At 63.3% G+C, this 96058-nt stretch carries 89 protein-coding genes and 2 pseudogenes; 47 read left to right on the forward strand and 44 right to left on the reverse strand.

Going from position 1 to position 96058, the window contains the following annotated elements; genetic code table 11:
• Positions 1-126: 126 nt before the first annotated feature.
• A complete protein-coding gene (gene olsB, locus NKI50_RS20260) occupies positions 127-1002 on the forward strand; it encodes a l-ornithine N(alpha)-acyltransferase (RefSeq protein ID WP_023675251.1) in 876 nt (291 codons plus the stop codon).
• Positions 1003-1011: 9 nt separating this feature from the next.
• Here olsB and NKI50_RS20265 read toward each other — a convergent pair whose 3' ends face one another.
• Positions 1012-1644 (reverse strand): trimeric intracellular cation channel family protein, encoded by a 633-nt coding sequence (locus NKI50_RS20265; protein ID WP_023718946.1) that lies wholly within the window; start codon positions 1642-1644, stop codon positions 1012-1014.
• A 75-nt stretch (positions 1645-1719) separates the two neighbouring features.
• On the opposite strand from NKI50_RS20265, the gene NKI50_RS20270 reads away from it, so the two are divergent.
• Together NKI50_RS20270 and NKI50_RS20275 are read left to right on the forward strand one after the other, a co-directional pair.
• Positions 1720-2370 carry a TetR/AcrR family transcriptional regulator gene (locus tag NKI50_RS20270; protein ID WP_352483594.1) on the forward strand — a complete coding sequence of 217 codons (651 nt, stop codon included), beginning with the start codon at positions 1720-1722 and terminating at the stop codon, positions 2368-2370.
• 53 nt (positions 2371-2423) lie between these two features.
• Positions 2424-3203 (forward strand): cupin domain-containing protein, encoded by a 780-nt coding sequence (locus NKI50_RS20275; protein ID WP_352717408.1) that lies wholly within the window; start codon positions 2424-2426, stop codon positions 3201-3203.
• 119 nt (positions 3204-3322) lie between these two features.
• Here the strand turns inward: NKI50_RS20275 and grpE are convergent, their stop codons facing one another.
• Positions 3323-3958, reverse strand: a complete 636-nt coding sequence (gene grpE / locus NKI50_RS20280; RefSeq protein WP_023675250.1) for a nucleotide exchange factor GrpE — start codon at positions 3956-3958, stop codon at positions 3323-3325.
• A gap of 237 nt (positions 3959-4195) precedes the next feature.
• Here grpE and NKI50_RS20285 point away from each other — a divergent pair, with 237 nt between their 5' ends.
• Positions 4196-4399 (forward strand): hypothetical protein, encoded by a 204-nt coding sequence (locus tag NKI50_RS20285; protein WP_023718943.1) that lies wholly within the window; start codon positions 4196-4198, stop codon positions 4397-4399.
• 121 nt (positions 4400-4520) lie between these two features.
• On the forward strand, positions 4521-5543 hold the full coding sequence (locus NKI50_RS20290) for a fatty acid desaturase (protein ID WP_023675248.1): 1023 nt from the start codon (positions 4521-4523) through the stop codon (positions 5541-5543).
• 146 nt (positions 5544-5689) lie between these two features.
• On the opposite strand, the gene NKI50_RS20295 is transcribed toward NKI50_RS20290, so the two are convergent.
• The 6 genes from NKI50_RS20295 to cysG form a co-directional block, all read right to left on the reverse strand.
• Positions 5690-6310, reverse strand: coding sequence for a DJ-1/PfpI family protein (locus NKI50_RS20295; protein ID WP_352483597.1), 621 nt, complete (start codon positions 6308-6310; stop codon positions 5690-5692).
• Positions 6311-6447: 137 nt separating this feature from the next.
• A complete protein-coding gene (locus NKI50_RS20300) occupies positions 6448-6984 on the reverse strand; it encodes a DUF934 domain-containing protein (protein ID WP_352717410.1) in 537 nt (178 codons plus the stop codon).
• A gap of 216 nt (positions 6985-7200) precedes the next feature.
• Entirely contained in the window at positions 7201-7965 is a 765-nt protein-coding gene (locus tag NKI50_RS20305; protein WP_352717412.1) for a phosphoadenylyl-sulfate reductase, read from the reverse strand.
• Positions 7940-9610, reverse strand: a complete 1671-nt coding sequence (locus tag NKI50_RS20310) for a nitrite/sulfite reductase (RefSeq protein WP_352717414.1) — start codon at positions 9608-9610, stop codon at positions 7940-7942. Before NKI50_RS20310 ends, NKI50_RS20305 begins: the two co-directional genes overlap by 26 nt.
• Before the next feature lie 73 nt (positions 9611-9683).
• Positions 9684-9989: a DUF2849 domain-containing protein gene (locus NKI50_RS20315; RefSeq protein WP_023718938.1), complete on the reverse strand. Its 306-nt coding sequence runs from the start codon at positions 9987-9989 to the stop codon at positions 9684-9686.
• A complete protein-coding gene (cysG, locus tag NKI50_RS20320; protein WP_352717416.1) occupies positions 9986-11437 on the reverse strand; it encodes a siroheme synthase CysG in 1452 nt (483 codons plus the stop codon). Before cysG ends, NKI50_RS20315 begins: the two co-directional genes overlap by 4 nt.
• A 442-nt stretch (positions 11438-11879) precedes the next feature.
• On the opposite strand from cysG, the gene NKI50_RS20325 reads away from it, so the two are divergent.
• Together NKI50_RS20325 and NKI50_RS20330 are read left to right on the forward strand one after the other, a co-directional pair.
• The gene (locus NKI50_RS20325; RefSeq protein ID WP_352717418.1) at positions 11880-12329 is read left to right on the forward strand and encodes a baeRF12 domain-containing protein; all 450 of its coding nucleotides are present in this window, start codon (positions 11880-11882) and stop codon (positions 12327-12329) included.
• 224 nt (positions 12330-12553) lie between these two features.
• Positions 12554-14323, forward strand: a pseudogene (locus NKI50_RS20330) (cation:proton antiporter domain-containing protein).
• Positions 14324-14578: 255 nt separating this feature from the next.
• Here NKI50_RS20330 and NKI50_RS20335 read toward each other — a convergent pair.
• From NKI50_RS20335 to NKI50_RS20355, 5 genes are all read right to left on the reverse strand, one after another.
• Positions 14579-15331, reverse strand: coding sequence for an SDR family NAD(P)-dependent oxidoreductase (locus NKI50_RS20335; RefSeq protein WP_352717420.1), 753 nt, complete (start codon positions 15329-15331; stop codon positions 14579-14581).
• A gap of 60 nt (positions 15332-15391) precedes the next feature.
• The gene (locus NKI50_RS20340; RefSeq protein WP_352717447.1) at positions 15392-17644 is read right to left on the reverse strand and encodes a transglycosylase domain-containing protein; all 2253 of its coding nucleotides are present in this window, start codon (positions 17642-17644) and stop codon (positions 15392-15394) included.
• Between the two features lie 290 nt (positions 17645-17934).
• Positions 17935-18186: a hypothetical protein gene (locus tag NKI50_RS20345; RefSeq protein WP_352483601.1), complete on the reverse strand. Its 252-nt coding sequence runs from the start codon at positions 18184-18186 to the stop codon at positions 17935-17937.
• A gap of 204 nt (positions 18187-18390) precedes the next feature.
• A complete protein-coding gene (locus NKI50_RS20350) occupies positions 18391-19011 on the reverse strand; it encodes a ribonuclease D (protein ID WP_031193995.1) in 621 nt (206 codons plus the stop codon).
• 103 nt (positions 19012-19114) lie between these two features.
• Entirely contained in the window at positions 19115-20500 is a 1386-nt protein-coding gene (locus tag NKI50_RS20355; RefSeq protein WP_352483602.1) for a M20/M25/M40 family metallo-hydrolase, read from the reverse strand.
• Positions 20501-20945: 445 nt separating this feature from the next.
• Between NKI50_RS20355 and polA the strand changes: the two genes are divergently transcribed.
• Complete coding sequence (polA, locus tag NKI50_RS20360) at positions 20946-23894, forward strand: DNA polymerase I (RefSeq protein WP_352483603.1); 2949 nt, start codon at positions 20946-20948, stop codon at positions 23892-23894.
• 239 nt (positions 23895-24133) lie between these two features.
• Here polA and NKI50_RS20365 read toward each other — a convergent pair whose 3' ends face one another.
• The gene (locus NKI50_RS20365; RefSeq protein ID WP_023721937.1) at positions 24134-24538 is read right to left on the reverse strand and encodes a Fur family transcriptional regulator; all 405 of its coding nucleotides are present in this window, start codon (positions 24536-24538) and stop codon (positions 24134-24136) included.
• Between the two features lie 209 nt (positions 24539-24747).
• On the opposite strand from NKI50_RS20365, the gene NKI50_RS20370 reads away from it, so the two are divergent.
• The 3 genes from NKI50_RS20370 (at position 24748) to NKI50_RS20380 (ending at position 28133) form a co-directional block, all read left to right on the forward strand.
• Entirely contained in the window at positions 24748-26949 is a 2202-nt protein-coding gene (locus NKI50_RS20370; RefSeq protein ID WP_352483604.1) for a caspase family protein, read from the forward strand.
• A 111-nt stretch (positions 26950-27060) separates the two neighbouring features.
• The gene (locus NKI50_RS20375; protein ID WP_352483640.1) at positions 27061-27432 is read left to right on the forward strand and encodes a hypothetical protein; all 372 of its coding nucleotides are present in this window, start codon (positions 27061-27063) and stop codon (positions 27430-27432) included.
• Complete coding sequence (locus tag NKI50_RS20380; RefSeq protein ID WP_352717422.1) at positions 27429-28133, forward strand: DUF4760 domain-containing protein; 705 nt, start codon at positions 27429-27431, stop codon at positions 28131-28133. The genes NKI50_RS20375 and NKI50_RS20380 overlap by 4 nt, the downstream gene beginning before the upstream one ends.
• A 151-nt stretch (positions 28134-28284) precedes the next feature.
• Here NKI50_RS20380 and NKI50_RS20385 read toward each other — a convergent pair whose 3' ends face one another.
• Positions 28285-29367 carry a trypsin-like serine peptidase gene (locus NKI50_RS20385; protein ID WP_031194911.1) on the reverse strand — a complete coding sequence of 361 codons (1083 nt, stop codon included), beginning with the start codon at positions 29365-29367 and terminating at the stop codon, positions 28285-28287.
• Between the two features lie 350 nt (positions 29368-29717).
• Here NKI50_RS20385 and NKI50_RS20390 point away from each other — a divergent pair, with 350 nt between their 5' ends.
• Both NKI50_RS20390 and NKI50_RS20395 read left to right on the forward strand, forming a co-directional pair.
• Positions 29718-30851: a S1 family serine peptidase gene (locus tag NKI50_RS20390; protein ID WP_352495500.1), complete on the forward strand. Its 1134-nt coding sequence runs from the start codon at positions 29718-29720 to the stop codon at positions 30849-30851.
• 616 nt (positions 30852-31467) lie between these two features.
• Positions 31468-31797, forward strand: a complete 330-nt coding sequence (locus NKI50_RS20395; protein WP_352592770.1) for a DUF2934 domain-containing protein — start codon at positions 31468-31470, stop codon at positions 31795-31797.
• An 81-nt stretch (positions 31798-31878) separates the two neighbouring features.
• Here NKI50_RS20395 and mgrA read toward each other — a convergent pair whose 3' ends face one another.
• The 7 genes from mgrA to NKI50_RS20430 all read right to left on the reverse strand — a co-directional run bounded on the left by mgrA (position 31879) and on the right by NKI50_RS20430 (position 39353).
• Positions 31879-32925 carry an L-glyceraldehyde 3-phosphate reductase gene (gene mgrA, locus NKI50_RS20400; protein ID WP_352495501.1) on the reverse strand — a complete coding sequence of 349 codons (1047 nt, stop codon included), beginning with the start codon at positions 32923-32925 and terminating at the stop codon, positions 31879-31881.
• Between the two features lie 129 nt (positions 32926-33054).
• Positions 33055-34203: a Gfo/Idh/MocA family protein gene (locus NKI50_RS20405; RefSeq protein WP_023721946.1), complete on the reverse strand. Its 1149-nt coding sequence runs from the start codon at positions 34201-34203 to the stop codon at positions 33055-33057.
• Between the two features lie 12 nt (positions 34204-34215).
• Complete coding sequence (locus NKI50_RS20410) at positions 34216-34962, reverse strand: sugar phosphate isomerase/epimerase family protein (RefSeq protein ID WP_352717424.1); 747 nt, start codon at positions 34960-34962, stop codon at positions 34216-34218.
• 87 nt (positions 34963-35049) lie between these two features.
• The gene (locus tag NKI50_RS20415) at positions 35050-36180 is read right to left on the reverse strand and encodes an ABC transporter ATP-binding protein (RefSeq protein WP_051409752.1); all 1131 of its coding nucleotides are present in this window, start codon (positions 36178-36180) and stop codon (positions 35050-35052) included.
• 5 nt (positions 36181-36185) lie between these two features.
• Positions 36186-37121, reverse strand: coding sequence for a carbohydrate ABC transporter permease (locus NKI50_RS20420; protein WP_352483609.1), 936 nt, complete (start codon positions 37119-37121; stop codon positions 36186-36188).
• Positions 37114-38007: a carbohydrate ABC transporter permease gene (locus NKI50_RS20425; RefSeq protein WP_023721950.1), complete on the reverse strand. Its 894-nt coding sequence runs from the start codon at positions 38005-38007 to the stop codon at positions 37114-37116. The genes NKI50_RS20420 and NKI50_RS20425 overlap by 8 nt, the downstream gene beginning before the upstream one ends.
• Before the next feature lie 107 nt (positions 38008-38114).
• Positions 38115-39353, reverse strand: a complete 1239-nt coding sequence (locus tag NKI50_RS20430) for an ABC transporter substrate-binding protein (protein WP_031194918.1) — start codon at positions 39351-39353, stop codon at positions 38115-38117.
• Positions 39354-39749: 396 nt separating this feature from the next.
• Between NKI50_RS20430 and NKI50_RS20435 the strand changes: the two genes are divergently transcribed.
• The gene (locus tag NKI50_RS20435) at positions 39750-40799 is read left to right on the forward strand and encodes a LacI family transcriptional regulator (protein WP_352642665.1); all 1050 of its coding nucleotides are present in this window, start codon (positions 39750-39752) and stop codon (positions 40797-40799) included.
• A 331-nt stretch (positions 40800-41130) separates the two neighbouring features.
• Here the strand turns inward: NKI50_RS20435 and NKI50_RS20440 are convergent.
• Positions 41131-41316: pseudogene (locus tag NKI50_RS20440) on the reverse strand (tyrosine-type recombinase/integrase); the annotation flags it as partial.
• Between the two features lie 175 nt (positions 41317-41491).
• Here NKI50_RS20440 and NKI50_RS20445 point away from each other — a divergent pair.
• From NKI50_RS20445 to NKI50_RS20455, 3 genes are all read left to right on the forward strand, one after another.
• Positions 41492-42574, forward strand: a complete 1083-nt coding sequence (locus tag NKI50_RS20445; protein ID WP_352642663.1) for a type 1 glutamine amidotransferase family protein — start codon at positions 41492-41494, stop codon at positions 42572-42574.
• Positions 42575-42696: 122 nt separating this feature from the next.
• Positions 42697-43719, forward strand: a complete 1023-nt coding sequence (locus tag NKI50_RS20450) for an AraC family transcriptional regulator (RefSeq protein WP_352717427.1) — start codon at positions 42697-42699, stop codon at positions 43717-43719.
• Positions 43720-43828: 109 nt separating this feature from the next.
• Positions 43829-44656, forward strand: a complete 828-nt coding sequence (locus NKI50_RS20455; protein ID WP_352642661.1) for an SDR family NAD(P)-dependent oxidoreductase — start codon at positions 43829-43831, stop codon at positions 44654-44656.
• Between the two features lie 312 nt (positions 44657-44968).
• Here NKI50_RS20455 and gnd read toward each other — a convergent pair whose 3' ends face one another.
• The 6 genes from gnd to NKI50_RS20485 form a co-directional block, all read right to left on the reverse strand.
• Positions 44969-46393, reverse strand: coding sequence for an NADP-dependent phosphogluconate dehydrogenase (gene gnd / locus NKI50_RS20460; protein ID WP_352717429.1), 1425 nt, complete (start codon positions 46391-46393; stop codon positions 44969-44971).
• A gap of 140 nt (positions 46394-46533) precedes the next feature.
• Positions 46534-48171, reverse strand: a complete 1638-nt coding sequence (locus tag NKI50_RS20465; RefSeq protein ID WP_502900374.1) for a copper resistance CopC/CopD family protein — start codon at positions 48169-48171, stop codon at positions 46534-46536.
• 52 nt (positions 48172-48223) lie between these two features.
• Positions 48224-48742 (reverse strand): YcnI family copper-binding membrane protein, encoded by a 519-nt coding sequence (locus tag NKI50_RS20470; RefSeq protein WP_352642655.1) that lies wholly within the window; start codon positions 48740-48742, stop codon positions 48224-48226.
• Between the two features lie 25 nt (positions 48743-48767).
• Positions 48768-49304, reverse strand: a complete 537-nt coding sequence (locus NKI50_RS20475) for a copper chaperone PCu(A)C (RefSeq protein WP_352642653.1) — start codon at positions 49302-49304, stop codon at positions 48768-48770.
• A gap of 99 nt (positions 49305-49403) precedes the next feature.
• Positions 49404-49760, reverse strand: a complete 357-nt coding sequence (locus NKI50_RS20480) for a DUF2946 family protein (protein WP_352483618.1) — start codon at positions 49758-49760, stop codon at positions 49404-49406.
• Between the two features lie 119 nt (positions 49761-49879).
• The gene (locus NKI50_RS20485) at positions 49880-50782 is read right to left on the reverse strand and encodes a GntR family transcriptional regulator (RefSeq protein ID WP_352483619.1); all 903 of its coding nucleotides are present in this window, start codon (positions 50780-50782) and stop codon (positions 49880-49882) included.
• 256 nt (positions 50783-51038) lie between these two features.
• Here NKI50_RS20485 and NKI50_RS20490 point away from each other — a divergent pair, with 256 nt between their 5' ends.
• The 5 genes from NKI50_RS20490 to NKI50_RS20510 all read left to right on the forward strand — a co-directional run bounded on the left by NKI50_RS20490 (position 51039) and on the right by NKI50_RS20510 (position 57577).
• Positions 51039-52544 (forward strand): UxaA family hydrolase, encoded by a 1506-nt coding sequence (locus NKI50_RS20490; RefSeq protein WP_352642651.1) that lies wholly within the window; start codon positions 51039-51041, stop codon positions 52542-52544.
• 332 nt (positions 52545-52876) lie between these two features.
• On the forward strand, positions 52877-53872 hold the full coding sequence (locus NKI50_RS20495) for an ABC transporter substrate-binding protein (protein WP_023721963.1): 996 nt from the start codon (positions 52877-52879) through the stop codon (positions 53870-53872).
• Positions 53873-53975: 103 nt separating this feature from the next.
• Positions 53976-55529 carry a sugar ABC transporter ATP-binding protein gene (locus NKI50_RS20500; RefSeq protein ID WP_023721964.1) on the forward strand — a complete coding sequence of 518 codons (1554 nt, stop codon included), beginning with the start codon at positions 53976-53978 and terminating at the stop codon, positions 55527-55529.
• Positions 55526-56491: an ABC transporter permease gene (locus NKI50_RS20505; RefSeq protein WP_352483622.1), complete on the forward strand. Its 966-nt coding sequence runs from the start codon at positions 55526-55528 to the stop codon at positions 56489-56491. Before NKI50_RS20500 ends, NKI50_RS20505 begins: the two co-directional genes overlap by 4 nt.
• Before the next feature lie 69 nt (positions 56492-56560).
• Positions 56561-57577, forward strand: coding sequence for a zinc-binding alcohol dehydrogenase family protein (locus NKI50_RS20510; protein ID WP_352642648.1), 1017 nt, complete (start codon positions 56561-56563; stop codon positions 57575-57577).
• An 18-nt stretch (positions 57578-57595) separates the two neighbouring features.
• Here NKI50_RS20510 and phnF read toward each other — a convergent pair whose 3' ends face one another.
• The gene (gene phnF / locus NKI50_RS20515; protein WP_352642646.1) at positions 57596-58339 is read right to left on the reverse strand and encodes a phosphonate metabolism transcriptional regulator PhnF; all 744 of its coding nucleotides are present in this window, start codon (positions 58337-58339) and stop codon (positions 57596-57598) included.
• A 134-nt stretch (positions 58340-58473) separates the two neighbouring features.
• On the opposite strand from phnF, the gene phnG reads away from it, so the two are divergent.
• The 11 genes from phnG to phnE (NKI50_RS20570) all read left to right on the forward strand — a co-directional run bounded on the left by phnG (position 58474) and on the right by phnE (NKI50_RS20570) (position 68319).
• The gene (gene phnG, locus NKI50_RS20520; RefSeq protein WP_352642644.1) at positions 58474-58935 is read left to right on the forward strand and encodes a phosphonate C-P lyase system protein PhnG; all 462 of its coding nucleotides are present in this window, start codon (positions 58474-58476) and stop codon (positions 58933-58935) included.
• Positions 58935-59546, forward strand: coding sequence for a phosphonate C-P lyase system protein PhnH (gene phnH / locus NKI50_RS20525; RefSeq protein ID WP_352642642.1), 612 nt, complete (start codon positions 58935-58937; stop codon positions 59544-59546). The genes phnG and phnH overlap by 1 nt, the downstream gene beginning before the upstream one ends.
• A gap of 1 nt (position 59547) precedes the next feature.
• Positions 59548-60660, forward strand: a complete 1113-nt coding sequence (locus NKI50_RS20530; RefSeq protein ID WP_352642640.1) for a carbon-phosphorus lyase complex subunit — start codon at positions 59548-59550, stop codon at positions 60658-60660.
• On the forward strand, positions 60657-61568 hold the full coding sequence (locus tag NKI50_RS20535) for an alpha-D-ribose 1-methylphosphonate 5-phosphate C-P-lyase PhnJ (protein WP_352642638.1): 912 nt from the start codon (positions 60657-60659) through the stop codon (positions 61566-61568). Before NKI50_RS20530 ends, NKI50_RS20535 begins: the two co-directional genes overlap by 4 nt.
• Positions 61565-62341, forward strand: coding sequence for a phosphonate C-P lyase system protein PhnK (gene phnK / locus NKI50_RS20540; RefSeq protein WP_352642636.1), 777 nt, complete (start codon positions 61565-61567; stop codon positions 62339-62341). The genes NKI50_RS20535 and phnK overlap by 4 nt, the downstream gene beginning before the upstream one ends.
• Before the next feature lie 211 nt (positions 62342-62552).
• The gene (gene phnL, locus NKI50_RS20545) at positions 62553-63260 is read left to right on the forward strand and encodes a phosphonate C-P lyase system protein PhnL (protein WP_352717434.1); all 708 of its coding nucleotides are present in this window, start codon (positions 62553-62555) and stop codon (positions 63258-63260) included.
• Complete coding sequence (locus NKI50_RS20550; RefSeq protein ID WP_352483629.1) at positions 63257-63874, forward strand: DapH/DapD/GlmU-related protein; 618 nt, start codon at positions 63257-63259, stop codon at positions 63872-63874. The genes phnL and NKI50_RS20550 overlap by 4 nt, the downstream gene beginning before the upstream one ends.
• Positions 63875-64095: 221 nt before the next feature.
• Positions 64096-64944: a phosphonate ABC transporter ATP-binding protein gene (gene phnC / locus NKI50_RS20555; RefSeq protein WP_023721975.1), complete on the forward strand. Its 849-nt coding sequence runs from the start codon at positions 64096-64098 to the stop codon at positions 64942-64944.
• 87 nt (positions 64945-65031) lie between these two features.
• Positions 65032-65940 carry a phosphonate ABC transporter substrate-binding protein gene (gene phnD, locus NKI50_RS20560; protein WP_023721976.1) on the forward strand — a complete coding sequence of 303 codons (909 nt, stop codon included), beginning with the start codon at positions 65032-65034 and terminating at the stop codon, positions 65938-65940.
• Positions 65941-65992: 52 nt separating this feature from the next.
• Positions 65993-66949, forward strand: coding sequence for a phosphonate ABC transporter, permease protein PhnE (phnE, locus tag NKI50_RS20565; protein ID WP_031194926.1), 957 nt, complete (start codon positions 65993-65995; stop codon positions 66947-66949).
• A gap of 2 nt (positions 66950-66951) precedes the next feature.
• Positions 66952-68319 (forward strand): phosphonate ABC transporter, permease protein PhnE, encoded by a 1368-nt coding sequence (gene phnE, locus NKI50_RS20570; protein WP_352642631.1) that lies wholly within the window; start codon positions 66952-66954, stop codon positions 68317-68319.
• Between the two features lie 23 nt (positions 68320-68342).
• Here the strand turns inward: phnE (NKI50_RS20570) and NKI50_RS20575 are convergent, their stop codons facing one another.
• From NKI50_RS20575 to NKI50_RS20585, 3 genes are all read right to left on the reverse strand, one after another.
• Entirely contained in the window at positions 68343-69194 is an 852-nt protein-coding gene (locus NKI50_RS20575; protein ID WP_352483631.1) for a sugar phosphate isomerase/epimerase family protein, read from the reverse strand.
• Between the two features lie 177 nt (positions 69195-69371).
• Positions 69372-70559: a Gfo/Idh/MocA family protein gene (locus NKI50_RS20580; RefSeq protein ID WP_352495519.1), complete on the reverse strand. Its 1188-nt coding sequence runs from the start codon at positions 70557-70559 to the stop codon at positions 69372-69374.
• A gap of 153 nt (positions 70560-70712) precedes the next feature.
• Positions 70713-71768, reverse strand: coding sequence for a sugar phosphate isomerase/epimerase family protein (locus NKI50_RS20585; RefSeq protein ID WP_031194931.1), 1056 nt, complete (start codon positions 71766-71768; stop codon positions 70713-70715).
• Between the two features lie 395 nt (positions 71769-72163).
• On the opposite strand from NKI50_RS20585, the gene NKI50_RS20590 reads away from it, so the two are divergent.
• From NKI50_RS20590 to NKI50_RS20610, 5 genes are read left to right on the forward strand one after another with little or no spacing between them, the layout of a single operon-like run.
• A complete protein-coding gene (locus NKI50_RS20590) occupies positions 72164-73051 on the forward strand; it encodes a sugar phosphate isomerase/epimerase family protein (RefSeq protein ID WP_352495520.1) in 888 nt (295 codons plus the stop codon).
• 55 nt (positions 73052-73106) lie between these two features.
• Positions 73107-74276, forward strand: a complete 1170-nt coding sequence (locus tag NKI50_RS20595; protein WP_352495521.1) for a mandelate racemase/muconate lactonizing enzyme family protein — start codon at positions 73107-73109, stop codon at positions 74274-74276.
• 1 nt (position 74277) lies between these two features.
• A complete protein-coding gene (locus NKI50_RS20600) occupies positions 74278-74994 on the forward strand; it encodes a FadR/GntR family transcriptional regulator (RefSeq protein ID WP_352483633.1) in 717 nt (238 codons plus the stop codon).
• Position 74995: 1 nt separating this feature from the next.
• On the forward strand, positions 74996-75976 hold the full coding sequence (locus NKI50_RS20605; protein ID WP_352717437.1) for a hydroxyacid dehydrogenase: 981 nt from the start codon (positions 74996-74998) through the stop codon (positions 75974-75976).
• 50 nt (positions 75977-76026) lie between these two features.
• The gene (locus NKI50_RS20610; RefSeq protein ID WP_352642626.1) at positions 76027-76398 is read left to right on the forward strand and encodes a hypothetical protein; all 372 of its coding nucleotides are present in this window, start codon (positions 76027-76029) and stop codon (positions 76396-76398) included.
• Positions 76399-76412: 14 nt separating this feature from the next.
• Here the strand turns inward: NKI50_RS20610 and NKI50_RS20615 are convergent, their stop codons facing one another.
• A complete protein-coding gene (locus NKI50_RS20615) occupies positions 76413-77708 on the reverse strand; it encodes an amidase (RefSeq protein ID WP_352642624.1) in 1296 nt (431 codons plus the stop codon).
• Positions 77709-77827: 119 nt separating this feature from the next.
• Between NKI50_RS20615 and NKI50_RS20620 the strand changes: the two genes are divergently transcribed.
• Positions 77828-78175, forward strand: a complete 348-nt coding sequence (locus NKI50_RS20620) for a GFA family protein (RefSeq protein ID WP_352495522.1) — start codon at positions 77828-77830, stop codon at positions 78173-78175.
• Between the two features lie 100 nt (positions 78176-78275).
• On the opposite strand, the gene NKI50_RS20625 is transcribed toward NKI50_RS20620, so the two are convergent.
• Entirely contained in the window at positions 78276-79499 is a 1224-nt protein-coding gene (locus NKI50_RS20625) for an MFS transporter (protein WP_352483637.1), read from the reverse strand.
• Positions 79500-79590: 91 nt separating this feature from the next.
• Here NKI50_RS20625 and NKI50_RS20630 point away from each other — a divergent pair, with 91 nt between their 5' ends.
• The gene (locus NKI50_RS20630; RefSeq protein WP_023721991.1) at positions 79591-80571 is read left to right on the forward strand and encodes an AraC family transcriptional regulator; all 981 of its coding nucleotides are present in this window, start codon (positions 79591-79593) and stop codon (positions 80569-80571) included.
• Positions 80572-80583: 12 nt separating this feature from the next.
• Here the strand turns inward: NKI50_RS20630 and NKI50_RS20635 are convergent, their stop codons facing one another.
• The 8 genes from NKI50_RS20635 to NKI50_RS20670 all read right to left on the reverse strand — a co-directional run bounded on the left by NKI50_RS20635 (position 80584) and on the right by NKI50_RS20670 (position 87841).
• Positions 80584-80865 carry a hypothetical protein gene (locus NKI50_RS20635; RefSeq protein WP_023721992.1) on the reverse strand — a complete coding sequence of 94 codons (282 nt, stop codon included), beginning with the start codon at positions 80863-80865 and terminating at the stop codon, positions 80584-80586.
• Between the two features lie 242 nt (positions 80866-81107).
• Entirely contained in the window at positions 81108-82211 is a 1104-nt protein-coding gene (locus NKI50_RS20640) for an ABC transporter ATP-binding protein (RefSeq protein WP_023722319.1), read from the reverse strand.
• Complete coding sequence (locus tag NKI50_RS20645; protein WP_352484972.1) at positions 82211-83314, reverse strand: ABC transporter ATP-binding protein; 1104 nt, start codon at positions 83312-83314, stop codon at positions 82211-82213. The genes NKI50_RS20640 and NKI50_RS20645 overlap by 1 nt, the downstream gene beginning before the upstream one ends.
• The gene (locus NKI50_RS20650) at positions 83311-83532 is read right to left on the reverse strand and encodes a hypothetical protein (RefSeq protein ID WP_023722317.1); all 222 of its coding nucleotides are present in this window, start codon (positions 83530-83532) and stop codon (positions 83311-83313) included. Before NKI50_RS20650 ends, NKI50_RS20645 begins: the two co-directional genes overlap by 4 nt.
• Positions 83529-84488 (reverse strand): carbohydrate ABC transporter permease, encoded by a 960-nt coding sequence (locus tag NKI50_RS20655; protein WP_023722316.1) that lies wholly within the window; start codon positions 84486-84488, stop codon positions 83529-83531. The genes NKI50_RS20650 and NKI50_RS20655 overlap by 4 nt, the downstream gene beginning before the upstream one ends.
• Position 84489: 1 nt before the next feature.
• The gene (locus NKI50_RS20660; RefSeq protein WP_023722315.1) at positions 84490-85395 is read right to left on the reverse strand and encodes a carbohydrate ABC transporter permease; all 906 of its coding nucleotides are present in this window, start codon (positions 85393-85395) and stop codon (positions 84490-84492) included.
• Positions 85396-85469: 74 nt separating this feature from the next.
• Positions 85470-86786, reverse strand: a complete 1317-nt coding sequence (locus NKI50_RS20665) for an ABC transporter substrate-binding protein (RefSeq protein ID WP_023722314.1) — start codon at positions 86784-86786, stop codon at positions 85470-85472.
• A 359-nt stretch (positions 86787-87145) separates the two neighbouring features.
• Positions 87146-87841 (reverse strand): TetR/AcrR family transcriptional regulator, encoded by a 696-nt coding sequence (locus tag NKI50_RS20670; protein ID WP_023722313.1) that lies wholly within the window; start codon positions 87839-87841, stop codon positions 87146-87148.
• A 107-nt stretch (positions 87842-87948) separates the two neighbouring features.
• Here NKI50_RS20670 and NKI50_RS20675 point away from each other — a divergent pair, with 107 nt between their 5' ends.
• The 3 genes from NKI50_RS20675 to NKI50_RS20685 are packed head-to-tail and all read left to right on the forward strand — an operon-like array spanning position 87949 to position 90432.
• Positions 87949-89145: a Tm-1-like ATP-binding domain-containing protein gene (locus NKI50_RS20675; RefSeq protein WP_352643878.1), complete on the forward strand. Its 1197-nt coding sequence runs from the start codon at positions 87949-87951 to the stop codon at positions 89143-89145.
• Positions 89146-89156: 11 nt separating this feature from the next.
• Positions 89157-89996, forward strand: a complete 840-nt coding sequence (locus NKI50_RS20680; protein ID WP_352643877.1) for a phosphoenolpyruvate hydrolase family protein — start codon at positions 89157-89159, stop codon at positions 89994-89996.
• A gap of 16 nt (positions 89997-90012) precedes the next feature.
• Positions 90013-90432 (forward strand): cupin domain-containing protein, encoded by a 420-nt coding sequence (locus tag NKI50_RS20685; RefSeq protein WP_023722310.1) that lies wholly within the window; start codon positions 90013-90015, stop codon positions 90430-90432.
• 12 nt (positions 90433-90444) lie between these two features.
• On the opposite strand, the gene NKI50_RS20690 is transcribed toward NKI50_RS20685, so the two are convergent.
• On the reverse strand, positions 90445-91632 hold the full coding sequence (locus NKI50_RS20690; RefSeq protein ID WP_352484965.1) for a M24 family metallopeptidase: 1188 nt from the start codon (positions 91630-91632) through the stop codon (positions 90445-90447).
• Positions 91633-91996: 364 nt separating this feature from the next.
• Between NKI50_RS20690 and NKI50_RS20695 the strand changes: the two genes are divergently transcribed.
• From NKI50_RS20695 to NKI50_RS20710, 4 genes are all read left to right on the forward strand, one after another.
• Complete coding sequence (locus NKI50_RS20695; protein ID WP_352717442.1) at positions 91997-93607, forward strand: ABC transporter substrate-binding protein; 1611 nt, start codon at positions 91997-91999, stop codon at positions 93605-93607.
• Positions 93608-93889: 282 nt separating this feature from the next.
• Complete coding sequence (locus tag NKI50_RS20700; RefSeq protein WP_352644027.1) at positions 93890-94876, forward strand: ABC transporter permease; 987 nt, start codon at positions 93890-93892, stop codon at positions 94874-94876.
• On the forward strand, positions 94873-95703 hold the full coding sequence (locus NKI50_RS20705; RefSeq protein WP_023722306.1) for an ABC transporter permease: 831 nt from the start codon (positions 94873-94875) through the stop codon (positions 95701-95703). The genes NKI50_RS20700 and NKI50_RS20705 overlap by 4 nt, the downstream gene beginning before the upstream one ends.
• The coding region (locus NKI50_RS20710) for an ATP-binding cassette domain-containing protein (RefSeq protein WP_352717444.1) at positions 95700-96058 on the forward strand (359 nt) is incomplete at its 3' end. The genes NKI50_RS20705 and NKI50_RS20710, both read left to right, overlap by 4 nt.

A 96058-nucleotide genomic window follows, 5' to 3' on the forward strand; every position in this document is an offset into this window, starting at 1 on the left:
ATTACCCAGCCGACGAAGTATTGCCCGCAGAGCCGTATCACGGTACTGTCACAATCCTGTTGCACCTACACCGTATCCCCGTGCCAAGAGGGATGGCTCGAAGGAGAATCACTCGTGCATACAGTCATGCCGGAATGTGATGCTCGGCCGAACGCCAGCGGGCCTTTGCTCGTCGGCCGGAACGCCGATGCCGTCATAAAAGGCGCATCGCTCGGCCGCATCGGCAATCTCGAAGTGCGGCTCGCCCGCAACGAGGCCGAGATCGCTGCCGCGCAGGAAGTGCGCTACCGGGTGTTCTACGACGAGCTTGGTGCCAGGAAGGACCTGTTCCAGATGCAGGACCGCCGCGATGCCGACCGCTTCGATCCCCTCTGCGACCATCTGCTGGTCTTCGATACTTCGCTTTCCGGTCCCGAGCATCGCCGCATCGTCGGCACCTACCGCCTGCTGCGGCAGGAGATTGCCGCGGCGGCGGGCGGCTTCTATTCCGAAGGCGAATTCGAGTTGACCAAGCTGATCGCGCGACATCCCGGCCAGCGCTTCCTCGAGCTCGGCCGCTCCTGCGTTCTGCCGGAATACCGCTCCAAGCGCACCATCGAGGCGCTGTGGCAAGGCATCTGGGCCTATATCAATCATTACGGCATTGGCGTGATGACCGGCTGCGCGTCGTTCCACGGCACCGTGCCGGCGGCACATGCAGAGGCGCTGACCTATCTTGCCCACCACTGCCGGACGAATTCATCGTGGGACGTGCGTGCCGTCGCCGGGCGCTATTGTTCGATGGATCTGATGCCGATCGAAGCCGTTAACACCAAGGCGGCGATCGCCGCGATGCCGCCGCTGGTCAAGGGCTATCTGCGCGTCGGCGCGCGCATCGGCGACGGTTGCGTCATCGACCGTGAATTCTCGACGGTCGACGTGTTCGTGGTGATGCCGGTCAAGGAGATCGGTGCCCGCTACGTCAATTATTATGGCGGGGAAGCGCAGCGGTTTGCAGCCTGACACCTTAAATCAGGGAATATCTTCCGGACGCCGGCCAGGCTTGCTTTTGTAGGACGGAAAGGCCCAGCCGAATTTCAGCGCGCCGCCGCGTACGCAGAAAGCCGCCATGAAACCTGCCAGGCCCGACGCAAGCGGCGGCAGTCCGGCGAAATCGCCAAGTGTGTAGAGGCCGGCGCCGGCAAGCGCTGCGGTAACGTAGATTTCCGGTCTCAGGAGCACCGAAGGCTCGCCTGTCAACAGATCGCGCAGAATGCCGCCAAGGGTTGCGGTGAGCATGCCGGTGACGATCGAAACTGCAGGTGACCCGGTGATCGTCAGCCCCTTGGCCGCGCCAATCACCGAAAATGCGGCAAGACCTATGGCGTCGAGCCAGAGCAGCAATTTGTAGCGCGACTCGAAACGATGTGCGCTGAAGAAGACGACGACCGCCACCGCCGCACAGATTAGTACATAGTCGCGGTTTCCCACCCAGAACACGGGCACGTTGAGGATGACGTCGCGAAACGTTCCGCCCCCGATGCCGGCAACGCTAGCCAGAAACAGGTAACCGATAATGTCGAGCTGTTTGCGCGAGGCGGCCAGCGCACCGGTCGCCGCGAAGACGGCGACGCCGGCATAGTCGAGAAGCTCGATCGGGTTCATGGAGGGAATAATGAAATACCGAGTGGGGAATAGCGAGTGGCTCCTGCGAATCTGGATTGACTCCAGATAAATTAAATGATTGAATTGTTCATTCAATTATTTGGGTGGACGTCTATGTCCCCTCGCCGCTACAGCATGGCTTCCCGGACTGCCGCCTTCGCCAAGACGAGGCAGCGCATTCTCGACGCGACAATCAAGCTGCACACCCAGAACGGCATCTTTGGCACGACTTGGAAGGATATCGCTACGGAAGCCGATGTCGCCGTTGGCACCGTCTACAAGCATTTTCCTACTCTGGATGACCTGGTGCCGGCGTGCGGCGAATTGCTGATGGAGCGCCTGCGTCCTCCGTCGCCCGAAGCAGTGACGGAGATAATCGGCGACGCGACCGATCCTGAAGAACGGCTACGCCGGGTCGCCAACGAGCTGTTCGCCTTCTACCAACGTGGCGGACGGCATCTCGAAAGCGACCTGCGCGAGCGCGAGCTTCCGGCCATGCGGGAATGGGAGGAATACCTGCGACACATGGTGGCCGGATTCGTGCGTGAGGCACTGGCGCACGACGGTCCGGGCGATGATGTCGTGCAGGCAATCAGCTTTCTATTCGACTTTCCGACGTTCAACGCCATGCGGATACGCGGCATGACGGTGGACCTCGCCGTCGAAACGGCAACGACAATGGCGCTCTGCTGGCTCAAAGGCAGAGGCCGGACGAGCACGTCTTGAGCGAACAGAATGCGGGAGGCGAAACAAAGGTCAGATGGCAAAGGGAGGAAGTCATGGACACGAATGTCGTTGAAATCACTGAATTTGCATTGAAGCCCGGATTCACCGAGCAGATGTTCCTGCAGACTAGGGATCAAGTGAATGACGAGGTGCGAAAGCTCAAGGGTTTCCTCAACCGTCGCCTGCTCAAATCCGCAGGCGGCTGGACGGAGATATTCGAATGGGCGGACATGGACAGCGCCAAGGCGGCTGGCGAGGTCTGGTCCTCCCTGCCCGGCATCAAAAACTATTGCTCGATGGTGAATTCCGCCTCGATCAAGGTCGGCTACCATTCTGTGGCGGCCGTGGCTGGCGGCGAAGCTGGCAGGAGCACTCCCCACGCCTTTTGCAGTCACGCCTTGGAAGGAGAGGCGCGCTGGTGGCTTGGCTCGCTAGCGGTGATCAAGGCGACAGCGGTCCAGACCGCGGGCCAGTTCACGCTGATCGAAGTGCTCGAGAGCGAAGGTGAGGCGCCGCTGCATGTGCACCATCGCGAGGACGAGTCATTCCTGGTGATGGAAGGCGAGATCGAGTTCGAGATCGGCGGTAAGGCGAGTATGGCTGGACCCGGTTCGTTTCTCTTTGGGCCACGCGATGTGCCGCACCGCTATGCGGTCAAGCGTGGGCCGGCCCGGATGCTGTTCTTCTTCACGCCTGGCGGTTTCGAGGAACTTCTGAGGGCGACCAGTGTGCCCACCGCCGACAGGCGCATTCCTCCGGACGGCGAAGGAATGCCGGACATGGAGACATTCCCCGACGTGGTCCGCCGCTATGGCTGTGAACTGCTGAGCTGAGGGCAGGAAAGCCTGCACGGCGAACTGTTTGATCGCCCTGAAATCGGATAGGTTGGGGGCGGTCGATCATCCCTCACGCTTTGGTGGCGGTTGCTGGCTAACGGAGCCCTACTCCCAGTTCACGCATCCTTCTCAGCCTGCTCGTTCACCGGCCCCGGCTCCACCGGCGCTTCGCTTGCCACATGCTTGGGGCCGCCCTTGGCGACGCCGACCATGGCCGGCCGCAGCACGCGCTCGCCGATCGAATAGCCGGGCTGCACGACCTGGACGACCGTGTTGGCCGGCACGTCGGGATTGGGCACCTCGAACATCGCCTGGTGGAAATTCGGATCGAATTTCTCCCCCTCGGGCTCGAGCTTCTTCACGCCGTGGCGCTCCAGCGCCGACAGCATGGCGCGCTCGGTGATCTCGACGCCGTCGATCAGCGCCTTGAAGCCGGCATCACCCGACGCCTTGGCCTCCTCCGGGATGGCATCCAGCGCACGGCGCAGATTGTCTGATACCGACAGCATGTCGCGGGCAAAATTGGCGACCGCATAGGCGCGCGCATCGTGGACGTCTCGGGCGGTGCGGCGGCGCAAATTCTCCATGTCGGCCGCCACGCGCAGCGCGCGATCCTTCAGCTCTTCGTTTTCCTTCAGAAGCCGCACAAGCGCTTCATAGTCGCCGTCGACGCCGCCTTCCCTTGGCTCCGCGGCAGCCTCGGTCTTCTCGGCTTCATCGGGCGCGCGTTCGTCTTTTGCCTGGTCGCTCATCGCCGTTTCCCGTCATTTTCGAATGGTGTGGATTTGCGCCCGATATCGAGGTTTAGCGGCCAAAAATCAAGGGGCAAGCGATACTGCAGCCGCTGTTGCGGCTTGATGGCGGACGGCGCAAACCTTTCGATTTTAATTCAAACTTTACCGTAACCGCCGGCTTTGCTTGCCAGGCTACTACAATGCGGGAACCATTCCTCCCTTGGAAGAGTTTCGAAGCCGACACAGGATTTTAAGATGATGCCCCGCAGGAACGGCGAAAAACGCAACGGGCTCGCCGCCGATATCCGGCGCCAGCTCGGCACCGAAGCGACCAAGCGCTTTCTGCGCACCTTGCCGGCCTTCCGCACCGAGTCCGATATTCCCGACCGTCTGAAGGAATTGCTCGACCGCCTGGACGGCGTGGAAGCCAAGGTGGTCGCAGGCGGGCGCCGTCGGTAGCGCGCCGTTGCCAGGGACGCGACCGGCAATTGTGGCCGGTTGCCATCGCGCGACATTTACGCGCAGTAACTTTGCGTGATCTCCGTCTTGCGGCAGCGCCCTGCTCCGCCTATGTTTCATGATGAACATGATTTCCCCCGAAGCTGTGGCAAACAGCAAGCGCGCCTGGTTGAAAATCCTGTCGCGCTATAAAAAGCCCGACAGACGTCGCAGCGCTGTCGAACTCGCCATCACCCTCATCCCTTTCGCCACGTTATGGGCGCTGTCCTCGGCCGCCTATGCCTATGGCCATTGGTGGGGTCTGGTCCTCATCCTTCCGGCCGCCGGCTTTCTGGTGCGGATCTTCATGATCCAGCACGATTGCGGTCACGGCTCCTTCTTTGCCAATCGCTATGCCGACGACTGGATCGGCCGCGTCCTTGGCGTGCTGACGCTGACGCCCTACGATTGCTGGCGCCGCGCCCACGCAACCCATCACGCCAGCGCCGGCAATCTCGACGAGCGCGGCACCGGCGACATCAAGACACTGACCGTCGCCGAATACCGGCAACTGTCGTGGCGGGGCCGGCTCGCCTATCGCCTCTATCGCCATCCGCTGGTGATGTTCGGCCTTGGCCCGATATGGATTTTCATTTTCGAGCAGAGACTGCCCTTGGGCATGATGCGGGGCGGCCTCACCCCTTGGGTGTCGTCGATGTCCACCAATCTCGCCATCGCCGTCATCGCCGCTCTGCTCATCTGGTTCGTCGGCCCCGGCGCGTTCCTGGTCGTGCATCTGCCGATCGTCATCCTCGCCGGATCGGCCGGCATCTGGCTGTTCTACGTCCAGCATCAGTTCGAGGAGACGGAGTGGACAAAGGACTCCGAGTGGGAATTCCAGCACGCTGCCCTGCACGGTTCGTCCTATTACGACCTGCCACCGGTGCTGAACTGGATCACCGGCAACATCGGCGTCCACCACGTGCACCACCTCTCGGCCAAGGTGCCATGCTACCGGCTTCCGGAAGTGCTGAGGGATTATCCGGAGCTGCGTGAGATCGGCCGCGTCACGCTTCTCGACAGCCTGCGCTGCGTCAAGCTGGCGCTATGGGACGAGAGCCGCAGCAAGCTGGTCTCGTTCCGCGAAGCGCGGATGGCCGTGTAGACGCACCGCCGCACCTAAAGCGCGTCGCGCTCGACCGGCCTCATGCGACGCGCTTTAAGTTCTTGTTTATGCATGCCGTTATCGCAAAACCGCTGCACATTTTTGCGCGACATGCATTAGGGGCGCGGCGGCTCCAAATTCCGAGCTTAAGCCGCCTGGCGTTGGTCGCGCATCAGGATCTCTCCCTGGCGGATCTCGGTGCCCAGCACTTTCAGACATTCGCGCATGAAGGCGGCTAGGCCCGGCCAGCCCTTGGCCGACACCAGATTGCCGTCGACATGGGCACCGGTCGGCGCAACATCGATATAGATGCCCCCGGCCAGCGTGACTTCCGGCTCGCAATATTGCAGCGCCGCGACTTCCCTGCCGCGCACCACGCCGTCGACCGCGATCAGGATCTGCACGCCGTGGCAGATGGTGAAGATCGGCTTGCCGGCCTCATGGAAATGCCGCACCAGCGCCTGCACGCGCTTGTCGATGCGGATATATTCCGGCCCGCGCCCGCCCGCCGCGTAGACGGCGTCGTATTCGGCCGGGTTGACCTCGGAAAACGTCTTGTTGAGGATGTAGTCGTGGCCGAGCTTTTCCGTATAGGTCTGGTGGCCTTCGAAGTCGTGCAACGAGGTCTTCAGGATGTCGCCGGCCTTCTTGTCGGGGCAAACGACATGGACCGTATGGCCCACCGCATGCATGGCCTGTTCAAAGACGAAAATCTCGTATTCCTCGCTGAACTCGCCAACGAGCATCAATATCTTCTTGCCAGCCATACCCGGTTCCTCCCTTGTGGCCACATTTATTCGGATCGCGAAATAATGGACCTATCCTAAGACGGGGACGGGCAAAATAAAAGATCGAATCGGCAATGTGGTCCGACCAGATCGTGCTTCTGGTCCCCTGGAGCAGATCAGCTGGCGCGCACCCGCCGCCAGGAATATTTCGGGCCTTTGGCCTCCGGCTTCACCGCCGGCTGGTAGAACAGCGGCAGTCCGCCGGTGCGGCCTTGCTCGAGCCGCTTCAGCAGCACCGGGTGCGAGATCTCGAATTCGTCGAAGCCGAGGCGCAGCATGTGCGGCAGCTGGTCGATAAGCACCTGCCCGGTGGCGCGCATGGCGCCGGTGAAATGGTAACGGCTGCGCAGCAATTCGCCCTTGGAGAACGAGCGGCCGTCATTGAACGCCGGGAAGGCCAGCGCCACCAGCGACAGCTGATCGAGCAGGCCGGCGATCTTTTCGAGCTGATCGCCGGGCTGCAGCAGCACGCCGATGCGTTCCTTCGCCGACCGCCGCACCTCCGGATCGAGGCCGAGAAACGCCTGCAGCGGCAGGATGAAGCGGCCATTGCCGACCAGCGCCTCGGCGCTTTCGGCATGAACCCACTCGTCCTCGCAAAAACCATTCGGCGTCCACAGCCGGGTGGCGTTTTCCGCTATCAATTCGCTCATCAAGAAATTCCCAAGTCCACAAGGTTCTAAAGTGCAAAACACCTCAGGGGTGTGTTGAGATTCAGGTCAGGCCGAGCCGGAGCCGAAGGCGGGCGCGAAGCGACCAAACTGCGTGGCTTCCGAGAACCGGAGCGGAGCGTACTTTTGGGTACGTGAGCGCCGGAAGCGCAGGAAGCCGCCGTTTGCAGGCCGGCATCACCTGAATATCAATATACCCTAAAGTGAGGCATCGGTCAGCGACTTCTCCAGCCCCGACAAATGGATGCCGCATTCGGTCTTGGCGTGCCCGGCCCAGCGGCCACTGCGCGCGTCGTCGCCCGGCTGCACCGGCTGCGTGCAAGGGAAACAGCCGATCGACAGATAGCCATAGGCGACCAGCGGGTTTTCACGCAGCGCATGTGCGCGCATGTAGCTGGCCTGGTCCGATGTCGTCCAGTGCGCCAGCGGATTAATACGGATGCGCGAGCCAACCGCCTCGAACACCGGAAGCGCTGCCCGGGTCGCGGCCTGGAAGCGCTTGCGTCCGGTGAACCAGGCGCGGAACGGCTCGACACCGCGCGCCAGCGGCTCGACCTTGCGCACGTCGCAGCAGGCGTCGGTATCGGTCTCGTTCAGATTGCCGGTCGGGTCGATCCTTGCCAGCGCCGCATCGTCGGGCCTGATCACCCGGATATCGGTCAGCCCGAAATCGGCGACCAGCGCGTCACGATAGCCGAGCGTTTCCTCGAAATGCTTGCCGGTGTCGAGAAAGATCACCGGCAGCGTGCGGTCGATCTCCGCGATCATGTGCAGCAGCACCGCCGAATCCGCGCCGAAGGACGAGACGGCGGCGATTTCGCCGTGAAAGAATTCCCGGGCCGACCGCTCGATGATCTCCAGCGGCTTCAGATGGCCATAGAGCGCATCGAAACCCGCCGCTTCGGCGGCGATGCCGGCCTCGACGTCGACGATCCGGTCAAGCGGCCTTGGTTTCGCCAGCATAGAGCGCCTCCTTGAACGGCGCGGGACCGACACGGCGGTAGGCGTCGATAAATCTTTCGTTTCTGTCCAGCCGAAGCCCGAGATAGGTCTCGACGATCTGCTCGATGGCATCGGTGATCTCTTCCGAACTGAAGCCGCGGCCGATGATCTCGCCGACCGAGGTGTTCTCGTCGGCCGAGCCGCCGAGCGTCACCTGGTAGAGCTCGGCGCCTTTCTTCTCGACGCCGAGGATGCCGATATGGCCGACATGGTGATGGCCGCAGGCATTGATGCAGCCGGAAATCTTCAGCTTCAATTCGCCGATTTCGCGCTGGCGCTCCAGCGAGGCGAAGCGCCGCGAGATTTCCTGCGCCACGGGAATGGAACGCGCGGTTGCCAGCGCGCAATAATCGAGGCCGGGGCAGGAGATGATGTCGCTGATCAGGTTGGAATTGGCCGTCGCCAGCCCGATATCGACAAGCGTGTCATAGACCGCCTTGAGGTCGGCACGCGCCACATGCGGCAGGATCAGGTTCTGCTCGTGACTGACGCGCAGCTCGTCGAAGGAATATTTTTCGGCAATGTCTGCGACCGCTTCCATCTGGCTGTCGGAGGCATCGCCCGGCGTCTCGCCGATGCCCTTGAGCGAGATGGTCACCGCAGCGTAGTCGGGATGGCGATGGGTGACCACATTCTGGTCAAGCCATTCGGAAAAGCTTTTGGAATCGAGCCGGGCAAGCTTGACCGCCTCGTCGCCTTCCGGCCGGTCGACAAGCGCCGGCGGCGCAAAATAGGCGTCGATGGCGCGGATGTCGGCTTCCGGCAGCTTCAGCTCGGCGTCCTTCAATTCCTGCCATTCGGCCTCGACCTGGCGGGTGATCTCCTCGACGCCGGTCTCGTGGACCAGGATCTTGATGCGCGCCTTGAACTTGTTGTCGCGCCGGCCATAGAGGTTATAAACGCGCAGGATCGCCGTGCAGTAGGACAACAGATCCGCTTCGGGCAGGAAGTCGCGGATCTTCTTGGCGACCATCGGCGTGCGGCCCTGGCCGCCGCCGACATAGACGGCGAAACCAAGCTCGCCGGCGGCGTTCTTCTTCAGATGCAGGCCGATGTCATGCGTCTGGATGGCGGCGCGGTCGCGCTCGGCGCCGGTCACCGCGATCTTGAATTTTCGCGGCAGGAACGAAAACTCCGGATGCACCGACGACCATTGCCGCAGGATTTCGGCATAGGGGCGCGGATCGGCAACCTCGTCGGCGGCGGCGCCGGCGAAGTGGTCGGCCGTGACGTTGCGAATGCAGTTGCCACTGGTCTGGATGGCGTGCATCTCGACGCTTGCCAGGTCCGCCAGGATCGCCGGGATGTCCGACAACGCCGGCCAGTTGAACTGGATGTTCTGGCGGGTCGTGAAATGCCCATAACCCTTGTCGTATTTGCGTGCGATGTGGCCGAGCATACGCAGTTGCTTGCTGTTCAGCGTGCCGTAGGGCACGGCGATGCGCAGCATATAGGCATGCAGCTGTAGATAGACGCCGTTCATCAGCCGAAGCGGCCGGAACTGGTCCTCGGTGATCTCGCCGGCAAGCCGCCGTGCGACCTGGTCGCTGAACTCGGCGACGCGGGCCTTGACGAAATCGTGGTCGAACTCATCGTAACGGTACATTTTCAGGTCTTTCCGGGCGCGTCCGCCCGTTATTTTCTTCGTTCGAGCACGATCGGGATCATGCTTGTGTCATCTATGCCGCGCGTGCGGCCTGCGGACGGGCCTGCTTGCCCAGATCGTGGCGGGTGGTCGGGCCGGCGGCACGGATCTTTTCGCGCAGCCGGACCGCCTCGACAGTGCCGTTGACCACAGTCACGTCGATCAGATTGACGTCGACCACCTCGTTGTCGGCGGAGGCCTTGGCGCCGATCGCCTCCAGCCGGTCCTCGGCCGCCTTGTCATGGGCGATGTCGGCATGGTCGATGATCTCGGCCCAGCCGCCATTGGCGTACCAGACGGCTATGCCGTCGGCGAGACGGTTCGCGGTCAGCACTTTCATTGGTTCACTCCTTCCGCGGCAGCACGGGCCACGCTGTCCTGCCTGTGTGCGGCCAGCGGCTCGGACCGTTCGAAATTGGCGCCGGCGACGGCGTCGCCGATGATCGTCATCACCGGGCCGCTGAGGTCGGCGCGCGCCTCCAGCGACGGCAGGTCGGCGAGCGTGCCGTGGAAACGGCGGCGGTTGGCAAGACTGGCATTCTCGACCACGGCGACGGCCGTGTCCGGCGACAGGCCGGCTTCGATCAGCCGGCCGGCGACCTCGGCGGCGACCGAGCGCCCCATATAGACGGCGACCGTCGCGCCCGAAATGGCGAGCTTTGCCCAATCGGGCAGCGAATTTCCCTTGAGGTCGTGGCCGGTGGTGAACACCATCGACGACGACACGCCGCGCAGCGTCAGCGGCAGTTCGAAATCGGCGGCGGCGGCGAAGGCCGCGGTGACGCCCGGAACCACTTCGTAGGCGACGCCGGCATCGCGAAGTGCCGCCATCTCCTCGCCGGCCCGGCCGAACACCAGCGGGTCGCCGGACTTCAGCCGCACGACGCGCTTGCCGGCGTGGCCAAGCTCGACCAGCAGCGCATTGATTTCGGCCTGGCTCTTGGAATGGCAGCCCTTGCGCTTGCCGACCGGCAGGCGTTCGGCATCGCGGCGGCCCATGGCGACGATGGCCTCCGGCACCAGCGCGTCATGGACGATCACGTCGGCTTCCATCAGCAGGCGATGGGCGCGCAGCGTCAAAAGGTCCTCGGCGCCGGGACCGGCGCCTACAAGCGCGATATGGCCCGATGCCGGTTCGTTCGAAAGCAGCAGGCCGACGGCCGCATCATGCGCCTGCGAAAGCTCGCCGGCCTCCACGGCACGGGCCGGCGCGCCGCCAAAGAAATCGCTCCAGAAGCGGCGGCGGGCATTGCCTTTCGGCAGCAGTTTTTCGGCGGCGCCGCGAAACGACGCGGCAAGTGCCGCGAGCGGCCCGAGCGAGGGCGACAGCATGCGGTCGATGCGGCTGCGCAGCATCTGCGCAAGCACCGGGCCGGCACCTTCCGTGCCGATGGCAATGGCGACCGGCGCGCGGTTGACCAGTGCCGGCGTGAAGAAATCGCAGAGCTCCGGCCGGTCGACGGCATTGACCGGAATGCCCAGCCGGCGCGCATCCCCGGCAACGCGGCGGTCGAGCGCCTCATCGTCGCTGGCGGCAAACACCATCACCGCACCATTGAGATGTGCTGCATTATAGGCGTCGGCAATGTGGGTGGCGCCCGTCTCGGCGATGCAGGCCAGCAGATCGGCGCTTGCGGCATCGCTGACGATGCGCAGCACAGCGCTCGACTGAGCGAGCAGCCGCGCCTTGGCCAGCGCTTCCTCGCCGCCGCCGACGATGGCGACGGCTTCGCCCTCGACCCGCATGAAGACGGGAAAGGCATTGAGCTTAGGCTTGGCTTGCGGCATGACGAGCGGAATCCTGGAACCGTTTGCCAGTTCTACGCGGGGGCGCGAAAAACCAGAAGGCACCCACTCGCGCATCGCTTCGTAGCAGGCAATCTCTTTTCTGCAAGCATAACGGCCAAGAGAAAAATATTCCACATTCAGATGCGGAGCGGATTGAAGCTGCTGTTGCGGCCCCTGATCCGCTGCCTTTCTAGCGGCTGGCCGAGCTAGCCACAAAACAGATTTTTCTAATTTCTACCAATTTAGTAGATTAAAGCCGCCGGATGCCAACCGAGCCATCAAAGACAGCCTGGCGCTCTCGCCGGCTCCTGTCGGAGATACCGGGTCAGAGTACCGGAACATTCACGCCTCGGCACGCGTTTGCCCTGTAGACCCAGGCCCGGTCATACCCCTGCGGCAAAGGCCCGGCGATGGGTTCGAAAAATCAAAAAAGGAGCGCCCCATGAGCTACGTCAGACTGAAACGCGGATTGTGGATCGTGGTGGCCGACGGCGAAAAGGCGCTATTCCTCGAGAACCGTGGAGACGTCCAATATCCCGACCTTCAGGTCGTGCACGAGATGGAGCAGGAAAATCCGGCAACCCGAGAGCAAGGCACGGACCGCCCCGGCCGCTACAGCGACGGCCCTTCCGTCCACCGCAGCGCGGTCGAGGACACCGATTGGCACCGTCTCGGCAAGGAGCGTTTTGCCGACGAGATTGCCGACACGCTCTACAAGCTCGCGCATCGCGGCACGTTCAAGGAGATCGTGCTGATCGCGCCGCCGCCGGTGCTCGGCGACATGCGCAGGAAGCTGCACAAGGAGGTCACCGACAAGATAACGGCGGAAATTCCAAAGACGCTGACCAACCACAGCATACCCGATATCGAAAGCCTGCTGCAGGCGACCTGATCGAGGGCACCGGCGGCGTGCAATTCCCCTGCCGCAACAACCGCCGCCAGACTGGAACACGCCGCCCGCGACGCTGGCAAATCTTGCCGGCTCTCCGTCTTTTTGCTGCTTTGCCATTGATTTCATGGGATTGCGGGTTGTCACGCGACTGTCCATACTGCCAGGGCGGCGGCTTTGGGCGGCGCATATCCGACATCGCGATTCCTAAAGGCGCTCCATAGACAATGCCGCATGACACGCCCCTTATCGCCACTATCGTTGCCGGTCTGGGGCTGGCTTTCGTCTTCGGCGCACTTGCCAACCGTTTTCGCGTGCCGCCGCTGGTAGGCTATCTCATCGCCGGCGTTCTGGTTGGACCGAACACGCCGGGTTTCGTCGCCGATGCCGGCCTCGCCAATGAACTTGCCGAGATCGGCGTCATCCTGCTGATGTTCGGCGTCGGCCTGCATTTCTCGCTGAAGGACCTGTTGTCGGTCCGTGCCATCGCCGTGCCCGGCGCCATCGTGCAGATCGGCTTCGCGACAGCCCTTGGCGCCGGCCTCGCCTGGATGCTCGGCTGGTCGATGGGCGCCGGGCTGGTCTTCGGCCTGGCGCTTTCCGTGGCCTCGACCGTGGTGCTGTTGCGCGCGCTGCAGGAGCGGCGGCTGATCGAGACCGAGCGTGGCCGCATCGCTGTCGGCTGGCTGATCGTCGAGGATCTGGCGATGGTGCTGGCGCTGGTGCTTTTGCCGGCATTGGCCGGCGTACTCGGCGGCTAAGAGCAGGTGGAGGTACACTCCAGCGGTCTGCTGTCGCTGCCGACGAGCTACGGCGTCTGGGGCGTCGTCGGCATCACACTGGCCAAGGTCGCGGCCTTTGTCGTGGTCATGCTGGTGGTCGGCCGCCGGCTTATCCCCTGGATCCTGCACTACGTCGCCCATACCGGATCGCGCGAACTGTTCCGGCTGGCGGTGCTTGCGATTGCGCTTGGCGTCGCCTTCGGCGCGGCCAAGCTGTTCGGCGTGTCGCTGGCTCTCGGCGCTTTCTTCGCCGGCATGATCATGAGCGAATCCGAGCTCAGCCATCGGGCGGCCGAGGAATCGCTGCCGCTGCGCGACGCCTTTTCCGTGCTGTTCTTCGTTTCGGTCGGCATGCTGTTCGACCCGTTCAGCCTGATCAGCAATGGCTGGCCGATCCTGGCGACGCTGGCCATCATCGTTATCGGCAAGTCGCTGGCAGCCTTCGTCATCGTCGTCGTTTTCCGCTATCCGGTCGCAACGGCATTGATGATTTCGGCAAGCCTTGCCCAGATCGGCGAATTCTCGTTCATCCTGGCCGAACTCGGCGTCGGGCTGAAACTGCTGCCCGAACAAGGCCGCGACCTCATCCTCGCCGGCGCCATCCTGTCGATCGTCCTCAATCCGCTGATGTTTCTTGCCGCCGACCGGATGAAACCCTGGCTGGAAGCACGCGCCGGCAGGACGGCGCCGTCCGGCGAAGCAAGGCCGATCGGCCCGGCGACCGAACCCGGCCAGGTGGCTTCGGTCGCGGCGCCCGCGAAGGAGGATGGCCCGCCGCCCAGGACGAGGCTGACCGGCCACACCATCCTGATCGGCTACGGCCGCGTCGGCAGCCTCGTCGGCGCGTCGCTGAAGCAGGCCGCCCTGCCCTTCCTCGTCATCGAGGATGCCGACAAGACGTTGGCGAAGCTCAAGGCCGAAGGCGTCGAAACCGTGGCCGGCAACGCGGCGAATGGCGACGTGTTCGCCGCATCCAATGCCGAGGGCGCGAAGCGGCTGATCCTGGCCATCCCCAACGCCTTCGAGGCCGGGCAGGTCGTGCTGCGCGCCCGCGCCGCCAATCAGACAATCGAGATCATCGCCCGCGCCCATTCCGATGCCGAGGTCGAGCACCTCAAGGGCCTTGGTGCCGACACCGTCATCATGGGTGAACGCGAGATCGCCCGCGGGATCGTCGAGGAGGTTTTGGCAGCACCGAAGCCTTCGGCGGCCTAAGGCATGTCGCCAAAAGTGCGCAGCGGTTTTTGGGATAACGACATGCAAAGAACAACAGCTTCAAGCGCGTCGCATGAGAGGCCATTCAAACGCGACGCGCTTGCGCTGCCCCTCACCCTTACCCTCTCCCCGTGAAGAACGGGGAGAGGGGGTCGCCAGCGTTGCGATCAAGCCCCCTTCTCCCTGTTCTTCACGGGGAGAAGGTCCCGGCAGGGGGATGAGGGGCAGCGTCAACGATTGATCAAAACCAACCGCTCAAACGTGCTGGCCGCCGTTGATGTGGATTTCTGAGCCGGTCACGTAGGACGCCTGCTGCGAGCACAGGAAGAAGATGATGTCGGCGACTTCCGCCGTGGTGCCTAGCCGTCTCAGCGGGATGGTCCCGACGATTTTTTCCGTGCCCGGCGACAGGATCGCGGTGTCGATCTCGCCCGGCGCAATCGCGTTGACGCGAATGCCGTGCGGGCCGAAATCATGCGCCATCTCGCGTGTCAGCGAGCCGAGTGCCGCCTTCGAGGTCGCATAGGCGGTGCCGGCGAAAGGATGCACGCGGGTGCCGGCGATCGAGGTGACGTTGACGATCGAACCCTTGGCCGACGCCAGCTCCTTGAACAGGCCCCGCGCCAGCATGATCGGCGCGAAGAAATTCACCTGGAAGACGTCGCGCCAGACATGCATCGGCGTGTCGATCGAGTTCATGCGGCTGTTGCCGTCCTTGAGCTTCGGCGAGATGCCGGCATTGTTGACCAGCGCGTGCAACTGCCCGCCATGCGCCTCCAGCCGGTGGCGGATCTCGGAGATGGCGATGCCGACATCTTCCTGGTCGGCGAGGTCGACCTTGATGTGGTCTTCCGGGCCGGCCGGCCACGGGCAGTCCTCGGCAAAGGCCTGGCGCGAGCAGGTGATGACGCGCCAGCCTTCACGTGAAAAGCGCTTGACCGTGGCATGGCCGATGCCGCGGCTGGCGCCGGTCAGCACGATGGTCTTTCTGGTGTCGGGTTCAGCCATGTCGCGTCTCCAAGCGGGAGATGTAGCGGAACGCGGCAGCGGTGGCGAGGGGCCTGTCGTTCAGCCGCCTGTCAGAATGTCCAGGATCGAGGTCTGCCGCTTCTTGACCGGGCCGCCGACATTGCCGGGCGGCACCGGATGCTTGATCGATCCGGTTGTGCCGTCGACACCCGGCATGGCCAAGCCGCCGGCATCGACCGTCTCGGCGGGACGCACGGGACGCGAAGCGGGCTGCGTAGCTGCCGCAGGCGGCGCCGATTGGCCAACGGACGCGACCGGCGCCGGCGGTGCCGTGTCGGCCGGTATCTCGTCCGGGACGACGGTGTCGGGCGGCGTCGATTTCCAGGTTCCGGGCAGCGGCCGCACCGGCACGCCCTCATGCGCGGCGACCATGAACTCGTGCCAGGCCTGCGCGGGCAAGGCGCCGCCGGTGACCTTCTTCATCGCGCTGCCGTCATCATTGCCGAACCAGACGCCGGTGGTGAGGTTGGCGGTATAGCCGATGAACCAGGCGTCGCGCGAGTTCTGGCTGGTGCCGGTCTTGCCGGCCGCCGGCCAGGCGAACGCCGCCTTCCTGGCCGTGCCGATCTCGACCGTGCCGGTCATCATCGAGTTCATCATGCCGACGACATCGGGCTTGACGACGCGCGGCGCACCGCCGCCATTGTTTTCGTAGAGCACCTTGCCGTGGCTCGTCGTGACGCGGCGGATGAAATGGATGTCGGGCTTATAGCCGCCATTGGCGAAGGGAACATAGGCCGAGGTCAGTTCCAGCGGCGTCACTTCCGAGGTGCCCAGCGCGATCGAAGTGTTGGCCGTCAGCTCGGACTGGATGCCCATGCGGTGCGCCGCCTCGACCACCGCATTCGGTCCGACTTCCATGGTCAGCTGCGCGGCCACCGAGTTCAGCGATTTTGCCAGCGCCGTCGCCAGCGTCACCTTGCCGAAATATTTGCCGCCGTAATTGTCGGGCGTCCAGTTGCCGATCTTGATCGGCGCGTCATTGCGCACGCTGTCCGGCGTACGGCCGGATTCCAGCGCCGCCATATAGACGAACGGCTTGAACGCCGAGCCCGGCTGGCGGCGCGCTTCCGAGGCGCGGTCGAACTGGCTGGTCGAATAATCATAGCCGCCGACCATGGCGCGCACCGCGCCGGAATTGTCGATCGACACCAGCGCGCCCTGGCTGACATTGAGCTTCTTGCCGCTCTGGTCGATCAGCCGGCGGATCGATTGCTCGGCGAGCTTCTGCAGCGTCAGATCGACGGTCGTGTCGACGACGATGTCGCGGCGCACGTCACCGATCAGGTCGGGCAGTTCTTCCATGATCGTATCGGCGACATAGTTTTCCGAGCCGGTCCAGTAGGACGGCGCGCGCGTCGCCGGCGCGCTCATCGCCGTGGTCATCTCCTTGGCGCTTATCTTGCCCTCGTCGCGCATCGCGGCGAGCACCAGCTGCGAGCGCTGCTCGGCCGCCTTTGGGTCGCGTGCCGGCGACAGCCGCGACGGCGCCTTGAGCAGACCGGCGAGAAGTGCCGCCTCCGACAGCGTGACGTCGCGCGCGCTCTTGCCGAAATAGCGGCGCGAGGCCGCTTCGACGCCATAGGCGCCCGAGCCGAAATAGACCCGGTTGAGGTACATTTCGAGGATCTGGTCCTTCGTATGCTTGTGCTCGAGCCACAGCGCCAAAAGCACTTCCTGCACCTTGCGCTCCAGCGTGCGGTCCGGCGTCAGGAACAGGTTCTTGGCCAGCTGCTGGGTCAGCGTCGAGCCGCCCTGCGAAAAATGCCCGCCGAGCACATTGGTCATCATTGCCCGGGAAAGGCCGATCGGGTCGATGCCGAAATGCGAATAGAAGCGGCGGTCTTCGATGGCGATGACGGCCTCGGGAATATAGGGCGACATTTCGTGCAGGCCGACGGCCTCGCCGCCGCTCATGCCGCGATTGCCAAGCAGCTGGCCGTCGACCGAGACGATCTTGATGTTGGGGGCGCGGTCGGGAATGGCCCAGGTGGTGGCCGCCGGCATTTTCGCGCCGTAATAGACGACGATGCCGGCAGTGGCGATACCGCCCCAGATGGCCAGCACGAAGCACCAGTAGAACAGCCGGCCGAGCACGCCGAACGCGCCGCGCCGGCCTTTGCCGCGCCCGCCGCGTGACGGCTTGGCCTTGGTCGATTTGCGCTTTGCGGCGGCTTTGCGGTTGTTCGGCACGACGCGGTCCTCCTCGCTCACCGAAAAACCGGCCGAGGATCTCGCCCCCGGCGATGCCTCGAAGCTGGGCTCGATGCGGCTGTCTTTCCGGTTCGCCATGCGCTGTGCTGTCTTCCCCATGCCTATGGCGTTCCGGTTGAAGACTAGATGCGGCGATTTAAGGGCGGGTTAAGTCGGGAAAAATCGAAGTAAACTGTATTCAATCACTTGCGAAGCACGCGCGGCCCGCGACAGCGCCAAAGCCGAAACGAAAAACCCGCCTCGGCGGGCGGGTCGTTGGCGCCAATGAGCACCATAGTGGAATTAGTAGCATAGCTGCCGGCACAAAGCAAGAACAAAATACGCTTCGCCTCAGAATAATCACTTCAGGTCGGCGGTTGCGACAACCCTCAGTCGTCCGCGTCCGGGTCGTCGGAGGCCGGCCGCCAGCTGATCGGTTCGATCTTCTTTTGCGTATGGCCGTCCGTATAGGCCCACCAGCCGGCGTCGCTTTCGTCCCAGTCGCCGCCGGCCGCCTTCAGCCGGTCGAGCGAACGGTATTGCGCGATGCTTTCGTTCATCACGCCGTCCCTATCCTGCCAGTAGACGGTGACCTTGGAACCGTCCTTGGGTGCCGTTTCGATCGGTTTTCGCGCAGCCATTTCCATTCCTCCCGGTGAAGCGACCGGAGCGCCGGGACAAGCGCCCTCGGTTCCTGGCCGATGGCCTTTATGAGAATTCGCTCCGGCGAGGCATATGGCGTGGTTTTCGAGAACCGGAGCGCAGCGGACATTTGGGTCCGTGAGCACCGGAAGCGGAGAAAACTGCGCCAGATGGCCGCCGGAATAGAATTATCATGAAGGCCATTAGCTGTGGGCGAAGATATCCTCCTCATCCCAGCCCATCAGGTCGAGTTTCGCACGCGTCGGCAGGAAGCGGAAGCAGGCATCGGCCTCCCTGGTCCGGTTGTCGCGCGCCAGCCGCGCGCTCAGCACGTCGCGCAGCCGGTGCAGGTAGAGCACGTCGGAGGCGGCATATTCGAGCTGCTCGGGCGACAGCGTCTCGGCCGCCCAGTCCGAGGATTGCTGCGCCTTCGACAGGCCGACCCCGAGAAGCTCGAAGCAGATGTCCTTCAGCCCGTGCCGGTCGGTGTAGGTGCGCGTCAGCCGCGACGCGATCTTGGTGCAGAACACCGGCTCCGGCATGACGCCAAAGGCGTTGTAGAGTACGGCGAGATCGAAGCGGCCGTAGTGGAAGAGCTTGGTGATGCTGCGATTCTTCAGCAGGCTGACGAGGTTCGGCGCCTTCCTCTGGCCGGGCGCGATCTGGATGACGTCGGCCGAGCCGTCGCCCGGTGAGATCTGCACGACGCAGAGCCGGTCGCGATGCGGGTTCAGCCCGAGCGTCTCGGTGTCGATAGCGACCGCCCCGACATCGTAATGCAGCAGGCCGGGCAAATCGTTTTTGTGGAAACGTATGTCGCTCATCGTCTTCTCCGGTCGCGGCCCCGTGCAGCGATACGCGACGGGCCGTGCCCGTCCTTGCCGTGATCCGGTGAAAAATCAACACAAAGTTGATTGTGACGCAATTTCAGCGTGTCAGCGCCTCGAGAATGCGCGCCCAGGAGCGCTGGCCCTTGTGGAAAGAGCTCATCTCGTACTTCTCGTTCGGCGAGTGGATGCGGTCGTCGTCAAGACCGAAACCGACCAGCAGCGATTCCATGCCGAGATAGGTCTGGAAATCGCCGACCACCGGGATCGAGCCGCCGCTGCCGGTCACCACCGCCGGCTTCGGCCACTCGTCGGACAGCGCCTGCTTGGCCTTGGCGAGAAAGGGCGAGTCGTAGGAAAGCTGGATCGCCGGCGAGGCGCCGTGCGGATGGAATTCAACCGAGCAGTCGGCCGGAACGCGCTGCCTGACGAATGCCTGGAAGGCGGCGCGGATTTTTGCCGGATCCTGTTTGTGGACGAGGCGGAAGGAGACTTTTGCCGAGGCTTGCGCGGCGATCACCGTCTTGAAGCCCTTGCCGGTATAGCCGCCGATGATGCCGTTGAACTCGGCCGTCGGGCGCGCCCAGGTCAGTTCGAGCACCGAGCGGCCCTTTTCGCCGGACGGAATCGACAGGCCGATCGGGCCGAGGAAGGTCTCGGCGGTCTCGCCCAGCGACAGCCACGACTGCAATATCTGCGAGGGCGTTTCCTCGACGCCGTCATAGAAACCCGGAATGGTGACGTGACCATCCTCATCGTGGATGTCGGCCAGGATTTTTGCCAGGATGCGGATCGGATTGGCGGCCGCACCGCCATACAGCCCGGAATGCAGGTCGCGGTCGGCGGCCGTCACCGTGATCTCCTCGCCGACCAGCCCGCGCAGCGAGACGCAGATCGACGGCGTATCGCGGTCCCACATGCCGGTGTCGCAGACCAGCGCGAAATCGGCCTTGAGCTCGTCCGCATTCGCCTCGAGAAACGGTTTCAGCGACGGCGATCCGGACTCCTCCTCGCCCTCGAACAGGATCGTGATTCGGCACGGCAATCCGCCATGCACCTGCTTCCACGCGCGGCAGGCCTCGACGAAGGTCATCAGCTGACCCTTGTCGTCGGCCGCGCCGCGGCCGGTGATCACCTTGTGGCCGGGCTCGATCTCCTTGACCGCCGGCGCGAACGGGTCGCTTTCCCACAACTCGATCGGATCGATCGGCTGCACGTCGTAATGGCCGTAAAACAACAGATGCGGCGCGCCGGCTGGCCCGTCGTGATGCGCGACCACCATCGGATGCCCTGGCGTGTCGCGCACGCTGGCGTCGAAGCCGATCAACTTGAGCTCGGCGACCAGCCATTCGGCGGCCTTGCGGCAGTAGGCCGCGTAGTCCGGATCGGTGGAGATCGACTTGATACTGAGCAGGCCGAACAGGCGTTCCAGGCTCTGGTCGAAGTTCTTGTCGAGGCGGTCGAGGACAGGGGAAACTGCGGACATAGGCGGGCCTTTCGATTCTGGCGGCGAATCTAGAGCCCATGCGGCCAAACGGAAAGCCCGCGAACGTTGGGCCACGGGCAGGATCGGGTCGAAAGGCAAAAAAATGCCGCCGTGGTGGAGGGGGAACCACGGCGGCCTTACTCGAAACGATGCGGCAGCCCGGAGAGGGGGGATAGGCTGCCGCAAGTGTCCGGGATAGGCGGGGGACGGGCCTTGCTCCGGACTTCGGCGAAAACTGCCGATGGCGTTTATCTGTGTCTGCGAACGTGGCGATTCAAGGGCACAAAAATTACACTTTTGTAACATAGGCGTGAGCGAACAAAGCTCCGGCCAAGCCGCCAGGCCGGCCAAGCTCACACGCCATTTGTCAGGGTGTTGCCGGAACCCTTGGCGCAAGCCGCCTTTGGCATGGACCGCGGCGCTGCGCCGCGCTATCCCTCGTGCCATGAAAAAAGGCGATCATCTCTTCCTTGTCGACGGCTCCGGCTACATCTTCCGTGCCTATCACGCGCTCCCGCCACTGTCCCGCAAGTCCGACGGGCTGCCGACCAGTGCCGTGCTCGGCTTCTGCAACATGGTCTGGAAGCTGACCCAGGACGCCCGCAACACCGATGTCGGCATCGTGCCGACGCATTTCGCCGTGATTTTCGATTATTCGTCGAAGACCTTCCGCAACGACCTCTACCCCGAATACAAGGCCAACCGCTCGGCGCCGCCGGAAGATTTGATCCCGCAATTCGGCCTGATCCGCCAGGCGACCAGGGCCTTCAACCTGCCATGCCTTGAGACGGAAGGCTACGAGGCCGATGACCTGATCGCCACCTATTGCCGGCTTGCCTGCGAAGCCGGCGCCGACACCACCATCATCTCTTCCGACAAAGATCTGATGCAACTGGTCGGCCCAACGGTTGCCATGTACGACCCGATGAAGGACCGCCAGATCGGCGTTCCCGAGGTGATCGAGAAATGGGGCGTGCCGCCGCAGAAGATGATCGACCTGCAGGCGCTGACCGGCGATTCGGTCGACAATGTGCCGGGCGTGCCCGGCATCGGGCCGAAGACGGCGGCGCAATTGCTCGAACAGTTCGGCGATCTCGATACGCTGCTCGCCCGCGCCGGCGAGATCAAGCAGGACAAGCGGCGCGAATCGATCATCGCCAACGCCGACAAGGCGCGCATTTCGCGTGATCTGGTGACGCTGAAGAACGACGTGCCGGTGACCGAAGGGCTTGACGATTTCGTGTTGCACGCGCCGGACGGTCCCAGGCTGATCGGCTTTCTCAAGACCATGGAATTCTCGACGCTGACCCGCCGCGTCGCCGAAGCGACCGGAACCGACGCGGGCGACGTTGCGGCCACTGCCGTCACGATAGAGCGTGCCGATACCGCGCATGGCCCCGATATGGGTTTTGGCATGCCCGCGGCCGCCGAGAGCGCACCCCCGTCGGACGAAGCGGCTTCCGAAGTCCCGGCCGAAGCCAAGCAAGGCGACACCCCATCGCTGCTTTCGGCGCTTCGCCTGGAGGTTGCGACCGCCCGCAAGATCGACACCGGCGCCTACGCCTGCATCCGCGACGCCGCGACGCTGAAGGCCTGGATCGCCGAGGCGATGGAGAGAGGCATCGTCGCCTTCGACGTTAAGGCCTCCTCGCCCGATCCGATGCGGGCCGAACTGATCGGCCTTGCCATGGCCGTCGCGCCTGGCCATGCCGCCTACGTGCCGCTTGCCCATAAAAACGGCAATGGCGACCTGCTCGGCGGCGGCGCGGTCGACAACCAGATCTCGATCCGCGACGCACTAGCGTTGCTCAAGCCTCTGCTCGAGGACAAATCTGTCCTCAAGATCGTGCACGACATGAAATACCGCCTCGTCGTCATGAGCCGTCATGGCATCGAGATCGGCCCCTATGACGACACGATGCTGATCTCCTACGTGCTCGAGGCCGGCACCCATGGTGGCCATGGCCTGGAGGCGCTGGCCGATAAATGGCTCGGCCACGCGACCATTCCGCTGAAGGAACTGGCCGGTTCGGGAAGAAACTTCGTCGGCCTCGATCAGGCCGACCTCGGCAAGGCGACGGCTTACGGCGCCGAGCACGCCGACGTCGCGCTCAGGCTCTGGCAGGTGCTGAAGCCACGCCTTGCCGCCAAGGGCCTGGTCTCGGTCTATGAACGGCTGGAACGGCCGCTGGTGCCAGTCCTGGCACGGATGGAACAACGCGGCATCTCCGTCGACCGGCAGATCCTGTCGCGGCTCTCCGGCGAACTGGCACAAGGTGCGGCGCGGCTCGAGGACGAGATCTACCAGCTGGTCGGCGAGCGCATCAACATCGGCTCGCCAAAACAGCTCGGCGACATCCTGTTCGGCAGGATGGGCCTGCCCGGCGGTTCGAAAACCAAGACCGGCCAATGGTCGACCTCGGCGCAGCTTCTCGAAGACCTCGCCGCCGAAGGCCACGAATTGCCGCGCAAGATCGTCGATTGGCGCCAGCTGACCAAGCTGAAATCGACCTATACCGATGCCCTGCCCGGCTTCATCCATCCCGACACCAAGCGCGTCCACACCTCCTACGCGCTTGCCGCGACGACGACCGGCCGGCTGTCGTCCTCGGATCCCAATCTGCAGAACATCCCGGTGCGCACCGTCGAGGGGCGAAAGATCAGGACGGCCTTCATCGCCGACAAGGGCAACAAGCTGGTTTCCGCCGACTACAGCCAGATCGAATTGCGCGTGCTCGCCCATGTCGCCGAAATCCCGCAGCTAAAGCAGGCCTTCGCCGACGGCGCCGACATCCACGCCATCACCGCCTCGGAAATGTTCAACGTGCCGGTCGAGGGCATGCCTTCGGAAGTGCGCCGCCGTGCCAAGGCGATCAATTTCGGCATCATCTACGGCATTTCGGCCTTTGGCCTCGCCAACCAGCTGTCGATCGCACGCGAAGAAGCCGGTGACTACATCAAGAAATATTTCGAGCGCTTCCCCGGCATCCGCGACTATATCGACGCCACCAAGGCCTATGCGCGCGAGCACGGCTTCGTCGAGACCATCTTCGGCCGCCGCATCCACTACCCGGAGATCAGATCGTCAAACCCCTCGATCCGGGCGTTCAACGAGCGCGCCTCGATCAACGCACGCCTGCAGGGCACCGCCGCCGACATCATCCGTCGCGCCATGATCCGCATGGACGAGGCGCTGGAGAAGGCGAAGCTTTCCGCCCGCATGCTGCTGCAGGTGCATGACGAACTGGTCTTCGAGACGGCCGAAGCCGAGGTCGAGGCGACGATTCCCGTCGTCTGCCACGTCATGGAGAACGCCGCCATGCCGGCGGTATCGATGTCGGTGCCGCTGCACGTCGACGCCCGCGCCGCCAACAACTGGGAAGAGGCGCATTAACGTCCCGTCTGCAGCCGGCTAAGTCGCGATCCTTCCCACCCCCCTCTGTCCTGCCGGACATCTCCCCCGCAAGGGGCCCGCAAGGGGGAGATCGGATGTCGCCCCGGCTTTCGCCAACCGTCGGCGTTGCAAAAATGGGCGGTGAAATTGAAGCTGCCAATCTCCCCCCTTGCGGGGGAGATGTCCGGCAGGACAGAGGGGGGCGCTGTCCCGCCAGCATCTCGCGGCTTAGTAAGCCCTCAAGCCGCTTCAGCCAAACACTTCGCACAAGTCCCACGAAACTCGATCACCGCCTTCTTGGCGGCGAAGCCGGTCGAGCGCACCCATTCGTCGAGCCGGTGGCCGACATCGTGGTCGGAGAACTCGGTCACCTGGCCGCAGCTGTCGCAGATGGCAAACGCCGTCATCGAATGGCTGTGGTCGTGCGGCTCGGCACAGGCGACGAAGGAATTGAGGCTTTCGAGCCTGTGCACGAAGCCGGACTTCACCAGCGTGTCGAGCGCCCGATAGACCTGCAGCGGTGCGCGAAAACCGCGCTCGCGCAATTGGTCGAGCAACGTATAGGCGCTGAGCGGCCCGCTGGCGGCCTCGAGTTTCTCGAGAACGCAAAGCTGGTTCTTCGTCAGTACATCCCTTGCCGCCATGATCCCGTTCCAAGCCGCTCCGTGCCGATCACTGCCAGTTCGCATGCAATTCGACCTCTTGCACTGAGATAGCGACGAACTGCTATTTTTGCTACTGTTTCTATTCGCAGCCGGTGGTCGGCTGGCCGGCGGCCATATTCAAAATACTGACAAAATCGTCAGCCAGGCTGGCCGTGCTTGGAAATTCGATCGGGCTTGGGGAAGCAACCATGATCAAAGTGACGCGGCGGACGCTGCTTGCCGGCACGTCTGCGCTGGCCGCTGCCGGCCTGGTGCCGTTTCGGGCATTCGCAGCGGCGCGCACCTACCATGCGCTGCTTGTTGCCTGCACCGATTACCCGAACCTGCCGAAGAAAAACTGGCTGATCGGACCGAAAAACGATGCCGGCCTGGTGCGCGATTACCTCCTGGGGAACACGCCCGCGCCGGTAAAATTCCTGGCCGAAAACGTCACGCTGCTCGCCAAGGATGTCGAAGGCGCCAACGGACCGCCGACACATGCGGCGATCAAGGCAGCACTCGCCGACCTTGCCGCCAAGGTCCAGCGTGATGATTTCGTCTATCTGCATTTGTCCGGTCACGGCGCGCAACAGCCCGCGGCGACCAAGGGCGACGAGACCGACGGCCTCGACGAAATTTTCTTGCCGTCCGACATCGACAAATGGGTCAACCACGAACAGGGCGTGCCCAATGCGCTGGTCGACAACGAGATCGGCACCGCACTCGACGCCATTCGCGACAAGGGCGCCTTTATCTGGGCCGTGTTCGACTGCTGCCATTCCGGCACGGCGACGCGCGCCGCCGAGGTCGACGACGAGCTGGAACGCAAGGTCGAGTTCGCCGATCTGGTCGGCGGCGACGATGCTGCCAGGGCGGCTGCGGTGAAAGCCTATGACGGGATTGCGTCGGCCGCGCCGCGCGGCTTTGGCGAGGACGGGCAGCGCAAGCCGGCCTTCAAGCTGGCGCCGACCGGCGCCGAGCCGACCACCAAGGGTAAATTGGTCGCCTTCTACGCGGCGCAGACGGTGGAGACGACGCCTGAGATGCCGCTGCCCAGGGGCACGGCCGATGCGCCGCGTTTCGGGCTGTTCACCTTCACCATCCTGTCGAAACTGGCCGAGAACCCCAACATCACCTACCGCCAACTCGGTCAGTCGGTGCTGCAGCAATATTCGGCGGACGGCCGCACCCGGCCAACGCCGCTGTTCGAGGGAGAACTCGACGCACGCGTCTTCGGCACCGACAAGACCGATGCGGTCATGCAATGGCCGATCGTCGTCAAGGACGACAAAGCCACCATCGGCGCCGGACTGCTGCATCGCCTCACCCCCGGCAGCAAGCTGGCAATCTTGCCGTCGGCGCTGTCGCCGCTGTCCGAGGCGCTTGGTTATCTCCAGGTGCGATCGGCAAAGAACCTGGAGAGCCGGGTCCAGCCGGTCGAGTTCGGCGGCAAGCCGGCGCTCAAGCTGGCTGACATCCCCGCCAATGCCTATGCCCGGCTCGCCGAGCTCGCCGTCGACTACAAGCTCGTGGTCGCGCGGCCGGCAGCGGCCAAAGGCCTCGAGAAAGAGGCTGCGCTGGCGAACTCGGTTCTCGACGATCTGGCGGCCAGGGAGAACTCAGGGTTCCACATCGCGCTGGTCGAGCCGGGCAAGAGCGCAGATCTGCGTCTCGCCGTGCTGCGCGAGAATGCCATTGCCGGCGCCGCAGAAGACGCCACCGACGCGCCGGCGCTGTGGTTCCTGCCAGCTTCGGGCGACATGACGCTCAAGGATGGCAGCAAGCCGCCGCTGATCGTCATTCATCCGGACGGCCGCGAAAAGCTGATCGACGCCGCGGCCAGGAACCTGACGAAAATCTTCCGCGCCATCGGCCTGTCGAGGCTGGCCGCCGCTTCGGATTATCGGCCGGAAGAGGTCGACGTCGAGTTCCGGATCAAGCGTCTGGACAGTGACGCGCTGCAGCCTATCGAGCCGTCGACGGTGCCGCGTGTTTCGCCCGACGATCAGGTGCATGTGCTGGTCTGGAACGGCTCGACCAACCTGGTTGACATCAACGTGCTCTATGTCGGCTCCGACTATTCCATCCAGCATTTTCTTGCCGAGCGCCTGACCGAGGGCGCCGTGCTCGAGGAAGGCCTGTTCAAATTCACCGACACCAGCTTCGGCATGGAGCAGATGATCGCCGTCTTGACCGAGGCGCCGCCGCAGAGCGAGAAGCAGGACCTGAGCTTCCTGGCGCAAGCGGGGGTTGTCTCGGTAACGCGCGGACTGGGACAGCCAAGTTTCTCCGATATGCTGGCCGATATCGGCATGGCGCCGGCGACGCGGTCGGCCATGCGGCTCACCGACGACAAGGCATCGAAGGGCGCCGTGATGATCTTCCCGATGGAGACGGTGCCGCGCGCCTGAGGCGGGATCAAGCGCCCGGCCAGGCCTCTTGCCTGATCGGCTGATAATGAACATTCTTCGACCGCCGCTGTCGGCGGCCGAACGGAACGGATGAGGGCGTTCGTGAACAGGATGGTATTTTCGTGGCGCGCAACAACCGCCGGCCTTGTCGCCGGGCTGTTGCTGGCCGCCAATGCCTCGGCGGACGAGATCTGCGGCCTTTGCGCCAAGGAGGTCGTCATCAACTCCGAACTGGCGAGTTGCTTTCTCGATCAGTACGACCAGATCGCCAAAACCGGCAACACCGCCGTCGTCGTCGATCTCAGCAGCTGCACCTCACGCGGCGTGGTCGAGCCGTTGCCGTCGCCTGGCAAGCCGCAGGTGGAGCCTGACGTGCAGTTCATCGTTTCGCGGGCGCAGCTGGATTGCCTGAAGAAGAAGCTGGAGACGCCGGGCATCGTGCTCGATCCGTCAGCTATCATCGAACTGGACAGCTGCGGATGACGAAAGCAGGGAGCGACGCAACGCAGCAGGCAGGGGCGGCGCCGGTACCGCAAAAGAAGCCGGCGTCACTGCCGGAAACCGTCGAAGGCCTGCCTTGGGTGAGCAATCACGAGGTCAAGAAGGAGGCGAACCCGTTCACCGATCGCGACTGGCGCATGCTTGTCTATGCCTGGTCCGGATTGCTGGTACGGCTGGCGATCATCTTCACCTTGATCTTTTCGGTCTACCAGTTCCTGGCAAACCAGGAGCAGAAGCGTGTCGAACAGACGATGTCGCTGGTCGAGCTCTGGGAAAGCAAGGATCACCAGCAGGCGCAACGGGCCCTCAAGCAACGCCTGGCGACGCTCAATGCCAAATACGGCAATCTGCTCAGCGCCAATCCCACGCCGACCGAGGAACAGGTCTATCGGCAACGCATCGGCATCGAGGCGATGAGCGCAACCGGCGGCGACATGCCGCTTGCCGAGTTCAGCGACAATTTCGACCGCATCGTCTATTTCCTCAACCGTCTTTCCTTCTGCGTCGAAGGCAGGCTTTGCTCGCGTCAGGTCGCCGACTCGTATTTCCGCGACTATGCCGCCTCGTTCTGGAGCTATTTTGCCGGCTATATCGACAAGGAGCGCAAGGCCGGTTCGCCGACCTTCGCCCTGCCAATCGAGAACTATGTCCGCCAGGCGCCACCCCCGGCCCAATCCAGATAATCCCCGAAAATGCGAAAGCCGGCGACGGAAATGCTCCGCCGCCGGCTTTGATTGGAGCATTTTGCAGCCAAGTGTGATCATATTTGGCGTCGCAGAAATGCCGCTAAAATAGATAACCCGCCCCGATGATCGCGGCGCGCACTCTGCAGGCCTATTTGTACAGGCTGTTGATCCACTGGACGTTGATGGCGTTCAGGCGCACGGCGGTATTGGCATCCGGGCTCTCGGCCACGTTCACGCCGGTGATGACGCGCTGCTTGGAGCCATTGTCATAGGCATAGACCGAGCTGCCGCTCGAACCTGGATACGTGTCGCAGTCGTACTGGAAATACTCGGTGGCGATGTTTTCGGCGTGCACTTCGCAGGTCGCCTTCCACATCGTGCCCATCGGCTTGTCGCCGGGATAGCCGATGATGTTGGCGGTGAAATCGCCGAGATCCACATAGTTGGCATAGCCCAGCCAGCCGAGATTGGTGCCGACATCCTGCTTGAGAGTGACGATGCCGAGATCCCACGGCACGACAGAGCCGTAAAAGCCTTGGTAATTGTCGATGAAGCCCTGGACGATATAGGCGCTTTCATAGGTGAAGGCGCCGAACGGAGCGTCGTCGGCGGTCTTGCCATTGAGAGCCGGCACGAACAGGATATCGTCGAGCCAGGCCTTGTCCTCGTGGCTGTAGAGGCAGTGCGCCGCGGTGAGCACCGTGCGCGGGCCGATCAGTGTCGCCGAGCAGCTGCCATAGCTGCCGCTCTTCGATTTGCCTTCGAGATAGCCGATCGCGGTGAACGGGTAGGTTTTGGTATTCTTGATCTGCTCGCGGTCGTCCGTCCCGAACACCTGGCGGCCGGCCTCTTCGCCTCCGCTTAGTCCGGAATTATCGGACTTCTGCCCGTCGGCGGGCGCGTTCATTTCCTTGATGACAAGGTCCTTCAGCGTCTCGTTCGGGTCGATCTTGATGTCCTTGCCATCGGCGGAGCGGCCGACGATGCCATAAGATTTGACTGCCGTTGCTTCGTCGGCGAGCGGCGCGGCGCGGTTGGCCTCGTCGTCGGTCAGTTTCGGCGGGGCGATCGGTTTCGCCCGGCCGGGCTTGTAATCGCCCGATGTCACGTCCCGCATGCTTTCGCCGTTGCCAGCATTGGCGGAGCCTGGATCGGCAGCCAAGGCAGGAACCGCCCACATTGCGGTGGAAAGCAACGCGGACGCAATAATGCTATGTGTCAGTTTTGTCATGGTGAGACTCTCCCAAAAGTCAGCAAGGACTGGATCAAGATAGAGAAATATTGTCGAGATCGTGGTGGTGACGAAAAATGAAATTGGTTGCCGGCGCCTTTACCGGGCCATTATTCAGTGCAGCCAGTTTAGGTCCCCGCCAAAAATGCCCGCAACGGTATACTGCCTAAATTAATCCAACATTGGCAATGACAAATTGCTTTCACATAGCCCGTGGGGGGCTATAGGATTTGGGCGGGCTTGGTTCGACAGCACGATTAGCAAAAGTGGTGCTCGGTTTTGTGACGGATCGCGCTCCGCCTTGGAGCATGATCTCACCGGCCGGTTCCATTTCAGTGGATCATGCGTCCGTGGCTGACCTGTCGGAATATTGTCTCAGGGGGTTCGAGGTGAAGATCATCCATAGGTTCAGACCGATTGCCGCCGCCGCGCTGCTCGGCATCGCGGCGGCCTTGCCGGTCGTTGATTCCGTTCATGCCACGGACGCGGCCGCCCGGCCGGAGGCGGCGATCTCGCCGATGAAACGCGTGGCCGAGGCCAGGGCAAAGGCCAGGGCGGAGAACCCCGACGGCGCCGATCGCGTCTACGGCGGCAAGCAGGCCGAGACGGGCGCCTACCCGTTCCAGGTGGCATTGCTGACCACGGGCAAGCTGGACAAAAGCCCGGCCTCGCAGGCGAATGCGCAGTTCTGCGGCGGCAGCCTGATCGCGCCGCAATGGGTGCTGACCGCGGCGCACTGCCTCAATGACGACGGCGAGCCGATTTCGCCTGATGTGGTCACCGTGCTCACGGGCGCCACCGATCTCAGCGAGGGCAAGCGCTACAAGGCGGTGGAGATCATCGTCAACGAGGGCTACAGCGAGCAGACGCTGGACAACGATCTCGGCCTGATCCGGCTGGCCGAGCCGGCCGATGCCCCGACCATCAAAATTGCCAGTGAGCCGACCCCCGACGCCGGCAAGACGACAGTCACCGGCTGGGGCAAGATGCAGGACGGAACATTTCCCACCGCGCTGATGGTCGCCGACCTGGACCTCCAGCCGAACGCAACCTGCAACAGCGGCATCAAGGCGATTTATGCGCATGATTTGAAAGCAGCGCTCGGCGAGCTCGCCCGCCGCATGCGTTATTCGGAAAGGGGCATCGAGGCGGCCGCCAACGCGATTGCTGCCGACATGGCGGATCCGCTGACCGGCAACATGATCTGCGCCGGAACGGCCAGCGGCGAGCGCGACGCCTGCAATGGCGACAGCGGCGGACCGCTGTTCATGACCGGCGCCGATGGTCCGGTGCAGGTCGGCGTCGTCAGCTGGGGCGAAGGTCCGGCCGACGGCGGCACCGCCTGCGGCCACAAGAACGCCTACGGCATCTACACGCGGCTGGCCAATTACACCGGCTGGATCGAGGAGAAGATGAAAACGGCAGCGCCCGTGCCCGCAGCACCCAAAGCCCTCGGCACGGCGCAGAAGCCGGCGACGCCCTGACCGGCGTCACTTGCTGAACCAATGAACAGCGGGAGCAATCCCGCTGTTTCTGTCCCAAAACCTGGGGTCGGGACTAGAACCAGCGATCGCGGCGCTGGTCTGTGGCGGCCAAGGTGAGGCCCAGTAGCGCCCCTACTGCCGCTCCGAGTATGGAATGCGGACGATACTGTGCCAGGATTCTCCTGGACGACCCCGGAAACCGTTTGCGCCCTGTTGCGCAGGGCTTGCGCCGTCCGGGACGCGCGGTCAGCAGCGCTGTCATACCAGTCGCCGGCCTCTTCGATCGTCTCTTCCGCGCGTTCGGCCAAGGTCCGATTGATCTTGTTGATCTCACGCCTCAGCTGCGCGACCTGCTTCTCCAGGGCTTCCTGAGCTTCACGTTGAGTCATCTTCGGTGCTGCGGATTCGTTCGGGTCGTCGGCCATGGTAATCTCCTTTGCGGAAGGCTCGGCTCAACGGTCGGCCCACTGTACAGGTTCCTCGGCAAAACGATTCTGTCCGGTGTTTGTTCTGTGAGAACCCGGGATTTGTCCGGCATGTGTGCGAAATCGGCTTGAACATCGGATCGTTCCGGCGCTCCCCGCGTTGGTGAAAACGCCACAAGGGAGGAGCCGTCATGGACAACGATCGGCATGAAAAGATTCGGCAACGAGCCTATGAAATCTGGATGCGCGAGGGCCGCCCGGATGGCGCGCATGAGCGTCATTGGCAGCAGGCGAAGCAAGAGCTTGGCTACGATGAGACGATGACCGGCCAGGCTGATGATGACGCGGCCGAGCACGGTCCGGCTGGAACGATCGCCAGTTCCGACGTTCTGACGGTCGAGGCACTGGCGATGCGCACCGGGATAACCGGTGATCAGGCGCAAGAGTTGATCGACAGGCTCGGCAACGACAGAGCCGCACTCGAAGAAGCCGCGCGGAACCTCAAGGCAGCCGAAAGTTAGCCGCTGGCCACCGTGTCGAAGACAGCTATCAGTTTGCGCTGCCGCGTCTTTCGATGAAAACGGACCGCGGACCGTCTCCGCCTACTTCCTTGGCGGCCCCTTGCGCTCGGCCGACGTCGCCCAGAGATTGATATCCGACTCGCGTGCAAAGGTGTCGATCTCGGCGAGCTCGGCATCGCTGAAGTCGAGCGTCTCGAGCGCGCCGACGCAATCCACGACCTGTTCCGGCCGGCTGGCGCCGATCAGCGCCGACGTCACCCTGCCCCGGCGCAACACCCAGGCCAGCGCCATCTGCGCCAGCGTCTGGCCGCGGCGACGGGCGATGACGTTCAGCGCCTCGATATTTGCGATCGATTTGTCGTTGATGAATGCCGGGCGCAGCGACTTGCCCTGGCTGGCGCGGCTGCCATCGGGGATGCCGCCGAGATATTTGTCGGTCAGCATGCCTTGTGCCAGCGGCGAGAACACGATGGAACCGACGCCAAGCCCCTCGAGTGTATCGAGCAGGCCGTCGTCCTCGACCCAGCGGTTAAGCATCGAATAGCTCGGCTGATGGATCACGCAAGGCGTGCCGAGCTGCTTCAAAATGTCGGCGGCTTCGCGGGTGCGCTGTGAATTATAGGAGGAAATGCCGGCATAGAGCGCCTTGCCCGAGCGCACCGCGTGATCGAGCGCGCCCATCGTCTCTTCCAGAGGGGTGTCGGGGTCGAAGCGATGGGAATAGAAGATGTCGACATAATCGAGCCCCATCCGCTTCAGGCTCTGGTCGAGGCTGGCCAGCACATATTTGCGGCCGCCCCATTCGCCGTAAGGTCCTGCCCACATTTCGTAGCCGGCCTTGGTCGAGATGATCAGCTCGTCGCGATAACCGGCAAAGTCCGTCCGCAGGATCTCGCCAAAGGCCCGCTCCGCCGAGCCGGGCGGCGGGCCGTAATTGTTGGCGAGATCGAAATGCGTGATGCCGAGATCGAAGGCCTTGCGCGTGATTGCCTGCTTGGTTCTATGCGGCGTGTCGTCGCCGAAATTGTGCCACAGCCCGAGCGAGATCGCCGGCAGCTTCAGGCCGGACCGCCCGCAGCGATTGTAGACCATCTTTTCGTAGCGGTTCTCGGCGGGAACATAGGGCATGGGAAATCCTCATATCGAAACGAGCCCGACGGCTGTCGCCGCGACGCACGGCAGCCGAGCCTTCCGCACCTTTAGCCTCTCCCCGCGCAAACGGGGAGAGGCTTTTACGGTGCTTGGGAGGTGCGCCGCCTACTTCGTTTTCTTCTTCGCCAGCAGCTCCTTCGCTGCCTTGACGCCGAGTGCCGCGGGCCGCTCGCAGCTGGTCTGCATGGCGACGAACTTTCCGGTCTCGCCAGAACGCAACAGGCCGGTCATGACATCGACGGCATGCAGCGCCAGTTCCATCGAGCAGCGGTGCGGCCGGCCTTCGGTAATCGCGATCGCCATGTCGGCAAGGCCGGCGGTGCGGTAGTTGGCCATCATGCCATGCGAATGCATCTCGTTGGGCACGCCGAACGGATGCCGCCATTTCGGCAGCTTCTTCACCGGCTTGGCGGCCTCGGTGTAGCGCACCTCGCCGCCGAAGAAATTCGGATCCGGCACGAACACCGTGCCTACCTCGCCATAGAGCTCCATCGGCGCGTGGCCATGGCTCCAGACATCCCAGCTGGTGTTGAGCGTCACCACGGCGCCGTTCTCGAATTCCAGCACGCCATGGATCGTCGTCGGCGTGGAGACCGGGATCTTTTCGCCGGCGCGCGGCTTCGAGCTGATGATGCGTTCCGTCATCGGGATCGAAGCAAAAGCCGCGACCTGCTTCACCGGCCCGATCAGCTGGATCAGGTTGGTGATGTAATACGGTCCGATATCGAGCACCGGCCCGGCGCCCGGCTGGAAGAAGAAGTCCGGATTGGGGTGCCAATGTTCCATCCCATGGCTCATCACATGACAGGTGCCGCTGGTGATCCTGCCGAGCCTGCCGGTGTCGATCAGGTCGCGGACAAGCTGGTGCGCGCCGCCGAGGAAGGTGTCGGGCGCCGAACCGATGCGCAGCCCCTTGCTTTCGGCCCGTTTCTTCAGGTCGAGCCCTTCCTTGACCGAGAGCACGAAGGGCTTCTCCGAATAAACATGCTTGCCGGCGTCGAGAATCTGCTTCGACACCTCGTAATGCACCGCCGGAATGGTCAGGTTGACGATGATGTCGATATCGTCGGCCTTGAGTAGCCCCTCGACGGTCTCGGCGCGCAGCTTGAACTCTTTTGCCCGCGCTTTCGCCGCTTCCATGTTGATGTCGGCGCAGGCGCGCATCTCGATGCCACGGAACAGCGGCGCCAGCGAGAAATACGCCTTCGAGATGTTGCCGCAGCCGATGACGCCGATGCCAAGTTTTGTTGCCATGCTGGTGTGCTCCTAATAGGTCTTGGCGGCTGCGATCGAGCGGCGGGCGAAGCGCGCGATATCGTTGGGATTGTCCTGTTCCATGACGTAGTATTTTGCGGCGCTTTTGGCGCGCAGCGCCTTGATCAGGCCGGGCCAGTCGATGGTGCCGTGGCCGACATCCGACCAGCCGTCCTCGTCGAGTCCCTCGCCCGCCTTGGCCATGTCCTTGACGTGGACGGCGACGATGCGCTTGCCGTGCTTCTCGATCCAGGGCAGCGGATCGACGCCGCCGCGCACCACCCAGGCGACGTCCATCTCCCAGCCGATGTCAGGCGCCGAGGACAGAATATGGTCCTGCGGCACCGAGCCGTCGGCAAGCGCCTTGAACTCGAAATCATGGTTGTGCCAGGCAAAGCCATAGCCGGCTTTCCTGGCCGTCTCGCCGACCTTGGCCAGGCGTTCGCCGAAGCCGCGCCAGCCGGCTGTGTCGGCCGGCCTGAACTCGGCGTTCAGGAACGGGCAGATGAGCAGCGTGATGCCGAGCGCGTCGGCCGTCCTGCGCACGCCATCGAAATCCTTCTCGAGCGCGTCGATCGAGAGATGCCCGGTCGGCATGGCAAGCCCGTTCTTGTCGAGTTCCGCACGGAATGCCTTGGGATCGTCATAGACACCACCGAACCCTTCGACTTGGCTGTAACCAAGCTCGCCCAGCATCTTGAGCACGCCCTCCCAGGGCTGGAAATTGCGGGCACTGTAAAGTTGGAATGACCAGTTCATCGTCTCTGTCCGTTTTCTTGTGGATGGTTAGTCTTGGGGGGATGAGTCTTGGGGGGAATGGAAGAGTCTTGGGTGGCTAGATCTGCTCTAGAGGCGGTTACCTGTGGCGGCGTCGAACAGCGAGGCGCGCATCGGATCAAAACCGATGCCGACCGCCTCGGCGTTGTTTGGCGTGCGCTCGGCTGTCACCCGTACCGTGAAATTCTGGCCGCCGAGCTTCAGCCAGACCAGCGTGTCGGAACCCATGGGCTCGACGACCTCGACACTTGCCGTGGCTGCGAATGGCCATCCCGTGCCGCTGTTGAACGCGACGTGCTCGGGGCGGATGCCGAACACGGCCGGCCCCGGCACCGGGTCCTTCTCGAAAGCATAGGTGGCAAGCGGAATCCGTACATCCTCGGCGACGAAGTGCCAGTCGCCGTCCGCCTGCTCCAGCCTGCCGTCGAGGAAGTTCATCGCCGGCGAGCCGAGGAAGCCGGCGACAAACCGGTTGACCGGCCGGTTATAGATGGTCTGCGGTGCATCGAGCTGCTGGATGACGCCGCCCTTCATCACCGCGATGCGGTCGGCCAGCGTCATCGCCTCGATCTGGTCGTGGGTGACGTAGATCATGGTGTTCTCGAGCTTGCGATGCAGCAGCTTTATCTCGACGCGCAATTCCGCGCGCAGCTTGGCGTCGAGGTTGGAGAGCGGCTCGTCGAACAGAAAGACATCGACGTCACGCACAAGTGCGCGCCCGATCGCCACGCGCTGGCGCTGGCCACCGGACAGAGCCGCCGGCTTGCGATGCAAAAGCGGCTCGATCTGCAGGATCTCGGCGGCCCGGGCGATGCGCTTGGCGATCTCGTCCTTGGCGAGGCCGGCAACGCGCAGCCCAAACGACAGGTTCTTCTCCACCGTCATCTGCGGATAGAGCGCGTAGGACTGGAACACCATGCCGATGCCGCGATCCTTGGGCTCTTCCCAGGTGACGTTCTTGCCCTTGATGAAGATGCGGCCTTCGGAAACGTCCAGCAGCCCGGCAATGCAGTTGAGCAGGGTCGACTTGCCGCAGCCGGACGGGCCGAGCAGCACGATGAACTCGCCTTCTGCGACATCGAGGTTGAGCGTCTGCAGCACCGATATCGCGCCGAAATTCAGCGACAGGTTCTGGATCGAGACGCTGGTGCCGTTTGCCCCGCTGCTGCCGTTTACCTCAACACTGCCGTTTGCGTTCATCGCCATCATCCTTTCACCGCGCCGGCGGCGATGCCGCGCACAAACAATTTTCCGGACAGGAAATAGACGATCAGCGGCACCAGGCCGGTCAGGATGGTGGCTGCCATGTTGACGTTGTATTCCTTCACGCCTTGCACCGAGTTGACGATGTTGTTGAGCTGCACCGTCATCGGATAGGTGTCGGGGCGGGTGTAGACGACGCCGAACAGGAAGTCGTTCCAGATGCCGGTCACCTGCAGGATGATGGCGACGACGAAGATCGGCAGCGACATCGGCAGCATGATGCGGAAATAGATGCCCCAGAAGCCGGCGCCGTCGACACGCGCTGCCCGGAACAGCTCCTCCGGCATGGAGGTAAAGTAGTTGCGGAACAAAAGCGTGAGGATCGGCATGCCGAAGATGGAATGGACGATCACCAGGCCGCTGAGGCTGCCGTAGAGGCCGACCTCGCGCAGGATAATGACGATCGGATAGATCATCACCTGATACGGGATGAAGGCGCCAACGATCAGGATGATGAAGAAAGTGTCGGCCCCTTTGAAGCGCCAGTTGGCCAGCGCATAGCCGTTCACCGAGGCGAGCGCGATCGACAGGATCACCGACGGGATGGTGATGCGCACCGAATTCCAGAAGCCACGCGACAGCCCGTCGCAGTTGAGCCCGGTGCAGGCGCTCGACCAGGCCTTGACCCAGGGCTCGAAGGTGATCTCCATCGGCGGCGAGAAGATGTTGCCAAGGCGTATCTCAGGCATGCCTTTAAGCGATGTCACCACCATGACGTAGAGCGGCAAAAGATAGTAGAGCGCCACCACGATCAGCGTGCCGTAGAGGAAGATGTTGCGGCGCGAGAACGTGTGGCGCGGCTTCGGTCCGCTCGGCCCGTAGGCTTCGAGCCCGCCGGCGCCGCCAATGGCAGGCAATGAGACGGCATGGTCAGACACGCTTCTTGCCTCCGAACTCGAGATAGGCCCACGGCACGATGACGATGATCACCGACAGCAGCATCATCGTCGAAGCGGCGAACCCTTGGCCGAGGTTCTGGGCGAAGAACATGTAATCATAGACATATTTGGCCGGGACTTCGGAGGCGATACCGGGCCCGCCGCTGGTCTGGGCGACGACAAGGTCGTAGACGCGAACAATGTTGGAGGCGACGATGACCAGCGTGGTGATGAAGACCGGCCGCATCATCGGTATGATGATGAACAGATAGGTCTTCCAGGTCGGTATCCCGTCGACCCGCGCGGCCTTCCAGATATCCTCGTCGATGCCGCGCAGGCCGGCCAGCATCAGGCACATTATCAGCCCGGTGCCTTGCCAGAGAGCGGCGATCAATATGCCGTAGATGACGATGCTGGAATCATAGAGCGGATTGAAGCTGAAGCTCGTCCAGCCGAGGCTGCGCACCACTGCCTGGACACCGAACTCGGGGTTGAGCAGCCATTGCCAGACGAGACCGGTGACGATGAAGGACAGGGCGAAGGGATAGAGGAAAATGGTCCGGAATGTGTCCTCGAACCGGATCTTCTGGTCGAGCAGGGCAGCAAGCAGGAAACCGATTACCAGCGAGAACACCAGCGACAGCACGCCGTAGATCAGCAGGTTCTCGATCGAGATCAGCCAGCGCGGCGTCGCCCACAGCCGGTAATACTGGTCGAGACCGACGAAGTGCAGCCGCGGCAGCAACTTGGAATTGGTGAAGGAATAGAACACCGTCCAGACGGTGCCGCCAACAAAGATCACCAGCGCGGTGAAGATCATTGGGATCGAGGCGATTTTCGCATTGAGGTTGCGAAAGAGTTGGCTGGGGCGTTCGCTCTTGCTCATCTGCACAGCCGCGCTGGATCGGGTAAGGGCGGGAGGGTCAAGAGGTCTTGACCCGAGCTCCCGACCCTGCGCTCGCAGGGGCGGGAGTGAGGCGCTTGATCGATCGCTCAATCGGCCGAACCGACGATGGCGGCGAAGCGCTTCTGCGCATCTTCCACGGTCATGTCCTGCTTGGCGAAGAACTCGGAGAACAGATCCTCCTTTTGCTTCTGCGTATCCTGCGAAAGCAACTGGTCCGTCCAAGGCATGACATTGCCCTTGGCGAGGATTTCGAGGCCCTTCTTCATGCAGTCGTTCGCCGCCTTGAGGTCGACGTCGCCGCGCACCGGCAGCGAACCCTTCTTGAGATTGAAGGCGACCTGCGTCTTGGGATCAAGCAGCGTGTGGGCCAGCACTTCCTGCGCCTTCGATTTTTCGGGATCCTTCAGCAGCGGGAAGTAAAAAGCGTCGCCGCCGGTGGCGATCATCTCGTTGAGGCCGAGGCCCGGAAGGCAAGTATAGTCCTTGCCGGCGGTCTGGCCGGCAACCTGGAACTCGCCCTGCGCCCAGTCACCCATGATCTGGCCGCCGGCCTTGCCGGTGATGACCAGGTTGGTGGCCTGGTTCCAGTCCTGCACATTGGTGTTCTTCGCCATCTTGCGGGCGTCGTCCGCGGCCTTGAAGACCTTGGCGACTTCGGGCCCGGCGGCGAATTCCGCGTCCTTGTCCTTATAGACCTTGAGGAAGGCATCGGTGCCGCCGACCGCCGCGAGCAGCACGTCGAAAGCGCCGGAGGCCTGCCAGGGCTGGCCGCCGACCGCGAGCGGCTGGATGCCTGCTTTTTCAAGCGCGGGCGCCGCAGCGACATATTCATTCCAGTTCTTCGGCACCGGCACGCCGGCTTTTTCGAAGGCGGCGTTCGACAGCCACAGCCACTGCCAGGAGTGGATATTGACCGGCACGCAATAGATTTTGCCATCGAGGGTACAGCCGTCGAGCAGGCTCTTCGGCTGCACGATTTCCGTCCACTTTTCCTTGGTGGCGAGATCGGTGAGGTCGCGCATCAGCCCGGCCTGCACCAATTCTTCCGCCTGCCGGCCGTGATTGAACTGGGTCGCGCCCATCGGGTCGCCGCCGGTGATGCGGCTGATCATGATCGGCCGCGCTGTGCCGCCGGAGCCGGCGATGGCGCCGTCAACCCAGTGATTGCCGGTTGCGTCGAAAGCCTTGGCGAGTTCGGCGACCGCTGCCGCCTCGCCGCCGGAGGTCCACCAATGGGTGACTTCCAGATCCGTCGCGGCCGCCGGGCCGGCGAATTGCAGCGCGGTCGTCAATGCCAGCGCAGCAGTCATGAGTTGGTATCGCATTTCGTTCCTCCCAGAATCTGAAACGTTACAGATTTTGGATACGGCAATTGCTTCGGACGCGCAACCCCTCAGGCAAATCCGGCGCCAAATTTTTTCGAAGCGCGAATAAAATCACCTGGCCTGTCGAGCTACCGCATCGCAACAAGAGAGGTTGCACTGCAAAAAATTGGTGCTGCGACGCCAGAAACCCGGAAAAGCCCGTTTCAATCGTTCTTTTTTGCGCCGACCGGAGTACCGCTCGTTTTGCGCCTATCACCAGTGATATCGCGACGGCAGTGACAATCTGTAACGTTTCAGTATATAGCGGTCTCATTCGGTGAAGGCCCGCGGCGTACCCGCGGCCCGCCGATTGCCGGCCTGCCCGGCAACTGCTATGCGCCTGACGGGGCGGGACGAATGAACAGGCATCAAAAAGAGAAGGCCGACGAAGCGTCGGGGCAGGGCCGGCCGACACTGAAGACGCTCGCCTTCATGACCGGGCTGGGCGTCACCACCGTGTCGCGCGCGCTGAAGGACGCGCCCGAGATCGGCGCCGAGACCAGGCGTCGCGTCCAGCTTGTCGCCAAACAAATCGGCTATCGGCCCAACCGTGCCGGCGTCCGCCTGCGCACCGGCAAGACCAATGTCATCAGCCTGGTGCTCAACACCGAGCACGAGATCATGAGCTTTGTCTCGGACATCATCTACGGTGTTTCGGAAGTCATTGCCGATACGCCCTATCACTTGATCGTGACGCCCTATTCACGCTCGCAGGATCCGCTCGACCCGATCCGTTACCTCGTGGAAACCGGTTCAGCCGACGGCGTCATCATTTCGCGCACGCAGCCGAACGACCCGAGGGCACGTTATATGCTGGAGCGCGGCATCCCCTTTGCTACGCATGGCCGCACCGACATGGGGCTGATCCATCCCTACCATGATTTCGACAATTACGCTTTCGCAGCCGAGGCAGTGCGCCATCTGGCCGGCATCGGCCGCCGCCGGCTGGCACTGCTGGCGCCGCCGGTCGAGTTGACCTATCACGGTCACACGCTGAACGGCTTTGCCGATGCGCTGAGCGAGGTCGGTGCCAGCGAGATTCCGTTCAACACCGTTTCGATCGATCATTCGATCGAGCAGATCAGAATGCGGACCGCGCAGCTGATGCGCCGCGACGTCAGGCCGGACGGTTTCATCAGCAGCGCCGCCGCCGCGACGCTTGCCATCGTCGCCGGCATCGAAGATGCCGGCCTCAAGCTTGGCCGCGATGTCGATGTAGTGTCCAAACAATCGTCGGAGCTTCTGCACCTGTTTCGCAGCGACTTGCTGGTCGTCAACGAGAACTTCCGGCTGGCCGGAGCCGAACTCGCCCGCTCGGTGCTGGGCTGGATCGGCGGCGCCGCACCCGGCACCCTGCAAAGCCTGAGCAAGCCGGGCGAAGTCCAGGCCTATCGCCGCCCCGATTAGAGCGGGATATGTTCAGATTGAACTCCCGCTCCATCTAGTTGTCATAGCCGCATTTCTGCGGCGCCAAGTGATTCCACTTGGTTGCAAAATGCGCGCTGCTGACTGGCAACCTTGGGGCCGGTAGTTGACCGGCAGCTTCGAGGATCGGATCTTAAGAAGCGGACCTTCAGGAACCCGCGGCGCTCGAGACGGTTCGCGAAACGGGCGATCCGCAGATGCTTTTTCGTGTTATGATGCGGTTACAACACGCGTAGTCTCGACCTCGGCAATCTGGCAGGGGCCGGAAAGCTATACGTTGCCCGGCGCAGGAAAGTTTTGCGCCCGTCCGGCATCGAACTGTGTTCTCGATCTTGCTATGTCCGAGCAAAGTCTGAATCGCTCGTAGATTGCCGGTCGCCTTGTATATGAGCGACGCTTTCGTCCTGCGCAGCGAGTGAGTGCCGTAGTCCTCAGGTGTCAGCCCAATCGCGGTCCCCCACTCGTCGACCAGCCGCGCGTACTGACGCGTGCTCAGGTGACAGGCGTCACCCCCGCACAGTGGCGCGAGCAGAACACCGAGAGATTGGCGGCCATCGCAAGTTTTCTGTCGCATCCTGTAAGTGAATGCGACAGGAGGCGTGCCTAAATCCGCCGATGAATGGCAGGGACGGCCTGACCCTCACCCCGGCCGAAAGCATTGAAAGGAACAAGTCATGCCCACCACCAAGCGCCGCGCACTGATCCTCATCTCGTCCGGCCGCCAGCTGCCGCTGGCCGAACCGGCCGACGTCAAGTCGATCTCGACCGGGTTCTTCCTGGTCGAGATGGCTCAAGTGCTCAAGGAGTTCGAGAACGACTACGAGTTCACCTTCGCTACCCCCGACGGCAACGCCCCTCAACTCGACATCAACGGCATGGCCCTGTCCGTGCAATCCATCGAGAAGACCGGCGCCATGACCATCCCCCTCCGTATGCAGCAGCGCCGCCGCTCGTTCGACGTCAACAGCTTCCGGCAGCGCCACCCCGCGTTGGTCGCCCGCCGCGAGCAGGAAGTTCAGCTGCTGGAGCGGCACATCGGCCGGATCCCGGTCTCCGAACTATTGCCTAACAGCGAGCCGGAGCTCGCCGAGTACTGCCCCGAACTGGTTCGCCGCCTCGCAAAGCTGCCCGAGGGCACCTTCCACTCGCTACAGGAACTCGTCCAGCGTCACCGCGACTCGGCCGACCCGTTCACTTTCGCCGACTTTGACTTCATCCACACCCCCGGCGGTCACGCCCCCATGGTCGACTTCCGTGACAATCCGTGGCTCGGCGAAACCCTCCACATAGCCCGGGAGAACAGCGTCATCATCTCGCTGATCTGCCACGCGCCTGTGGCGGTGACCTCCACCCGGCAGCGCATCGACGCTCAGGGCCACCCCTACCTCGTCAGCGACAACCCGTTCCTCGCCGCCACCATCTCGACCGTCCCCACGATCGGCGAGCTGTTCGCGCTGCGGTTCCTCTACCCACGCGTCCCCGGCAAAAAGACCCGAACCTCCTACTTCGTCGACGCGGCCATCAAGGAAGCTGGCTTCACACTCGCGACCTCCCTCAACATCGCCGCCCCGCTACTGGCCTACGAGCCGTCCGTGCGGCTGCTCACCGGCAACGGCCCGCAGGCCATCGACCAGCAGGCCGCTAAGCTGCGCAGTGTCCTCACCAGCACTCACGCCCCCCGACGCGCTAGCGCCACGCAGTTGAGCATACAACCGTTACGGTCCACCCTGCCGGTCACACAGTGGACGACCCGGTAGGGCAGATGGATGACTGGATCGGTGGCGGATTCGGGTACGCTGTGATCGAACTGGGGCCGGGCTAGACGACGATAGGACAGCGGCGCTCATATGCCGCCATTACGGGTGAGTGAAAGACTGCCATGACACGGCTACCAATCGACAGATGCAAAGTCCCACAGGCCTTTTGGCGCGCTGTAGAGCGGGCTGGCATCTCACCAGCGGCATTGTTGAGGCAAGCTCGGTTGCCTGCGACCCTCCACATTTCCGAAGACGCTTGGGTCAATACCGCCCAATACTTCGAACTCTGGCAAGCACTGGAGGAGCTGTCGGGCGACCCTGCGATCGGGCTGCATATCACAGTCGCGGCAGATACATCGGTCCATCCCCCCGCGCCCATGTCGGCCTTCTTCGCCAAGGATTTCCGTGACGGCCTCAACCGTCTTGCCAGGTTCAAGCGGCTTTGCACCCCGGAAGAGCTGCACGTGATAGAACGTGATGGTGAGGCTTTTGTCAGCTTCGACTGGATCCACGCCGTTGGCACGGAGCCTGACGTAGCGGTCGATGTGACGTTTGCAGCAATCCTTGAACTGGGACGACGCGGAACAGGTCGTCACATCGTCCCGCTGCGAGTGGACATGACCCGAAAAGGCCCGACGACCCGAGCGCACAAGGAGTACCTCGGAGCGCCAATAACCTTCGGGGCGCCCAAGAACCAGCTGGTGCTGCGTGCCGATGATCTGGATCGACCGTTCGCTGGGCACAACCCCGAGCTGCTCGCCATCCTTACACCGGCACTGTTGGCCTCGCTCGACGAGATCGATGCGCAAAGCTCGTTGCCAGAACAAGTGAAGATTGTCCTGAAGCGGCGGTTGGCCAGCGGCAAGCCCGAACTATCGGACGTGGCCAACGTCCTGGGGATGAGCGAACGCACGCTGCAGCGCCGTATTTCGGAATCTGGGACAAGTTTCAGGCTGCTACTGGAGGCTTCCCGCCAGGAACTCGGTCGCGAAATGCTGGCCAGCGGCGCGAACGCGGCTGATGAGATTGCCTATCTATTAGGGTATCAGGATACCAGCTCGTTCTATCGCGCCTTCCGCGAATGGGAAGGTGTCACCCCCGCACGGTGGCGCGAGCAGAACACCGAGGCCTCTCGCCTAAACTAGAGATTGGCGCCCATCGCCAGTTTTCTGTCGCAACCTGCAAATGAATTCGACAGGGGGCCTGCCTACCTCAAGAGAAGTGCCCAATGGCACGCAACCATGAGGTAGATCGATGTCGAAAGTCTGGTTCATTACAGGCGCCAACCGTGGCTTTGGTCGAGTGTGGGCGGAAGCCGCACTCAAGCGCGGCGACAGGGTTGCCGCGACGAGCCGGCAGCCTGAGGCCTTGCAGGATCTCGTCACTCAATTCCGCGATGCGGTCCTGCCCCTGCGGCTGGATGTGACCGATCGCGCCGCCGCAATTGCCGCTGTCGGACAGGCTGCCAAAACATTTGGTGGTCTCGACGTTGTCGTCAACAATGCCGGCTACGGCCTTTTCGGTGCGGTCGAAGAAGTCACGGAGCAGCAGGTGCGCGATCAGCTCGAAGTGAATTTCTTCGGTGTGCTGAACGTCACGCAGGCTGTCTTGCCCATCCTGCGCAAGCAGGGGCATGGCCATATCATCCAGGTGTCCAGCATCGGTGGCCTGATGTCCTACCCCAATCTGGGGGCCTATCACGCCTCCAAGTGGGCGGTCGAAGGCCTCACCGAGTCGCTGGCGCAGGAGGTTGCCCCGTTCGGCATCAAAGTGACCTTGGTGGAACCGGGCGGCTATGCCACCGACTGGGGCAGGGGCTCGGCCGTCCACGCCAACCCGGCGCCGCAGTATGACCCTCTGCGCCGTGGCCAGGCAGACATCTGGGCCAACCTGCCCGCGGAGTTCATTGGCGAACCGACGGCGACGGGTCCGGCGATCCTGCAGGTCGTCGATGCCGCCGAGCCCCCGACCCGGATCTTTTTCGGGCTCACCCCAACCAAGACCATCGTGGATATCTACGCCAAGCGCCTCCAGACCTGGAAGGATTGGGAGGCGGTTTCGATAGCGGCCAACGGCCACTGAGGCAGCAGCCTGCGGGGCCTGCCGATTGACGGCCCCGCGCAGGTCAAACGACCGCCACTGACCGCTTCCAATCGGGCATTGAGGTAGCTCCAACGTTCGCCTCCGCTTCGTTTCGTCCTGCGCGGGTCACGCTTTTTTCGTGGTCGGATAGCGGCGCGCGCCGAAGCTGCCACAAGCATTGGTCGGATCGGCTCGGGGTGCCTTGCTTTTGGACGCGCTATGATGCGCAGCAGACAGTTGCGGCGTTGCCCCGGCGAAAGAACGGCAGCTATTGGAAGTCGCCGAGGCGGCTTGGACGGCCGAAATAGGGCGCTAACCCGCCGCTCCACTCCCCCACGGGCCATGAAACGCGCCCTGCCCATCGATGCGCTCGAAGCCGTGCGCGCCGAAGAAATCGCGCTGCGCCTGGATCAGGTTCGAAGTGCCGCGGCCCTGCCGGTAACTGTCGAAATAGGCAAGTGCCGATGACAGGGCCGGCACCGGCGAGCCGGCTTCGGCTGCCCTTGCCACGACACGGCGAAGCGACGGATGTGCCTCCTGCATCAATGAAACGAAAGCCGGCGCCATCAACAGGTTGGTGGCTGCGCCGCCGGCGCCGAAGGCCTCCGCCATTGTATCCAGCAATTGCGAGCGGATGATGCAGCCGGCCCGCCAGATCTTGGCGATGACCGGCATCGGCAGGTTCCAGTTGAATTCCTTCGACGCGCCGCTCATCACCGCGAAGCCTTGCGCGTACGCGGCGATCTTGCCGGCAAACAGCGCCAGCTCGAGATCGCCGAGCAGGGCGTCCCTGTCTCCGGAAATCTTGCTCACGCCGCCGCCATAGACCTTTTCGGCGGCCAGCCGCTCGTCCTTGATCGACGACAGCACGCGTGCCGCCACAGCCGCCTCGATTGCGGTGGCCGGGATGCCGAGCTGCTGCGCCTCGATCACCGACCATTTGCCGGTGCCTTTCTGGCCGGCGCGGTCGAGAATGATGTCGACCACCGGTTTGCCGGTCTTGGGATCGTCGGCGGCCAGCACCTTGGCGGTGATCTCGATCAGGTACGAGTTGAGCCTGCCCGTGTTCCACTGGGAAAACACCTCAGCGATCTCTTTCGGCCCCATGCCGGGCCCGTTGCGCAATATGCCGTAGATCTCGGCGATCATCTGCATGTCGGCGTATTCGATGCCGTTGTGGATGGTCTTGACGAAATGGCCGGCGCCGTCGGTGCCAAGCCACGCCGCGCAAGGCTCGCTCTTGAACTTGGCCGAGATCGCGGTCAGCACCTTTTCGACGCGCTTCCAGGACTCTTCGGTGCCGCCGACCATGATCGAGGGACCGTGGCGTGCGCCCTCCTCGCCGCCGGACACGCCCATGCCGATGAAGGTCAGGCCCGAATCGGTAAGCTCGGAGAAGCGCCGCATCGTATCGCGGAAATTGGCATTACCGGCGTCGATGACGATGTCGTTGGCCGACAGCACGCCGCGCAATGCCGCGATCTGCTCGTCGACCGGCTTGCCGGCCAGCACCATGATGATGATCGGCCGCGGCGGCCGGATCGCGGCAGCCAGTTCCTCGAGGCTATAGCAAGGCACCACCCTGTCCCTGAGCGCGCCGGCATTTTCGACAAAGGCATCGGTGCGCGCCGCGGTGCGGTTGAAGACGGCAATGCGGTGCCCCCTCTCGGCGATATTGAGCGCCAGGTTGGAGCCCATCGTGCCAAGGCCGATCAGGCCGATTTCGGCTTTTTCCATCGTTTCTTCCCTGCTTTCGGATCTTGTTGGTTTGAGCCCGCGATTGGGTTGGATGCCCATTCTTGATGACGATGATTGACGGGCCTTCAAGGCGGCGTCAACCGTCTCGCCGAATTGTGTTGCGCAGACCAGCGCCGTCTTCATGGCCGGATATCGATCGGCGCTTCGATCTTCACCATCTCGAAATCCGAGACCAGGATATCGAGCCGCGCTGTCCACCGGCCGGCGACCGGAATGACGAGATCGTCGACGCGCCAGGTGCCGTCGCCGGGCTTCGTCGCAGGGCGTTTTATCGGCTCGATGCCGGAATCGGGCTTTGACAGGACCAGCGTCACCTGCTTGGCGTCGAGCGGGCCGAAATCGCCGCTCATGATGAAGATCGAAGCGGCAACAGGGCCGGCATGGCCGGGCGCAATGCTGAGATCGGCCATCGCTTGCAACGTGTGGATATGCACCGATGCCGGCTGTGCCGCGGCGATTGCTAGTGCGCGCGGCGGTGGCGTGAAGCGCCAGCCGGCGCCAACTCCGAAGATCGCCACCACGATCAGCAGCTCGATGGCGATCGAGCGGGCCAGCCGCCGCTGGACTTCCGTATTTCCTGCCTCGGCCGAGGCCGTGAGCTTGAAGCGGTTGACGGCGGCGAGCGTGAACAGAAAGACGAGCAGCACGAGCTTGAGCAGCAGCAGCCGGCCATAAGCGGTGTGGACCAGCGCCGACGGCGTTTGCACCTGGATGACGGCGAGCACGATGCCGGCTGCCGCAAGCACGGCCACGACGAACAGGATCGCTCGCGAAAACCGTCGCAGCAATGGCCCGGCTTTGGCCGGCTGCCGTTTCAAGGCAAGACCAAGCGGCGCCAGCGCCCCGGCCCAGACGGCGATACCAGTTCCGTGCAGAAACACCATCGGCCTGGTCAGCCATTGCGGCTCGGCGGCACTGGCATGCCCGCTGGCGGCAAGTGCTGCGCCGACGCCAGCCAGTCCGGCCAAGGCGAGCGGCTTTGCGTCGGTGGGCGGCACGACCAGCGATAACAGGCCAAGGCCGAACGCCATCAGCGCGATCAGCACCGTCCAGCCGAAGCTGGTGCCCAGCCCGGTCTGCCAGATGACCGGCTGCGCCAGCCGGGCAAGCGGCGCGCCAAGCGCATCCAGCCCCTGCAGGCCGAGCGACAGCGGCGCCGCGGCCAGCCCGCACAGGATTGCCGCGACGATCAGGCGCTGGCCGGATCGCCCGCCTTGCGCCAGCCAGGCCAGCGCAAAGGCACCCCCGACGCCGAAAAACAGGCCGATATATAGAAAAATCTTGCCGATCCAGATCGCCGTTCGAAGCACCCGGTCGACGGCTTCGGAGGCGGCCGGCGCAGCACTCGGTGCGCCGACCGAGAACAGCACCGAGCCGCCGACCGGATGCCCGTCGGCGGAGATCATTCGCCAGCTCAGCACATGCGTGCCGGATGTCAGCGCCTGCGGATTGTCGATCTCGACGGTCTGGCCGCTGAGCTGGAAAGAGCTCAGCGGGACCGCCGTGCCGTCGGGCCGCACCAGCGTCAGCACCAGCGGCGAAACCGGCTCGCTGAAGGTCAGCGACATCTGCGACGGGCTCCGCGCCAGCACCGCACCGTCAGCCGGCTCGGCCTTGATCAGCGCCGCATGGGCGAAGGCCGGATCAGGCATGGCAATTACGGCGAGCAGCACGATGGCGGCGAGCAGGCCAGCCACAAGCCGGCCAGAATGGTTGCCGGCCATGCAAGCTCGCCGCAGGAAGGATGCCGCGCTCATCTCACCGCCAAGAGCAGCGGCGCGCTCATCCGCCAAAGCGCGCCGCTGGAGCTCACTTCTTCGGCAGCAGCTTGAGGCCGGGCGCCGGAAATTCCAGCGCGTCCTCAGCCTGCCCGACCGCCGGAATTTCAATCCAGCGATCGGCGACGCCGTCACATTCCTGCACCACCGGGAAATGCAGCGTCTGGCCTGCCGGCAGGTCGGACGCCAGTGTCGTGCGAAAGACGAATTCGTCGTAGAATTCGTCCGGCAGGCTGCCGGCGCTCCAGTCGACCTCCTTGACGCCGCTGGTCACTGCCTGGCCGTAGAGCTGGTAGGACTTCTCGTATTTGCCGTTCTTGACCTGCAGCGTCCAGCCCGGCTTCGGCATCGGTTTGACCGAGAGCACCCCTTCCGGGATCTGCACGCGCAAGGCGGTCGTTGCCTTGCCCTCGCAGCCATGCGGCACCCGAAGAACCGCCTTGTAGGTCGAGCCGACCGCCGCCTCCGGCGTTTCGAGCGTGATGTGGGCGAAGGCCGCGCTGGTCCCGAGAATAAGAAGCACGCAGCCGGGCAAAAGAGATTTCTTCATGATGGTACCTCTCGAAGCGGCCAAGTCAGTCGTCGTCCTGGGGTGCCGCACTGCCGATGCCTTGCACGGCGAATTCAACCTGCACGGGCCCGGCTTTCTCGAAGGTCAGCGTGGCGGAGAACATTTCGCCCTCCTTGGGCCGCCGCTTCAAATCCATGAACATCAAATGATAGCCCTTAGGCGCCAGCGCGACCTTGCCGCCGGCCGGGATTTCGAGGCCGCCGGTGACCGGCCGCATGGTCATGACGCCATTGCTGACGCCCATCTCGTGCAGTTCGGCCTTAACCGAAATGTCGGAGGTGATCGACAGCAGGCGATCCGGCGCACTGCCGGTGTTGGTGATGGTGAAGTAGCCGCCGGCTACCTTGGCGCCGGCTGGCGTGGCGCGCGACCAGGGGTGCCCGATCTCGAGACCGCCAAGCTTGAACTCATGTGCCAACACCGTCTGGGCGTTGGCGAACAGGAGGGCAAGAACGCAAAGGGCGACGCCGAGACGCTGCTCGAAACTACCCAGTGAGAAGCGCCTGCGGCTGGATGCGGCAGCGCGAAAAGAGTGAGACATGATTGCTCCGTGGATTTTAAGAGATCGCGCCGATGCCGGTCGCGAACGATGTCGATAAACGCGCCGGCCAAGGGTGTGCGCGGCGCAAACCAGAACGGATCAGGCCGTCGCCGGTGGTGCGCGCGGATTGGACGGAGTGCGGGCGCGGGCGAAATCGCGATGCCGGAAGGCCGGCAGGAAAAAGGCGATGGTTTCGACGGAAGGGCTGCGAGACAGGCTCCCGGTGGCATCGGGCGGCGCGTAGACCGCCGAAACGAGGTTGCAGCCAAGCATGCAGCAAGCCGGCATGTGCTGCTGATGCGGATCCCCGGCCGGGAGTTGCGCCGCACCGTCATGGGTGCAGATCGTGTTGCCGAAAGCATCGAATTGAGAGGCGTTCGGCTCGATGCCGGAAGCAAACGCGCCGAACATCGACTGGAGCACGAAAAGCCAGGCCGCGGCGAACGCGACCGGCATGCTCCATCGTCTCCGGCGTATGGTCAAGAACCAGCCTCTTCACGCAGCAACGTCAGCTCTCTAGCACGGAGCCGGCGGCCGGAAAATCGCCAAAACGTTGCTGCGGCAACGCAACACAATCACGCGCGCAGCGGCTGCCTGCCCTCCGGGATCGACGTCAGCAGCGTGTGGCGGGCCGATTTCAGGTGCTTGCGGCAGGCGGCGTCGACCTTGGCGAGATCGCGCGATTTGAGCGCGGCGATATAGGCGAGATGCTCCTGGACCGCGACTTCGTTGCGCTCGCGCTCCTGCGCCTTGTTCCACTGGTAGTGGTAGTGGAAGATCATGGCGATGACGTCGTAGAAATCGACGATGAAGCGGTTGTGCGAGGCGCGGTGGATCAGCCGGTGAAAGCGCTCGTCGAGCTCGGAGAACGCGTTGAAGCGCACGGCGATCTCGCGCGCCAGCAGGCGATGCTCGTCTTCCAGGCTGTCGAGGTCGGCCCAGACCGGGCTGTCCTCGGGCAGAGCGGCAAAGGCGGCGGCCGAGCGCAGTTCGAACATCTCGCGGATTTCGGTCAGCTCCAGCGCGAAGGCGCGGGTAAAGCCTTTCAGCACCCAATGACTGTTGCGGCGCTTCTCGATCAGGCCGAAGCGCGAGAAGCGGATCAGGAATTCGCGCACGCTGGTGGTGCCGACGCCGATCTCGCGCGCCAGTTCGAGTTCGTTGATCTGCATGCCGGCCTCGGCGCCACCGGCAAGCAGCCGCCGCATGAAGGAGCGTTCGATGATCTCGGCCAGCGTGTCGGTCTCTTCCTCGGGAAAAAAATCGTCCGGCCGCGGCTCGCGCAGAACCGTCTTGCTGCGCTTGTTCCAATCGATCAGCCCGGTCTCTTCCATGCGGGCAAGGATGGTGCGGACGGTCGTGCGGCTGACGCCGAGCAGCGTGCCCAGCTCCGGCTCCGAAGGCAGGCTCCTGGTTTCGTCGAGCAGCCTAAGACCGCGATTATAGGCGTCCTTGTATACGTTGTTGCTCTTCGACATCCCCTGCCCCGTGGCGCGCCGGCGTTTGCGGCCGGCGTGAAGCTTTTCTCGCGCATGAAATCGGAATCGCTTCGGAAAACATCATGCGCAACGCTAGTTTTGGTTGTAGAGCCTACGTCGCGCATCCAAAAGACGCGTCGCGCTCTGGCGAAAAAACAATTGACGCAAAAATGTTTTTTCACGATAAAAGACATTATATGTTAAGAGCCGCGTGTCAATCCGCTCGCGCACCCAGGAACATACCCAGGAAGCTTCCGTGAACGCCGCAAACAGCATTCTTCTGTCTCCCGCCGACAATGTCGCGGTCGCCAATGGCCGCATCGAGATCGGCACCGTACTGCCGGGCGGCGCCGCCGCCGCCGCGCTGATCGAGCCGGGCCACAAGGTGGCGATCAAGCCGATTGCCGCCGGCGAAGCCGTGGTCAAATACGCCCAGGCAATCGGCCGTGCCACGCAGGATATCGCGCCCGGCGAGCATGTCCATTCGCACAATCTGGTCTTCGAAAGCGGGCGTTTGCCGGTGGTGCCGCCGAGCGAGGCCGTGCACGCGACCGAGGCCGACCGCGCCCGCACCTTCATGGGCTACCGCCGTGCCGACGGCCGTGCCGGCACGCGCAACTTCATCGGCATTCTCGCCAGCGTCAATTGCTCGGCCACCGTCTGCCATGCCATCGCCGACGCGGCGAACCGCACGCTTCTGCCGCAATATCCCGGCATCGACGGCTTCGTCCCGATCGTCCACGGCCAGGGCTGCGGCATGAGCGCCACCGGCGATGGCATGATGGTGCTGCACCGTACGCTGGCCGGCTATGCACGTCATCCGAATTTCGGCGGCGTGCTGATGGTCGGGCTCGGCTGCGAGGTCAACCAGCTCACCCTCTATGGCCAGAAGGGCGTCGCCGCGGGAAAACGCCATTTCAACATCCAGGAAGCCGGCGGCTCGCGCAAATCGGTCGAGAAGGCGCTGGTCGTGCTGGCCGAGATCGCCGAAGAGGTCGGCAAGCTTCAGCGTGAGCCGATCCCGGTCAGCGAGATCGTCGTCGGCCTGCAATGCGGCGGCTCCGACGGCATGTCCGGCATCACTGCCAACCCGGCGCTGGGTGCGGCCGTCGACATTTTGGCCGGCGTCGGTGGCGTCGGCATCCTCTCCGAAACGACGGAGATCTACGGCGCCGAGCACCTGCTTGCCTATCGCGCCGCAACTCCCGAGATCGCCGCCAAGCTCGACGGCTACGTGAAATGGTGGGAAGACCATGTCGCCAAGCATGGCGCATCCATCGACAACAATCCCTCGCCGGGCAACAAGCGCGGCGGCCTGACCACCATCCTGGAAAAGTCGCTCGGCGCGGTCGCCAAGGGCGGCCAGACGCCGCTCAACGGCGTCTTCGGCTATGCCGAAAAGGTCACCGGGCACGGGCTGGTGTTCATGGACACGCCCGGCTACGACCCGGTCTCGGCCACCGGCCAGGTGGCGGGTGGCGCGAACGTCATCGTCTTCACCACCGGCCGCGGCTCCTGCTTCGGCTGCCGGCCGACGCCGTCGATCAAGGTCGCCAGCAACTCGACCATGTACCACACCATGGAAGAGGACATGGACGTGAATTGCGGCGTCATCGCCTCGGGCGAAAAGACCATTGCCGGCATGGGCCGCGAGATCTTCGAACTGATCGTCGAGACAGCTTCGGGCCGCAAGACCAAGAGCGAGGAATTCGGCTACGGCGACAACGAGTTCGTGCCGTGGCACCTAGGTGCGACGCTCTAAGCCGGACCGCTCGCGACAGTCGCGAACACCTGACGTGATCGCCAGGTGTCGCAGTTCGTACATCCCCGAAAAAAGAATGAACATTCCATATTGACTGAGTGATGGAATTAATATTCCATGCGACATATTGGAGGAGATTGGCAGCGGAGTTCCGACAGAAAAAACTCTTCCGCCCAGCCATCCGAGGCAGGCATCAAACAGCGCTTGCGCCTACCAAGATGATGCATTATCAAAATGCGGTAAATGTTTTTTATTGATAAAGTTCCGTTTCGGCCGCGCCATCCGAATGGAGCTTCCATAACATTCACCGGGCGACTTAGGGAGGACTCCTAATGAAATTCGTGACCAGCATTCTCAATCGCCGCGCCTTCGTGGCACTCACAGCCGCCTCGATGCTTGCCGGCGTGATGCATTCGGCCCCGGCATCCGCGGCCGACGTGACCATTCCGATCATCGTCAAGGACACCACGTCCTTCTACTGGCAGATCGTTCTGGCCGGCGCCCGCAAGGCCGGCAAGGACCTGGGCGTCAACGTGCCGGAGCTCGGCGCCCAGGCCGAGACCGACGTCAACGGCCAGATCTCGATCCTCGAAAATGCCGTCGCCGGCAACCCGGCCGCCGTCGTCATCGCGCCGACCGAAGCCAAGGCGCTCGGCAAGCCGATCGACGAGGCCGCCACCAAGGTCAAGATCATCGGTATCGACTCCGGTGCCGACTCCAAGGCCTTCACCTCGTTCCTGACCACCGACAACATTCAGGGCGGCCGCGTCGCCGCTGACGGCCTTGCCGCAGCCATCGGCGAAGCCAATGGCGGCAAGGTCGAGGGCGACGTCGCCCTGATCACCGCGCTTCCGGGCGCCGGCTCGCTCGAACAGCGCGCCCAGGGTTTTAAGGAACAGCTCGCCGCCAAATATCCCGGCCTCAAGCTGGTCGCCGACAAATACGCCGACGGCCAGGCCACCACCGGCCTCAACATCGCCACCGACCTGATCACCGCCAACCCCAACCTCAAGGGCATCTTCGCCTCCAACCTGATCATGGCGCAGGGCGTCGGTCAGGCGATCGCCGAGAACAGCCTCGCAGGCAAGGTCGGGCTGGTCGGCTTCGACAGCGACGAGAAGCTGATCAAGTTCCTCAATGACGGCGTCATTTCGGCGCTCGTCGTCCAGGATCCGTACCGGATGGGCTATGACGGCATCAAGACGGCGCTTGCCGCCTCGAAGGGCGAGAAGGTCGAAGCCAATGTCGACACCGGCGCCAACCTGGTTACCAAGGCCAACATGAAGGATCCGAAGATCGACGCGCTGCTCAACCCGAAGCTCGACTGAGCATCGCCGCTGTGAACTGTTTCCGGGGCCTTTTCGCCCCGGAAACATCCCACTCGTGCCAATCGCGAGGCCAATCTTTGGGGGCCAATCTGGGAGGATTGTCATGATGTCGACGGCGCAGGAACTCCATCCGGCTCCAACGCTTGAACCGGGCAGGACCATCCTCGAACTCCGCGGGCTGGAAAAGCGCTATCCCGGCACTCACGCGCTGAAGCCGGTCGACCTCGCCTTCAAGGCCGGCGAGATCCACGCCATCGTCGGCGAGAACGGCGCCGGCAAATCCACCCTGATCAAGCTTCTGACCGGCGTCATGCCGCGCACCTCCGGCGACGTCATCTGGGAGGGCAAGCCTGCCGCATTGGCGACGCCGCATGAGGCGATGGCGCTCGGCATCAATGCCGTGCATCAGGAAGTCGTCCTGTGCCGCCATCTCACCGTCGCCGCCAACATGTTCCTCGGCGAGGAGGATTCCCGTTTCGGTATCCTGCAGCAGCGGGCGATGGTCAGGCAGGCGCAGAAGATCATCGACGATCTCGGCTTCGACCTGCCGGCGCATGTCAAGCTGGGTGACCTGACCATCGGTCAGCAGCAGTTGATCGCCGCCGCCCGCGCCACCGTGCGCGGCACCAAATTCCTGATCTTCGACGAACCGACCGCCTACCTCACCCGCAAGGAGGCCGACCAGCTGTTCACGCTGATCCGCCGGCTGAAGGGCGAAGGCGTCACCATCATCTACATCAGCCATCGCATGGAAGAAGTGTTCGAGCTCGCCGACCGCGTCTCGGTGCTGCGCGACGGCACGCTGGTCGGCACCAGGAATATCGCCGAGACCAATGACGCCGAGCTGGTCAAGATGATGATCAACCGCTCGATCGAGCAGGTCTACCACAAGGAGCATTTCACCCCGGGCGCGATGCTTGTAGAAACCAGGAACCTGTCCGGCAAGGGTTTCGAAAATGTCTCGATGTCCGTCCGCGCCGGCGAGATCGTCGGCCTCTACGGGCTGATCGGCGCCGGCCGCAGCGAGTTCGTCACCACGCTCTATGGCCGCCACCGCAAGGCGGCCGGCCAGATCCTCTGGGAGGGCAAGGAGGTCAAGGTCAATTCAGAACATGACGCGATCAGGCTCGGCATGGCGCTGGCCCCGGAAAGCCGCCGCGACCAGGGCCTCTGCCTCAACCTGCCGGTCGGGCTCAACCTCAATCTGCCGATCTACAAGCGCATCTCAAGCAATCTGCTGATCTCCCGCGCGCAGGAAAAAGCCCAGGCCGATCGCCAGATCGCCGACCTGCGCATCAAGACGCCGACGCGAAGTGCGCTGGCCTCCAGCCTGTCCGGCGGCAATCAGCAGAAGATCGTCATCGGCAAATGGCTCGCGCACGGCGCCAAGCTGTTCATCTTCGACGAGCCGACCGTCGGCGTCGATGTCGGCACCAAGGCCGAGATCTACCGCCTGTTTGGCGCGCTGTTATCCAAGGGCGCCGGCATCATCCTGATCTCGTCCTACCTGCCCGAGGTCTATGAGCTCGCCGACACGCTGCACGTGTTCCGGCGCGGCAAGCTGGTGGCCACGCATGGGTTTCATACCGCTGATCACGAGGAGATCCTCACCCAGGCGCTGGCCGAGAAACAAGAAAGACCGGGAGGACGGATATGAGCACCGAGGCGATCGCTGCCGAAAGGCCGAAACGCAACTACAACGCCCTGTTCGGGCTGACACTGCTGGCACTGCTGGTTCTTTTGTGGATCATCTTGTCGGTGGCGACGCCGAGCTTCGCCTCGGCCAACAACATCTCGAACCTGTTGCGGCAAGGGTCGATGATCGCCATCCTGGCGGTCGGCCAGACCTTCGTCATCATCACCGGCGGCATCGACCTTTCCGTCGGCGCCGTTGTCGGCTTCGCCACCGTCATCGTCGCGATGCTGATCAACGCCGGCACACCGGTTTTCCTAGCCATCCTGATTACCTTGCTGGTCGGCGTCGCCATTGGCATGTTCCATGGCTTCGGCATCGTCAAGATGGGCTTGCCACCCTTCATCATCACCCTGGCGACGCTGACCTCGCTGCGTGGCATCGGCCTGTTGATGACCAACGGCAACTCGATCTCGATCAACAACGACGCCTTCCAGACGTTCTCGCGCAGTTCCTTCGTCGGCGTCCCCAATCTGTTCTGGATGGTGATCCTGGTCGGTATTCCGGCCTACATCTTCCTGCACCACAGCCGCTGGGGCCGCTACCTGTTCTCGGTCGGCTCCAACGCCGAGGCATCGCGTCTGTCGGGCGTCAACGTCCAGCGCACAATCTACATGGCCTATACATTGTCGGGGCTGTGTGCGGCCTTCGTCGGCGTGCTGCTCGCGTCGCGCATCGGCATCGGCAATCCGACGCAGGCCGAGGGCTGGGAATTGCAGGCGATCGCTTCTTCGGTGATCGGCGGCACGTCGCTGTTCGGCGCTGTCGGCTCCGTGCACGGGCCGCTGCTCGGCGCCTTCATCCTTGCCACCATCAACAACGGCGCCAATCTGCTCAACGTCAACGCCTTCTGGCAGCGCATCATCACCGGGGTGCTGATCATCGTCATCGTCTATTTCGACGGGCTGCGCCGCCGCGGCAAATAGATCGCCCCTAACAGCCGCCGGCCTCGCAACAGCAGAGCCGGCGGTGCCATGAACCGACTGGATTGAAGCATGAAAGCCGTCGTCTGCCGCTCGCCCGGCGAACTTGTCCTCGAAGATCGCCCGGCGCCTGGCGCGCCGCCCTCGGGCTGGGCGCTGGTTGCGGTCAGTCATGTCGGCATCTGCGGCACCGATTATCACATTTTTGAAGGCAAGCACCCGTTCCTCGCCTATCCCCGCATCATGGGCCATGAAGTCTCGGGGACCGTGCTGGAGACCGGCCAAGGCGTCGATCTGGCAATAGGCGAAGCGGTGATCGTCAATCCCTATCTCGCCTGCGGCAAATGCATCGCCTGCCGGCAAGGCAAGCCGAATTGCTGCGTCAGGATCGAGGTGCTCGGCGTCCATCGCGACGGCGCCATGTGCGAGCAGATCCTGGTGCCGGCGCAAAATCTTTATCCGGCAAACGGCCTGTCGCTGGCCGATGCGGCCGCCGTCGAATTCCTGGCGATCGGGGCGCATGCGGTGCGGCGCTCGCTGGCTCAATCGGGCGCGCGTACCCTGGTCATCGGCGCCGGCCCGATCGGCCTCGGCACGGCGCTGTTCGCCCGGATCGCCGGGCTCGACGTGACGCTGCTCGACATGAGCGCTGAACGGCTTGGCTTTGCCGAAAGCGGACTCGGCTTCGCGACCCTCGACGGTTCGCGGGGAGCCGCCGCCGATCTGGTGCGACAGGCGACCGACGGCGATGGTTTTGACGTGGTCTTCGACGCCACCGGCAACACCCAGTCGGTGCAGTCGGCCTTCGCCCATGTCGCGCATGGCGGCACGCTGGTGCTGGTCAGCGTCGTCAAGGACGACATCGCCTTTTCCGATCCCGAATTCCACAAGCGCGAGATGATGCTGATCGGCAGCCGCAACGCTCTGCGCGCCGATTTCGACCATGTCGCCGCTTCAATCCGCAACGGTGCGGTGCCGCTGGCAAAGCTAGTCACCCACCGCACCACGCTTGGCGAGACGCCGCGCGACCTCGCCCGCTGGGCACATGAGAAATCCGGGCTGATCAAGGCGGTCATCCAGGTCGGATGACACAACGATAGCCGCGTCTCAAAGCGCCGACAGTCTGAGTTCGATCCGCTCGGCCGGGAAGCGCGACTCCGAAAACTGGATCGGCTGACCGTCGGGCGTGACGTTGACGGCGACCGTCACCAGCACGATGGCGCCGGGCTGCAGGTCGAGGTCGGCAAGGTCGGCGGCATCGGCATGGCGCGCCGACAGCACGGTCGATTGCCGGAGATAGTCGTCGATGCCGAAACGTGCCAGCGATGCCGTGATCGAACCGGTTTCTGCCATGGCAGCATCGATGCCGGCAAAGCGCCTGGCATCGAACCAGCCGGCAGCGCGGGACACCGGCATCCCATCGGCTTCGCCCCGCGTTTCCAGGCGTATCACGTCGGCCCCCTGCACAAGGCCTAAGCCCTCTGCGACACGACGGTTGGCTGGCTCGACCGACGACGCGAGCAAGGTGATATGCCGCTCTGACGCCTGTCCTTGCAATCCCTCGGAAAAGCGGGTGCGGGCGCCGATCGGATAGGACAGCCGCTTTCGCGACAGCACGAAGGTGCCACGCCCTTGCTCCGCCTTGAGCACACCCTCCTGCACCAGCGCTGCGATAGCGCTGCGCACCGTATGGCGGTTGACGCCATAGCGTTCGGCAAGTGCCACCTCAGGCGGCAGCGCGGCATTCTCGGGAAAATCGCCGACGGCGATCGAATGCAGGATCTGGTCGGCGATCTGCCGCCATAGCGCGACACCGCTGCGCCGCTCGATGCTGTTGGCTTGCCCGATCATTTCCCGCCCCAATCTTTGCGCCGACCTTTTGGCCCGTGTCACGTACACGTCATAGACACACGCTAGATAATAGATAGAATTTGTATAGTTGTCTATATCAATAGACAAATGCACGCAAACGAGGAGTAGCAGCCATGCGAGGACGGGAAGCGCGAGAGCAGGCCGAGCGCAGGGCCGTAATGGCGACGCTGGCGCAATCGTCCGGCGACGACATTGTCCGCCTCTGGGACGAAGCCGGCCTGCCTTCCGAAGCTGAACTTCTGCGTGGCCCCGAAACCGGCCTAGTTACGGTACGCGGCCGCATCGGCGGCGGCGGCGCTCCCTTCAATGTCGGCGAGGCGACGGTCACCCGCGCCACGGTGCGGCTTGCGTCCGGCCATGTCGGCCACTGCAACGCGCTTGGTCGCGACAAGCAGAAGGCAAGGCTGGCGGCAATCGCCGACGCACTCTGGCAGGACCCGGCCCGCCGCAACGAGGTCGAGACCAGGATCGTCGCGCCCTTGCAGGCGGCGCTGGCCAAGGCCCGTGACCAGCGCCGCGCCGAGACGGCGGCGACCAAGGTCGATTTCTTCACCATGGTACGCGGAGAAGACTGATGAACGCAGCCGTGCAATCGATCGAGGGCGGCTTCGCCGATCCGGTATTCAACGCCCAGACCGTATTCCGCGCCGTGATGGACGCGATGGCGCGGCCGGGCAGCGTGCAGCCCTTGCCGGCGCTCGCCCACCCGCCGTCGCCGCTGTCGGCCACCGCCGGCGCCATTGCTCTGGCGCTCTGCGACACCGACACGCCGCTCTGGCTCGACCCGGCTTTGCAGGGGTCGGCGGCGGTGAAATCCTGGCTTGGCTTCCATACCGGCACGCCGCTGGCTAACACCCCGGCCGACGCGCATTTCGCGCTGATTGCCACGCCGGCCGAGATGATGGCGCTCGACGGGTTTTCGCAAGGCACCCAGGATTATCCCGACCGTTCCACGACGCTGGTCCTCGGGGTCGGCGATCTCGTCTCCGGCGCTGCGCTGCTGCTCGAAGGCCCCGGCATCGAGAAGACGGCGACGATCGCGCCGGCGCAAATGCCGCGCCATTTCGTCGAGCAATGGAAGCAGAACAATCAGCGCTTTCCGCGTGGCGTCGACATCATCCTCGCCACGTCCGACGCAATTGCCTGCCTGCCGCGCACGACGCGCATCAAGACGATGGAGGCGTAGCATGTATGTCGCGGTAAAAGGCGGCGAAGCGGCCATTCGCAACGCCCACAAATTGCTCGCCGACCGCCGGCGCGGCAACCGTTCGGTGCCGGCACTTCGCCTCGACCAGATCGTCGAGCAGCTGGCGCTCGGCGTCGACCGCGTGATGAGCGAAGGTTCGCTTTATGATCGCGAACTGGCGGCACTCGCCATCGTCCAGGCGCGCGGCGACATGATCGAGGCGATCTTCCTGGTTCGCGCCTATCGCACGACGCTGCCGCGTTTCGGCTACACCAGGGCGATCGACACCGGCACGATGCTGGTCGAGCGGCGGGTGTCGGCGACCTATAAGGACCTGCCTGGCGGCCAGTTGCTCGGCCCGACTTTCGACTATACCCACCGGCTGCTCGACCCCGAGCTTGCCGCCGGCGGCGATGTCGCTGAACCGGAGCAGCGTGCAGGCGAGGCGGAGGCGATGCCGCGCGTGTCCGCCATCCTCGCCCGTGAAGGCCTGATCGAGCCCGACGGCGACATGCCCGGGGATCATGTCCCCGGCGACATCACCCGCGAGCCGCTCGAATTCCCGATGGCGCGTGATATCCGCCTGCAGGCGCTGTCGCGCGGTGACGAGGGGTTTCTGCTGGCGCTCGGCTATTCCACCCAGCGCGGCTATGCGCGCAACCATCCTTTCGTCGGCGAGGTTCGTATCGGCGAGGTCGAACTGGAACTGGACGTGCCGGAACTGCCCTTTGCCGTGCCGCTCGGCAGCATCCGCGTCACCGAATGCCAGATGGTCAACCAGTTCAAGGGCTCGGCCAAGGCGCCGCCGCAATTCACCCGCGGCTACGGCCTCGTCTTCGGCCAGAGCGAGCGCAAGGCGATGGCCATGGCGCTATGCGACCGCGCTCTTCGTGCAACCGAATTCGGCGAAGATGTCGTCGCCGCCGCGCAAGACGAAGAGTTCGTCATCTCGCATTCCGACAATGTCCAGGCGACCGGCTTCGTCGAGCATTTGAAGCTGCCACACTATGTTGATTTTCAGGCCGAGCTCGACCTCGTGCGCCGCATGCGCGCCGCGCACGACGCCCGCGAAAACGCCGGCAAGGCCGAAGAGAAGAGGGAGGCCGCCGAATGACCGGACAACCGACCGACATCGCCACCTACAACTTCGCCTATCTCGACGAGCAGACCAAGCGGATGATCCGCCGCGCCATCCTCAAGGGCATTGCCATCCCCGGCTATCAGGTGCCGTTCGCGTCGCGCGAAATGCCGATGCCCTATGGCTGGGGCACCGGCGGCGTGCAGGTCACCGCTTCGATCATCGGCCCGGACGATGTACTCAAGGTCATCGACCAGGGCGCCGACGACACCACCAATGCGGTTTCGATCCGCGCCTTCTTCAAGAAGGTCGCCAATGTCGCCGTCACCACCGAGACGGCCAAGGCGACCATCATCCAGACGCGCCACCGCATCCCTGAATATCCGCTTAGTGCCGGTCAGATGCTGGTCTATCAGGTGCCGATCCCCGAGCCGCTGCGCTTCCTCGAGCCGCGCGAAACGGAGACGCGCAAAATGCATGCGCTTGAGGAATACGGCCTCATGCATGTGAAGCTCTACGAGGACATCGCCAGGCACGGCCGCATCGCCACCACCTATGCCTACCCGGTCAAGGTCGAAGGCCGCTATGTGATGGATCCGTCGCCGACGCCGAAATTCGACAATCCCAAGATGCACCGTTCGCCGGCTCTGCAGTTGTTCGGCGCCGGCCGCGAAAAACGCATCTATGCGCTGCCGCCCTTTACCGAGGTGGTCAGCCTCGACTTCGAGGATCATCCCTTCGAAGTGCAGACCTTCGACCAGCCCTGCGCGCTGTGCGCGGCCGAGAACGTCTATCTCGACGAGGTCATCCTCGACGACCATGGCGGCCACATGTTCGTCTGCTCCGACACCGATTATTGCGAGAAGCGGCGCGCCGAAGGCCACCGCGGCCATCTCGCGCCCGAGACCCATCTTGCCCCAGGAAAAATGGAGCCGGCTGAATGACCGACGAACCGCTGCTGCGCGTTTCGGCGCTGTCCAAATTCTACGGCTCGCGCGTCGGCTGCGAGAACGTTACCTTTGATCTGTGGCCGGGCGAAGTGCTGGCGGTGGTCGGCGAATCCGGTTCCGGCAAGACGACTTTGCTCAACTGCCTGTCGACTCGGCTGCTGCCCTCTTCCGGCACCGCCAGCTACCGCATGCGCGACGGCCAGTTCCGTGAGCTTTACCGCATGAGCGAGGCCGAGCGCCGCTTCCTGATGCGCACCGACTGGGGCTTTGTCCATCAGAACCCCGCCGACGGGCTGCGCATGACGGTGTCGGCCGGCGCCAATGTCGGCGAACGGCTGATGGCGGTCGGCGACCGCCACTATGGCAGGATCCGCGCGACGGCGGTCGACTGGCTGTCGCGCGTCGAGATCGACGAGGACCGCATCGACGACGAGCCGCGCGCCTTCTCCGGCGGCATGCGCCAGCGCCTGCAGATCGCCCGCAACCTGGTCACAGGGCCGCGGCTGGTGTTCATGGACGAGCCGACCGGTGGCCTCGACGTTTCGGTACAGGCACGCCTGCTCGATCTGCTGCGGGGGCTGGTCACCGATCTCGGCCTGGCGGCCATCGTCGTCACCCACGATCTCGCCGTGGCGCGGCTGTTGTCGCAGCGCATGATGGTGATGAAGGACGGCCGTGTTGTCGAAAGCGGCCTCACCGACCGCGTCCTCGACGGTCCGCGCGCGCCCTACACCCAGTTGCTTGTCTCCTCGATTCTGCAGGTGTGACGATGATTGCTCCGGCGTACCCCCCTCTGGCCTGCCGACCATCTCCCCCTCAAGGGGGGAGATCGGCAGCTTTTATGTCCCGCCCGTTCTGCGACACAGGAGAATGGCGAAACCGAATGCGACAGCCAATCTCCCCCCCTGAGGGGGAGATGGCCGGCAGGCCAGAGGGGGGTGTTGGCCCGCAAACGACTGGCGAATGGAGCACCCTCTGATGGCAACCCCGCTCGTCGTCTCCGATGTCGCCAAGAGCTTCACCATGCATCTGCGCGACGGCATCAAACTGCCTGTCGTCGCCGGTGTCTCTTTCGCGATCAGGGCCGGCGAATGCTCCGTGCTCGGCGGCCCGTCCGGCGCCGGCAAGAGCTCGATCCTGAAAATGCTCTACGGCAATTATGCCGTCAACGCAGGCCAGATCATCGTCCAGCACGAGGACGGGCTCATCGATCTCGCCACGGCCAGCCCGCGCACCGTGCTAGCCGTGCGCCGGCTCACGATCGGCTATGTCAGCCAGTTCCTGCGCACCGTGCCGCGCGTCTCGGCGCTCGATGTCGTCGCCGAACCGCTGGTCGAGCGCGGCGAGGAGCGCGAAGCCGCGCGCGGCAAGGCACGCGACTTGCTGGCCCAATTGAACCTGCCGGAAAAACTCTGGGCGCTGCCGCCGGCGACGTTCTCCGGCGGCGAACAGCAGCGCGTCAACATCGCGCGCGGCTTCATCACCGAGCATCCGATCCTGCTGCTCGACGAGCCGACCGCTTCGCTTGATGGGAAGAACCGGGACGTCGTGATTTCCCTGATCGCCGCCAAGAAGGCGGCGGGCGTCGCTTTGCTCGGCATCTTCCACGATTACGACGTGCGCGAAGCCGTCGCCGATCGCATCATAGACGTGACCGCCTTCGCCGCTGGGAAAATCGCCGCATGACCAGGAAATTGTCGGAGGCCCCGCTGGTCCACGAGACGGCGGAGATCGAGAACTCGACGCTCGGCCGCTGGACCGAGATCGCCGACCGAAGCCGGGTTTCGGAAAGCATGATCGGCGACTATTCCTACATGATGCAGGACTGCAGCGTCTGGTGCGCGACAATCGGCAAATTCGCCAACATCGCCGCCAGCGTCCGCATCAATGCCACCAATCATCCGACCTGGCGGCCGACGCTGCACCATTTCACCTATCGCGCCTCCGACTATTGGGACGACGCCGAGCACGAGAGCGAATTCTTCGCTCAGCGCCGCGCCAAACGCGTCACCATCGGCCACGACACCTGGCTCGGCCATGGCTCGACCGTCCTGCCCGGCGTCACCGTTGGCGACGGTGCGGCGGTCGGTGCCGGCGCAGTGGTATCGAAGGACGTCGCTCCCTACACCATCGTCGGCGGCGTACCGGCCAAGCCGATCCGCGAGCGCTTCGACCGCCGCACCGCGGAGCGCTATCAGGCGCTCGCCTGGTGGGATTGGGATCATGCAAGGCTGCGCGCCGCGCTCGACGATTTCCGGGAGCTGTCGGCGGAGGCTTTTCTGGAGAAGTATGGTGGCTAAGGATCGTGAATGGTAATGGCGGGCAGCGATTAAATTTCGAGGCTCAGGAAAGCCTTTCTTATCACCATTCACCATTCGAGCTTCTCGCGCCGAGTTGATCCCGCCCCGCTCCAGGCTGTGGGCGGTAACAAAACTGACATCAATCAGACACCGCAGGTTCACGTAGCTGCGCTAGCGAGGGTTAACAGACCTTCAATTGCGATTGGACTGGAGCCTGCACCATGTCAGCTACGCTCGAAATCCGCGGCGTCACCCGCCGGTTCGGCAAGAACACCGCCGTCAGCAATGTTCACATCTCGATCCCGCAAGGACAGATGGTCGGCGTCATCGGCCGCTCCGGCGCCGGCAAATCGACCCTTCTGCGCATGATCAACCGCCTCATCGATCCCAGCCAGGGATCCATCCTGTTCGACGGCGTCGAGGTTTCCGGGTTGCGCGGCTCGCCGCTCCGGCGTTGGCAACGCGACTGTGCCATGATCTTCCAGCAGTTCAATCTGGTGCCGCGCCTCGATGTGCTGACCAATGTGCTGCTCGGCCGGCTCAACCACCGCTCGACCCTGTCCAACCTGTTCGGCATGTTCTCCCGCAACGAATGCGCCGAGGCGGTTGCAGCCCTCGAGCGCCTGGACATCGCCCGCACCGCGCTGCAGCCCGCCGGCACGCTTTCCGGCGGCCAGCAGCAGCGCGTTGCGATCGCGCGTGCCATGATGCAGCAGCCGAAGGTGTTGCTCGCCGACGAGCCGATTGCCTCGCTCGATCCGCTCAACGCCAAAGTGGTGATGGATTCGCTGCAGGATATCAATTTGCGCGAGGGTATCACCGTCATCACCAATCTGCATACGCTGGATACGGCGCGCAACTATTGCAACCGCATCATCGGCATGGCCGCCGGCAAGGTCGTCTTCGACGGCCCGCCCGAAGACCTCAATCGCGAGGCGGTGCGCATGGTCTATGGCGCCGACAGCAATGGCGGCGAAATCTCCGAGGCCATCACCTCGACCAGTGTCGCCATCAAACAGAAAATCGCTGCATCCGCCGGACCGCTCGAGCCAGCGTTTCCTGGTTATTGAGAACGGCCTGATCGCCGCCCGCGTCAAAGGCACTCGTCAAAATTCGATCGCAACCGGCGCGAGGCCGGATCAAAGGAGAGAGACCCAATGTTCAGGAAGATGGTTTTTGGCGCGGTTTCATTGCTCGCCATCGCGGCCAGTGCCGCTCACGCCCAGGATATCAAGGAATTCCGCATCGGTATCCTTGGCGGTGAAAATGAAGCGGACCGGCTGCGCAATTTTCAGTGCCTCGCCGATCACCTGACGTCCGAATTCGGCTTCGAGAAGGTCTCGCTGTTCCCGGCCGCCGACTACGACGGCGTCATCCAGGGCCTGCTCGGCGGCACGCTCGATTTCGCCGAGCTTGGTGCGTCGGGCTATGCCAGCGTCTACCTCAAGGATCCGAACGCGGTGACCCCGATCCTCACCACCCAGCAGACCGACGGTGCGACCGGTTATTATTCGATAGGCCTGGCGCTGAAGTCGTCCGGCATCACCGACATCAAATCGGCCAAGGGCAAGAAGCTCGGTTATGCCGACCCGGATTCGACGTCGGGCTATCTGATCCCGCTGACCCAGATCCCGAAGGACACCGGCGCTTCGAACGAAACCTTCTTCGCCTCGACCCAGTTCAATGGCGGCCACGAGAACAACCTTCTCGCCGTCCGCGACGGCAAGGTCGACGTGGCGGTTGACGACTCCTCGGGCATCGGCGACTTCAAGAACGGTTACACGTCCGGCACCTTCCACAAGGAAGTCGCCAAGGGCGCCGTCGACCCCAACGACTTCGTCGAAGTCTGGCGCTCCGGCCTGATCCCGAATGGCCCGCTGGTCGTGCGCACCGCGCTCGGCGGCGATATGAGCGCCAAGCTCGCCAACTTCTTCACCAGCTTGCCGGCCAAGGACAAGCCTTGCTTCGAAGCCATCGAAGGCGGCGATTTCACTGGCTACGTTCCAGTGAAGCCGGACTTCTACAGCGTCATCGTCGAAGCCCGCAAAGCCGCGATCGGCGGGTGAATGCAATTGAAAAGGGCGGCCTTACCAGCGCCGCCCTTTTTGCATGCCGATCATGACCATCTCAGCCACGATCCGTTCAGACGCGACCCGGCGGACGGCCGACACCTGGCGACGCCAGACGTCCTTGCGCCGGTTCTACACCGCGCTCGGCATCGGCTTGCTGCTTGTTGCCATGTGCACAGCCATGTGGTTCGCCGACGAGGCCAATGCCGGACATTTCTTCGATCGGCTGCCGCACATACTGGATTTCCTTAGCTGGCTTGTTCCCAAGGACTGGAATGACGTCTGGCGCGCGCTGTTCGACATCGCATCGCCGCACGACAAAGGCAGCCAGGAGTTCAACTTCCCGCTTGGCCGCGTCTATCTCTGGCGCGGCTTTTATCTACCCGAATATTTCGAGCTGATGCTCACCACGCTCAACGTGGCGCTGGTTTCCACTTTCATCGGCTTCGTCTTTGCGGTGCCCTTCTCCTTCATCGCGGCGCGCAACTTGACGCCCAGTCCGGTGCTCAGGCTCGTCGTCAAGCGCTTCATGGAACTGCTTCGCGCCTTCCCGGAGATCGTCATTGCCGGCCTGTTCGCAGCCATCCTCTCGACCGGCCCGGTCGCAGCCATCATCGCCATCGGCCTGCATTCGATCGGCGCCCTCGGCAAGCTCTTCTACGAGATCAACGAAAACATCGACATGCGCGCCGAAGAAGGCCTGCGCGCCGTCGGCGCCAACTGGTTCGAGCGCATGCGCTTCGCTGCCCTGCCGCAGGTGCTGCCCAATTTCACGTCCTACACGCTGCTCAGGATCGAGATCAATGTCCGCATCTCGACCATCATCGGCGCGGTCGGGGGTGGTGGCATCGGCGAGGAGCTGAAGCTCTCCATCTCGCGCGGCTTCGGCGCCAAGACGCTGGCTCTGGTGCTGCTGTTGTTCACCACCATCTTCCTCGTCGATCAGTTCTCTGCCTGGCTTCGCCGCAAGCTCGTCGGCGAGCAGGCTTTCATGATGGGCGCCTGAGCATGGCCGCAATGACCGCCGATGAGATGCAGTCGATCGAGGAGCGCTTCCCCCATGTGTTCCGGCGGCCCCTGTACAAACGCTTCGGCCCGCTGGTCCTGTTCGCCGGCATCCTGCTCTACCTCGTCTACACCTTGTGGTTCTTCAGCCTGCCGCAAGTTCTGAGGGAATCCCACTGGGAGCGCCTGCCGCTCTTTCTGACGCAATGGATCAGCTACGATCTGCAGCCGGAATTCCGTCTCGATCAGCCTCAGATCACGCCCAAATACCCGCGTTTTTCCGCGCTCGGCGAAGATCCTCATCCCGACTGGGTCATCACCAGTGCGAACGGCTCCTACACCATTCTGATCGACGGCCGGGCCAAATCGGTTACCTTCGACAAGACCGAGGCGATGCTGGTCGCCAATGGCCAGACGGTGCCGGTGTCCTTGGCCAGCGGCAAGCCGGTGATATCCGGCCTGGTGCCGGACTGGATCACCGCACACGACGACGAAATCGTCGCCAGGATGGGCTTTGCCGGCGAGGTCCGCATAACCGTCGATCGCGTCAAGGTCCGCAAGCGCTTCCTCGGCTGGGCGAATTTCGTCTTCGACACACGCTCGCCCTTCTTCGGCAAGTCGCCCGGCGAGGTGGTCTCGTTGCTGATGTCCGGACCCCAGCTCAAGCCGGGCACATCTAACATCACGCTGGCCGCCGACAATATCTGGTACAACGCCCAGTGGCAGCATGGCGATGTCTGGACGAAGCTGTTCCAGACCATCGTAATGGCATTTCTCGGCACCTTGCTCGGCAGCATCGTCGCCTTCCCGCTCGCCTTCTTTGCCGCCCGCAACATCACCCCGAGCGGCGTGATCAGTCAGGTGCTCAAGCGCTTCTTCGATTTCATGCGTTCGGTCGACATGCTGATCTGGGCGCTGTTCTTCACCCGCGCCTTCGGCCCGGGCCCGCTTGCCGGCAGCGCCGCGATCTTCTTCACCGAGATCGGCACGCTCGGCAAAGTCTATTCGGAAGGCCTCGAGAACATCGACGACAAGCCGCGCGAGGGCATCCAGTCGACCGGCGCCAACGGCTTGCTGGTGCAGCGCTATGGCGTGCTGCCGGAAGTGATTCCGGTCTTCATCAGCCAGACGCTCTACCAGTGGGAATCCAACACCAGGGGCGCAACGATCATCGGCGCTGTCGGTGCCGGCGGTATCGGCCTGAAGCTTTGGGAAGCGATGCGCACCAACTCCAACTGGGCCAATGTCTTCTACATGGTGCTCTTGGTCCTGCTCGTCGTTTTCATCTTCGACAACATTTCCAATTTCCTGCGCCGCCGCTTGAGCAGGACGATCCACGACTACAACAGGATCCAGGCCGGCCAGGGGTGACGGCCGCGTTGCGCCGGCGGCAGTTAGGCCGCCTTCTTCCAGCCGCTCCTGATGTGCCTGTAGCCGTCGCGGTAAACAGCTTCCGGGCCTTCGGAAAAGTCGCGCCACACCTTGGTGGCCGCGGCCAAATCCTTCAGCGAGCGGCCGAACGCCTCGATCGTCAGCCAATCGTCATAGTCGCTCTCGCGGATGGCGGAGAAAGTCTCCTTCCAGGGGATGTGACCGCGGCCCGGCACGCCGCGGTCGTTCTCCGAAATGTGGATATGGACGACGTTCTTGCGGTTGCGTGTATAGGCGCCGATCGGGTCGGCCTCTTCGATGTTGGCATGGAAGGTGTCGTACATCGCCTTGATGTGCGGCCGGTCGATCGCGTCGATATGCTCCGACAAATCGTCCATCGTGTTGAGCAGATAGCATTCGAAGCGGTTGAGCGCCTCCAGCCCGATGGTGACGCTCTTGTTGCCGGCATGGTCGCCAATAGCGCGTTGCGAAGCGATCGAACGTTTTTTCTCGGCCGCCGTCGGCCCGCTGCCCGAGAAGGCCCCGAGCGTCGAATGCAACGGGCCGCTCAACGTGTCTGCGCCAAGCGCCTGCGCGCAGTCGATCGCCCATTTCATGTAGTCGATACCGGCCTTGCGCGTCGAGGCATCCGGCGAGATCAGGTTCATCGCCGGATCGCCCATGGCCGAGACGGCGGTGCGTTGCAGCCCGATTCGGTCGAGCAGATCACCGAGCTTCTTGTAGCCGTCCGGCGCGCCGGAGAAGACCGGTATTTCGACGCCGTCGAAGCCGGTCGTCTTGATGTCTCTCAACAGCGGCTCGTGTTTTTTCGACACGGCCGTCGTCCACAACAGCATGCACATGCCGATCTTCATCGACGCCCCTCCCTTCATTCGCTCGATCGCGCCCGAGGAGTGGTAGATTCAGGTCAGGCCGAGCCGAAAATGGTAGGTTCCGAGAACCGGAGCGGAGCGTACTTTTGGTACGTGAGCACCGGAAGCGCAGGAAAACTGCCATTTGCAGGCCGGCCTCACCTGAATATCACCACCCCTTCAAAGCTTCGTCCACGCCCCATTCTTCTTAGACGACTTCACGCAGGCTTCGATGAAGGCCATGCCTTCGACGCCGTCTTGCACGGTTGGGAAGACGACATCCTTAGCCGGCTTGCCGCCCGTCCGGCGCGCCGCACGAATAGCCCGCGCGGCTTCCTGGTAGATGTTGGCGAAACCTTCGAGATAGCCTTCCGGATGCCCTGGCGGGACGCGGCTGACGCGCCCCGCGACGGGGAGCGCGCCGGCGCCATTTCGGGTAATCAACTGCTTCGGCTCGCCGAACGGCGTGTACCAGAGATAGTTCGGGTCGGCCTGCACCCATTCGAGCCCGCCCTTCGAGCCGTAGATACGCAATTTCAGCCCGTTCTCGTGGCCGGGCGCCACCTGGCTGGCCCAGACCATGCCCTTGGCCGGGTGCGACCCGCCGACCGGCTTGAAGCGCAGCAGCACATTGATGTTGTCGTCGAGCAGCCTCCCCGGCACGAAGGCATCGAGATCGGCCGACAACGAATCGAGCTCCAGCCCGGAGACGAAACGGGCAAGGTTATAGGCATGGGTGCCGATATCACCCAGCGCACCGCCCGCACCCGCCTGCTTGGGGTCTGAGCGCCACGCAGCCTGCTTCTGGCCGGTGGCGGCCAGGTCCTCGGTCAGCCAGTCCTGCGGATATTCCAACTGCACGATGCGGATATCGCCGAGCTGCCCCTTGGCCACCATCTCGCGTGCCTGCCGCACCATCGGATAGGCGGTGTAGTTATGCGTCAGCACGAACACTTTGCCGGTCTTTTCGACCAGCGCCGCCAGCTTCTTTGCCTCGGCCAGCGTCGTCGCCAGCGGCTTGTCGCAGATGACGTGGATGCCGGCCTCGAGAAAAGCCTTGGCAGCCGGCACGTGCACATTGTTCGGCGTGACGATGGCGACCACCTCGATGCCGTCCGGCCGCTTGGCCTCCGCCTTGGCCATCTCGGCATAGGAGCCGTAGCTGCGTGCCGGATCGAGCCCAAGCTCGGCCGCCGAGGCCTTGGCGCGCTCCGGATTCGATGACAGCGCGCCGGCGACCAGCACGAACTCGTTGTCCATGCGCGCCGCGATGCGGTGCACCGCGCCGATAAAGGCGCCTTGTCCGCCGCCAACCATGCCGTAGCGGATCGGACCGCCCCCGGTTTCCGCCTTCGATGCGCCGACCATGATTTTCTCCCTCGTTGTCTGAGATACCCCTCCCCTTGAGGGAGGGTGGCCCGAAGGGCCGGGAGGGTCGGTCAATGCCGAGCTCAACCCAGCGACCCCACCCCGATCCGCTGCGCGGATCGACCCTCCCCTCAAGGGGGAGGGAAAGCTGTGTTAGATCCCCATCATCCCGCGCAGCACCTTTTTGTCGGTCGTGCCGCCGGCGAAATCGTCGAATGCCTTTTCCGTAACCCTGATGATATGATGCTGGATGAAGGGAGCGCCCTCGGCAGCACCATCCTCCGGGTGCTTCAGGCAGCATTCCCATTCCAGCACCGCCCATGAATCATAGTTGTATTGGGTAAGCTTGGAGAAGATGCCGCCGAAATCCACCTGTCCGTCGCCGAGCGAGCGGAACCGCCCGGCACGGTTGGTCCAGCTCTGGTAGCCCGAATAGACGCCTTGCCGCCCGGTCGGATTGAACTCGGCATCCTTGACGTGGAACGCCTTGATCCGCTCGTGGTAGATGTCGATGAATTCGAGATAATCGAGCTGCTGCAGCAGGAAGTGCGACGGGTCGTAGTTGATGTTGCAGCGCTTGTGGCCGCCGACCGCATCGAGGAACATCTCGAATGTCGCGCCGTCGAACACGTCCTCGCCCGGATGGATTTCGTAGCCGACATCGACGCCGTTCTCGTCATAGACGTCGAGGATCGGCTTCCAGCGCTTGCCGAGTTCGGCAAATGCTTCCTCGATCAATCCCGCCGGCCGCTGCGGCCACGGGTAGAGGTAAGGGAAGGCCAACGCCCCGCAAAACGACACCGACGCCTTGAGCCCGAGATTCTTCGACGCCTTGGCGCCGAACTTCATCTGCTCGACCGCCCATTGCTGCCTGGCTTTTGGATTGTTGTGCACCGCAGGTGGAGCGAAGCCGTCGAATTGTGCGTCGTAGGCCGGATGCACCGCCACCAGCTGACCCTGCAGATGCGTCGACAGTTCAGTGATCTCGACGCCGGCATCGGCGCAGATGCCCTTCACCTCGTCGCAATAGGCCTTCGACGACGCTGCCTTCTCGAGATCGAACAGCCGGGCGTCCCATGTCGGGATCTGCACGCCCTTGTAGCCCAGACCGGCCGCCCATTTGGTGATCGAGGCCAGCGAGTTGAACGGAGCGGCGTCGCCCGCAAACTGCGCCAGGAACAGACCAGGCCCCTTCATCGTCGTCGGCATCGGCATCTCCCTATGTTTCGCGACCAAGCATAGCGCCGATTGAAAACAGGGCCAGCCTCTTTGGTCTCTTTGCACAGCGCGCTCGGCGCCGCTATTCTGGTATTACCAAATGCCGAAATCTGGTCAAGCCATTTGACGCGCGGCCGCAGTCCTGCAACCATGCCGAGCTGCCCAACATAATTCAACGTAATCAATGCTGTAAGCAAGAGACGGCGCTTGATGGTAGCACTTCTTGCCGTCCAGATGAAATTACTGTAGACCTCCCATCAAGCCCAATTGGTCGAACCAGTTTGCCAAAAAAATGCTGGGAGGCCTTTGGGGAGGAATCATGCAGCGCACTTCGGCAGAGTGCGTCGCAGGCGAACTGGTACAGGCGATTCTGGGAAGGATAGACCATGCATCTTTCGACGCACAATTGGATGCGGGCGGAGCCGCTGGAAACGACGCTCAAGCGCATCAAGAAATTCGGCTATGAGTCGATCGAGATTTCCGGCGAACCCGAACAGTACAAGACCAAGGAAACACGCGCGCTGCTGAACGAGTACGGCATCCGTTGCTGGGGAGCGGTGACGCTGATGCTGGGCGAGCGCAATCTCGCCGCCAAGGACCAGAGCCAGCGCGAGCGCTCGGTGCAATATGTCAAGGACGTGCTGACCATGGTCAGCGAGCTCGACGGCGAGATCATCACGCTGGTTCCCGCCACCGTCGGCAAGGTCGTGCCGGACGGCACCGAGGAAGAGGAATGGAAATGGGTGGTCGACGCCACCCGGGAATGCTTCACCCACGCCAAGAAGGTCGGCGTCAAGATCGCGGTCGAGCCGCTCAACCGCTTCGAAACCTACCTGTTCAACCGCGGCGCCCAGGCACTGGCCCTTGCCGATGCGGTCAGCCCCGAATGCGGCGTCTGCCTCGACGCCTACCACATCCACATGGAAGAATTTAACGTCTATGACGCCATCCGGCAGGTCGGCAAGCGCCTGTACGACTTCCATGTCGCCGACAACAACCGCTTCGCTGCCGGCCTCGGGCAGATCGACTGGCCGAAGATTGTCGGCACGCTGAAGGAGATCGGCTATGACGGCGCGCTGACCAATGAATTCGTCGCCCCAGTCGACCGCACGCCGGCAGCCCCCTATCCCGACATGGTCGAACGCAATCCGGTCGACATCTCGCCAGAGCAGCTGAAATTCATTCAGGACCACGGCTCCAGCGTGCTCACGGAAAAATTCTACACTGACCAGATGCGCATCAATGCGGAAACGCTGCTGCCGCTGATCAAGTAGCCAAGCCGTTTGGAAAGAGCCCTTCCGCCTCACCGCGGCCGGGCCGAGGATGAACATGCGCATCAAGACGGTCCAAGCCTGGTGGGTTCGCATACCGATCGAAGCCGCGAAGCAGCACCGCAGCGACTTCGGTCAGGTGGCGACGTTCGACGCCGCCATCCTGCGCATCGAAACCGACGACGGGCTTGTCGGCTGGGGCGAAGGCAAGAACGCCGCCGGCAGCGCCGGCAGCTACGGCGCCCTTGTCCATTTGCTGAACCATGAGGTCGGGCCGCAGCTGGTCGGCCTCGACCCGGCCGACATCGGCGTCATCTGGGAGATGCTCTACAATGGCGCGCGTCACGACAGCGCCGCCCGCGCCGGCCACGCCATGCCGCAATTGGCGCGACGCGGCATGAGCATCGCCGCTATCAGCGCCGTCGACATCGCATTGTGGGACATTCTCGGCAAATCACTTGGCGTTCCGGTCTGGCGACTGCTCGGCGGCCGCAAGCTGGACCGCATGCCGGCCTATGCTTCCGGCGGCTGGGCCACTGCGGAAGCCATCGGCGATCAGCTGCAATCCTACGTCGCCAAGGGCGGCTTCAAGGCGCTGAAGATGCGCGTCGGCGCCATGGACGGCGCCCCGCACGTCTCCGCCGCCCGCGTCCGCGCTGCAAGACAGGCGCTCGGTCCCGACATCGACCTGATGGTCGACGCGCACGGCACCTACACGGTGGCCGAAGCCAAGCGCTTCATCCATCTCGCTGGCGACCTCGATCTCGCCTGGTTCGAGGAGCCGGTGATCGCCGACGACAAGCGCGGCATGGCTGAGGTGCGCGCCTGCGGCTCGATCCCGATTGCCACCGGCGAGAGTGAGGCGACGCGCTACGCCTTCCGCGATCTCGCCGTACTCAAATCCGCCGATATCTTCCAGCCGGATCCGGCCTTTTGCGGCGGCATCAGCGAGGCGATGAAGATCGGAACCATCGCCAGCGCCTTCAATCTGCGCTTTGCGCCGCACCTTTGGGCGGGCGCGCCCTGCTTTTTTGCCGGGCTGCATGTTTGCGCCGCTTCGCCGGCGAGCTTCACCGTCGAATATTCACTCGGGGCCAACCCGATGATCCACGATCTGATCGAAGAGACTGTCGAAGCAAAGGACGGTATGGTAGCGATCCCTGATAGACCCGGGCTGGGATTCACTATTTCGGAGCGGTTCCTGGAGGCGCACGCGCAACACGGCTGACATGAAAGAAAAGAACCTTCTCGCGGAACTCGCCGCCTACCTGTTCTCCCATTCGGACAAGGAGACGGGCCGCACGCCGTCGGAGCGCGAACTGGCAGAGCATTTCAGCGTCAGCCGCGGTCAGATCCGCGAGGCGCTGGCCATTCTCGAGGCCATGCGCATCGTCGAACGACGGGCGAAGTCCGGCATCTACATCGATACAAAGCAGGCGAGCGTCGAGGCTATGGCGCTGTTCGCCCGCGCCGGCCTGCCGCTCGATCCTGTCCAGATCTACGAGACGGTCGAGTTGCGGAAGATCCACGAGATCAAGGCCGCCGAACTTGCCTGTTCCCGCGCCACCGAGGAGAATTTCGAGCGGCTGCGCGAGATCCTGAAGGCCTCAGAGGATCGCATAGCGGCCGGCGAAGGCCTTGCCAGGGAAGACCGCGAGTTCCACCTCGAGATCGTGCGGGCGACCAAGAACAGTGTGTTCCACAATGTCTGCAGCGTCTACTACATGATGGGCGAGATGCGCCTGCCGATCTATTTCAACGATCCCGAACGCAGCGTGCGCTCGCATGCCGAGCACATCCAGATCTACGAGGCGCTGCTGCGCCGCGACGGCAACCTCGCCCAGGCGCTGATGAGCGCTCATCTGCAAGGCGCCGAAAGCTATTGGAAGGGGCTGATCGAGGGGCGTGAGGCGGAACCGCAAAGCCCAGCGCTCGAAAAGGCCTGAAATGCCCAAGATCCTGTCGACACACAGACTGCACCCCCGTGCCTCTTCCATGCTGACAGGGGCCGGCGAACTCGTCGTTGCCTCCGCTCTCGACGCGGCCACGCTGGCCGCCGAGGCAAGGGACGCCGATGTCATCATTGTTCGCGCTCCGTTGCCTGCGGCGCTTTTCGAAGGCGCGACCAGGCTCAGGGCCGCGATCCGCCACGGCGCCGGGCTGGACATGGTACCGATGGAAGCGGCCAACGCGGCGGGCGTGCTGGTGGCGAACGTTCCGGGAGTGAACGCGCGCTCGGTCGCCGAATATGTGATGTTCGCGGCACTGGCGCTGCTTCGGCGCTTTCGTGTGTTGGACCGCGACTTGCGGGCGAAGGGCTGGCTGGCCGGCCGCGAACACACCGTCATGGCCAATGAGCTTGCCGGCAAGACGATCGGCATTGTCGGCCTCGGCGCAATTGGCCAGGCGGTCGGCCACATCGCCGCCCATGGTTTCGATCTGAATGTGGTGGCAACGACGCGCAGCATGCGGCCGGCGCCGGACAGCGTCGGCTTCTTGTCGATCGATGCGCTCATCGAGCAGAGCGACATCATCGTTCTGTGCTGCCCGCTGACGCCCGAAACGCGGGGGCTGATCAGCCGGGAACGTATCGACCGGATGAAGCCGGATGCGCTGCTGATCAATGTTTCGCGCGGGCCGGTGATCGACGACGACGCGCTGATCGAGGCCCTGCAGAAGGGCCGCATCGGCGGCGCCGCGCTCGACGTTTTTGCGACACAACCGCTGCCGCCCAACCATCCCTACTTCGGCTTCGACAACGTCATCGTCACCCCGCACATGGCCGGGATCACCGAACAGTCGATGATGCGCATGGGCGTCGGCGCGGCTGGCGAAGCCTTGCTGGTGCTGGCCAACAGATTGCCGGTTAATCTGCGCAATCCCGAAGTGGTCGAGCACTACCGGCGGCGGTTCCCTGCCGATTTCTAAAGCGCAGGCTACGCCTCAATTTTCCCGAATTCGCCAGCGACGTTGCCGGTATGGGAAACACCACAAAATTCCTGCTGACCGCCAGTGTCTGCATGGCGGCGGCGCATGCCTTGGCCAACGGACAGGGCAGCTACGTGTTCTGCGACAACGGCTTGCGCTGCGTGATGGCACCCTGTCCATCGAACAGCGCGCTCGACCTCGACACCGGCAAGTTCGTCAAAGGCGTTTCGATCGACATCGATCGCCTGCCGCAGCAAGATCTTTCGGACAAGCTCTATGCCGGCAAGGTCGTTGTTGTCGGCTCGATCGAGAACCGCACCCGGACCTTCAACGGCAAGCGATACACCCTGCCTTGGCTGGTTGCCACCAGCATCGAGCGCACCGCCAAGGACAACGAGCGCGGCCACTGCTCGTCGCGCTGACACGCGCTATCGGATCAATTTGCAAGCAGTGCCTCGACCGCAGCGGCGATCCGCAGCAGGTGGTGGTCATGGCCATTGCGCGCCACCAGCATCAGCCCGGCCGGACGCATCATTCCGGGCATCGGCAGCGAGATGGCTGAAAGATCGAACTGGTTGGCGACCTGCGTGTTGCGCAGCAGAAGGCCTTCCGTCCTGTCGCACAGGGCCTCGTCGCCGGTCATCGAGACGATCGTCGGCGCGGTCATCGGCGTGGTCGGCAGGGCCAGCACGTCGACCGACGCCAGCCGGTCATCCATCGCGGCGGCAAGTGCTGCGCGACGGCGCATTGCTCTGATATAGACCGTGGCCGGAATGGCGGCGGCGCGCGACAATGGCCCGCTTACCCGCGGGTCGACCGGCATCGTCGCTCCCGTCGCCAGCCAGTCGGCATGGATCTCCGCCCCTTCCATTGCCGCGATCGAGGCGCGTTTGGTTGCCGCGCGCAGATCGACAAGCAGGTCGTCGATCGACAACTCCACAAGCCGTGCGCCGCTAAGCTCCATCTTGCGAAGACACCGGTCGAACGTCGTCGCGACCTCTTCCTCCGTATCATCGAACAGCACGCCGCGCGGAATACCGATGCGCAGGCCGTCCAGCGGAAGCGGCAACAGTGCCGCCAGGTTTTCGACCGCCATCACTGCGTCGGCCGCCGCACATTCGGCGACGGTGCGGGCCAGCGGACCGATCGAGTCCAGCGTGGCCGACAGCGGAAACGCACCCGCGAGCGGCACGCGCCGCGCCGTCGGCTTGAAACCGACGACGCCATTCAACGATGCCGGAATGCGCACCGATCCGCCGGTATCGGAACCGATGGAGATTTCGCTGGTGCCTTCGCCGACCGAAACCGCGGCGCCTGAGGACGAGCCGCCCGGAATACGGCGGGCATCACTTGCATTGCCGGGCGTGCCGTAATGCGGATTGACGCCGATCGCGGTGAAGGCGAACTCGGTCATGTTGGTCTTGCCGAGGATGACTGCACCGGCCTGGCGCAACCGTTCCACGACAATGGCATCCCGCAACGCCGGCGCTGCCGTGGCGAGCAGCAGCGAGCCCGCCGTCGTCGGCTCGCCGGCGACATCGAACAGATCCTTGATCGAGGTGATCGCCCCATCGAGCGGCCCGAGCGTGACGCCGGCTTTTCGCCGCGCATCGGCGGCGTCGGCCGCCGCCCGTGCTGCTTCAGGATAGAGCTTTGCGAAAACGCTCTCATCGCCCACGCGAGCAGCAAGACGCGAAACAATTGCTTCCAGGCGATCACGGGCTGATTGCATTTTCGGTGTCGGACTCCGCACGCTTGCAACGTCTTAATGTAGCAGCCACAAACTGGCCGCAGGAGACATAGCCCGGCACGGTCGGGTTTGCACCTGTCGAACCGCACGAGGAAGGCCCGATGCTCTACGAAGGCAGCTGCCACTGCGGCAAGGTCGCGTTCGAGGTCGAAGGCGAGCTGACCGGAGCCGTACGGTGCAATTGCTCGATCTGCACGCGCAAGGGTGCACTGCTATGGGCAGTGCCGCATGAGAGCATGCGGGTGCTTGCCTGGGGCGATGATCTCGGCCGCTACAGCTTCGGCAACCATGTCATCGCCCACCGCTTCTGCCGCAGCTGCGGCATTCACCCCTTCGCCGAGGATGTCGGCGAAGGGAGCGGGCGAAGTGCCTATATCAACATTCATTGCATCGAGGCGTTGGACGTCGCCGCGGTGCCGGTCTTCGACTTCGACGGCCGTTCCGTCTAATGCATGTCGCGCAAAAGTGTGCAGCGGTTTTGTGATAACGACATGCATAAAAAAAAGAATCTAAAGCGCGTCGCATAAGGCCGATCGAGTGCGACGCGCTTTAGGCCTTGGGACCGTCGATCGCCTTGGGGCCAAGTAAGAACGCCGCCAGTGCCGCAAGCAACGTCGCCGCCGCGCAATAGGCGAAGGCGCTGGCAACGCCGGTATTGTCGACCAGCAGGCCGCCGAAGACGGCGCCCAACGCGATGGCGACCTGGAACGTCATGACCATCAGCCCGCCGGCGCTTTCCGCCTGATCGGGGGCGGCTCGCACCAGCCAGGTCTGCAGCCCGACTGGGACGGCGCCGAAGGCAAAGCCCCAGCTGGCCACCGCTATTGCAGCCACGACGGGTGAGCCTCCGACCACCAGCAGCAGGAGCGCCGAAAACGCGATCAGCAGAGGCGCCAGGCTGACGGCTGCCTTGAGGCTGCGTTCCGCCATGAAGCCGCCGGCAAAATTGCCGAAGAAGCCACCAATGCCGTAGGCGAGCAGCACAAGCGAGATCGTCTCGATGTCCAGCGCGGGCACCTTCTCGAGAAACGGGCGGACATAGGTGAAGCCGGCAAAGTGTCCCGAGGCGACCAGCAGCACCACCAGCAGTGCCACCCTGATCATCGGCCGCTTCATCACCTCCAGCAGCGTGCGAAAACCTGCCGTACCTGCCGGCGGCAGCTTCGGAATGGTAGCCACCTGCACGAGCAGCGCTAGCGCGCCGACCACGGCGGCGATCATGAAGGCCGTCCGCCATCCCCAGATGTCGCCGACATAGGCGCCGACCGGAGCCGCACAGACCGTCGCCACCGAAACGCCGGTGAGGATGATCGACATGGCGCGCGGCATCAGCCGCATCGGAACGAGCCGCATCGCCATGGCTGCTGACATCGACCAGAAGCCACCGAGACTAATGCCAAGCATGATACGGGCGATCAGAAGAACGGGAAGCGACGACGCAAACGCGGCTACCAGATTTGACAGCACAAGCAGCACCGTCAGCGCCCACATGACCAGCCTGCGGTCCAGCCGCTTGGTGACAATGGCCATTGTCGGCGCCGCAATCGCGCCAATGACGGCGGTGGCCGTTACCGCCTGCCCTGCGGCGCCTTCGGTGATGCCGAGATCCTGCGCAAGCGGCGTCAGCAGGCTGGCAGGCAGAAATTCCGCGGTCACCAGGCCGAAGACTCCGAGCGCCAAGGAGACCACCGCCCCCCATGCGGGCTCGGATCGTTCGCCGGTTTCCGTCAGGTCGAGAACGGCGTCCATGACGCCTGTCGCGGGTTCGGTCATGAGGGATCTCCGATCTTGTTGCAGCGCAGCATCTGGCTGCAGTGCAACATAGGGAGTGACTGTCCGGAGTTTCCATGCTAGAAACACCATTATGCTTGACCGTTCGTCCAAAATCCCTGTCACCGGTGATCCGCTGACAGACATATTGCGCGGATTGCGCCTCGAAGGCGTCGATTACGGCCGTTGCGAGATGAAGGAACCCTGGGGCATCCATTTTCCGGCTCAGGCGGCGGCACGGTTTCATTTCATCGGTCGCAAAGGCTGCTGGTTGCTGCAGCCGTCCGGCGAATGGGTCGAGCTCAAGGCGGGCGACGCGGTGTTGTTGCCGCGCGGTTCAGCCCACACGCTGGCGAGCGAGCCGGGTATCGAGGCGGCGCCGATCCACGGCTATGAGGTCGAGGAGATCTGCAAGGGTGTCTATTGCATGTCGAACGACGGCGTGCCCGGCTGCCGTCCGGGCACCTTGCTGTTTTTCGGCAGCATGTATTTCAATCTCGATGGCTTGCACCCCTTGCTCGGCATGATGCCGGACGTGATGCGCGCGCATGAGTTGGAAGCCTATGAGCCAGGTATCCCGCATTTGCTGGAGGCGATGGCCCGCGAGGTGACGATGGAGCGCGTCGGCTCCGGCGGCATCCTGGCGCGGCTGGCCGATGTGCTCGCCGCGACCGTCATCCGCTCATGGGTCGAGCGCGGCTGCGGCGACTCTTCCGGATGGATCGCGGCGGTGAGGGACCGCGAGATCGGCCGGGTGCTGGCCGCGATCCATCTGGAACCGAGCCGCGACTGGACGGTGGACGCTCTGGCGAAGATGATGGGCGCCTCGCGATCAGGTTTCGCCGAGCGCTTCGCAACTATTGTCGGCGAAACACCGGCAAAGTACGTCACGCAGGTACGGATGCACCAGGCGCGGCAATGGCTGGTCCGCGACCGGCTCAAGATTTCCGTCGTCGCGGCGCGCCTCGGCTACGAATCCGACGCCTCCTTCAGCCGCGCCTTCAAGCGGGTAATCGGATCGCCGCCCAGCCATTTCCGGGCCGAGGAACAGGCGGAGATCCGCCAGGCCGGCTAAACGTTGGCCGGGTTATTGCTCGGTGATGCAGGCCGAGCCGGCGCTGCTCTTGCAATATTTGCCGGAAGCCCCGCACCTGCCATCCGAGACTTCGACAACGGTGCCGCTCAACAACAGCTTGCAGTCACTGGTGGACAGATTGACCGTGCCGTTGAGATCCTTGATCTTCTTGGCGTCGACCTTCGCGCCGGCGACAACTTTCTTGGCTGCCTGCGCCTCGCCCAGATGTGCGGCCGACAATCCCATACCGGCGACAAGCAGGATCGCAGCAAAACTGCGGAACAGATTTCCCATAGCCAACCCTCCATTTTGGGTCTCCAAATTGGGCTCAAAGCCCGTTTGGGACCAAAGGATCAGCCTATTCGACAAATCGGAGCATCCGCATCCCCCGTACGGGGGATGACGGGAAGACTCGAGCATTTCGCAGCCAAGTGGAATCACACGGCGTCGCACAAATGCGACTAAAACAGAGATAGAGCGGGATGCACGGTCAATTTGAACGCATCCCGCTCTAGCTGCAGTAAAGAGGCTTGTACTTAGCCGGCGTGACGCAGGCTTATTCCGCTGCCCTTATCGAACAGCACCACCTTGTCCGGGTTCCAGGCAAAGCGCACCGGCTGCTCTATCTGCACGTCGGTCCTGGCCGGCACAGTGGCGCGCAGCATGGCGTCGCCGACCCGCAGCGTCAGGATCTTCTCGACGCCATGGTTCTCGACGTCATGGACCCGCGCCTCGACCGGCGCGCCGGTCTCGAGATAGACGTCCTCGGGACGAATACCGAAGACGAGCGGGCGACCGTCGGTCGCCGCGCCCGTCTTGGCACCCCCCGAAGTCTTGGCACCCCCCGCAAACGGCAATTCGAAATTCAGCGGTGCCATCACCGCACGCCCGTTAACAAGCTTGCCGTCGATGAGATTCATCGGCGGCGAGCCGACGAAGCTCGCCACGTAGGTGTCGCGCGGATTGTTGTAAATCTCGTACGGCGTGCCGGTCTGGACGATGCGGCCATGGTTGAGCACGCCGACCTTGTCACCCATCGACATCGCCTCGATCTGATCGTGCGTCACGAACAGGAAGGTGGCGCCGAGCTGCATCTGCAGGTTCTTCAATTCGGTGCGCAGCGCCTCGCGCAATTTGGCGTCGAGCGCTGACAACGGCTCGTCCATCAGGAATACCCGCGGCTTGCGCACGATGGCGCGGCCGATCGAGACGCGCTGCATCTCGCCGCCTGAAAGCCGGTCGGTCTTGCGGTCGAGCAGATGCTCGATCCGCAGTGTCCTGGCAGCGCGGTCGACACGATCCTTGATCTCGGCATCGGGCAACCGGCGGATCTTCGGCTTCAGCGGAAATTCGAGGTTTTCGCGCACCGTATAACGCGGATAGAGCGAATATTGCTGCAGCACCAGCGCCACGTCGCGCTCGGCCGCGCCCCAATCGGCGACATCGACGCCGTCGATAAAGACCTGGCCTTCGCTCGGTTTTTCCAGGCCGGCAATCATGCGCAGCGTCGTCGTCTTGCCGGCGCCGGTCTCGCCGAGCAGGACGAAGAACTCGCCGTCGGCGATGTCGAGGTCGAGCCCGGTCAAAGCGGTGTGGTTGCCGAATTTCTTCGAAATGTTCTTGAGCTGGATGTGGGCCATCAGAGTCTCACTCCCAGCGATTTGCCGCTCGCCGTGTCGAAGAAATGCGCCTGGCTGGGATCGATTCTGACGAAGACCCTTTCGCCGGGGCCGCCGATGAAGCCGCTCTTGGTGCGTGCACGCAGCATCTTGGAGCCGACCTTGAGGTCGACGATATCGAAGGAGCCGAGCGGCTCAACGATCTGCGTCTCCACCGGCAAGAACCCCTCGGCGGCTTCGCGGCGAACGAGAACGCCTTCCGGCCGGATGCCGAGCGCGAGCTGGCCGCCGGCATGGCCGTTGAGCTTCGACAGCAAGGTGCGCGGGAATTCGAAGCCGGCGGCCGCATCGCCGACCGTGACCGAGGCCGACGAGGCTTTCTCGGTCACCGAAGCGTCGGCGACGTTCATCACCGGGCTGCCGACAAACTGCGCGACGAAAAGATTCGCCGGGTGCGAATAGACCTCGTCCGGCGAGCCGACCTGCTGCAGTACGCCCTCATGCATGATGACGATGCGGTCGGCGAGGCTCATCGCCTCGATCTGGTCGTGAGTGACGTAGATGCTGGTCGAGCCCTGCTTGATGTGCAGCCGCTTGATCTCGGCCCTCATCTCCTCGCGCAGCTTGGCATCGAGCGCGCCGATCGGCTCGTCCATCAGCATCGCCTTCGGCCGCCGCACCAAGGCTCGGCCGATCGCGACGCGCTGCATGTCGCCGCCCGACAGGGCGGATGGTTTCTTGGCGAGGAGATCGCTGATCTGCAGCGTCTTGGCGACCGAGCGCACCTCGCTGTCGATCTCGGCCTTGCTCTTGCGCGTCGCCCTCAGTGGAAAGGCGATGTTCTCGTAGACGCTCATATGCGGATAGAGCGAGAACGATTGGAAGACCATGGCGATGTCGCGGTCGGCGGCCTTGAGGTGCTGGACCGGCTTGCCGTCGATGAGGATGTCGCCGCCGTCGATCGTCTCCAGTCCGGCAACGGCCCTGAGCGTCGTCGTCTTGCCGCAGCCCGACTGGCCGAGCAGCACGATGAACTCGTTATCGTCGATCTTCAGGTTGAGGTCCTTGATGACCTGGACGGCGCCGAAATATTTCTGGACGCCGCGAAGCTCGATCTGGGTCAATGCTGTGCCCCCGGGTTTGCCCCTTGCCCGGTGCCGGCCTTCTCCTCCGGCGCGATCTTGGAGGTGATGTTGAAGCCGATCAGGCCGATCAGGATGATGGTCACGCCGTAGCTGTGCAGCAGCATGTGCCATGGCTGGCAGAGCGCGATGATGCCGAGCACCATCAGCACCTGGCTGCCCGGTTCGAGATATTTCTGATTGATGTCGCGAAAACTCATTTGCGGATCGCTCCGAAGGACATGCCGCGCAGCAGATGGTTGCGGAGCAGGAAGGTGAAGATCGCAACCGGCAGCAGGAACAGGAAGGTTCCGGCGGCAATCACCGTCCAGTCCGGCAGGCCGGCGCCGACCTGGCTGGGAATGAAAGGCGGCGCCGTCTGGGCACGGCGGCTGGTCATGATCAGTGCGAAGGCATATTCGTTCCACGCCGTGATAAAGCAGAACACGGCGGTGGCGGCGATGCCGGTGGCGGCCTCGGGCAGCACGATCTTGAAGAAGGCCTCCATGCGCGTATAGCCGTCGACGAGGGCCGCCTCCTCATACTCCTTGGGGATCTCGTCCATGAAGCCTTTCATCAGCCACACCGAGAAGGACAGGTTGAAGGCGGTGTAAAGGATGATCAGGCCGACATGGGAATCGTTGAGGCCGACCGCCCGGTACATCAGGAACATCGGAATGGCGACAACCACCGGCGGCAGCATGCGCGTCGACAGGATGAAGAACAGCAGGTCCGCCTCGCCTTTCACCTTGAAGCGCGAGAACCCATAGGCGGTGAAGGTGCCCATGCCGACGGCCAGGACGGTCGAGGTTATGGCAACGATCAGCGAGTTCATGAAACGGCTCGGATAGCCCGACCACTGCACCTGGCCCTTGCCGTCGCGCACGATCTTTTCGCCGCCATTGAAGACGACGCGCTCCCACCACGGCGCAGCCGCGTACTCCTCCGGTGATGGCGGGCTGCGCAGCTGCGAACGCTTGGTGAACAACTTGACGAAGGGCGATATCTCCGGCTGGAAAACCACCGTCGGCGGAATGGTGGTGGCGAGGTTGCGCGGCTTGAACGCCGTCGAGGCTATCCAGTAGATCGGCGCCAGGAAGATGATCGTCACCAGCAGGACGGCGACGATGGCGACCCGGTTGAAGGTGATTTCGGAAGAAGTGCGGACTGCGGCCATCTCAGCGCTCCTTCACCTTGTTGAGGTATTTGACATAGATGTTGGTGATCGCCAGCACCATGATCAGCACGATGTAGGCGAGCGCGCAGGAGCGCCCGGTCTGCCATTCCTGGAACGCCATCTTGTAGAGCCGGATCGAGATCAGCTCGGCCGTCGGCTGGCTGGTCAGGATATAGGCGAGGTCGAAGGTCTTGAACGCTTCCATGGTGCGGAAGATGACCGCGATCATCAGGATCGGCGCGACCAGCGGCAGCGTGATGCGGAAGAAGGTGTAGAACGGCCCGGCCCTGTCGATCGCGGCGGCCTCGTAGAGATGCTTGGGCACGGCCGACAGGCCGGCCAGCGACAACAGCATGACGAAGGGCGACCACATCCAGATATCGGTCAGCGCGACCGCATAGAGCGCCATTTTCGGATCCGACAGCCATTCGAAGGTGCCGAGGCCCAGCGCATAATTGATGATGCCGAAGGACGGATCGTAGAGCAGTTTCCAGAACAGGCCGACGACGGCCATAGACAGCATCATCGGCAACAACAGGAGCGTCGTCAGCAGGCCCTTGAGCGGAATGTCGCGGTTGAGCAGCATGGCCACGCCGAAGCCGACGAGCAGCTGGCCGGCGACCGAGATGATGACGTATTTTGCGGTGATGGCGAAGTTGGACCAGACATAGGGATCGCTGAGCAGGTCGCGATAGTTTTGCAGCCCGACGAAATTCGCCGCCGCGCTGGTCGAGGCGCGGAAATCGGTGAACGAATAGCCCAGCGAATAGATCAGCGGGAAGATGTTGAAGACGATCAGAAACAGGATCGTCGGGATGATGAAGAGATTGCGGATCGAAATGTCGCTTAGACCGCGAGCAGCGGCCCGCGAGGACCTGTCCAGCGTGGTGATCATCGTGGTCGCCAAGACCCTGCTCCCGGTTCAAGAATCAGAAAAAGAAACGGAGGAGGCACGAACGCCCCCTCCGTGAAGCTTCATACTTATTGGCCGCGGCCGTATTTCTTGAAGGTCGCGTTCCAGTCGGCTGCCAGTGCGTCCAGCGTTTCCTTGGCGGTGCCTTCGCCGCCGATCATGTAGGGATAGATGCGCTGGTTGAGCTGCTGCAGCAGTTCGGCATATTCCGGAACCGCCCAGAAGTCCTTGACCTTGAACATGGTCTCGTAGAACGCCTTGTTGTAGGGCGTGGCGTTCTGGAATTCGGGCGACTTGAGCACGGCGGCACTGCAGGTGTAGCCGCCGAGCGCTGCCCATTTCTTCTGGGTCTCGTCCTTGATGAACCATTCCAGGAACTTGGTCGCCTCTTCCTGCTTCTGCGAGTAGGAAACGATGGAGATGCCCTGACCGCCGAGTGCGGCGAACTGGTCCCCGTTCGGGCCGGGAGGATTGGCGAAGAAGCCGGTGTTCTTGGCGTTCGGGTTCGACGCCTCGTTGATCAACGAGGGGAAGAACGCGAAGTAGTTCATGCTCATCGCCGCCAGGTTTTCAGTGATCGCCTGGTTGTCCTCGACGAAGAACGACTTGGCCCAGCCCGGAGGCGTGAACTTGTAGAGTTCCTTGTAGGCGTCGAGCGCCGCGATCGCCTTGTCGGAGTTGATGAAGCCATCGACCTTGTAGGTCTTATAGTCACCCAGCTCGCCGCCAAAGGAGAACAGCGCGTTTTCGAACCCCATCGCCATCGCGTCATAGGAATTGTCGGTGTAGATGGCGATGCCGTATTTTTTCTGGTCCGGCCGATAGAAGAACTCGGCGATGTCGCGCAGCGCCTTGAAATCCTTCGGTACGTCGAGATCGTAGCCATACTTGGCCTTGAAGGCTTCCTTTTCCTTCGGATCCTCGAACCAGTCCTTGCGATAGGACCAGCCGACGGCGTCGCCTTCAAGCGGGATGGCCCAGTACTTGCTGCTGCCGCCCGGATATTCGGCGTAGTACTTCACCGTCGCCGGTGCCATCACATCGCCGACCTTGTGCTTGTTGAAGAAGTCGGTCAGGTCGACATAGTGGCCACCGGTCGAGCCGGCACCGAGCCATTGCGAGTCGCCGACGACCATATCATAGGCGTCGCCATGGGCGTTGAACTCGGTGAAGGCCTTGGTCTGGAAGTCGGGCCACGGTGTGGTTTCCACCGTGATCTTGACGCCGGTTTCCTTCTCGTACTCGTTGCCGAGTTCCTGCAGGTAATTGGCCGGATCCCATTCCGCCCAGAAGATTGTAAGTTCCTTTTCCTGCGCGTAGACGGACGTTCCGCAGGCTAGCACTAAGCCGATACCAGCAAGCAAGCTGGTCATTGTCTTGCGCATAATGATTTCCTCCCTTGTGCGCATTCTACCGCGTCATGCGAGCCGGCGGCGAGGCCGGCCCTGGTAGTCCTCCCGTGACGGCACCGTTCCGGTTTTTGAGCCTCCTCGTTCGACCGAAACGGATATTAGCCTTCACCCTTTGATCCGCTTTATTTGTCCTGATCTGGTATTACCAATTTCAGACGAACGTCAAGCCCTTTCTTGGACGGTGGCGGACACGCAGACAAGTTGGTTTCTGCGATATCTGCCTGTTTTCCCTGAATTTTCCTACTCCTTGATACATAGGGGCCTTGCCTCGGCCGCTGCATCGCCAATAGTATGAGTAGGCAGGGCGCAAATCTGGTCGAACCAGATTGGCGTCATCTAGCGGCTGTCATCGGTGCGATCCCATCTCCTTCAATCATCGATTCCGTCACAGCTGCGCGTACCAGCGCGCTGGCGGCCCATTGCGCGACCGACATCATACTGCGGCTGTCCAATCCCCATATATCCTTCAGTACGATCAGCATCTCAACACCGAAGATCAATGACAGCGCCTGCGCGAGCCGCTTGAATTCGCGCGGCGGCAACCGGCCTTTGAGTGGCGCAATCGCATCTTTCAAAAGATCGACGCGATGGCCGCGCGTGAACGCCGGTTCGCCGTCAAACGTGCCTGCCTGTCGCTGCGCCCACTGGTCGAGCGACAGTTTCAGCGCCGCCTTGAACGTCGCTTCGAAGGCCTCGATGCGCGGCATGGCGGTCTCGAACAGCTCGGCCACCCGGCGCTCGGGATCGGCAGAGCTCGATTTCCAGGTAAGGATCGGTCCGAGCCCCTCATCGACCACCGCCTGCACCAGCGCCGCCTGGCTCGGAAAATACCGATAGGCGGTGGCGCGTGAGACTTCCGCCGCCTCCGCCACCTCGCTGACCGACGGCGTGGCGCCCGCCTGCATCAGCTTTGTCGCCGTCTCCAGCATCAGCCGCCTGGTGCGCGCGCGGGCCCCGCGCTCTACCCGCGGGTTCGGCCCCTGGCCGGCATCGTCGTCCGTTGCCGCTTGTTGACGTGAGACATTCATGTCAATACGATACGCGCGTCTCAAAAAATTGCAATGGCCCTTCGCGCCGTCGAATGGCCGGGCAAAGGGACGGCAGCGTCGAACACGCCCAGGACCGGGGAAACGCGATGAAGCGCATCTATGTGGTGGGCACCGCCGACACCAAGGGCGAGGAACTCGCTTTTCTGGCCGATGCGGTCGCCGCAACCGGCGCTTCGATTGCCCGTGTCGACATCGGAACACGCGGCGCGACCGTGCCGGTCGATGTTTCGGCAGACGAGGTCGCCAGCCACCATTCAGAGGGTCGCAATGCCGTGCTCGGCGTCGACGACCACGGCACCGCAGTGGCGGCGATGGCTGCCGCCTTTGCCCGATTTGTTCAATCGCGTAGCGATATTGCCGGGATTATCGGCATCGGCGGTGGCGGCGGCACCTCGATCATCACCACAGGCATGCGCACGCTGCCGCTCGGCCTGCCCAAGATCATGGTTTCGACCTTGGCCTCCGGCGACACCGCGCCTTATGTCGACGTCTCCGACATCGTCATGATGCCGTCGGTGACCGACATGGCCGGCCTCAACCGGCTTTCCCGTGTCGTGCTCCACAATGCCGCCCAGGCGATATCAGGCATGGCGGCAAAGCCGGCGCCGCCGGCCGACGGCAGACCCTCGATAGGCCTCACCATGTTCGGCGTCACCACGCCGTGCGTGACCGCCATCGCCGACGAACTTCGTTCGACTTATGACTGTATGGTATTTCATGCCACTGGAACCGGCGGCCGCACCATGGAAAAATTGGCCGACAGCGGCTTGTTGTCCGGCGTCATCGACATCACCACGACCGAAGTCTGCGACTTGCTGTTTGGCGGCGTGCTGCCGGCGACGGACGATCGCTTTGGTGCCATCGCCCGCACCGGGCTGCCTTATGTCGGCTCGGTCGGCGCGCTCGACATGGTCAATTTCTGGGCGCCGTCGACGATTCCGGAACGCTATCGCGGGCGGCTGTTCTACGAGCACAATCCAAACGTCACACTGATGCGCACCGCTGCCGACGAAAGCAGAATGATCGGCGAATGGATCGGTACAAGGCTGAGCCTCTGCCAGGGTCCGGTTCGTTTCCTCATTCCGGAGAAAGGCGTGTCGGCGCTCGACATCGAAGGCGGCGCCTTCTTCGACCCTGAAGCCGATGCAGCTTTGTTCGAGGCGATCGAGCGCACCATCAAACCCGCCAAAACGCGGCGCGTTCTGCGCCTGCCGCTGCATATCAACGACCCCGAATTCGCCTGGGCCGCCACAACGGCCTTCCTCGACATCGCCAGACAGTGAGACACCAAGATATGGCCGCCATACCGCGCAAGAAAATCCTGGAGAAATTCGGCAAGATGATCGCGGACGGCGTTCCGATCGTCGGCGGCGGTGCCGGCACCGGCCTGTCGGCCAAGGCAGAGGAAGCTGGCGGCATCGACCTGATCATCATCTACAATTCCGGCCGCTACCGCATGGCCGGGCGCGGCTCGGCCGCCGGCCTGCTCGCCTATGGCAACGCCAACGAGATCGTCAAGGAGATGGCCTACGAAGTGCTGCCGGTAGTGAAGAAGACGCCGGTGCTGGCCGGCGTCAACGGCACCGATCCCTTCGTCATCATGCCGCTGCTTTTGGCCGAGTTGAAGACGATGGGCTTTTCCGGTGTGCAGAACTTTCCGACCATCGGCCTGTTCGACGGCCAGATGCGGCAGAGTTTTGAAGAAACCGGCATGGGCTTCGGGCTCGAGGTCGACATGATCGCCGAGGCTCACAAACTCGACCTGTTGACCACGCCCTACGTCTTCAATCCAGACGAGGCTCGCGCCATGACACATGCCGGCGCCGACATCGTCGTCGCCCATATGGGGGTGACCACCGGCGGTTCGATCGGTGCGACCTCGGCTAAATCGCTGGACGATTGTGTGAAGGAGATCGACGCCATTGCCGAAGCGGCACGCTCAGTGCGCGAGGATATCATCCTGCTTTGCCATGGCGGGCCGATCTCGATGCCGGACGACGCCAAATATATTCTCGAGCGCTGCAAGGGCCTGCACGGTTTCTACGGCGCGAGTTCGATGGAACGGCTGCCGGCGGAAGCTTCGATCGCCAGGCAAACGGCGGATTTCAAGGCCGTCACGTTCGGCGCTGCGTAGAAGAAGGGGTGAGACGATGACCGACAACAGCAAGGTGTTCGTATACCCAAAAGACGTCAGCGCCTTCGGCTTCGACTGGGGCAGGCTGTCGCTGACGGTCGCTCCCGAAGTGAACGGCGCGAAGCGCTTTTCCGGTGGTGTCGTCGACCTGCCGTCGGGCAAGGGCCATACGCGTCATAACCATCCGGGTGCCGAGGAGATCATTTTCGTCATCTCAGGCAATGGCGAGCAGATGGTCGAAGACGAGAAGGGCAATCCGGTCGTCGAGAAGGTCGGCCCCGGTTGCACCATCTATGTGCCGGAAAGCCGCTTCCATTCGACGCTCAATACCGGCGACGCGCCGATGCAGCTTTTCGTCGTCTATTCGCCGGCCGGGCCGGAATTGGCACTGCGCGACCTGCCGGATTTCAGGCTGCTGCCGTCAGGTGGGAATTGAGATAGACGGCGCCTAAGCCCCGCCCCTGTTCCAGCCCCTACCCCGATCGCCGAACATAATGTAACCGGCGCCGGTCACCGCCACCGTGTCCTCCAGCTTGATGAAGCCGCGCGTCGGGTGGAGCATGGTCGTCTCGACCGAAAGCACCATGTTCTTCTCCAGCGGCTTTGCGGCATAGGTGCCTTCATAGGTCACCGGATGGTTGGTCATCAGGAACGGCGCTTCGTGCGTGATCAGCCCCATGCCATGCGCGAAGAAATCGGTATAGGCCGCAACCTTGGATTTCTTCAGCACGCCTTCGGCATGAGAAATCATGTCACCGCCCAGCGTGCCCGCCTTTACCTTGGAGAAGGCCGCCTGCTGCACCGTCTCGATCTCGGCCAGCAGATCCTCGAGTTCGGCGTCAGGCTCACCCAGCACGCCCATGCGGCAAAGGTCGCCGATATAGCCGTGGTAGTTGCCGCCGGAATCGATCGACATCACCTCGCCCTTCTTCCACGTTTGCGGCGAGGCCGCGCGGTTGTGACTGGAGCCTAGCGTCAACAGGCAATATTCGAAATGCGCGCCGCGATTGGTCTCCTCGCGCCTGAGCTGTTCGATGATCTCGCTCTTGGTTGTGCCTTCGCGTGCCCAGCCGATGGTCGCCAGCATGGAATCGGTGATCAGCTCCGAAGCAATGCGCAGCTTCTCCAGCTCGGCTTCGGTTTTGATTGCTCGCATGCGCTCCAGCATGTGCGTGGCGTCGATCAGCTTGGCGTCCGGCAGCGCGTTGCGGATCAGCATATAGGCGTCGGACGGCAGGAAGGCGGGCTCGATGCCAATGCGGGCATTGCCCTTGCCGATCTTCCGCAAATGCTCGACCGCCAGGTTGGCGGCATCGAGCGTGCCCCAGCAGGCGGCATGCAGTGTCGGCGTCCAGAACGGATGGTTCTGGTGCTCGCCGCCCTCCATGCGGTTGCCGATATAGGCGGCATGCTCCGGCCCGCCTTTCTCGTAGACGACGACAGGCAGATAGCGGCTATGGCCGATCGCATCCATGGCGGCGAAGAAGATGAACTTGTAGCCGCCAAGCAGATATTGCGTGTTGTGCTTGGAGGTGGCGAGCAGCACGTCGATGCCGGCTTCCTCCATCAGCCCGTCCACCCTGGCCTGGTCGAACGGCACGCTGCCGACGACATTCTTGCCCGGAGCAACGTTCATTGTCTCTCTCCCTGAAGTGCCATGACCGACCGCACGTGGCGCCGGCCTTTCTGGTTTTAGAGCCTTGGCTCCCCTCAAATCTGCATCATTTTGCCCGGTCTGGTCCAGCCAGAATGGGTCGAGCGGGCGCCAAAAGCTCATTCCGCTACCGGCATGGTCTAATCTGGTCCGGCCAGATCAGCGCATTGGACCGCTTCCCTGTAACTGGTCCAGCGGACGGAAATTTCAAAGCCACGTGAGGATGCGCCAATTCCGTCTCTGGCGAAACCCCGGACAAGGGCCATAATCAGCTTTGCAGGATGCTCACGAGCGTCCGAGGGGTACGGCGCACCCGGCCGGGTCGCGGAGAGGACGGAGTTCGATCATGCCAGAGTTCACCATTTCCAGGCGTACGATGCTTGCGGGTTCGGCATTGCTGCTGGCCTCCACCGCCATGCCGACGATCGGCTGGGCGCAGACGCCGAAAAAGGGCGGACGACTGGTTGTCGCCGCTGATTCCGAGCCGCGCAATCTCAATCCGGCGATTGTCGCCTCGAACGGCGTCTTCTTCATCTCGAGCAAGATCGTGGAAACCTTGGCCGAGGCCTCCTTCGGCGGCAAGGACGGGCTCGAGCCACGGCTGGCGCTCAGTTGGGAAGGCGCCGCCGACGGCCTGTCGGTGACGTTCAAACTGCGCGAGGACGTCAAATGGCATGACGGGAAGCCCTTCACCTCCGCCGATGTCGCCTTCTCGGCGCTGCAGGTCTGGAAACCGCTGCAGAATCTCGGCCGCACCGTGTTCAAGGATCTGGAGGCGGTCGACACGCCGGACGAGGCGACCGCCGTGTTCAAATTCGCCAAGCCGACCCCGTTCCAGCTGATCCGCAACGCCTTGCCGGCGCTGAGCAGCGTGGTGCCCAAGCACATCTACGAGACCGGAAAGATCGAGGACAACCCGGCCAACAACGCCCCGGTCGGCACCGGACCGTTCAAATTTGCCGAATACAAGCCCGGCGAATATTACCGGCTGGAGAAGAACACCGACTATTGGGGCAAGGACGAGCCCTATCTCGATGAGATCATCTATCAGGTGCTGCCGGACCGCACGTCGGCGGCCAGCGCGCTCGAGGCCGAAGAGATCCAGCTCGCCGCCTTCTCCGCCGTGCCCCTGGCCGATCTCGACCGCATCTCCAAAGTGCCCGGCCTCAAGGTGATCACCAAAGGATACGAAGGGCTGACTTACCAACTGGTCGTCGAGATCAACCATCGCCGCAAGGAGCTGGCCGACCTGAAAGTGCGCCAGGCGATCGCTCACGCTATCGACAAGGATTTCGTCGTCAAGACGGTGTTTCTCGGCTATGCCGCCACCGCCACTGGCCCGGTGCCGAAAAACGACCCGCAATTCTACACCGCCGACGTGCCGACCTATGCTTTCGACGTCGCCAAGGCCAACGCCTTGCTCGACGAGGCCGGCTACAGCCGAGGCGATGATGGCAAGCGCTTTTCGCTGAAACTGCTGCCGGCGCCCTATTTCAACGAGACCAAGCAGTTCGGCGACTATCTTCGTCAGGCGCTCGCCGCCATCGGCATCGACGCCCAGCTGATCAACAACGACTCTGCCGCGCATATCAAGGCGGTTTACACCGACCACGCCTTCGACCTTGCGGTCGGGCCGCCGGTGTTCCGCGGCGATCCGGCGATCTCGACCACCATCCTGGTGCAGAGCGGCATTCCCGACGGGGTGCCTTTCTCCAACCAGGGCGGCTACAAGAACGCCGATCTCGACGCTCTGATCGCCAAGGCATCGGAGACGCTTGACACCGCCGCCCGCACCGAACTCTACAAGGAGTTCCAGAGAAAAGTTGCCGCCGACCTGCCACTGATCAACGTCGCCGAATGGAGTTTCATCAGCGTCGCCCGCGATACGGTCAAGAACATCGCCAACACCCCGCGCTGGGCGGTGTCGAACTGGGCGGACACCTATTTAGAATCGTGACACATTCTGGCGGATGAAAATTCGCGCCGAAATCCGTGTGGAAACTTGGTCAAATACCGAGTTCCTTCACACCCCCCTCTGTCCTGCCGGACATCTCCCCCGCAAAGGGGGAGATTGGCTGGCCGCAACGTCGGCTTATTTGCCTGCTGCGTTGAAGATTGGCGAAATCGCTAATGACATCCGATCTCCCCCCTTGCGGGGGAGATGTCCGGCAGGACAGAGGGGGGTGGGAAGAAACACCGCATCTCCTAATTGCCACTGCGCCAAGCACCCGGCGCCGCCATGAGCCGCGCCCTCACCCTCCTTCGCCGTCGCCTCGTCGGCAGCATCTTCGTGTTGCTGATTGTCGTCATCGGCACCTTCCTGTTGCTCGAAGCCGCTCCCGGCGATGCGGTCGATGCCTACATCGTCTCGACCGGCGGCGACGCCGGCATGATCGAGCTGTTGCGTCACCGCTGGGGGCTCGACCAATCTGAGCTGACGCGGCTGGCCAATTACCTTTGGGCGCTGCTGCATCTCGACCTTGGCCAGTCCGTCACCTTTTCACGGCCGATCCGCGATGTCATCACCGAGCGCCTGCCCAACACGCTGCTGTTGATGGGCAGCGCCACCGCGCTCTCCTTCGGACTCGGCTCGGTGCTCGGCATCTATGCCGGCGCCAGACCCGGCAGCGTCCGTGATCGCTTCCTGTCTATCGGCTCGCTGGCGGTCTATGCCATACCGGGCTTCTGGCTCGGGCTGGTGCTGATCATCGTCTTTGCCGTCGACCTGCGCTGGTTTCCGATCGGCAGCATCGAGAGCATCGCCTCGGCCAGGACCGGCCTTGATCGCGCTGGCGACATCGCCCGCCATCTCGTCCTGCCGGTCTCCGCGCTCGGCTTCATTTATCTCGCGCTCTATCTGCGCATGATGCGCGCCGGCATGGCCGAGGTCTGGCGGCAGGATTTTGTCCTCGCCGCTCGCGCCAGGGGACTTTCCCGCCGTCGCGTCGTGCTCGCCCATGTCGCCCGCAACGCGCTGTTGCCGCTGGTCACCATGCTTGGCCTGCAGTCCGCGCAAATGCTGGGCGGCAGCGTCGTCATCGAAAGCGTCTTTTCGGTGCCAGGCCTTGGCCGATTGGCGCAGGAAGCGGTGGCGGCACGCGACACGCCGTTGCTGCTCGGCATCATTCTCGTCAGCGCCGTTCTGGTCGTCATCATCAACCTTCTCGTCGACATCGCCTACGCCGTCCTCGATCCGCGCGTCGGAGCCAATGAGGCCGGCGCGTGAACCCGCTTCGCCGTTTTCTCCGGACGCCGGAAGCGATCGCCGGCATTGTCATCCTGGCGGCGCTGTTTGCCGTGGCGCTTGCCGCACCTTTGTTCTTTCCCGGCGATCCGCAGGCCATTGCCGGGCCGGCATTGCTGCCACCGTTCCAGGACTGGTCGCTACCACTAGGCACCGACCGCCTCGGCCGTGACATGCTGGCCGAGCTTTTCCACGGCGCCCGCACCTCGCTGGCGGTCGGCCTGGCGGCCGCCGCCGCCGCCCTTGCCGTCGGCGCAGTGATCGGCACGCTGGCCGGCTTTGCCGGCGGCCTTATCGACGAAGTGCTGATGCGCATCACCGACGCTTTCCAGACCGTGCCAGCTTTTCTGCTGGCTTTGGCTTTCGTCAGCATCGTCGGGCCGTCGCTCGGCGTCGTCGTCGCGGCGATCGCACTGGGCGCCTGGACCGGACCGGCACGCGTGGCGCGAGCCGAAGTGCTGTCGATCCGCGAGCGCGATTTTGTAGCGGGCGCCCGCGTCATCGGCATGCATCCGCTGGAGATCGCCTTTCGCGAGGTGCTGCCCAACGCATTGCCGCCGGTACTGGCATTGTCGTCGGTGATCGTCGCCGCGGCGATTCTCACCGAAGCGGCATTGTCCTTTCTCGGCCTCGGCGACCCCAACCGCGTTACCTGGGGCGGCATGATCGCCGAAGGCCGTGCCGTGCTGCGCACCGCGCCGTTCCTGTCGATCGTTCCGGGAATAGCACTCGTGCTCACGGTGCTAGGTGTGTATCTCGCCGGCGAAGGCGTCGTCGAGACGACGGCGGTGAGGAGGGGCCTGTCGTGACGGCGCTGCTTTCGATCCGCAATCTGACGGTGACCTATCGCCGCGATGGCTCCGAGGTGACGGCACTAAAGAGTGTCAGCCTCGACATTCCCGCCGGCGAGCGCTTTGCCATCATCGGCGAGAGCGGTTCGGGCAAGAGCACGCTGGCGCTTGCCATTGCCGGGCTGCTGCCGGGTTCTGCCAGGATCGAAGGCCGCATCGATTGGCTCTTGCGCCCGCCGCCAATGTCTGGTGCCAAGACACCCCCCTCTTTGGCGGGGGGGCAAGAGGGGGCGGGGCAGGGGGGGGGGGGGGGGGCGGCGCGGGCGGCGTGGTGCGGCGCCCAGGTAAAAGGGGGGCCGGGGGGGAGGGGGGT

This window comes from Mesorhizobium sp. M0563 (assembly GCF_040321065.1).
Lineage (GTDB): Bacteria > Pseudomonadota > Alphaproteobacteria > Rhizobiales > Rhizobiaceae > Mesorhizobium.

Bases quoted from the DNA above. Each gene is read 5' to 3' on its own strand.
- olsB (WP_023675251.1), top strand. From the start codon at position 127: ATGCCGGAATGTGATGCTCGGCCGAACGCCAGCGGGCCTTTGCTCGTC.
- NKI50_RS20265 (WP_023718946.1), bottom strand. From the start codon at position 1,644: ATGAACCCGATCGAGCTTCTCGACTATGCCGGCGTCGCCGTCTTCGCG.
- NKI50_RS20270 (WP_352483594.1), top strand. From the start codon at position 1,720: ATGATTGAATTGTTCATTCAATTATTTGGGTGGACGTCTATGTCCCCT.
- NKI50_RS20275 (WP_352717408.1), top strand. From the start codon at position 2,424: ATGGACACGAATGTCGTTGAAATCACTGAATTTGCATTGAAGCCCGGA.
- grpE (WP_023675250.1), bottom strand. From the start codon at position 3,958: ATGAGCGACCAGGCAAAAGACGAACGCGCGCCCGATGAAGCCGAGAAG.
- NKI50_RS20285 (WP_023718943.1), top strand. From the start codon at position 4,196: ATGATGCCCCGCAGGAACGGCGAAAAACGCAACGGGCTCGCCGCCGAT.
- NKI50_RS20290 (WP_023675248.1), top strand. From the start codon at position 4,521: ATGAACATGATTTCCCCCGAAGCTGTGGCAAACAGCAAGCGCGCCTGG.
- NKI50_RS20295 (WP_352483597.1), bottom strand. From the start codon at position 6,310: ATGGCTGGCAAGAAGATATTGATGCTCGTTGGCGAGTTCAGCGAGGAA.
- NKI50_RS20300 (WP_352717410.1), bottom strand. From the start codon at position 6,984: ATGAGCGAATTGATAGCGGAAAACGCCACCCGGCTGTGGACGCCGAAT.
- NKI50_RS20305 (WP_352717412.1), bottom strand. From the start codon at position 7,965: ATGCTGGCGAAACCAAGGCCGCTTGACCGGATCGTCGACGTCGAGGCC.
- NKI50_RS20310 (WP_352717414.1), bottom strand. From the start codon at position 9,610: ATGTACCGTTACGATGAGTTCGACCACGATTTCGTCAAGGCCCGCGTC.
- NKI50_RS20315 (WP_023718938.1), bottom strand. From the start codon at position 9,989: ATGAAAGTGCTGACCGCGAACCGTCTCGCCGACGGCATAGCCGTCTGG.
- cysG (WP_352717416.1), bottom strand. From the start codon at position 11,437: ATGCCGCAAGCCAAGCCTAAGCTCAATGCCTTTCCCGTCTTCATGCGG.
- NKI50_RS20325 (WP_352717418.1), top strand. From the start codon at position 11,880: ATGAGCTACGTCAGACTGAAACGCGGATTGTGGATCGTGGTGGCCGAC.
- NKI50_RS20335 (WP_352717420.1), bottom strand. From the start codon at position 15,331: ATGGCTGAACCCGACACCAGAAAGACCATCGTGCTGACCGGCGCCAGC.
- NKI50_RS20340 (WP_352717447.1), bottom strand. From the start codon at position 17,644: ATGGCGAACCGGAAAGACAGCCGCATCGAGCCCAGCTTCGAGGCATCG.
- NKI50_RS20345 (WP_352483601.1), bottom strand. From the start codon at position 18,186: ATGGCTGCGCGAAAACCGATCGAAACGGCACCCAAGGACGGTTCCAAG.
- NKI50_RS20350 (WP_031193995.1), bottom strand. From the start codon at position 19,011: ATGAGCGACATACGTTTCCACAAAAACGATTTGCCCGGCCTGCTGCAT.
- NKI50_RS20355 (WP_352483602.1), bottom strand. From the start codon at position 20,500: ATGTCCGCAGTTTCCCCTGTCCTCGACCGCCTCGACAAGAACTTCGAC.
- polA (WP_352483603.1), top strand. From the start codon at position 20,946: ATGAAAAAAGGCGATCATCTCTTCCTTGTCGACGGCTCCGGCTACATC.
- NKI50_RS20365 (WP_023721937.1), bottom strand. From the start codon at position 24,538: ATGGCGGCAAGGGATGTACTGACGAAGAACCAGCTTTGCGTTCTCGAG.
- NKI50_RS20370 (WP_352483604.1), top strand. From the start codon at position 24,748: ATGATCAAAGTGACGCGGCGGACGCTGCTTGCCGGCACGTCTGCGCTG.
- NKI50_RS20375 (WP_352483640.1), top strand. From the start codon at position 27,061: ATGGTATTTTCGTGGCGCGCAACAACCGCCGGCCTTGTCGCCGGGCTG.
- NKI50_RS20380 (WP_352717422.1), top strand. From the start codon at position 27,429: ATGACGAAAGCAGGGAGCGACGCAACGCAGCAGGCAGGGGCGGCGCCG.
- NKI50_RS20385 (WP_031194911.1), bottom strand. From the start codon at position 29,367: ATGACAAAACTGACACATAGCATTATTGCGTCCGCGTTGCTTTCCACC.
- NKI50_RS20395 (WP_352592770.1), top strand. From the start codon at position 31,468: ATGGACAACGATCGGCATGAAAAGATTCGGCAACGAGCCTATGAAATC.
- mgrA (WP_352495501.1), bottom strand. From the start codon at position 32,925: ATGCCCTATGTTCCCGCCGAGAACCGCTACGAAAAGATGGTCTACAAT.
- NKI50_RS20405 (WP_023721946.1), bottom strand. From the start codon at position 34,203: ATGGCAACAAAACTTGGCATCGGCGTCATCGGCTGCGGCAACATCTCG.
- NKI50_RS20410 (WP_352717424.1), bottom strand. From the start codon at position 34,962: ATGAACTGGTCATTCCAACTTTACAGTGCCCGCAATTTCCAGCCCTGG.
- NKI50_RS20415 (WP_051409752.1), bottom strand. From the start codon at position 36,180: ATGAACGCAAACGGCAGTGTTGAGGTAAACGGCAGCAGCGGGGCAAAC.
- NKI50_RS20425 (WP_023721950.1), bottom strand. From the start codon at position 38,007: ATGAGCAAGAGCGAACGCCCCAGCCAACTCTTTCGCAACCTCAATGCG.
- NKI50_RS20430 (WP_031194918.1), bottom strand. From the start codon at position 39,353: ATGCGATACCAACTCATGACTGCTGCGCTGGCATTGACGACCGCGCTG.
- NKI50_RS20435 (WP_352642665.1), top strand. From the start codon at position 39,750: ATGAACAGGCATCAAAAAGAGAAGGCCGACGAAGCGTCGGGGCAGGGC.
- NKI50_RS20445 (WP_352642663.1), top strand. From the start codon at position 41,492: ATGCCCACCACCAAGCGCCGCGCACTGATCCTCATCTCGTCCGGCCGC.
- NKI50_RS20450 (WP_352717427.1), top strand. From the start codon at position 42,697: ATGACACGGCTACCAATCGACAGATGCAAAGTCCCACAGGCCTTTTGG.
- NKI50_RS20455 (WP_352642661.1), top strand. From the start codon at position 43,829: ATGTCGAAAGTCTGGTTCATTACAGGCGCCAACCGTGGCTTTGGTCGA.
- gnd (WP_352717429.1), bottom strand. From the start codon at position 46,393: ATGGAAAAAGCCGAAATCGGCCTGATCGGCCTTGGCACGATGGGCTCC.
- NKI50_RS20465 (WP_502900374.1), bottom strand. From the start codon at position 48,171: ATGAGCGCGGCATCCTTCCTGCGGCGAGCTTGCATGGCCGGCAACCAT.
- NKI50_RS20470 (WP_352642655.1), bottom strand. From the start codon at position 48,742: ATGAAGAAATCTCTTTTGCCCGGCTGCGTGCTTCTTATTCTCGGGACC.
- NKI50_RS20475 (WP_352642653.1), bottom strand. From the start codon at position 49,304: ATGTCTCACTCTTTTCGCGCTGCCGCATCCAGCCGCAGGCGCTTCTCA.
- NKI50_RS20480 (WP_352483618.1), bottom strand. From the start codon at position 49,760: ATGCCGGTCGCGTTCGCCGCGGCCTGGCTTTTCGTGCTCCAGTCGATG.
- NKI50_RS20485 (WP_352483619.1), bottom strand. From the start codon at position 50,782: ATGTCGAAGAGCAACAACGTATACAAGGACGCCTATAATCGCGGTCTT.
- NKI50_RS20495 (WP_023721963.1), top strand. From the start codon at position 52,877: ATGAAATTCGTGACCAGCATTCTCAATCGCCGCGCCTTCGTGGCACTC.
- NKI50_RS20500 (WP_023721964.1), top strand. From the start codon at position 53,976: ATGATGTCGACGGCGCAGGAACTCCATCCGGCTCCAACGCTTGAACCG.
- NKI50_RS20505 (WP_352483622.1), top strand. From the start codon at position 55,526: ATGAGCACCGAGGCGATCGCTGCCGAAAGGCCGAAACGCAACTACAAC.
- NKI50_RS20510 (WP_352642648.1), top strand. From the start codon at position 56,561: ATGAAAGCCGTCGTCTGCCGCTCGCCCGGCGAACTTGTCCTCGAAGAT.
- phnF (WP_352642646.1), bottom strand. From the start codon at position 58,339: ATGATCGGGCAAGCCAACAGCATCGAGCGGCGCAGCGGTGTCGCGCTA.
- phnG (WP_352642644.1), top strand. From the start codon at position 58,474: ATGCGAGGACGGGAAGCGCGAGAGCAGGCCGAGCGCAGGGCCGTAATG.
- phnH (WP_352642642.1), top strand. From the start codon at position 58,935: ATGAACGCAGCCGTGCAATCGATCGAGGGCGGCTTCGCCGATCCGGTA.
- NKI50_RS20530 (WP_352642640.1), top strand. From the start codon at position 59,548: ATGTATGTCGCGGTAAAAGGCGGCGAAGCGGCCATTCGCAACGCCCAC.
- NKI50_RS20535 (WP_352642638.1), top strand. From the start codon at position 60,657: ATGACCGGACAACCGACCGACATCGCCACCTACAACTTCGCCTATCTC.
- phnK (WP_352642636.1), top strand. From the start codon at position 61,565: ATGACCGACGAACCGCTGCTGCGCGTTTCGGCGCTGTCCAAATTCTAC.
- phnL (WP_352717434.1), top strand. From the start codon at position 62,553: ATGGCAACCCCGCTCGTCGTCTCCGATGTCGCCAAGAGCTTCACCATG.
- NKI50_RS20550 (WP_352483629.1), top strand. From the start codon at position 63,257: ATGACCAGGAAATTGTCGGAGGCCCCGCTGGTCCACGAGACGGCGGAG.
- phnC (WP_023721975.1), top strand. From the start codon at position 64,096: ATGTCAGCTACGCTCGAAATCCGCGGCGTCACCCGCCGGTTCGGCAAG.
- phnD (WP_023721976.1), top strand. From the start codon at position 65,032: ATGTTCAGGAAGATGGTTTTTGGCGCGGTTTCATTGCTCGCCATCGCG.
- phnE (WP_031194926.1), top strand. From the start codon at position 65,993: ATGACCATCTCAGCCACGATCCGTTCAGACGCGACCCGGCGGACGGCC.
- phnE (WP_352642631.1), top strand. From the start codon at position 66,952: ATGGCCGCAATGACCGCCGATGAGATGCAGTCGATCGAGGAGCGCTTC.
- NKI50_RS20575 (WP_352483631.1), bottom strand. From the start codon at position 69,194: ATGAAGATCGGCATGTGCATGCTGTTGTGGACGACGGCCGTGTCGAAA.
- NKI50_RS20580 (WP_352495519.1), bottom strand. From the start codon at position 70,559: ATGGTCGGCGCATCGAAGGCGGAAACCGGGGGCGGTCCGATCCGCTAC.
- NKI50_RS20585 (WP_031194931.1), bottom strand. From the start codon at position 71,768: ATGCCGACGACGATGAAGGGGCCTGGTCTGTTCCTGGCGCAGTTTGCG.
- NKI50_RS20590 (WP_352495520.1), top strand. From the start codon at position 72,164: ATGCATCTTTCGACGCACAATTGGATGCGGGCGGAGCCGCTGGAAACG.
- NKI50_RS20595 (WP_352495521.1), top strand. From the start codon at position 73,107: ATGCGCATCAAGACGGTCCAAGCCTGGTGGGTTCGCATACCGATCGAA.
- NKI50_RS20600 (WP_352483633.1), top strand. From the start codon at position 74,278: ATGAAAGAAAAGAACCTTCTCGCGGAACTCGCCGCCTACCTGTTCTCC.
- NKI50_RS20605 (WP_352717437.1), top strand. From the start codon at position 74,996: ATGCCCAAGATCCTGTCGACACACAGACTGCACCCCCGTGCCTCTTCC.
- NKI50_RS20610 (WP_352642626.1), top strand. From the start codon at position 76,027: ATGGGAAACACCACAAAATTCCTGCTGACCGCCAGTGTCTGCATGGCG.
- NKI50_RS20615 (WP_352642624.1), bottom strand. From the start codon at position 77,708: ATGCAATCAGCCCGTGATCGCCTGGAAGCAATTGTTTCGCGTCTTGCT.
- NKI50_RS20620 (WP_352495522.1), top strand. From the start codon at position 77,828: ATGCTCTACGAAGGCAGCTGCCACTGCGGCAAGGTCGCGTTCGAGGTC.
- NKI50_RS20625 (WP_352483637.1), bottom strand. From the start codon at position 79,499: ATGACCGAACCCGCGACAGGCGTCATGGACGCCGTTCTCGACCTGACG.
- NKI50_RS20630 (WP_023721991.1), top strand. From the start codon at position 79,591: ATGCTTGACCGTTCGTCCAAAATCCCTGTCACCGGTGATCCGCTGACA.
- NKI50_RS20635 (WP_023721992.1), bottom strand. From the start codon at position 80,865: ATGGGAAATCTGTTCCGCAGTTTTGCTGCGATCCTGCTTGTCGCCGGT.
- NKI50_RS20640 (WP_023722319.1), bottom strand. From the start codon at position 82,211: ATGGCCCACATCCAGCTCAAGAACATTTCGAAGAAATTCGGCAACCAC.
- NKI50_RS20650 (WP_023722317.1), bottom strand. From the start codon at position 83,532: ATGAGTTTTCGCGACATCAATCAGAAATATCTCGAACCGGGCAGCCAG.
- NKI50_RS20655 (WP_023722316.1), bottom strand. From the start codon at position 84,488: ATGGCCGCAGTCCGCACTTCTTCCGAAATCACCTTCAACCGGGTCGCC.
- NKI50_RS20665 (WP_023722314.1), bottom strand. From the start codon at position 86,786: ATGCGCAAGACAATGACCAGCTTGCTTGCTGGTATCGGCTTAGTGCTA.
- NKI50_RS20670 (WP_023722313.1), bottom strand. From the start codon at position 87,841: ATGAATGTCTCACGTCAACAAGCGGCAACGGACGACGATGCCGGCCAG.
- NKI50_RS20675 (WP_352643878.1), top strand. From the start codon at position 87,949: ATGAAGCGCATCTATGTGGTGGGCACCGCCGACACCAAGGGCGAGGAA.
- NKI50_RS20680 (WP_352643877.1), top strand. From the start codon at position 89,157: ATGGCCGCCATACCGCGCAAGAAAATCCTGGAGAAATTCGGCAAGATG.
- NKI50_RS20685 (WP_023722310.1), top strand. From the start codon at position 90,013: ATGACCGACAACAGCAAGGTGTTCGTATACCCAAAAGACGTCAGCGCC.
- NKI50_RS20690 (WP_352484965.1), bottom strand. From the start codon at position 91,632: ATGAACGTTGCTCCGGGCAAGAATGTCGTCGGCAGCGTGCCGTTCGAC.
- NKI50_RS20695 (WP_352717442.1), top strand. From the start codon at position 91,997: ATGCCAGAGTTCACCATTTCCAGGCGTACGATGCTTGCGGGTTCGGCA.
- NKI50_RS20700 (WP_352644027.1), top strand. From the start codon at position 93,890: ATGAGCCGCGCCCTCACCCTCCTTCGCCGTCGCCTCGTCGGCAGCATC.